Origin of the sequence: Streptomyces sp. NPDC029041 (assembly GCF_040637515.1) — a bacterium.
Taxonomy (GTDB): Bacteria; Actinomycetota; Actinomycetes; order Streptomycetales; family Streptomycetaceae; genus Streptomyces.
The window spans coordinates 223,850-337,565 of the sequence record NZ_JBEZWO010000003.1; the positions used below are offsets into that span (position 1 = coordinate 223,850).

The following is a 113,716-nucleotide window of genomic DNA, read 5'->3' on the forward strand; positions in this document are numbered from 1 at the left end:
GAACGGGCGCCGAGCGCACAGGCGACGCGGCCGGCCAAGGACGGCTGAGCCCGGAAGGCCGAACGGGCGCCGAGCGCACAGGCGACGCGGCCGGCCAAGGACGGCTGAGCCCGGAAGGCCGAACGGGCGCCGAGCGCACAGGCGACGCGGCCGGCCGGGGACTGCTGGTCGTCGGGGACGTCATCACGGATGTCGTCGCGCGGCATCGAGGGCCGCTCGCGGCCGGCACGGACACGGCTGCCTCGATCCGCACGGTGGCCGGTGGGGCGGGCGCCAACGTGGCGTGCTGGGCGGCCCACCGGGGTACGGCGGACGTGCGGCTGCTCGGACGCGTCGGGGCGGATGCGGCGGCCTGGCACGAGCGGGAGCTGGTCGCCCAGGGGGTGCGGCCCCAGCTCGTCGTCGACCCGCTGGCGCCGACCGGCACGGTGATCTGCATGGTCGACGGGGGCGCTTCGGCGGAACGGACGTTCCTCACCGACAGCGGCGCGTCACTACGGCTCGGACCCGCCGACTGGTCGGACGCGCTCCTCGACGGTGTGGCCCGGCTGCACCTCTCGGGTTACCTGCTGTTCTCCGGCCCGAGCCGGGCCCTGGTGTCGGTGGCCCTCGATGCCGCACGTGCGCGAGGCGTGCCCGTGAGTCTGGACCCGGCTTCAGCCGGCTTCCTGGCGGAGCTGGGCGCCGAGCGGTTCCTCGATCTCGTCGAGGGCGTGGACGTGCTGCTTCCCAGCCGCGACGAGGCGTGTCTGCTCACGGGGCTGGCGGACGCGGCCGAGGCGGCGGCCGAGCTGAGCCTGCGCGTGCCGCTGGTCGTCGCCAAGCAGGGCCACGAAGGGGCACTCGTGGCCCGCTCCGGGAGGGTGAGCGCCCGCGTCCCGGCCGTCCCGGCGACACCACGGGACACCACGGGGGCGGGTGACGCCTTCACCGGCGCGTTCCTCGCCGCCCTGCTCGCGGGTGCGGGGCCGGAGGACGCGGCCGCGGAAGGCTGCCGGGCGGGCGCGCGAGCGGTGGAGCAGGTGGGCGGCAGACCGCCCGTGCCGGGCTGAGGACCGCACCCGCTCCGGCTACTCCTTGCGCCCCCACGCCGAGATCATCGGTGCCGTCGTCAGATCGAGCACCCCGGACGCGACGTTGTCCAGATGCCGGTCGATGTCCTGGTCCGTGGCGAGGCCGGCGGTGACGAGCTGGTCGCGGATCTGGCGGATCGTGACCGACTCCAGGGCCGCGCAGGCGGGTGAGGCGAGCGGGAAGTAGGCATCGGCCTGGACCCGGGTCAGTCCGGCGTTGCGGAGCAGCCGCGGCAGGGTGCGGCCGCAGGGCAGGTCGGTCCCGCGATCGGCGAGCAGCCGGCGGAAGGCCTGCCGCAGCCGGTTCGCGAGCTGCTGCTCGGGGCCGTGCTCGTCGGGGCAGAGAAAGGGCTGCAGCGCGGGGTCGGCGTCCTCGACGAGGAGGCGCCCGCCGGGGCGCAGTGCCGCCGCCATGGAGCGCAACGCCCCTTCCCGGTCGGTCACGTGGACGAGGGCGAGGCGGGCGTGCACCAGGTCGAAGCCCTCCCCCGGTGGCTCCTGCGCGCCGAGGTCGTGGAGCCGCACCTCGACGGGTGGCCGGGCGACGGAGGCGAGCCGGGAGGTGTCGGTGTGGGTCGCGACGACGCGTCCCGTCGGGCCGACCTTCTTGGCCAGCCAGGACACCACGGAGGTGCCTGCGCCGACCTCCCAGCACCGCCAGCCGGATCCGATGCCGAGGGCTTCGAGGTGGCGGAACGTCGTGGGGTCGAAGAGGGCGGCGAAGGCACTGAAGTGCTCCGCGGCCTCGGTCTGCCGGTTAGCCAGGAGGTACCCGTCGGTTCGCGTCATACGACGATCATCCCATTTGCCCGACTTGCTCTTAGCCGTCGACGCTCCGGCACGGAGCACCGCGTCGGCACACGGCACGGCGGCTGATGCTGTCGGCACGCAACACGGGCCGTCGGGCGCACGCGGCACGCGGCACGCGGCACGCGGCACGCGGCACGCGGCACGGCGGCTGATGCCGTCACAGCGGAGAACCATTGACGCGTCCGTTCGAGAACCGTCCGGTCAGGACATGCGTCCCTACGGCAGGACAGCGGCGCCGGCGGGTCGTTCGTCCACAGGCGGGAACGAAGCGGAAGGGACCTTGTCGACCTTGTCCACAGGCTTACCCGCAGCTCACGCGGGCCTGGCAGACTGGCGCGCCAAGGCGCGGGAACGGCGCGAGAAGTTCCATGCAAGGAGAGCCGGATGTCCATGGCTGGGAATCTGCGGAGGGTCACGAGCCTCGGCGGGGTCGGTGGCCTTCGCAAGGTGGCGCGGCTGGCCAGACGACGTCCGCGCGTCGATCTGAGCCACCCGGCCCGGTCCCCGCTGGGCTCCTCGGTGGTGAACTGCGTGACGTACCGGGACGGCGTCCGCACCTCCGCGCGCGGCGATCTGGTGGACACGGTGGAGCGGGTGCGCAAGAGCCGGGAGGGTTTCGTCTGGCTCGGTCTGCACGAGCCCACGGACCAGGAGTTCGCGGGCATCGCCGAGCTCTTCGATCTGCATCCGCTGGCCGTCGAGGACGCGATCGAGGCTCATCAGCGGCCCAAGCTGGAGCGCTACGGCGAGACGCTCTTCGCGGTGTTCAAGACGGTCTGCTACGTCGAGCACGAGGAGCTGACGGCCACCAGTGAGGTCGTGAACACCGGCGAGATCATGGTGTTCGTCGGCGCGGACTTCGTGATCACGGTGCGGCACGGCCGGCACGGCTCACTGGGCCCGCTGCGCGAGGAGCTGGAGTCCGATCCCGGCCAGCTCGCCAAGGGCCCGTCGGCGGTGCTGCACGCGCTCGCGGACCATGTGGTGGACGACTACCTGACGGTCACGGACTCGGTGCAGGCGGACATCGACCAGGTCGAGACGGACGTGTTCTCGGAGTCCGGTGCGCGCACCGACCCGGGGCGCATCTACCAGCTCAAGCGTGAACTGCTGGAGCTGAAGCGGGCGGTGGTTCCGCTCAGCCGGCCGCTGGAGGATCTCGCCACCCGGCCGATCCGGGCGGTCGATCCGGAGATACAGGCGTACTTCCGTGACGTCTCGGACCATCTGCTGCGGGCGAAGGAGCAGATCGCCGCCTTCGACGAACTGCTCAACTCGATCCTCCAGGCGCACCTCGCGCAGGTCACGGTCGCGCAGAACGAGGACATGCGGAAGATCACGGCGTGGGCCGCCATCGTCGCGGTGCCGACGATGGTCTGCGGGGTCTACGGCATGAACTTCGACCACATGCCGGAGCTGCACTGGCGGTACGGCTACGGCTTGGTCCTCGGCGTGATATCCGTCGCGTGCCTCGCCCTGTACCGGGGGTTCCGGCGCAGCGGCTGGCTCTGACACGGGCCGGGCCCTGCGAGGGGCCTTGGGGCGCGGTGCCCGCGGGGGTGATCCGGGCGGTCAGTGCATGGCGGTCGTGGCGTAGACGCTCTCCGCCCAGGAGGCGATCTGGTCCTTCGCGAGATGCCGGGCCAGGTCGGCCTCGCTGATCATGCCGACCAGGCGCTTGTCCCGGATGACGGGCAGTCGGCGGATCTGGTGCTCCTGCATCTCGTGCAGCACCTCGCCGACATCGGCGTCGGCGTCGATCCAGCGGGGCGTTCCCTTGGCCATCTCGCCCGCGGTGACCCGGGCGGGGTCGTGGCCCATGGCGACACAGCCGACGACGATGTCGCGGTCGGTGAGGATGCCGCAGAGCCGCTCGTTCTCGTCGCTGATGGGCAGGGCGCCGACATTGAGTTCGCGCATGAGCTGGGCGGCACGGTCGAGTGTTTCATGAGCGGGGATCCACTGGGCGCCGCGGTGCATGATGTCTCCGGCGGTGGTCATGGTGTACCTCCCGGTGCCGGACGGCCGGCGCGGAGCGGGACGCACCGCGAGTCCCGGCGCCCTTCATTCTCGCCGCGCGGCCGGATGCCCGCACACGGAAGGAACACGCGTCACCGGCACCGTCCCGCCTCAGCCGTTCCACGCCGGATGACGCGGGTCGTCGGCCCGTACCAGGACGTCCGCCGTCTCCACCGGATCCGTCTCGTGCCCGTAGCGCTCGAAGGCGGGGAGGGTCCAGTGCTCGGCCTCGGGGGTGCGGCGGCGCAGGGCACCCCGGGAGAGGAGGACGTGGACGCTCAGATCGAAGGGGAACCAGTGCCGGAGGAGGAAGGGTCCATGCAGCAACAGCACACCGCCGGGCGGGAGTTCGGCATAGGGGCTGCGAGTGGCGCGGTCGGCGGCCGGATCCCACAGGTCGGGCAGGACGCGGCCGTCGCCGTCGGCTCCGAGCGGGCCGAACACCTCGCGCCACAGGGCGCCCGTGTCGTACCAGCCGCTGTAGTAGGCCTCGACGTCCTGGCGGCCGTACTCCAGTCGTACGGAGGCGGGGCGCAGGAAGCCCTCGGTGCCCACGACGAGACAGGAGCGGCCGCGTATGCGCAGCGCCTCGCGGACGCGGCGGGCGAGGTCTCCTGGGCGGGCGGCCGGGGCCCCGTCGAAGGCGATGCGCGGCCAGGGGCTGCCGTCGGCGGGCTCCAGATCGAGCAGGCGCTCGGCGAGCAGGTCGCCGAGCCGTTCCCAGGTGATCGCTTCGAGTCGCACACGGCCCATGATGCGTCAGGCGGGGGCAGGGGGCGTCCCCCCGTCCGTCGCCTCGGCGGAGCAACGGGCGGATCGCCTGGATCCGTCCTGAAGTGCGCAGTTCGGGCTGCCGCCGCGGGGAATGCATCACGTATGGTCCCCCGCGCCTCGCTCCCGCTCCGCACCGGGCTCCTCGTCTTCCAGCCCCTCAAGTGGCGCTCCTGCGCCGAATGCCGCCGGGGGCCGCTACCGCTGCTGGTCCTGGAGGACGGCGCCCCGCGCTGCCTGGACTGCGCCGACCTCGCGCACCTGGTGTTCCTCCCGAGTGGCGACACCGCACTGACCCGCAGATCGCGGGAGGAGAGCACGCTGTCGGCGGTGGTCGTCCGGTTCAACCGGCGCAAGAGCCGGTACGAGCGGCAGGGTGTCCTGGTCGAGGAGGCTGCGCTCGCGCGGGCCGAGCAGCGGTGCCTCGCGGACGCCGAGGCGAGACGGCGGCGCCGGGTGCGGGACGCGCGGCGGCGGGCGGCTCAGGACGCCCTGTTCGCCCAGGCGTTCGCGACGGAGATACTCCGGCTCTTTCCGGGATGCCCGGCCGATCGGGCCCGGGCCATCGCCCTGCACGCCTCGGAGCGGGGCAGCGGGCGGGTGGGCCGCAGCGCGGCGGGGCGTGCGCTCACCGAGGGTGCGGTGACCTCGGCGGTCGTGGCGTCCGTACGGCATCTGGACACGCCGTACGACCGGCTGCTGATGAGCGGCGTGCCGCGCCACGAGGCCCGGCGGCGGATCGCGGCGGCGGTGGCGACGGTGCTCCGGGGGTGGGCCGAGGAGGAACTCGGTTCCGCGGGGTGATGTGAGGCGGTCGACGGGCAGACCCGCCGCGCGCCCGCACCGGCCGCTCGACGGGCCGTGCGAGAAGGGCCGCCCGGCGGACCGTGACGAGGGCTGCATGGCGGACAGCGAGACAGGGGCCCTTCGGCGGACCGTGGGCGTGTGGTCACGGACCCGTGCCGCTCGGCCATGATCACTGTGCTCGTGCGGTATTTCGCTTGTGCTGAGGAAGGGTGCCGGGCAGGATCCCGGCTCGACGGGCGGGAGAGGGACATGATCGACGGACCGTACTTCGTACTGACAGTGCTGGGGGTGCTGGGGACCGGCCTGGTGGCCGGCGTGTTCTGCGGGTTCTCGACCTTCGTGATGCGGGGCCTCGGCACGCTGCCGCCCGCACAGGGGGTCGCCGCGATGAACGCGATCAACGCGGCCGCGGTGGCTCCGCCTTTCATGATCGTGTTCCTCGGATCCGCGGCGCTGTGCGCGGTGATCGCCGTGGTGACGTTCGTGCTGTGGCCGGACGAGGGCACGGTGGAGCTGCTGGTCGGCAGCGCCCTGTACCTGTTCGGGTCGTTCGGGCTGACCATGGTCGCGAACGTGCCGCGCAACGACGCGCTGGCGGGGCTGGAGCCGGACACACCTCAGGCGGCGGCGTACTGGCCGGCGTATCTGCGGGAGTGGACGCTGTGGAACCACGTCCGCACGGCCGCCTCGGCCGGTGCGGCGCTGGCGTACGTGCTGGCACTCACCTGACACCGGCGGCCCACCAGAATCCGGTGCCACGCGGCGACAGGCACCGGCCGGGAGGCGGACGTATCGTGGCGAAAAGAGTGCCGCACGACGAGTGAGAAGTGTGCCGCCCGACGCCGTACGGCCCGTCCCCCGCGCACGCAAGGAAGCCGGCCATGGCCGATCCCAAGGGTTTCATGACCACGCCCCGCCAGGACTGGCCGCGCAGGCCGGTCGAGGAACGGGCGCGGGACTGGGACGAGGTCCATGTCCCGGGGGCGCTGCTGCCCATCATCAGCGAGCAGGCCGACCGTTGCATGGACTGCGGCATCCCCTTCTGTCACGACGCCTGCCCGCTGGGCAACCTGATCCCCGAGTGGAACGACCTGGTCTCCCGGGAGGACTGGCGGGCGGCCTCCGACCGGTTGCACGCGACGAACAACTTCCCGGAGTTCACCGGCCGGTTGTGCCCGGCTCCGTGCGAGGCGGGGTGTGTGCTGGCGATCAACCAGCCGGCCGTCACGATCAAGAACGTCGAGTGTGCCATCGCGGACCGGGCCCAGGAGGAGGGCTTCGCACCGCCGATGCCACCGGAGCGGCTGTCCGGCAAGACGGTCGCGGTGATCGGCTCGGGCCCGACGGGGCTGGCCGCGGCCCAGCAGCTGACGCGGGCCGGGCACACGGTCGCCGTGTACGAGAGGGACGACCGGATCGGCGGACTGCTGCGGTACGGCATCCCGGCGTTCAAGATGGAGAAGCACCATCTGGAGCGTCGGCTGGAGCAGATGCGGGCCGAGGGGACGAAGTTCCGGACGTCGACCGCGGTCGGGCGGGACATCGGGGCCGAGGAGCTGCGGACCCGCTACGACGCCGTCGTGCTCGCCACCGGGGCGACCGCCTGGCGTGAACTGCAGGTGCCGGGGCGGGAGCTGACGGGGATCCACCAGGCGATGGAGTACCTGCCGCTGGCCAACCGGGTGCGTGAGGGTGATCTGGAGACGTCTCCCTTGTCGGCCGCGGGGAAGCACGTGGTCATCGTCGGCGGCGGCGACACCGGGGCGGACTGCCTGGGCACGGCGGTCCGGGAGGGCGCGGCGTCCGTCACCCAGCTGGACATCTACGCGCTGCCGGGCGCGGAGCGCGACGAGGAGACCGAGCCCTGGCCGACGTACCCGATCCGGGTCTACCGGCTCTCCGCCGCTCATGAAGAGGCCCGTGACCTGCGGACCGCTCCGGTCGCGAACGCGGACGCGCGGCTGTTCGCGGCATCCACGCTGCGCTTCGACGGCGACGCCCAAGGGCACGTGCGATCGCTGCACCTGGTCGAGGTGGACGCGCGGCGCCGCCCCGTGGAGGGAACCGGGCGGACGCTCCCCGCCGACCTCGTCCTGCTCGCCCTCGGCTTCTCCGGGCCCGACCGGGAGGACGGGCTCGTCGACCAGCTGGGGCTGGAGATGGAGCCCCGCGGGACGATCGCGCGGGACTCGCGCTTCGCCACGAACGTGCCCGGGGTGTTCGCAGCGGGCGACGCGGCACGGGGGCAGTCGCTCGTCGTGTGGGCGATCGCCGAGGGGCGGGCGGTGGCGGCCGCCGTCGACCGTCATCTGACGGGCAGTTCGAGGCTGCCGGCGCCGATCGGGCCGTACGACCGCCCCATGGCGGTGTAGGCCTCGGTCCCGCCCACCGGAGGATCACCGCTCGTCCGTCCCCGCGGCCTTCCCCGTCGACAGCGCCACCCGGTTCCACGTGTTGATCGTGCAGATCAGGGCGATGACCTGGGCCAGTTCCCGTTCGTCGAACCGCGCGGCCGCCTCCGCGCAGACGTCGTCCGGGACGCCGGCGTCGGCGACGAGCGTCAGCGCGTCCGTGAGGGCGAGGGCCGCCTGCTCCCGCTCGGAGAAGAAGTGACGGGCCTCGCGCCACACGGCGACCATGTGCAGCCGGTCCTCGCTCTCACCGGCCTTGCGGGCGTCGTTGGTGTGCATGTGGAGGCAGTACGCGCAGTGGTTGAGGTGCGAGGAACGGATCTGGATCAGCTCCACCAGGGCCGGGTCGAGGCCGTCGCGGGCGGCGGCGTCGAAGGCGATGAGGGCCCTGAAGGCCTTCGGGGCGGACGCGCCGAAGTCCAGCCTCTTCGCCGTCCCGAGGGTGCTCTTCGTGCTCGTGTGCGTCGTCATGCCCTTCAACCTACGAGCCGGAAAGACCCGCTGTAGGGTGCATTTCCATGGTGGATTCGTGGGTCAATGCGGCGGAGCGCATCGGGTCCGACCTGCATCTGGAGCTGACCGGGCCGGGCGGCCGCAGGGCGGCGCTGATCCGGGCCCTGCGCGAGGCCGTCCGCGGCGGGCGGCTCGCCCCGGGCACGCGGCTGCCGCCGTACCGCTCGCTCGCGGCGGACCTCGGTGTCGCCCGCAACACGGTGGCGGACGCGTACGCGGAGCTCGTCGCGGAGGGCTGGCTCACGGCCCGGCAGGGCTCGGGCACCCGGGTCGCGGAACGGGCCGAGCCGCTGCGGCCCGCCGTCCGTGTGCCGAGGAAGGCGCCTCCACGCGAGCGTGGTCCGCGGCACGACCTGACGCAGGGCACGCCGGACGCCTCGGCCTTCCCGCGCACCGCCTGGCTGACCTCCTACCGGCGGGCCCTCCAGCAGGCGCCCCACGAGGTGTTCGGGCCGGGCGACCCCGCGGGGCGGCGGGAGCTGCGGGAGGCGCTCACGGAGTACCTGGCACGCGCCCGGGGCGTGCGGACCGCGCCGGACCGGATCGTGGTCTGCTCCGGTTTCGCGCACGCGCTGCGGCTGCTGTTCGGCGGCGGCGTCCTGCACGGGCCCCTGGCGGTGGAGGCGTACGGCCTCGGGTTCCACCGGGAGGTCCTGGCCGCGGCCGGAGTGCGGACCGTGCCACTCCCCCTCGACGAAGACGGCGCCCGGGTCGACCGGTTGGGGCGCGAGCGAGCCGTACTGCTCACGCCGGCGCACCAGTTCCCGACCGGCGGCCCGCTGCACCCCGCGCGCCGGGCCGCCGTGATCGACTGGGCACGCGCGCGTGGCGGGCTGGTCCTGGAGGACGATTACGACGGGGAGTTCCGCTACGACCGCAAGCCGGTCGGCGCGGTCCAGGGACTCGACCCCGAGCACGTGATCCACATCGGCTCGGTGAGCAAGAGCCTGTCGCCGGCGGTACGGCTGGGCTGGATGGTGCTCCCGGAGCGGTACGTCGGCTCCGTGCTGGACGCCAAGGGCGAGCGCGAGGCGTGGGCGAGCGTCCTCGACCAGCTGAGCCTGGCGGACTTCATCACCTCGGGGGCGTACGACCGGCACGTGCGGCGGATGCGGCAGCGGTACCGCGGCCGCCGGGACCGGCTCGTCGCCGCGCTCGCCGAGTACGCGCCGCACATCGAGGCCACCGGCATCGCGGCCGGCCTGCACGCGGTGCTGCGGCTGCCGCCCGGCACCGAGGCGTCCGCGGTCAAGGCCGCCTCCTGGCAGGGCATCGCTCTCGACGGCCTCGCCGCATTCCGGCATCCGGAGAGCGGCATGACGGTGGGCGACGGGCTCGTCGTGGGGTACGCGACCCCCTCCGAGCACGCCTACGGGCCGGCCCTGGAGGCGCTGTGCGGTGTGCTGCCGCCGCCGTGACCGGACCGAAGCGGAAATCCGGGAGCCCCGAGATGCCTAAGCCTTGCGTGCGACGGCCCCGTAGCCCGGGATCACCCCGTCGTCCTGCCCGGGCACGGGCTCGCCCAGCTCGGGGTGCCAGCGGTGGGGCACCTCGACGCCGGGATCGACGAGGTCGAGGCCGTCGAAGAAGCGGGTGAACTCCTCGCGGGAGCGCAGAGCCAGGGTGACGCCGGCGGCGCGCAGCTTCTCGGTGGCCGCCTTCGACTCCTCCGGGGTGAAGTCGGCGGTGGCGTGGGTCATCACCAGGTGGCTGCCGGAGGGCAGTTCGGCGAGCAGGCGGCCCACCAGATCGTGGGCGCCGTCCTCGTCGGGGACGAAGTGCAGCAGCGCCACCAGCGACAACGCGACGGGCCGGCTGAAGTCGAGGATCTTCCTCGCGCCCTCCAGGATGGCGTCCGGGTCGCGCACGTCTGCCTGGAGGTACTCGGTCGCGCCCTCGTCCGTGCCGCGCAGCAGGGCCGCCGCGTGGGCCAGGACGATGGGGTCGTTGTCGCAGTAGACGACCCGGGCGCCGGGCGCCGTCTCCTGGGCGACCTGGTGGAGGTTGGGCTCGGTGGGGATGCCGGTGCCGATGTCGAGGAACTGCCGTACGCCGTTGCGGGCCAGCCAGCGTGTGGCGCGGTGCATGAAGGCGCGGTTGACCCGGGCCATCACCGGCACCCTGGGGTCGAGGGTGAGCATCTGCCTGCCCATCTCCTCGTCGACCGGGTAGTTGTCCTTGCCGCCGAGGTACCAGTCGTACATCCGCGCGGGATGGGGTCTGGTCGTGTCGATCTGGACGGCCGAGGTGGGGTCCTGCCCGGTCATGAGGCACTCCGTAAGGCGCAAGGGACGGTCAATTCAGCACCAGCGTAGGAAGGTTGAGGGCAGAAAGCGGCACGTACGCATCAGGAGAGCAGGAAGTCCGCCTCCCCCGACTTCGCCCCCTCGATGAAGGCCGTCATCTCGTCGGTGGTGTAGATCAGCGCCGGCCCGTCCGGGTCGGTGGACTGACGAAGGGCGATCCGGCCGTCGGCGAGCTTCATCGCCTCCAGGCAGTTGCCTCCGTTGCCGCCGCTCCACGGCTTGTGCCAGCCTTCGCTGCCCAAGTCGCGCGCGGGCATGCCGTTGTAGACGTGTTTGCGCGGCTTGATGCGATCCATTCACAGCTCCTTGCGGAGATCCCGGAGGATCTCCTTCGTGCGATGTGCCGTAGCGGCCTGCGCCGCCATGCGGTCCATGACCTCGAGGTGGGTCGCCACCTCGGTGCGCGCGTCGAGGTAGACGGCGCCGGTCAGGTACTCGCTGTAGACCATGTCCGGCAGTTCGGGCATGGCGAATCGGAACAGCACGAACGGCCCGTACGTGCCCGGGTGCGGGCCGTTGGCGAACGGGGCGATCTGCAGCGTCACGTTGGGCAGCTTCGTGGCGTCGAGCAGTTTGTCGATCTGGGCCCGCATCACTTCCGGGCCGCCGGCCGGGCGCCGCAGCGCGGTTTCGTCCATCACGACCCACAGCCGCGGAGCGTCCTCGCGGGTGAGCAGGTCCTGGCGCTGCATGCGCAGGGCGACATGGCGCTCGATGTCGTCGGGCCGGGTCTGGCCGATGGCGCCCGAGCGGAGAACCCCGCGCGCGTAGTCCTCGGTCTGCAGCAACCCGGGGACGAAATGGGGCTCGTAACTGCGGATGACGCTGGCCGCGCCCTCCAGGCTCACGTACATCGAGAACCAGCCGGGCAGGATGTCGTGGAAACGCTGCCACCAACCGGGCCGATTGGCTTCCTCGGCCAGCAGAACGAAGGCCTCGGCCTCCTCGTCGGAGATCCCGTAGGCCTTGAGGAGCAGTTGCAGGTACGGAATTTTGAGCGCGACCTCGGCCATTTCCATGCGGCGGACCGTGGCGGGGGCGACGCGGAGGATGCGCGCGGCCTCCTCGCGCTTCATTCCGGCGCGTTCCCTCAGGTCCAACAGGCGTCGGCCGAGAACGACCTGACCGACCGTCGGCGCGGACCGCGGTTCACTCACGCTCCACCTCCAGGAAGAGTTCTGACGAGCCGGTCACACCAAACGCTGACAGCCCGGCGGCGCCATTCGAGAACCCTTTCGAAGAACTGATTCGAACAAAGATTTCGAACGCATCTTCGACGATCTCAACTGGCGCCGCGCGGGGTGCTGTTGCCAGCAGTGTGCCACGGCCTTCCAGACCGTCACACAGCACTCTGCAATTTTCAGAGTGACACTTGCCAAGTGTTCACGGCGCGGCGATAGTGGCAAGCGTGATTCCGTCCGCGCCCTTAGGAACAGACGCCGCCGCAGGCCCTGCCGGGCTTGATGCCGCCCCGGAAGAGGCCCCCCTCGGGGCCGCTGCCGAGCGCCGGTTCCGTTTCGAGCTGGCCGCACATCCGGGTTCTCCGGCACAGGCCAGACGCCTGACCCGAGCCCGGCTGACGGGCTGGTCGGTGTGCGAGGACACGTGCGACAGCGCGGCCCTGGTGGTTTCCGAACTGGTCACCAACGCCATCGTGCACACGGCGAGCACCCACATAGTGTGCGAGCTGCACGACGGTGACGACCTGGTGCGGATAGCCGTGCGCGACGAGGGCTGCGCCCCTGGCCAGCCCCACGCCGCCAGCCGGACACGGCCCGAGGAGGAGCACGGGAGGGGACTGCTCCTCGTCGACGCCCTCTGTCATTCCTGGGGCGCCCATGAGAACGGCCCCGGGCTGCTGGTCTGGGCCGAGCTGCCACGCACGGCGGACCTGCCGGGCGATCCGGCCGAGCCCTGTGACGACCTGGGCTGGGGCGCCCGCCCGAAGCGCGGCCCCGCCGATGACCAGGACGACGGAGAGGGGACACACCGGGAGGCCCGCCGCACGCGCGGAGTCCCGGAGGTTCCCCCGCAGAAGAACCGCCGAGAGACGGGGCGCGCATGAGCCCCGCGCGGGGAGGACGCGTGCTGAACCTGGACACGCTGCTGCGCGTGCGCCACGAGCTGCGGGCACCCGGTCCGGTCCTGCGGCTGCCCGTGCCCGACGGCATGACGGCCCCGCTGGGCTGTGACGCGGTCGCCGTCCCCGCCGCGCTCGGCCCGCTGGTCATGCCGCGGCTGCCCCGCGTGGGCTGCGTCTACGCCGACGAGACACACTGGTGGTGGCTGGTGCCGTCCGATTCCGACCACGCCCTGGAGTGGCCCGCCCCGGCGCGGTATGTCATCGGCGCGGCCGTCCCGGACCTGCCGGAGATTCCCGACCTGATCCACCGCCCGGACGGCACCCTCCCGTACACCCCGCCGATACCCCTCTATCTGGCGCTGTGCCGCACGACGGGCACGGCACCCTCCTGGTCCCGTCCGGTCAGCGCGTAGGCGTCCCCGTCCGGTCAGCCCGAAGACGACCCCGTCCGGCCAGCCCGAAGACGACCCCGTCCGGCCAGCCCGAAGACGACCCCGTCCGGCCAGCCCGAAGACGACCCCGTCCGGCCAGCCCGAAGACGACCGCGCCCGGACCCGCACGGCCGGCCTCGCCCGCCCCGCTCCACCTCCGTACGACCGGCACGGCACGGCCAGCCGTCCGCGCCACCCCGCCCTACGGCCGGCCTCCCGCACGGCCGGCCCGCGCACCGCCGCCGCTCCTCCCTCCCGGCCGCTCCACTCATCCCGGCGCATGCGCCCGTCCCCCGCCACCCCGCACCCCCGCGCCGCCCCGCACCCCCTGCGGCCAGGTCGTGCGCCCGCGCGCATCCGGCGCCCCGGGCTACGCCCTGCCCCGGACGGAGTTCGCCCGGCGATAGTGGCCGTTCGTGCAGGAGCGGGCCCGAGCGGGGGAGGTCGGTCGACTGTGGGGAAGAAGCGGACCGCGCCGGAGGTGTCCGAGTCGGAGCGGCTGCTCTTCGGCGGGCCGCTGCGCTACGACATGGGCTGGAACAGCCACGCCGAGGCGTTCCTGGAGCTGAACTTCCGCGCCATGATCACCCGGTTGCCGTCCCTGCTCGCGGCCAGCCTCCGGCTCGCCCGCCAGGCCGACCGGGGCGCCGCGCGGATCGTGCTGGCCGCCGAGGCCGGCCGCGGCGTGGCGCAGGCGGTGAGCCTGCTCGCGGTGAACAGCGTGCTGGCCCGGCTGATGGGCGGTGGCGGAATCGACGAGCGGTTGCGCGGAGCCGTCCCCGCCCTGGTCACGGTGGCCGTCGTGATGTTCCTCGCGGCCCTGCTGCGTGCCGCGAGCACCTATGCCACCGGCCGGCTGGAGCCCAAGGTCGAACGTGTGGCGACGGAGCAGTACCTGGAGCGGGCCGCGGCCGTGGAGCTGGCCGCGATCGAGGACCACGCCTTCCACAAGCTGCTGGACACCGCGCAGTACGGCGCCGCCTCCGCGCGCCGGATGATCTCCTACGGGACACGCGTGATCAACGCGATGATCTCGCTGGTCGCGGCGGCTGGCGTGCTGACCGTGCTGCACCCCGCCCTGCTGCCGCTGCTGGTCACCATGACCCTGCCGAGCGCCTGGAGCGCGCTGACCGTCGCCCGGCGCCGCTACGAGTCCTTCCACGCCTGGGTGCAGCACGCCCGCGCGGGCCGGCTGCTCGGCAGCCTGCTGATCGAACCCGAGGCGGCCCCCGAGATCCGGGTGCACGGGGTGGGCGCCTTCCTGCTGCGGCACTTCCGCGCGATGTCGGAGACGGCCGAGGCCGAGCAGGCCCGCCTGGCGAGGCTCGCCGCGCGCACCGGCCTGATCGCGGCGGCGTGGACGGGCCTGGCGACCGTGGCCACGTACGCGACGCTGGGCGGGCTGCTGCTGGCGGGCGCGATGGCCCTGTCGGTGGCGGGTACGGCCGTGATCGCGATCCGGACCGGCTCGCAGAGCCTCGACACGCTGGTGGTGGAGGTCAACGCACTGCACGAGGAGGCGCTCTTCGTCGGCGATCTGCACCGGCTGTACACCGAGGCGGACCAGTGGGCGATCCCGGCGGGCGGCACACGGCTGCCGGAGGATCCGCGCGAGATCCGCTTCGAGAACGTCACCTTCCGCTACCCGGGCGAGTCCGCCCGCCCCGCCCTCGACGACGTGACGCTCAGCCTGCCGCTGGGCCGGATCGTGGCCCTGGTCGGCGAGAACGGCTCCGGCAAGACCACCCTGGTCAAGCTGCTCGCCGGGCTCTACACCCCGGAGCGGGGGCGCATCCTGTGGGACGGCGTCGACGCGTCGACCGCGGACCGGCACCTGCTGGCCGAGCGGATCGCGATGGTGGCGCAGGACTTCAAGCGGTGGCCGTTCACGGCCCGGGTCAACGTCGCCCTGGGGCGTACGTCGATGCCCGTATGCGAGGACCGGCTGGCCGCGTCGATCGCCGAGGCCGGGGCGGAGACGGTGGTCGCGGACCTGCCGCGCGGGCTGGACACGCTGCTCGCCCGCAACTTCAGCGGCGGGCACGAGCTGTCGGGCGGCCAGTGGCAGCGGCTGGGCATCGCCCGGGCGGCCTATCGCCGGGGCCGCATCCTGATCGTGGACGAGCCGACGGCGGCCCTGGACGCCCGGGCCGAGCTGGAGGTCTTCGAGCGGATCCGCGCCCTGGCCGACAGCGGCCAGACGGTCGTACTGATCACGCACCGGCTGGCGTCCGTGCGGCACGCGGATCTGGTGCACGTCCTGGACCAGGGCCGGCTCGTGGAGTCGGGGACGCCGGACGAACTGCTGGCGACCGGCGGGCTCTACGCCGAGCTGTACGCGCTCCAGGCGGAGCAGTTCGCCTCGTCACCCGCGCCGGCCGGGAAGGTGCCGGCGCCGAAGGCGGGCTGACGGCGACGCGTCAGGCCGTGGCGTCGGCCGCGTCGCCGCTGCGCACGATCACCAGGAACATGTCCGTGGCCAGGTCCATGACGACCTCGGCAGGCAGGCCCTCGCTGCGCCGCGCCTGCGCGAATTCCTCCGCAGGCCAGGAGCCGCGCGGCCCACCGGCGGGAAAGCGCTCGAGCACCGTTCGCCCGTTCACCCTGCACCTCCATGTAGCGCTGTACTCGTAGAGTTAAACGCCAACGATGGGGTGAACGGCTCGCGAAGTGACGGTTCTGAGACGTACTTGACACGCGTTCACCGCTAAGTGTGACCAACTTCTCAGCCTCTTGGCGCATGTGTTCACTTTCCGTACCAGTCGTCGCACCCCTCGTGACGACACCCGCTCTCACTTCCCGCAGGCGCCACAAAGCCCTCTGCGCACCTCTTTGGTTCCGGGGCGGCGCGGATGCTCTTGATCGTCGTGCACGAGGGCCGTGGATGCGCTGATGATGAGCTCGGCGGGACCGTCCGCGGCGGAAGGCGTCACATCGCCGACGTGCGACGCGTGGCAGGGCGGCATGAGCCGAACCGCACATCCCGTCACCACTGCGTCGCGGGGCGGGCCGGGCGGGCACCCTGGCCTCACCACCCCGACTGTCGGCTTCTGAAAGGAGCCCGGCATGCTCCTCGGCACCTGGAATCTGGAGAATCTCTACGAGCCCGGCGGCCCGTACGGCCCACAGGACGAGGCGGGGTACGAGGCGAAGCTCGCCGCGCTCGCCGCCGTGATCACCGAACTCGATCCGGTCCTGCTCGGCGTGCAGGAGGTCGGGGACCCGCAAGCCCTGAAGGATCTCGCCGGGATGCTCGACGACGACTGGCATGTCGCCGTGTCCGAGCACGCGGACAGCCGGGGCATACGGGTCGGCTTCCTCAGCCGTACCGCGATGACGGTGGTGGCCGACACGCGGGCGTTCCCGGGGGAAGTGCGTCCCGTGCAGGCGGACGACTCGGGGCTGACGGCGGGGGAGGCCGGGCGGGGCCTCCTGGCGGTCGAGGTCGAGGGCGGGAACGGGCCGCTGTGGGTGGCCGTCTGCCATCTGAAGTCCAAGCTGCTGTCTTACCCGGACGGTCGTTTCCAGCCCCGCGACGAGGGTGAACGTGCCCGCTACGGCGCCTACGCCCTGTACCGGCGGGCCGCCGAGGCGACGGCCCTGCGCGCCCTCGCCGACCGGCTGCTGGCCGAGGACGGGCAGGAGCGGGACGTGGCGGTGCTGGGCGATCTGAACGACGAGGTGCAGGCGGCGACCACACAGATCCTGCTCGGCCCGCCCGGCTCCGAGCTCGGCACACCGGGCTTCGACCGGCCCGACCGGGGCGACGCGACCCGCTTGTAGGACGTGGCCCCGCTCATCCCGCCGGGGCAGCGCTGGTCCCGGGTGAACTCCGGGCGGCGCGAGCTGATCGACCACGTCCTGCTGAGCCACCGTCTGGTGCGCCGGGTGACGGCGGCGGGCACGGGCCTGCCGGGCGAGGGCCCGCCCGGCCTGCCGTCGGTCGGCCCGGACCCGGTGGAGCGGCGGGGCGAGCCCGGATCGGACCACGCTCCGGTGTGGGTGCGGGTCGGCGGCTGAGTACCGTTGACGGCACGGCGTCGGCGTGCCGGCCGTCGCCGCCGGCGCGGGCGCCACGACCGCCACCGCGCACTAGCCGGTGACGTGCCGGGCGTGGCGGCCGGCGAGGGGGGTCCGCGGCGGCCGCAGGCCCATGTCTTCCGCCCGTCCGGTGAGTTCGGTGAGGACGGCCGTGAGGCGCTCCTGGTGGCGGGGCCCGATCCGGCCCGTGTCGTCGAGGTGCACGGCGCAGGCGGTCGTGGTATCGACGAGGCGTTCGAGGAGGTCGGCCACCCGGTCCGCGCCTTCGGTGTGCCGGGCGAGGGCGGGCAGTTCGTGGGCGGCGCGGGAGATGGCCGCACGGGCCTCGGCCAGAGTGCGGTAGGCCTCGCGGCGCAAAGTCCAGCGGGTGGCGCGGTTTCCGGAGGGGGTGCCGGGGGTCCCGATGCGGGGGGCGTCGGCCTCGTCGAGCACGTGCGTGAGGTAGGCGTAGGCGGCCTCGTTCGCCGCCACGAGCCGGGCGCGCACTCCCCCGCCGCGCTGGCCGGGCATCGGCAGGTGCCCGACGATCAGCACGATGGCGCAGGCCAGCAGCGTCTCGCCGATCCGGCCGGCGGAGGCCTGGGGCTCGCCGCCGACCATGACGAGCGCGAGGACCAGGACGGTGACGACGGCGGTCTGGGCGGCGAAGTGCCGGGTGGCCACGGGTATCAGCGCTCCGCTGAGGGCGACGAGCGCGATGAGCCCTTCGGGATGGGGCAGGACGGCGGCGAGCCCGGCGAAGAGCAACGCCCCGAGGACGGTCCCGGCGGCCCGGTTCAGCACGCGCGACGCCAGCGGACCGAGGTCGGGCTTGACCAGGAAGACGGCCGTGGCGGGCAGCCAGTACCAGTGCTCGTGCTGCCCGTACCACTGGCCTCGGTGCAGCGCCTGGGCGACCGCCGAGCCGGCGCCGAAGCAGAGGGCGACGCGCAGCCCGTACTCGCGTCCGGCACTGCCGAAGACGGTCCGCAGCCGGTCCCGGGCGCTGCGGGACCGGGTGTGCAGATCGCCGCCGCGGCCCCGGTCGAACGCCTCGGCGGCGTGCAGCAGGGCATCGTCGAGGGCGCGCAGGGCGGGCGCCGAGCGGGAGGGTGCGGGCAGCGGCCCGGTGTGGGTGTTGCCGCGCACGGCGGCGGCGAGCCGCCGGGGACCTTCGGACGCGCGCTCGGTGACGGCCTCCCCGGCCCAGGCGAGGGCGGTGGCGGCCTCCGCGAGGGGCAGTGCCGCGGCGTACTGCGCGTGCAGCCGCCGTTCGGCGGAGGAGGAGGCGTATCTGCGCAGCCGGGGCCCGGCGAGGGCGTCCTGGGCATGGTCGAGGGCGGCGGTGAGCGCTGCGCGGCGGCGGATGGCGTCCGGCCCGCCGACGGCGTCGAGCAGTTCGGCGACGGCCTCGTACACACCGGCCACGGCCTGCCGCTCCCCGTCGAAGCGGAAGTCACCGGCGAGGGAGCCGGGCGTGGGCAGGGCGAGCCGCAGCACGAGCAGCCACCCCGCGCCGACGAGGAAGGCGAGCGCGCGCAGCCAACCGGGCTCGGGCAGGGGCATTCCGGCACCGATCGCCGAGCCGACCAGCAGCTGCGTTCCGGCGGCCGACGCGACGGGCCCGACGGCGCTCATCCCCCCGGCGGCGAGCCCGACCACCGTCAGCACGACGGTGAGGACGACCGCCCCGGTCTCCTGCCCGGTGTAGGTCCCGACCACGAGGCCCGTCGCACCGGCCAGGGCGGGCGCTCCGATGCGCTTGACCGACAGGCGCCGGCTCCCGGACCGGTCGTTGATCCCGGCGAGCATGGCGGCGATGGCGGCGACGACTCCGAGGGAGGAGAGACCGGTCTGCACGGACACGAGCAGAAGGGGCCCGGCGGACAGGGCTCCCCGGGTCACCGCGTTCCAGGGCACCGGTCCCCGCTGGGCACGCAGGGCGTGCGCGAGCCAGGGCGGAAGCTCAGGGGCGGTGCGGCGGGACACGGAGCTCCTGTCGTCTCGGCGAGGGCAGGGGTGAGCCTTCGGGCGACGGCGGCCGGGGCGGGGTGTGGCTGTCCACGGTAGGCGGTGTTCCTGGAGGACAGGTTTCCGGAACGTGTCGGGCGGCCCGGAAACGGTGTTCTTTATGTACGCAACCAAGAGGCGCTTCATGTACGCAACCAAGAGGTGCGCCATCAAGCACGGGCCGCGGCAACCTTCTCGGGCCCGGTGACCACTGGGGGGCCGAGAGTGCGTGTTCTCCCGAACCACGCAAGGACCCGAAGGACTGGTCCGTGGCATCCCCGTCCCACCGCCGTCCCGTCCGCAAGCGGCGCACGGCCCTCGTCTTCGCGGTCGCCGCGGCAGCCGCGGGCCGGATACCGGTCACCTGGAGCCTGCAGAGCCCCGCCACCTCCCAGCCGCTCTCGATCCGCTACAAGACCGGCTCCAGCACCCACTGGTGCGGCATTCAGGCACTGGGCCACCGCAATCCGCCGGCCCGGCTGGGGGTCAGGATTGGCAGCGGCTGGCCCCGGCTGCCCCGTACCGACTACAACTACTTCCTCTCCCCCAGCGGCAGCGGCTGCGGCGGCTAGCTCAGGCTCACCGACATCCACGGCGAGCAGCTCACCGTCGACGGCATCGCGATCCGCCCGGACGTGGTGCAGCCGACCCGCGTGCAGTTCACCCGGCGGTGACGGCTGCCACCGCCCGGGCGAGGAGGGGCTCCGTGTCGGTGACGGCCCGGACGAGCACGGCCGGATCGTCCGTCAGGTCTCCGAGAGTGGCGTCCACCTGACCCAACCCGGCCCGTGCGACCAGCCCCTTCTCGTTGGTGACCCACTCCCCGCGCGCGGCCAGCACCGCGTGCGCGGTCTGGGTCGTGGCGAGCGCGATCGCGCCCGCGACCTGGGTGACGGCGCTCTTCGGGGCGTGGCCCGCCTTGGCGTAGGCGAGGGTGGCCGCGGCCATGCCGTGCCAGTGCGCGGGGGCGCTCTCGCGCAGGGCCCGCGGATAGGCGTCCGGGCGGGTCAGTTCGCCGCGCAGCACCCGGTTGACCGCGAGTTCGGCGACGAGCAGGTACGTCGGGATGCCCGCCAGGTGAAACATGAGGGGCTCGACGCGGAAGCGGCCCGCCTCCGCTTCCGCCGTCTCGCGTTCGACCACGTCCAGGTCGCGGTAGTGAACGTCCACGGAACGGCCGTCGATCGTCAGCCAGGCACCCCCGTTGAAGACGCCGCCGCCCCAGGCGCCGAGCTCGCCGACCTCGCCCTCCCAGCCGGCCGCGCGGAGGCCGGCGGGGTCGAAGGCGCCCCGGTAATAGACCGCCAGGTCCCAGTCGCTGTCGGGCCGTTCGGTGCCCTGGGCCCGGGAGCCGCCGAGGGTGACGGCCTCGACAGCCGGCAGGGCGGCCAGGCGGTCGGCGGTGGCGGCGAGGAAGGCGTGGTCCGGGAGGGTGGGCACGGCGGCTCCTGGGCAGAGGGGACCTGGACGGAACGGGTCCTGGGCAGGCGGGACTCGGACAGCCGCAGCCGGGACCGGGGCAGCGTAGGGGGAAGGCCCGGTCGCCGGGTACCGAAATACGGGTGCGCGCACGCGCCCCTCCCCGCATGATCGGTGGGTCGTGCCGCCGCCCGCAGATCGGAGCCCTCACGTGATCCGCCGCGTCACCGTCCCGAACCTCTTCCCGCCGCCCACCTACTCCCACGCCTCCGTCGTGGAAGCCGGCACGCGGCTGGCGTTCCTCGCCGGCTCCGTACCGCTGAGCCCCGACGGCACGCTGGTGGGGCCCGGCGATCCCGTACGGCAGGCGGAACAGGTCATCGCCAACCTGCGCGAGCAACTGACGGCCGTCGGCAGCGATCTGGAGCACGTGGTGGCGACCGACGTGTACGTGGTGAGCGGCGACCCGGCCGTGCTGTCCGCCGTCTGGAGCGTGGTCGAGGCCTCCGGCCTCAGTAGGGGGCCGCATTCGTCGACGCTGATCGGCGTGGCGTGTTTGGGGTACACGGGTCAGCTGGTGGAGATCACGGCGACAGCCGTCGTTCCCGAGTAGGCCGACAACCGGCGGTCGTTTCCGAGCAGGCCGACAACCGTCGGTCGTTTCCGAGTAGGCCGACAACCGTCGGTCGTTTCCGAGCAGGCCGACAACCGTCGTTTGCCGAGCGGACGGGGACCGCCGTGTTGTTCGAGCACCGCGGGCGGCGTTGACCGGTGACGCGGTGCTCGTCGGCCCGGCGTGAGCTACCGCCCGGGGGGCCTCCCCCACACCCTCCGTTTCGGCAGCGGCCCGGCGTAGCTCCCGACCCGGCTCGTCGTCAGGCCCAGCGCCACCAGCGATTCCGCAAGTCTGACCGCCGCTGCGACCCCGTCGACGACCGGCAGGCCGAGTTTCCGGCCGACGACCCGCTGCAGCCCCGTCATGCCGGCGCAGCCCAGGACGAGCACCTCCGCCCCGGCCGCGCAGGCCCGTTCGGCGGCGGCCAGGAACGCCGTCTCGGTCCGCTCCGCGTCACCCAGGTCGAGCACGTTCAGGCCGGTGCCGACGATCGCCGCGCAGTTGCGCGCCACACCGGCCGCCGCCAGGCTGTCCTCGATCTGGCCGCACGAGCGCTCCAGGGTGGTCACGACGCCGTAGCGGCGGCCCAGCAGGCAGGCGAGGTGCGCCGCGGCCTCGGTGATGTCGACGACGGGCACGTCGACCAGTTCCCGTGCGCCCTCCCTCCCGTGCTCCCCGAATCCGGCCATGACCACGGCGTCGTACGGGGGCCCGTCGTAGGTGCGCAGCGTGTCCAGGACGGCGGCGGCGGACAGGTAGCTGTCGAGCCAGCCCTCCGCGGACGCCGGTCCCCAGGCGGGGGTCAGTCCGGTCACGGTGGTGCCCGGGCCTGCCGCGGCCCGGGCACCTCGTACGATCTCCTCGGTCATCTCCTGCGTGGTGTTGCAGTTGGTGACGACGATCCGCACGTCTCTCAGACCTCCGCGGTCACGCGCTCGGGACGGCACAGGGCCGCGTACAGCCCGGCGGCGAGCGCCGTGCCGATGAACCAGGAGTACGGAGCCACGTCGCTGAAGGTCGTCACCAGCGCGAGCACCGCCGCGACACCGGCCGCCGGCAGGAACGCCCACAACGCCTTGGGGTTGAAGCCCTTGCGGTAGTGGTAGCGGGCGCCGGGAGAGGCGTCGAACAGCTCGTCGACGTTCACCCGGCCGCGCTTGACCCAGTAGTAGTCGACCATGATCACGCCGAACAGCGGTCCGAGGAAGGCGCCGAGGCCGCCGAGGAAGTAGTTCACGACGGTCGGGTTGGAGAAGAGGTTCCAGGGGGTGACGAGCAGCGCCGCGACGGTGCTGATCATGCCGCCGATCTTGAAAGTGATCTTCTGCGGCCACACGTTGGCGAGGTCGTACGCCGGTGAGACGAAGTTGGCGACGATGTTGACGCCCATGGTGGCGATGGCGAAGGTCAGCGCGCCCAGCACCAGCACCCAGGTGTTGCCGATCTCGGCCACGAGGTAGGCCGGGTCGGTGATCTCCTTGCCGAAGACCTCGAAGGCGCCCGCCGTGACGATGACGGACACGATCACGAAGGCCGTGGAGTTGATCGGCAGGCCCCAGAAGTTGCCGCGCTTGACGGACTTGTAGTCGGGCGCGAAGCGGGAGAAGTCACAGAAGTTGAGCATCAGGGTGCCGTACGTGGCGAGGACCAGGCCGATCGCACCGAACCACTGGCGCCACTGCTCGCCGACCGAGACCGGGTGCGGGGTCGAGGTCAGGGAGATCGTCCAGCCCGCCTTGGCGAGGATCCACACGGCCAGCGCGATCATCACGAGCCAGATCGCGGGGCCGCAGAAGTCCTGGAACTTGCGGACCGACTCCATGCCCCGGCTGATGATCGCCGCTTGGACCAGCCACAGGGCGACGAAGGAGACCCAGCCGAGCGCGTCCAGGCCCAGGAACGAGTTGTGCGTCCACGACTCCAGGCCGGGCCAGGCCGCCAGCAGCATCACGTTGACGGCGACGGAGGCGAGGTAGGTCTGGATGCCGTACCACATGATGGCGATCACGGCCCTGATCAGCGCCGGGATGTTGGCACCCCAGATACCGAAGGCGATCCGGCTCACGACCGGGAAGGGCACGCCGTGGCGCTGGCCGATCTTCCCCATCCAGTTCATGCCGATGTAGATGATCACGAACCCGACGAGCAGGGACGTGAAGATCTGCCAGACGTTCATGCCCAGGAAGAGCAGCCCGGCGGCGAAGGTGTAGTTGCCGAGGTTCTGGACGTCGGACATCCACATGGCGAAGAGGTCGAAGACCTTCCAGTTGCGCTTCCTGGCGGGCGCGAGGTCTTCGTTGGTGAGCCGGGGATCGGGGACGAACGCGGGGGTGCCGGTGGTCGCGGCACGATCGGCGAGGGACACGGGGCCTCCAGAGCAAGGGGACGGCGGAGGACTGCGCTGCGGGGGCTGCACGGCGTGTTTGGTATACCAAACTGCGCTCATGGTCTCGTCGTCAACCGTTCTGACGGATATCGCTCCTGTTAACGCTCCGTAAAAGACCCCTCGCGTCGGCGAGGATGACTGCATGACGAAGATCGAACCCCTGGGAGCGGTGCGCGAACGCGTCACGTCCGAACTGCGGCAGCAGATCATCGCGGGCGGTCTGCTTCCCGGCGACCGCCTGGTCGAGCGCGAGCTGGCGGAGCGCTTCGGCGTCTCGCGCGTGCCGGTCCGCGAGGCGATCCGGGCTCTGGTGGCCGAAGGCTTCGTCCACTTCGAGACGCCCCGCCGCACGGTGGTACGCCGTCTCACCCCGACCGACGTCAAGGAACTGTTCGAACTGCGAGAAGCCCTGGAGGTCTACGCCGCCGGACTCGCCGCCGCCCGAGCGACCCCGCGCGACCTGGCCGAGGTCCGGGAGCTGATCGACCGCGCGGCCGCCGCCACCGAGGCCGGGGACGCCGAGGCGATCACCGACGTCAACAGCCGGCTGCACGACCGCATCGTGGCGATGGCCGGCAACAGCCTGCTGACCGCGGCCCTGGAGCCGGTCGCCGGGCGGCTGCGCTGGATGACCCGGCGCAACGAGGAGTGGCCCCAGCTCCTCGTGGAACACCGCGAACTGTACGAGGCCATCGCCTCGGGCGACCCGGACCGGGCCCGCGCGCACGCGCTGACGCACGTGCGGACCAACTACCGCTCCACCGTCCGCCACCTGTTCGGCGAGGAGGCCGCTCCCTACCCGCCCGGGGAAGCGGCCGCTCCCTGACCGCCACGGGTCGGCAGCCCCGCCGCCCGCCCGGCCGTCCGCAGGACGTCGCGCAGCATGGCGGGGGTGAGCCGGCCGGTGAAGGTGTTGCGCTGGCTGACGTGGAAGCAGCCGAAGAGGTCAAGGCCGTCGAGGTGGAACCGGGCGCCGTGGGAGAAGGCGGGGCGTGGCCGGGGCACCGGCCAGCCGGCCTCGGCGAACGCGGGCAGCGCAGCCTGCCAGCCGAAACCGCCGAGCACCACCACGGCCCGCAGCGTCGGGCGCAGCAGCCGCAGTTCCTGCACGAGCCAGGGACGGCAGGTGTTCCGCTCCTCGGGGGTGGGTTTGTTGGCGGGCGGGGCGCAGTGCACGGGCGAGGTGACGCGCACACCGTGCAGCTCCAGACCGTCGTCGGCGTGCACGGCGGTCGGCTGGGAGGCGAGACCCACGTCGTACAGCGCCTCGTAGAGCACGTCCCCGGAGCGGTCTCCGGTGAACATCCGGCCGGTGCGGTTGCCGCCGTGCGCTGCGGGGGCGAGTCCGACGATCAGCAGCCTGGCGTCCGCCGGCCCGAAACCGGGCACCGGCCGGCCCCAGTACGTCCAGTCCGCGAAGGCGGCCCGCTTGACCCGGGCCACCTCCTCGCGCCAGGAGACCAGCCGCGGACAGGCCCCGCAGTCCGCGATGCGCCGGTCGAGGAGGGGAAGACCGCTGGCGTCCATCCCTCCACGGTAGGGGCGGCGGGGGCCCTCCCCCTCACCGGGGGCAGAACGCTCAGGACATGCCGGCACGCGAGCTGGGGGCGACGGCCGTGCCCGGCGCGGGCTGTACGCCGACGCGGCGCAGCCAGAGCAGCGCCCCGGCCAGCAGCAGCGCTCCGGTCAGCAACCATGGCAGCGGGCCCGGCCGCAACGCCCCGACGACGAGGCCGACGAGTGCACCGGCCAGTTGCAGGGCGAGCGACTGGACGGACAGGGCGGTGGCACGGCCCGCACCCGCGACGCGGCGGTGCAGGAGGTCGTTCTGGTTCGGGGACGCGGCGCCGAGGCCGAGGTAGAGCAGGCAGAAGCCGACGGCCGCCAGGACCGTGGCCGCCGGGTGCACCGAGGTCGCGGTGACGGCGAGCAGCGACAGGCCTGTCGCCCCCGTCCCGAGACAGACCAGCACGGCTCGCTCCCCACCTCCCGCGACCCGGGCGGTGAGCGGCGCGAGGTGGCTGCCGACGCCGTTGCACACGAACCCCGCGCAGGCGAGCGCGGCGTACACCATCGCTCCGGAGCCGGGGGCTCCGGTCAGCTCGACGGTACGGCCCGGTACGAGCAGCTCGACGGTGGCCACGGCGCTGCCGACGGCCGCGGCGGTGAGCAGGATCCGGCGTACCAGCGCGTCGCGGCCGCCCGTCCGCAGTCCGCCCAGGACGGTGACCGGGACGCCGCGCAGCACCGAGCGCAGGGTGGCCTGCGGCCGCGGCGGTTCCCGCAGGGCGGTCAGCACGTACCAGACGAGGACGCCCCGGACGGCGGCTCCCAGCAGCATCGGAACGGACAGGGGCAGCACCGCGCCGGACGTCGCCTCGCTCAACCGGGCCCCGAGGCCGGTCCCCGGCCCGAGGAGCCAGGGCAGGCCACCGCCGAGCAGCATGCCGACCGCGAGGGCGGCGGAGGTCGCGGAGCCACCCCTGGCCAGGCCCGTGCGCAGATCGGCGCCCGGACCGGAACACTCCTGGACGGTGTCGACGTACCAGGCCTCGGCGGTGCCGCTGGACAGGGCCCGGGCCGCGCCCATGAGCACCATGCCGGCGGCGAGCACCCACGCGGTGGTGCCGAGGCCGACCAGGACGCAGGCGACCACGTTGAGCGCCCCGGCCACGGCCAGTACCGGCCGGCGCCCGAGCACATCGGAGAGCCCGCCCGTGGGCAGCTCCAGCGCGGCCACGGTGAGCGAGTGGGCGGCGAAGAGCCCCGCGACCGTGGCCAGGGACATGCCGCGCTCGCTGAGCAGCAGGACCATCGAGGCCAAGCCGAGGCCCGACGGCAGCCACAGCAGGGCGCAGACGGTGACGTAACGCCGACGAGCAATCCGTGCCTGCGGCAGCTCGGTCATGAGGAACCCCGGTGGTCCGCGTCCGCAGGGTCGTGCGGGGCCAGTGGCAGCCCGGCGGTGAGGAGGACCACGTGTTCGGCGCGGGGGTCGTCCGCGTCCCGGGCCGTCAGCTCCTCCAGCTTCCGGGCCAGGGTGTCCCAGAGCTCCGTGAGGGACTGAGCCGTCAGGCGGGGCATGAGGTCGCTGACCCCGGACGGCTCCACCCACTCCTGGCCGAGGCGCCCGGCCGCCAGGTCCGCCTCGTGCCGGGCGAGGGACCTCTCCAGGTGCTCGATCTGCTGCCGCCGGGAGAGGCTGACGAAGGCGCGGCCCGCGGCGGTGGACTCCATCGTCTCGTTGCTCCAGGACGTGAGGGTGTGCAGCGCCCGCCAGCGCCGCTCCCGCCCGTCGCGGTGCTCGGCCTCGGCGATGAACGCGTACTTCGCCAGCACCCTCAGGTGATAGCTGGTCGACGCCGACGACTCCCCCGTCCGTGCGGCGAGCTCACTCGCCGTGGCGGGCCCGTCCTGCCGCAACAGCCCGAGCAGCCGGATACGCAGAGGATGGGTCAGGGCCTTCAGCGCCGCGGTGTCGCGCTCGGGATCGAGGAGGCGCTTGTGCTCGTCGCTGTCCATGCCGGGACAGTAGGCCGCCGGGACACTTAGCAAAAGAGTTTTTGCAGAATTTGTTTGGCGGAAGTGGGGCCCGGGGGAAAATCATCCCGTCGGGGCGATGCGGAGGACTAAGGTCGAGGACATGGCTTCTGAGCGTGCGCGGCACGACACCAGGGACGGGACGCAGGATGCGGCACCTGGGTCCCCCGCCCCCGTCGGCACCTGCACGGGAGGCGACGCCCAGCAGCTGGATCCGAAGGTCGCCGCGGCGATCACCGCCGCCGAGGCGGCGGGCCCGCAGACGGGTACGACCGTCCGCGTCGACAGCTGGATCTGGTCCGTACGCCTCGTCAAGAGCCGCTCCATGGGAGCCACCGCCTGCCGGGGCGGCCACGTGCGCGTCAACGGCGAGCGCGTGAAGCCCGCACACGCCGTCCGCGTCGGTGACGAGGTGCGCCTGCGGCACGAAGGCCGCGAACGGGTCGTCATCGTCACGCGGCTGATCCGCAAGCGGGTGGGCGCTCCCGTGGCCACCCAGTGCTACATCGACAACTCCCCGCCGCCTCCGCCCCGCGAGGCCGTCGCCCCCGCCGGTATCCGCGACCGCGGCGCAGGCCGCCCCACCAAGCGGGACCGCCGCGAAATGGACCGCCTCCGCGGCTCGACGGGCCCTGGCAGCGTGTCCGGCCCCGGGCCCGTTCCCGGCGGCGGAGCGTTCGGCGGCGGCTCGGGCCGGCGCATGCCCTGAGCGAGTGTCACGGGCCCCGGCCGACCCGGGGAGGGGCCCAGGGCAGAGCGCCGTGGGCCGGCGGAGACGCGGCCGGTCACATCCGACGCCGCAGCAGCCGGAGCAGATCCGCGTTGTGCCGCCGCCGCGCCCACGCTATGAGGGTGAGCGGAACGATCAGGATCACCGGCGTCGCCGCGTACTGCCCGTCGAAGACGGCTGTCTGCACGATGAACGCGCCCACCATCAACGCGCTCAGCGCCATCGCCGCCACGGACTGCAGCACCGGGATCAACAGAGCGACGGCCCCGGCCAGTTCGAGCGCGCCGATGGTGTACATCCCCGCGCTGCCCCAGCCGAGCCGCTCGAACGACTCGGCAGCCGACGCGTGCCCGATCAGCTTGGGCAGGGCGCTCGCGATCGCGTAGAAGAGGGCGAGCAGCACCTGCAGAGCACGCAGGGCGATGCGCGCACGCCGCCCTCGAGCGGTCGCGGACTCGGCGACGACGACGCCGGCCGGGGTGGTGTCGGCCGGGACGGCAGCGGTGGTCTCGGACATGAGGGTCTCCTGGTCACAGTGGTCCGTGGTGGTGTCGAAGAGGTAGACCGGCCCGCGCTCCGGAACTCATCGCTGCCGGGGACCGTGCCACGGCCTTCTCCACATCGGCGAGTTCTTCCACTGGGTGGGGTGCCTCGTCCGGCAGCACCCTCCAGTGGTACATGAGCGGAGAGCCCTGGAACTGACCGGACAGCGCCCAGTTGGTGGTCATGGTGTGGGCGGCGAGCTCCCGCCACGCCCCGAACGAGGGCCCGCCGATGCCGTACTGGCAGACCACGGGCAGTCCGAACACGTTGGCCGTCGAGCGGCGGTGCTCCGGTCGCAGCTCCAGGTCCGTGAGGGGGACGCGCTTCACGAAGACCGGCGTGCCGGAAACCTCCAGCCGGGCCGATTTCCCCCCGATGCCGATACCCAGCGGCTTGTGCCGACCAGGTCGCGCAGTTCGGCGTCCCCGAGCAGCGCCAGGGAGGTCGCGACCGTGTCGTACCGGCTCAGGCGCCCCGGTTCCGCTTCCCCGGGCCGGCTTTCACGCACTCCCGGTGGCCATGGCCGTCGGCACCGCCCGTACCCATGTCCGGTCCTCTGTCAGATAGCGGTCCACCGTCAGGCCCGCTTCCTCCAGCGCTTCCTCGAACTGCTCCTCCGTCAGGGGGCGCGCGCGGAAGGTCTGGGTCCAGACCGCGTCCGGGAACTCGTACTCCGCGCGCACCGAATGGACTCCGTCGCCGACCGGCTCCGACGAGGCGATCCGCACGGTGAAGCCGCTGGGGTCCTTGCGCTCGCGCGGAACGTTGTCGTGGTAGTCCTCCCCCTCCCGCTGGATCAGCACGCAGCCGCCCTCCGCGACATGGCGCACGCAGGTGCGCAGCAAGCCGCGCCGCACCTCGACATCCCCCGCGTGCACGAGGAACGACGCCAGCAGCACCACGTCGAACGTCTCGCCCAGTGCCAGCTCCTCGATCGGGGCGCATATCGTCCGCGCGCCCCGCACGCGCTCCAGCATGGGGGCGGACTCGTCCACGGCGGTGATCGTGAAACCCCGCTCCAGCAGGGCGTGGGTCATGCGCCCCACCCCGCTCCCGAGCTCCAGAATGCGAGCGCCTTCGGGGACCGCGGCCGCGATGACTTCCGGTTCGTCCCCGATGGGCAGCCGGGTGTACAGCTCCACCGCGCAGCCGTCCGGGGTGATGGCCCCGTGTCCCGTCCCCTCGTACCCCTCACGCATTTTCATCTCCATGCCCCCACAACGGACCGCGTCCGCACACCCGTTCCAGCGAACCTGCACCTTCACCCGACCGAGTGAACGAGATGGCGAGGGCGGCGTCCTGGACCGCCACAGGGGGCTTCCGGCTGCACCCCGGCCCATCTGCGCCGGGAACGCGTGAGGGGCACCCTTGCCGACCTTGGTGGACCCACGCCACGAGGAGTACGTTGCAAGCAGGAGTGGTGATCGACGATGCGTACAGGCAGTGAGCCGAGGACCGCGCGCAGTGCCCTGCGGGCACGCTTCTGGCTGAGCCTGTGGGGGCTTGCCTGGGCGCTCTTCGGGACCGTGGCGTTCGCCATCGCCGGGCGGAGCGGCTGGGCGATCGCCTGCGGAGTGCTGCTGCTGATCGTCACGGTCGATCTGGCCGTCGTCCTGCGGCACATCCGCCAGGGCCCGCACTACCAGCCGGGCCCCGACATCCCGCCCTACCAGCCGCCCGGCCCACGCCCCTGAGAGCACGCTGCGAGACGCCCGCTCACGCCTCTGAGGCGCACAGGGGCCCTCAGCCCCTGCGGCGGGCCAGGCAGACCCCTCACGAGTCGAAGCGCGCCGCCTTCAAGAACTCCGGATTCGGGTCGAGCGCCGCCGCCAGGCGGAAGTGGCGCTTCGCCTGGTCGGGGCGCCCCTGACGTTCATACGTACGGGCGAGCGCGAAGTGCGCGAACGCGTTGTCGGGCTCCCGCTCCAGGACGATCTGGAATTCCAGCTCCGCCGGCCTCAGCTGAGCCGCCGCGAAGAAGGCACGTGCCCGCAGCAGCCGGGCCGCGGTGTTCTCCGGGTGCGTGGCGATGACGCCGTCGAGCAGCTTCACCGCGCCCCGGGGATCCCGCGCGGCGAGCAGTTGCTCGGCGGCGCGGAAGTCGATGACATGCGTCTCCGGGGTACGTCCGGTCGGACCGCTGGTCTCGGGCACGGCTGAGTCCTTCCCTCACTGCACGGGTTCAACGCCCCCGCGCGGTGCCGCTATTCCTCAGGTGACGGCCGGGGCGCACGCGACCTGCGCACCAGCTCGGCCCACACATCCTTCACGCGCTGCTCCAGCCGCTCAAGCGGGACGTCGTTGTCGATCACGATGTCGGCGATCCGGCGGCGCTGCTCGCGCGTCGCCTGGGCGGCCATGCGCGCGCGGGCGTCCTCCTCGGTCATGCCGCGCAGGCGTACGAGCCGGTCGAGCTGTGTCTCCGGGGCCGCGTCGACGACGATCACCAGGTCGTACAGCGGGGCCAGGCCGTTCTCCGTGAGGAGCGGGACGTCGTGGAGGACGACCGCGTCCTCGGCGGCGGCCTCCTCGAGCTCGCGGGAGCGGGCACCCACCAGAGGGTGCACGATCGAGTTCAGCACGGCGAGTTTCTCCGGGTCGGCGAAGACGATGGCGCCCAGGCGCGGCCGGTCCAGACTGCCGTCGGCCGCGAGGATCTCCTCCCCGAAGGCCTCGACGACCGAGGCCAGCCCCGGCGTCCCCGGTGCGACGACCTCCCGAGCGATGCGGTCCGCGTCGATCAGCACGGCCCCGCACGCGACGAGCAGCCGGGACACCTCGCTCTTGCCGGCGCCGATCCCGCCGGTCAGGCCCACCTTCAGCATGCAACGCAGCTTAGGCCCTGCCCTGGACAAGCCCCTCGCCCGGGCGGGCAGAGCGAGAGGCTTCGGCCGTCGCCTTCCCGGCCAGCCGTCACCCGCCCGGTCAGCTGTAACCCGCCCGGTCAGCTGTCACCCGCCCGTTCAGCTGTCGCCGGCCCGTTCAGCCGTCGCCTTCTCGTTCCGCCAGGAACTTCTCGAACTCCTGGCCGATCTCGTCCGCCGAGGGGATGTCCACCGGCTCGGCGAGCATGTTGCCGCGGGTCTCGGCGCCCGCGACGGCGTCGTACTGGTGCTCCAGGCCGTCGATGAGCGCGGTGAGGTCCTCGTCGCCCTCGCGGATCTGCCGGTCGATCTCCGTCTGGGTGCGGTGGGCGTCCGAGCGCAAGGCGTGAGCGATGCCGGGCAGGACCAGTCCGGTCGCCGCCGTGATGGCCTCCAGGACGGTCAGGGCCGCGTCCGGGTAGGGAGAGCGGGCGATGTAGTGCGGGACGTGCGCGGCGACGCCCAGGACGTCGTGCCCGGCCTGGAGCAGGCGGTACTCGATGAGGGATTCGGCGCTGCCGGGCACCTGCGCCTCCTCGAAGGGACTGGGGTGGCCCGGGATGAGGTCGGTGCGGTTGCCGTGCGGGGTGAGTCCGACGGGCCGGGTGTGCGGGACGCCCATGGGGATGCCGTGGAAGTTCACGGAGAGGCGGACGCCGAGCCGCTCCACGATCTGCTTCACGGCGGCGGCGAAGCGCTCCCACTCCACGTCCGGCTCGGGGCCGGACAGCAGCAGGAAGGGCGCGCCGGTGGCGTCCTGGACGAGCCGCACCTCGAGGGCGGGGTCCTCGTAGTCGCTCCAGCGGTCGCGCTTGAACGTCAGCAGCGGGCGGCGGGCGCGGTAGTCGACGAGCCGGTCGTGGTCGAAGCGGGCGACCACCTGGTGCGGCAGCGAGTCGAGCACCCGGTCGACGATCTGGTCGCCCGTCTCGCCCGCGTCGATGTATCCGTCGAAGTGGTAGAGCATGACAAGTCCGGCCGACTCCTGGGCCAGCGCCATGTCGACGACGGCCAGCCCCTTCGGCTCCCAGGCGTACAAATCCTGCGGATCAAGCACAGTGACCACTCCTCCTCGTGTTCATACTCCACAACGCCGTTGCGCGCGTGGGCATTCCCGCGGGAGGAGGTTCATGATCTCGGCGGCGGCAGCAACGCCCCGTCAGGGGCGCGGGGAACCGCGTGAGAAGCCCCCACCGGTCGGCAGCCGAACGACGGCCGTGATGCCAGAGCACACCGAAGGGCCGCACCTCGAAAGGTACGGCCCCTCAGCTATCGCCTATGCCTCAGCGGCGAGCGTTCAGCTCTGGCCACCGGCCAGCTTCTCGCGCAGCGCGGCCAGCGCCTCGTCCGAGGCCAGCGCGCCCGAGTTGTCCGGGCCCTCGGAGGAGTACGAACCGCCACCGGACGCGGCCGGAGCGGCAGCCTCGCCACCCTCGGCAGCGGCCTTCTCGTCCGCCTCGCGGGACTTGATGACCTGCGCCTGGTGCTGCTCGAAGCGCTGCTGCGCCTCGGCGTACTGGGTCTCCCAGGCCTCGCGCTGGGTCTCGTAGCCCTCGAGCCAGTCGTTGGTCTCGGGGTCGAAGCCCTCGGGGTAGATGTAGTTGCCCTGGTCGTCGTAGGACGCGGCCATGCCGTACAGGGTCGGGTCGAACTCGACCGCGGCCGGGTCGGCACCGAAGGACTCGTTGGCCTGCTTCAGCGAGAGGCTGATGCGACGGCGCTCGAGGTCGATGTCGATGACCTTGACGAAGATCTCGTCGTTGACCTGGACGACCTGCTCCGGGATCTCCACGTGGCGCTCGGCCAGCTCGGAGATGTGGACCAGACCCTCGATGCCCTCGTCCACGCGGACGAACGCACCGAACGGAACCAGCTTCGTGACCTTGCCGGGCACGACCTGGCCGATCTGGTGGGTGCGGGCGAACTGCTGCCACGGGTCTTCCTGGGTCGCCTTCAGCGACAGGGAGACACGCTCGCGGTCCATGTCGACGTCGAGGACCTCGACGGTGACTTCCTGGCCGACCTCGACAACCTCGGACGGGTGGTCGATGTGCTTCCAGGAGAGCTCGGAGACGTGGACCAGACCGTCGACGCCACCCAGGTCCACGAAGGCACCGAAGTTGACGATCGAGGAGACGACGCCGGAACGGACCTGACCCTTCTGGAGGGTCGTGAGGAACGTCTGGCGGACCTCGGACTGGGTCTGCTCCAGCCAGGCACGGCGGGACAGGACCACGTTGTTGCGGTTCTTGTCCAGCTCGATGATCTTGGCCTCGAGCTCCTTGCCCACGTAGGGCTGGAGGTCGCGGACGCGGCGCATCTCGACCAGGGAGGCCGGGAGGAAGCCACGGAGGCCGATGTCGAGGATGAGACCACCCTTGACGACCTCGATGACGGTACCGGTGACGATCCCGTCCTCTTCCTTGATCTTCTCGATGGTGCCCCAGGCACGCTCGTACTGGGCGCGCTTCTTCGAGAGGATCAGGCGGCCTTCCTTGTCCTCCTTCTGGAGAACAAGGGCTTCGATCTCGTCACCGACGGCGACGACCTCGTTGGGGTCGACGTCGTGCTTGATCGAGAGCTCGCGGCTCGGGATCACGCCTTCGGTCTTGTAACCGATGTCGAGCAGGACCTCGTCCCGGTCGACCTTCACGATGACGCCGTCGACGATGTCGCCGTCGTTGAAGTACTTGATCGTCTCGTCGATCGCGGCGAGGAAGGCTTCCTCGTTACCGATGTCGTTGACCGCTACCTGCGGGGTGGTGGCGGTGGTCTCGGTGCTGCTCGTCATGTGGGAAAGGGCTCCGGTACGGACATTGAAGTCGTAGGTACTGCTACGCCGGGAGCCCGTTTCGCTCTGCAGAAGCCGGACAGCCAAGGAAGCGCCACTCAGGAACGGCGGCGCCTCGACAACCGAGGGGACATACATACAGATGCGAGCGCAGCCTGCTACGTCTGAGGTGCGCAGGCCCGCAGCGCAACTTGTAGCATACGGGGGCAGCCGGGCAGGGTCAATGCGCGAAGCCGCCCACGCGGGGCGAACGCCGCATATCCGGCACAAGTCGTGTCGTCCGAGGCCACGCGCGGCGCGCGACGCCCCCTTTACGACACCGCCGGGACCGGCCGGACGGCAGTGCCCGCACACTAGTACGAGGGAGCCGATCATCCAAGAGTCCGAAGCGTCCGAACCCGAGGCCACCCGGCGCGACGCCGATGTCACGGAAAGCTCCCGGGCCAATCGTGGCTGGTGGGACCGCAACGCGGACGAGTACCAGACCGAGCACGGCACGTTCCTCGGCGACGACCGCTTCGTGTGGGGTCCCGAGGGGCTGGACGAGGTGGAGGCCGGGCTGCTCGGCCCGCCGGAGGAGCTGAAGGGCCGGGACGTCCTGGAGATCGGCGCCGGCGCCGCCCAGTGCTCACGCTGGCTGACCGCCCAGGGAGCGCGCCCCGTCGCCCTGGACATCTCGCACCGGCAGCTCCAGCACGCACTGCGCATCGGCGGTTCCTTCCCCCTGGTGTGCGCCGACGCGGGCGTGCTCCCCTTCGCCGACGCCTCGTTCGACCTGGCCTGCTCGGCGTACGGGGCACTGCCCTTCGTCGCCGATCCGCGTCAGGTCCTGCGCGAGGTGCGCCGGGTGCTCCGGCCCGGGGGACGTCTGGTCTTCTCCGTGACGCACCCGATCCGCTGGGCCTTCCCGGACGAGCCGGGGCCCGAGGGTCTTTCGGTGTCGGCCTCGTACTTCGACCGCACGCCGTACGTCGAGCAGGACGAGGAGGGCCGGGCGGTCTACGTCGAGCACCACCGCACGATCGGCGACCGCGTCCGGGACATCGTCGCCTCGGGCTTCCGCCTGGTCGACCTGGTGGAGCCGGAGTGGCCCGCCTGGAACACCTCGGAGTGGGGCGGCTGGTCACCGCTGCGCGGGAACCTGATCCCCGGCACGGCGATCTTCGTCTGCGAGCGGGACTGAGCGGGACGGAAGCACACGCGCGTCGGGACCTCTTCCCGGACGTACGACACTGAGGGCGTGATCCGTTACGACGCCCTGGAAGCCCTGCCCGTACGCGGTGCCCTGCCCGCCCTGGCCGACGCCCTGGAGGGGCACGGCACCGCCGTCCTCGTGGCGCCGCCCGGCACCGGCAAGACGACCCTGGTGCCACTGGCCCTCGCGGGACTGTTCGGGGAGGGGCCCGGGCGGCGGGTGGTCGTCGCCGAGCCGCGGCGGATCGCGGCCCGGGCGGCGGCGCGGCGGATGGCGTGGCTGCTGGGTGAGAAGCCCGGCGAGAGCGTCGGTTACACCGTGCGCGGGGAGCGGGTCGTCGGGCGGCACACGCGCGTGGAGGTCGTGACCACCGGTGTGCTGGTGCAGCGGCTGCAACGGGACCAGGAGCTGGCCGGTGCCGACGTGGTGGTGCTCGACGAGTGTCACGAGCGGCACCTGGACGCGGACACGGCGGCGGCGTTCCTGTGGGACGTGCGGCAGACGCTGCGGCCGGAGCTGCGGCTGGTGGCCGCCTCGGCGACGACCGACGCGCAGGGGTGGGCGCGGCTGCTGGGCGGAGCGCCGGTGGTCGAGGCGCAGGGGACCGCTCACCCGGTCGGGACCGTGTGGGCGCCTCCGGCGCATCCCGTCCGCCCGCCGCACGGGATGCGGGTCGATCCGGCGCTGCTGACGCACGTGGCGTCCGTGGTGCGGCGGGCGCTGGCCGAGCGGGAGGGGGACGTGCTGTGTTTCCTGCCGGGCGCGGGGGAGATCGCCCGGGTCGCCGGGCAGCTCGGCGGGCTCGGGGACGTCGAGGTGCTCCAGGTGCACGGGAGGGCGCCGGCTGCCGTGCAGGACGCGGTGCTGGTGCCCGGGGAGCGGCGGCGGATCGTGCTGGCCACGTCCGTCGCGGAGTCGTCGCTGACCGTGCCCGGGGTGCGGGTGGTGGTGGATTCGGGGCTGGCGCGCGAGCCGAGGGTGGACCACGCGCGCGGGCTGAGCGCGCTGACGACCGTACGGGCGTCGCAGGCCGCCGGGCGGCAGCGGGCGGGCCGAGCCGGGCGTGAGGCGCCGGGGGCGGTGTACCGCTGCTGGGCGGAGGCCGAGGACGCGCGCCTGCCGCGGTTTCCGACGCCGGAGATCAAGGTGGCCGACCTGACGGCGTTCGCGCTGCAGGTGGCGTGCTGGGGGGATCCGGACGCGTCCGGACTGGCGCTGCTGGACGGGCCGCCGAGTGGGGCGATGGCGGCGGCGCGGGATGTCCTGGCGGCGGTGGGTGCGGTCGACTCCTTCGGACGGGCCACGGAGCGGGGGGTCCGGCTGAGCCGGGTGGGGGCGCATCCCCGTTTGGGGCGGGCGCTGCTCGACTCCGCGCCCCTTGTCGGGGCCGAGCGGGCCGCCGAGGTGGTCGCCCTGCTGAGCGAGGAGGCTCCGCGCGAGTACGGCGATGATCTGGCGGGCGCCTTGCGTCGTGCTCGGCGTGGGGGCGACGCCTACGCCTCGCGGTGGCGCGGTGAGGTCCGGCGGCTGCGGGCCGCCGTCGGGGAGATCTCCCACCCACCCGTCCGTGACCGGCGTCCGGAGGCCGGGTCAGAGGTGCTCGGGAAACTCACCGAGGATCGCCAAGTGGGCCTCGTCGCTGCTCTCGCCTTTCCCGAGCGGGTCGCCAAGGCCGATGGCGGCTCCCACCTGATGGTGTCCGGAACGCGGGCGGAGGCCGGTGCGGGGAGCGCGCTGCGGGGTGCGGAGTGGGTGGCCGTCGCCGTGGCGGACCGGCCCGTCGGCCGGGGGCACGCGCGCGTGCAGTCGGGGGCGGTCGTGGACGAGGACGTGGCGCGGCTCGCCGCGGGGGCGCTGCTGGAGGAGCGGGACGAGGTCGGGTGGGACGGCGGGGACGTCGTGGCGCGGCGGGTGGAGCGGCTGGGAGCCGTGGAACTGACCGTGCGGGCGTTGCGGGACGCCGATGCGGGCCTCGTGCGCGGTGCGTTGCTCGACGGGCTGCGGCGGGAGGGGTTCGGGTTGCTGCGGTGGTCGGCGGAGGCCGGTGTCCTGCGGCAGCGGCTGGCGTTCCTGCGGCTGCATCTCGGTGAGCCCTGGCCGGACGTGTCCGACGAGGCGCTGCACGCGCGTGTGGACGAGTGGCTGGAGCCGGAGCTCGGCCGGGCCCGGCGGCGGGCCGATCTGGCGCGGATCGACGCCGGGGAGGCACTCGCGCGGCTGCTGCCCTGGGCCTCCGGTCAGGCGGGACGGCTCGACGAGTTGGCGCCCGAGCGGTGGACGGTGCCGAGCGGGTCGAGGATCCGGATCGACTGGTCCCGGCCCGAGCAGCCCGTCCTGGCGGTGAAGTTGCAGGAGATGTTCGGGCTCCAGGAGTCGCCCCGGGTGGCCGGGGTGCCGCTGCTCGTGCATCTGCTGTCCCCCGCCGGGCGGCCCGCAGCCGTCACCGCCGACCTCGCCTCGTTCTGGCGGGACGGCTACAAGGGGGTGCGGGCGGAGCTGCGGGGGCGGTATCCGAAGCATCCCTGGCCCGAGGACCCGGCGAGCGCCGAGCCGACGCGGCACACCAACGCGCGGCTCAGGCGCTGACCGGCGAAGGTTCCCCGGCCGCCGTGGAGACCGGGCCAAAGGGGCGGCGGCCGCGGGCCTCCAGGTACAGGGCGAGGATCAGCAGGAGCACGCCGAGAGCCAGGAAGCCCCACGGCAGGTAGGAGGTCATGAGCAGGACGAGCAGCCGCTGGGACTTCACCAGATCGACGGTGTGCGCGATGTAGTCCTCGCGCATCTTCACGTGTCCGGCGAACGCGGTCACCTTGTCGCGGTCGCCGAGGAGGCTGCCTCCGCGCAGTTCCTCCCGGTGGATCTCCTCCCCGTACACGGGGGCGCCGGTGAGGGGTTCGACCCAGAACTTGCGGACCGTGGTGTACCAGCGGGTCGTGCCGGTCTGCGCCACCGCCTCGGGGGTGAGGCCCTTGACGGGCAGGGTCCTGGGGATCTTCACCTTGGTCCAGGGGATGGTCTGCTCGAAGTAGTAGACCTCCAGGCCGCGGAAGTCACGGGTGCCCTTGTAGGCGATGGGCGCGGTGACGCGGGCCTGGGCGTCGAAGTACTCGTAGTCCCGTTTCTCGGTCAGGAAGGGCCACTTGAACTCGATGCCCCGGCGGCGCACCGGGTCGCCGTCGACCATCTCGCCCGTGGCGTGGACGGGCTCCTGGGTGTGGGCGTCGAAGATGTAGCGCTCGGGGATCTTGGAGACCATCGCGCCGTCGGGGCCGACGACGTAGGACAGGCCGTCCCAGACGACGACGTCCCGGCCCGCCGACTCCTCGATCCGCTCGGAGGCCTCCACGTTTCCCTTGAGGGTCTGGACGATGGTGACCTTGGAGACCTTCTTCGCCTTCATCGTGCCGTAGTCGAGGAGGGTGGCGTTCTTCGCCTCCAGGACCATGTCCTGGTACTGGTTCGCGGGAACCTTGGCGAGGCGCGGGAAGGCGTACCAGCGCAACAGCGGGGACAGCGCCGCGAAGAACACGGCGAGGGCGAGCAGGACCAGGCCGGTCTTGCGGCGCATCTCGGACTCCCTCCCGGGCGGGCGGTCAGGGGTGTGCGGGCACGGTCGTCAGCAGCGGCTTCGGGGACGTCCCGCCGGACGGGGAGCCGAGGGCGGTCAGCGTCAGGATCACGGCGAACGCGAGGGCCAGACCGGTGGCGGCGGCGATGAGGGTGCGCATGCGGAACCTCCCCACGGGTCACGACGGACAGAACTGATACACCGTCAGGTTCCTGGGAACCGTAGCAACGCGCGACGGAGATGAGAACACGTTGCACACACAACAACGCCCCTCCTTGCAAGAGGGGCGTTGTCTGTCGTACCCGAGAGCTACGCGCTCGGGCTGGCCGACGGGCTCGGCGAGGCCGTCTCGGCCGCGGCCACGGTCAGTTCGACCGTGAGCGTCGCCCCGCCTGCCGTGGTGATGCGGAGCAGGAACGTGCCGGTGGTGTCGTCGGCGTACAGCTCGGGGAGCTTCAGCAGGCCCTCGGCGTCCGTCTTCAGACCCGTGAGGGTGCGGACGGTCTTGCCGTCGGCGTCCTTGAAGTAGGGGCCCTTGTCGGCGACGGCCGGGTCGTCCGCCGACTTGATCAGCGTGGCGGTGGCCGCGACGCCGTCGGCGACGGCGCCCTTGTAGGTCGCCTTCACCTCGACCCGGTTCGCGAACTCCCCGCCGGGGGCGCAGGTCAGCGCGGCGTCACCGGTACGGACGAGGGCGTCTGCCGCGCGCTCGGACACGGTGGCCTTGTAGTCGAGGCCCGGGACGGTCCGCCCCACCACCGTGGCGCGGACGGTGACGGCGCCGGTCTTCTCCCCCGCCACGAGGGCGGGCGCCACGGCCACACCGGAGCTGTTGGTGGCGACCGTGGCCACGCTCTCGCCGCCGGTGAACGTGGTGTCCGTGTCGCCGACGACGGTGAAGCGGACCCTGACCTTGGCGACGGCCTTGCCCGCCTCGGTCTCGGCGCGGGTGCTGATCCGCCGGTCGAACGTGTCGCCGGCCATGGCCGCGAGCTTTCCGGTACCGGCGTCCTCCAGGTGGTCCACCGTGTCGGTGGGGGTGGGGGACGTCGCGGGAGGCGACGACGGGGTGTCGGCGGGCGGCGTGGTGGGCGGCTTCGGGGTCGTCGGACCGCCACCGCCGGGCTTCTCGGGCCTGCCGGGGCCGGAGACGGGTGGCTTGGGCTTCGAGCCGCCCGGAGAGGTCGCACCCGGTGTGGTGACGCCCGGCGTGGTGGGCGTCGGGCTCGCACCCGCGCCGCCGTCGCTGCGGTTGTCGGGCAGGGTGCCGGTGCCGTCCGGGACCTCGTGGGTGCCCTTGCGGTAGTACTCCAGCCACCTCATGACGAGGTTGAGGTAGTCGCGCGAGTTGTTGTAGCTGAGGATCGCCCGGTCCAGGTCGCCCTGCTGGGACAGGTCCCAGTTGTTGCGGCACAGGTAGTGGCCGGCGGCGAGCGCGGCGTCGTAGATGTTGTTCGGGTCCTTCTTGCCGTCGGCGTTGCCGTCGCGGCCGGCCCAGGCCCAGGTGGAGGGGATGAACTGCATGGGGCCGACGGCCTGGTCGTACGAGCTGTTGCCGTCGTACGCGCCGTCGTCGGTGTCCTTGATGAGGGCGAAGCCGTTGCCGTCGAGCTGCGGGCCGAGGATCTTCCCGATCGTGGTGCCGGCAGCGTCGACACGGCCGCCGCGCGCCTGCCCCGACTCCACCCGGCCGATGGCCGCGAGGAGTTGCCAGGGCAGGTTGCAGCCGGGCTTGGACTCGCGCAGCGAGGCCTCCGCCTTCTTGTAGGCGTCGAGGACGGTCGCGGGAATGCCGGCTTCCGTGGCGCCCGTGCCGCTGGGGCCGGGGCCCGTGGTCGGCGACGGGTTCGGGCTCTTCAGCGGGGGCAGGTCCGTGTAGTACGGCGAGTTGCCGGTGGCGCTGCCGTGGGATGCACTCACTTCGGGGGAGGGTGTGGCGTCGGCGGCGGTCTGTCTGCCGTGGTCGTTCACGCCCGGAGCCTGGGAGGCGGACAGGGCCGCGACCGCTACCGCGGCCACGGCGGTCGTCGCCGCCCCTGTGCGCAGCCTCCTGCCGAATTGCGCCGCCATAGAGTGAACCCCTCCCGTGGACGCCCGAGCGTCCGTCTACGTCTGCAGTGTTCGCCCTGTTGTGACGATCCAACCGCCCGAGGGGTTGCCCTCCGACAGCCACAACTCTGTTCTCGTTCGTGCTTTCTTCTTTACCGCTGTCGCGCATTCGACGCGCTCCCGCGCGGCGACTCTGGCGACCCTACGACAACTTCTTTTGACCGGGCACCCGTTCGTGACCGCTTTTCACCAGGTGGTCATGTGCGTTGGTGACGCCGGCCGCCGGGGCGACATCGCGCATACTGGGCCACTGACCGCCGGGCGCTCCGGCCTGGTGCAACGACCGTCGCGGGGAGCCGAGTTGCCGTTCACGCTGAGTCATGCGGCAGCCGTGCTGCCCGCCGTCCGCGCCGATGGCACCGGCCGGGGCCCGCTGGTGCCCGCCGTGCTCGTGGCGGGTTCCTTTGCGCCCGACATGACCTACTACGCGGCAAGCGTCCTTCCCGGGGCGATGGAATTCGGCGACGTCACGCACGGGTTCCCCGGAGTGTTCACGGTCGATGTGCTCATCGCCTGGGCGCTGATGGGGTTGTGGCTGCTGGTGCGTGAACCGCTCGTCGCGTTGCTGCCGCGGGCCCGGCAGGCGCGGGTCGCGGCCCTGCTGCGGTGCGGGGCGCCACGCGCGCGGGTGCGGCCGTCGCTGGTGGCGCGGTGGTACGCCTCCGCGGTGCTCGGGGCGTCGACCCATGTGGTCTGGGACGCGTTCACGCATCTCGACCGGTGGGGAATGCGGCTGTTTCCGGTGCTGGGCCGGGAGGTGGCGGGCTCACCGCTGTACTGGTACCTGCAGTACGGCGGTTCGGCGGTGGCCGCGGTCGTGATCGCCGTGTTCGTGGTGCACGCGCTGCGGCGGGCGCCGGGGGTCGAGCCGGTGGGGGTCCCCGTGCTGGCGTACCGGGACCGGTGGGCGGCCGCGGCCGTGATCTGCGGCTTCGCTGTGGTGGGTGCGGTGCAGCGGGCGTCGCGGTGGTGGGCGTACTGGGGCTCGGCCGCGAAACCGTGGGAGATCATTCCGACGGTGTGCTTCGGCGCGGGCGCGGGGCTCGTCCCGGCGCTGCTGCTCTACGCCGTGGGTGCCCGGGTGCTGCGTCCGGTTCCGGTTCCGGTCGATCCTGCCCCCGCCGCGGTCACGGAGCCGAGCCGCCCGGCCGCTCGCTGACGGCGCCGTCGGACGTCGTGATGTACACGGTGATGGTGGTGTGCGCGGGGCGGGGACGTGGGAGCAGCGTGAGGACGAGGGTGAGGTAGCCGCGGGCCAACCGGACCCAGGGGCGGGAGGCTTTGCCCTGAGTGCCGGGTGTGCCGGGCGTGCCGGGGAACCGGACCTTCACGGGTGCGGGGCCGGTGACGGGCCGTGGGCCGCTGCGGGGCGGCGTGGTCGCGGCACCGACGAGACCGGCCAGGGCGGCCGGATCGACGACGCCGGCGAGGTCCACCACGGCCTCGGTGCCGACGAGGCCGGCCAGAGCGGCCAGGGCGTCGGTACCGATGAGACCGGTCAGAGCATTCAGGGCGTCGGTACCGACGAGACCGGTCAGAGCGGCCGGATCGTCGGCCCCGGCGACGGCAGGAGCGGCGGTCGGGCCGGCTGTCCCGGGGAGAGCCGTGACGGCAGCCGGACCGGGACCGCCGGAGGGGCGCCGTCCGCCGACGGCCAGACGCTGTCGGAGGTCCGCCGTCGCGCGGCGCAGGGCCGTGCCGAAGGTGACGGGGACGCGAACCGTACTCGCGGCGGCCTCGAACGCCGGGACCGGCTGCGATGCCACGCCTGGGCCCGTGCGACTGAGGAACGTGCGTATACCCATGCCCCGCATCCTCGCGACCCCCCGGGGCGGGGGCGCCTTCTCGGGGGCCACGCGAGTGACGGCTCATGCGGGCAGGGGCTGGGCGGGTGGCCGGGGCATCTTGCTCCCCGGGCCCGGCCGGGACCCCGGCGCGCCACCCGCAGTGAAAACCCGAGGAACCCCAGCCACGGCAGAACCCCGGCCCCGGCCGCGGCAGAACCCCGGCCCCGGCCGAGAGGAGACCCGCGCCTCCGGCCAAGGCCGAAGACCCGCGCCCCCGGCCGAGGCGGACCCGCGCCCCCCGGCCGAGGCAGGAGACCCGCCCCCGGGCCGGGCACCGGACTGCGGGGGTGACTCCCGCAGCCCGGGCCCGCGACGTCCGCCGGATCCTGCCCGGGCCCTCGCACTTCCCCCGGCCGCGCCGCGCAGCGCCTAGTGGGCCGCCGACTCCCAGTCCGCGCCCGAACCCACGGAGACGCCCAGGGGGACACGGAGGTCGACGGCGTTGGCCATCTCCCTGCGGACCAGTTCCTCGGCGGACGCCCGCTCCCCGGGGGCGACCTCCAGCACGATCTCGTCGTGGACCTGGAGGAGCATGCGGGAGGCGAGGCCTGCCTCCCGCAGGGCGTCGTCGACCTTGAGCATGGCGATCTTGACGATGTCGGCCGCCGTGCCCTGGATCGGCGCGTTGAGGGCCATCCGCTCGGCGGCCTCGCGGCGCTGGCGGTTGTCGCTGTTGAGGTCGGGCAGGTAGCGGCGGCGCCCGAAGAGCGTCGCCGTGTAGCCCGTCGCCCGGGCCTCGTCGACCGCCCGGCGCAGGTAGTCCCGTACGCCGCCGAACCGCTCGAAGTACGCGTCCATCAGGGCGCGGGCCTCGGCCGCCTCGATGTTCAGCTGCTGGGAGAGGCCGAAGGCGGAGAGGCCGTACGCCAGGCCGTACGACATGGCCTTGATCTTGCGGCGCATCTCGGCGTCGACGGCGGTCGGCTCGACCGCGAAGACCTGGGAGGCGGCTGTGGTGTGCAGGTCCTCGCCGGAGGTGAACGCCTCGATCAGGCCCTCGTCCTCGGAGAGGTGGGCCATCACGCGCAGTTCGATCTGGCTGTAGTCGGCCGTCATGAGGGACTCGAAGCCCTCGCCGACGACGAAGCCGCGGCGGATGGCGCGGCCCTCGTCGGTACGGACCGGGATGTTCTGCAGGTTCGGGTCGGTGGAGGACAGGCGGCCGGTGGCGGCGACCGTCTGGTTGAAGGTGGTGTGGATGCGGCCGTCCGCGGCGATCGTCTTGATCAGGCCCTCGACGGTGACGCGGAGCTTGGCCTGCTCGCGGTGGCGGAGCATGATCACCGGCAGTTCGTTGTCCGTCTGCGTGGCGAGCCATGCCAGGGCGTCGGCGTCCGTGGTGTAGCCGGTCTTGGTCCGCTTGGTCTTGGGCAGCGCCAGCTCGCCGAAGAGGACCTCCTGGAGCTGCTTGGGCGAGCCCAGGTTGAACTCGTGCCCGGCCGCCGCGTGGGCCTCCTTGACCGCCTGCTGGACGGCGCCGGCGAACATCTGCTCCATGGCCTCCAGGTGGGGCCGGTCGGCCGCGATGCCGTGCCGCTCCATACGGGCGAGCAGCGCGGACGTGGGCAGCTCCATGTCGCGCAGCAGGTCGGCGGCGCCGACCTCCTCCAGACGGCTCTCGAAAGCCTGGCCCAGGTCGAGGACGGCCCGGGCCTGGATCATCAGGGCCTCGGCCTCGGCGGCGTCGTCCGCGCCGAAGGCGAGCTGGCCGTCGGCCGCGGCGGCCGGGGTCAGCTCACGGTGCAGGTACTCCAGGGACAGCGCGTCCAGGTCGAAGGAGCGGCGGCCCGGCTTGACCAGGTACGCGGCGAGCGCGGTGTCCATGCGCACGCCCTCGACGCTCCAGCCGTGCTCCGCGAAGACACGCATGGCGCCCTTGGCGTTGTGGAAGACCTTGGGCCGCTCGGTGTCGGAGAGCCAGGCCGCGAAGGCCCGCTCGTCGGCCTCGTCCAGCTGGGAGGGGTCGAACCAGGCGGCGGGCCCTCCGGGCGCGGCGAGGGCGACCTCGGCGACGGAGCCGGTGCCGAGGGCCCAGGTGTCGACGGTGGCGACACCGAGGGGCTGCGTGCCGTGCTCGGTGAGCCAGGCGGGCAGCTCGCCGGTGCCGAGCACCGTGCCGTCCAGCTCCACGCCCTCGGCGTTGATCGGGGTGGTCTCGGCCTCCTCGGCGCCGGGGTCGACGGCGAAGAGCCGCTCGCGCAGCGACGGGTTGCGGATCTCCAGGGTGTCCAGGACCATCGCGACGGCCTTGCGGTCGTAAGGCGCGCGCTCCAGCTCGGTGACCCCCTTGGGCAGCTCGACGCGGCGCTCCAGTTCGGTGAGCCGGCGATTGAGCTTGACGGATTCCAGGTGGTCGCGGAGGTTCTGGCCGGCCTTGCCCTTGACCTCCTCGACGCGTTCGACGAGCTCCGCGAAGGAACCGAACTGGTTGATCCACTTCGCGGCGGTCTTCTCGCCGACACCGGGGATGCCGGGCAGGTTGTCCGAGGGGTCGCCGCGCAGGGCCGCGAAGTCGGGGTACTGAGCGGGCGTCAGTCCGTACTTCTCGAACACCTTCTCCGGGGTGAACCGGGTCAGCTCGGAGACGCCCTTGGTCGGGTACAGCACCGTGGTGTGCTCGCTGACCAGCTGGAACGAGTCGCGGTCGCCGGTGACGATCAGCACCTCGAAACCCTCGGCCTCGGCCTGGGTGGCGAGCGTGGCGATGACGTCGTCCGCCTCGAAGCCGTCCACCGCGAAGCGGGCGGCACCCATCGCGTCCAGCAGCTCGCAGATCAGATCGACCTGGCCCTTGAACTCGTCCGGGGTCTTGGAGCGGTTCGCCTTGTACTCCGTGAACTCCTGGGACCGCCACGTCTTGCGGGAGACGTCGAAGGCGACCGCGAAGTGCGTAGGCGCCTCGTCGCGCAGCGTGTTGGCGAGCATCGACGCGAAGCCGTAGATCGCGTTCGTCGGCTGGCCCGTCGCGGTGGTGAAGTTCTCCGCGGGCAGCGCGAAGAACGCGCGGTAGGCCAGCGAGTGCCCGTCCATGAGCATCAGTCGCGGCCGGCTGCCGCCGGAGGTCTGGTCGGTCGTCTTCGATGCTGTCTCTGCCACGCCCCCGATCCTGCCACGCCCCACTGACACTCGACCCCGCCCCCGCGAGTGCCGGGTTCGAGTAAGGCCCGCACCGGCCCCCGCCGGTACGGAGCTCGGGCGCCACCCGTATGCGGCAGCGCCCCCGCAAGTGCCGCGCTCGGGCAAGGCCCGCACCAGCCCCGCCCCGCAGCACGGAGCTCGGGCGCCACCCATACGCGGCCCCGCCCCCGCGAGTCCCGGACTCCGACCCCCCCCATACACGCCCCCGCCCCCGCGAGTCCCGGACTCCGGCGCCCCCCGTACACGCCCCCGCGAGTGCCGCGCTCGGGCAAGGCCCGCACCAGCCCCGCCCCGCAGCACGGAGCTCGGGCGCCACCCATACGCGGCCCCGCCCCCGCGAGTCCCGGGCTCGGGCGCCACGCACGGCGGGCCCCGCTCCCCCGCTTCCCCCCGGCCGCCTCCCCGGCCCGCCCGTACCCGCTGTCACCCCCGCGTGGGAGGATTTGGAGGCTTACCTCACAGCGCAGTCGAAGGGGAGTGTGCGATGGCGTCGAAGCCGCCCAAGAGCGATCCGGTCCAGGACGCGCCGCAGGTAGCCGGCCCGAAGCACGCGGCCGCCGGGCTCCCGGCGATCGGGCACACGCTGCGGATCGCCCAGCAGCAGATGGGTGTGAGGCGCACCGCGCTGACGCTGCTGAGCGTGAACCAGAAGGACGGCTTCGACTGCCCCGGCTGCGCCTGGCCCGAGCCGGAGCACCGGCACAAGGCGGAGTTCTGCGAGAACGGCGCCAAGGCCGTGGCCGAGGAGGCCACCCTGCGCCGGGTCACGCCCGAGTTCTTCGCCGCGCACCCGGTCGCCGACCTGGCCGGCCGCAGCGGCTACTGGCTGGGACAGCAGGGCCGGCTCACCCACCCCATGTACCTCCCCGAGGGCGGCTCGCACTACGAGCCGGTCACCTGGGAGCGCGCCTTCGACATCATCGGCGAGGAGATCGAGGCGCTGGCCTCCCCGGACGAGGCCGTCTTCTACACCTCCGGCCGCACCAGCAACGAAGCCGCGTTCCTCTACCAGCTGTTCGCCCGCGAGCTCGGCACGAACAACCTGCCCGACTGCTCGAACATGTGCCACGAGTCGTCCGGCTCGGCCCTGTCGGAGACGATCGGCATCGGCAAGGGCAGCGTGCTGCTGGAGGACCTCCACAAGGCCGACCTGATCATCGTCGCCGGGCAGAACCCGGGGACGAACCACCCGCGCATGCTGTCCGCGCTGGAGAAGGCCAAGGCGGGCGGCGCGAAGATCATCAGCGTCAATCCGCTGCCCGAGGCGGGCCTGGAGCGCTTCAAGAACCCGCAGACCCCGCAGGGCATGCTCAAGGGCGCGGCGCTCACCGATCTGTTCCTGCAGATCCGCATCGGCGGCGACCAGGCGCTGTTCCGCCTGCTGAACAAGCTGATCCTCCAGACGGACGGCGCGGTCGACGAGGCGTTCGTGCGGGAGCACACGCACGGCTACGAGGAGTTCGCCGAGGCCGCCCGCGCCGCCGACTGGGACGAGACGCTCACGGCGACCGGTCTGACCCGGGAAGAGATCGAGAAGGCCCTGGCGATGGTCCTCGGCTCGCAGCGCACCATCGTGTGCTGGGCGATGGGCCTCACCCAGCACAAGCACTCCGTCCCCACGATCCGGGAGGTCGTCAACTTCCTCCTGCTGCGCGGCAACATCGGCCGCCCGGGCGCGGGCGTGTGCCCGGTGCGCGGGCACTCGAACGTGCAGGGCGACCGCACGATGGGCATCTTCGAGCGGCCCGCCCCGGCGTTCCTGGACGCCCTGGAGAGGGAGTTCGGCTTCGCGCCCCCGCGCGAGCACGGCTATGACGTCGTGCGCGCCATCCGCGCCCTGCGCGACGGCGAGGCGAAGGTCTTCTTCGCCATGGGCGGCAACTTCGTCTCGGCGTCCCCCGACACGGACGTCACCGAGGCGGCGATGCGACGGGCCCGGCTGACCGTGCACGTGTCGACGAAGCTGAACCGCAGCCACGCGGTCACGGGTGCGCGTGCCCTGATCCTGCCGACGCTCGGCCGCACCGAGCGCGATCTGCAGGGCAGCGGCGAGCAGTTCGTGACGGTCGAGGACTCGATGGGCATGGTGCACGCCTCCCGGGGGCGCCTGGAGCCGGCGAGCCGGCACCTGCTCTCGGAGCCGGCCATCGTCAGCCGGCTGGCCCGCCGCGTGCTCGGTGAGAACAGCCGCACTCCGTGGGAGGAGTTCGAGAAGGACTACGCGACGATCCGGGACCGCATCGCGCGCGTGGTCCCGGGCTTCGAGGACTTCAACGCGCGCGTGGCCCGCCCCGGCGGCTTCGCGCTCCCCCACGCCCCGCGCGACGAGCGCCGCTTCCCCACGGCCACCGGCAAGGCCAACTTCACCGCCGCGCCCGTGGAGTTCCCGCGGCTGCCCGAGGGCCGCCTGCTGCTGCAGACGCTGCGCTCGCACGACCAGTACAACACCACGATCTACGGCCTCGACGACCGCTACCGGGGCATCAGGAACGGCCGCCGGGTGGTCCTGGTCAACCCCGAGGACGCGCGGGCCCTGAAGCTGGCGGACGGCGCGTACGTGGACCTGGTCGGCGAGTGGAGGGACGGCGTGGAGCGCCGGGCACCCGGTTTCCGTGTCGTGCACTACCCGACGGCCCGGGGCTGCGCGGCCGCGTACTACCCGGAGACCAACGTGCTGGTGCCGCTGGACGCCACCGCGGACACCAGCAACACCCCGGCCAGCAAGTCCGTCGTGGTGCGTCTGGAACAATCGGCGACCGACTGAGCGTTCGCTCAGTGAGACAGGCAGCCGAGTGACGAGGACGAACGGAGCCGGGCCCGATGGGTGAGCAGCAGCATGTGAAGTTCCCGCAAGAGGTCATCGACGAGTACGCCGCGCTCGGCGTGGACCTCCTGGCCCTGTTCTCGGCGGGCCACCTCGGGAACCGGATGGGCGTCCAGATCTCCGAGGCGTCGGCGGAGCGCGTCGTCGGGACCATGCCGGTGGAGGGCAACACCCAGCCCTACGGGCTGCTGCACGGCGGGGCCTCCGCGGTGCTGGCCGAGACCCTGGGCTCGATCGGGTCGATGCTGCACGGCGGCAGCTCCAAGATCGCCGTGGGAGTCGACCTGAACTGCACCCACCACCGCGGGGTGCGCTCCGGGCTGGTCACCGGTGTGGCCACGCCGGTGCACCGGGGGCGGTCGACCGCCACGTACGAGATCGTCATCACGGACGAGAACGACAAAAGGGTGTGCACGGCCCGGCTGACCTGCATGCTGCGCGACGTCAAGCCGGGCGACGAGGAACTCATCCGCGCGGCGAACTGACCGCCGGGCCGGACGCCGTACTCACCGGCGTGCCGCCCGACGTAGGGAAAACCCTGGAGAGGCGGGCGCGCTCTTGCCGCGGCCGCCCTCCAGGCACTTCACTGGCGCCCACCCCCACAGGAGAAGACCCGTCCCACCCGCAGAAGGGTTTCTCTTGACCTCCGTACGCGCCTTCGCCGTCACCGCCGCGGCCTGTGCCACCGTGCTCGCCACCGCGCTGCCGTCCGCCGCCATCAACTCCTACAACGCCACCCCCGCCCCCGAACGCACCGAGGTCGGCGCACTCGTGGCCACCTGGGACGACGACGGCGACCCGGCGACCCCCGACCGCGTCGACTGGGTCTGCTCCGGCACCATGATCGACGCGGACACCTTCCTGACCGCCGCGCACTGCACCTCGGACTGGCCCGACGGCGTGCGGTTCTACGTCTCCCTCGACCAGGACGTGCAGTCGGGCCTCGACGCGGCGGCCAGGAAGTACCCGGGCGACCCGGCCGCGCAGGCCGCCTCCGTCGCCGTTCCGGGCACCGCCCACACCCACCCCGCGTATCCGGGGCCCGCCTCCGACACCCACGACATCGCGGTGATCCAGCTCTCCGCCGCCCAGGTCAAGGCCCGCTGGAGCTTCACCCCGGCGACCCTGCCCACCGCGAACCAGCTCGGCGGACTCGGCCCGCAGGGCCTGAACGACACCGACTGGCTCGTCGCCGGATACGGCACCCAGGAGGCCGTCAACGGCCCCGGCGGCCAGACCCACCCGGGCGGCGGCGTCCGGATGAAGGCACCCGTCACCTTCAACGCCCTCAACGACTCCTGGGCCCGGCTCGCGATGACAGCGCCCCAGGGCAACGGCGGCGCCTGCTACGGCGATTCGGGCGGACCCAACTTCGCCGTGATCGGCGGCAGGCAGATCCTGGCCGCCACCACCATCACCGGTGACACCCCCTGCTACGCGACCAACGTGACGTACCGCCTGGACACCCCCGGCGCCCGCGCCTTCCTCTCGCCGTTCGTGAAGCTGCCGTAACCCGCGCCACCGGCCTGCGGCGGCACAGGACGCCACCGGCCGCACGGCACGGCCCGCCGCCCCGCCGCTCCGCGCACGACGCGGGCCGGCGGGGCGGCCCCGTGACGTGCTCGGGAGGGCCGGCCGGACACAGGCGGCCCCAACCCCTCGCACGAGCACCGCCGTTACCCCGCCGAGCCACTCAACCCGCGGCGCCCACAGGCGGGTCCGGCTCCGGCACCGCCACCGCACCGTCCGCGCCGTATCGCGCGCGGTCCCGGTCCGGAGAGCGACCGCCGTATCCCGTGGAATATCGCCGATTCCGATAGCGCGGAAGTTTTCTGTGTATAGACCACGCAATTCCTGGCGTGACGCTCCGTAACGCGTGCGCAATACAACGCCGCGGTTTCACCCTCGGCCGGGCCCACTCCCTGAACCTTTCCGATCTTGCTGGTCGGGCCCGCATTCCGGCAACCGCACGATCTCAGCCACGGCCAACCGGAAGTGCGGGTTCTCAGAATGCGGACCTCGGCGAAAAACCACCAAACCCGTCGAGAGGACCCGCCACGGAGACCGGGCATCCACGCCGTCATAACAAGAAAGTCACAAGCGAGCCCGCGCCGCTGACCCTGCCCTTACCCCGGGCTTAGAGTCACGGCCAGTCACCGCCTCCATCGGGAGTTCGGTACCAGCGCGGCACTCACCCCCCGACCAGGGCGGGGCCTGCCTGTGAAAGGACTGATTGTGCGACAGCGTTCCTTGGTGATTCTTACCTCCGTTCTCACGACCGGAGCTCTGACTCTCACCGCCTGCGGCTCCCGAGACGACAGCGGTGACAAGGGCGGAGACAACGGGAGCGGCACCACGCTGACCATCGGCGTCGACGCCCCCCTCTCCGGTGAGAACTCCACCACCGGCCTCGGCATCCAGTACGGCGCCCAGATCGCCATCGACGACGCCAACAAGAACAACTGGGTCCCGGGCGTGAAGTTCAAGCTCACGGCCCTGGACGACAAGGCGCAGCCCGCCACCGGCCAGTCCAACGCCACCAGCATCGTCGGCGACAAGACCGCCGTCGGCGCCGTCGGCCCGCTGAACTCCGGCGTCGCCCAGACGATGCAGCAGGTGTTCGCCTCGGCCAACATGGTCCAGATCTCCCCCGCGAACACCGCGCCCGAGCTCACCCAGGGCAAGAACTGGCAGACGGACAAGAAGCGTCCGTTCAAGACGTACTTCCGTACCGCCACCACCGACGAACTGCAGGGCAGCTTCGCCGCCGGCTACGCGTACAACGGCCTCAAGAAGAAGAAGGCCTTCGTCGTCGACGACAAGCAGACCTACGGCGCCGGCCTCGCGAAGATCTTCAACGAGCAGTACAAGAAGCTCGGCGGCAAGGTCGTCGGCACCGACCACGTCAACACCGGCGACAAGGACTTCGGTTCCCTCGTCACCAAGATCAAGAACTCCGGTGCCGACCTGCTCTACTACGGCGGCCAGTACGACGAGTCCGCGCTGATCACCAAGCAGCTCAAGGACGCCGGCGTCAAGATCCCGCTGTTCGGCGGCGACGGCATGTTCGCCTCCACCTACATCGAGGCCGCCGGCAAGTCCTCCGAGGGCGACCTCGCCACCGCCATCGGTGTCCCCGCCGACACCCTGCCCGCGGCCAAGACGTTCATCCAGACGTACAAGGACAAGGGCTACAAGGGCGACTACGGCGCGTACGGCGCCTACGCCTACGACGCCACCACCGCCATCATCAAGGCCGTCAAGGCCGCGGCCGACGCCAACGGCGGCAAGGTGCCCACCGACATCAACGACCTGCGCTCCAAGGTCGTCGAGGGTGTCCAGAAGTCCGACTTCGAAGGCCTCACCGGCAAGATCTCCTTCGACCAGTACGGCGACACCACCAACAAGCAGCTGACGGTCTACCAGGTCGAGAAGGGTGCCTGGAAGGACGTGGAGACCGGCACCGCCGACCTGAAGTAACCCGGCCCGCCACAACGCCGCACCACGGGCCGCGCGGAAGGAGGACCCCGACCGCGCGGCCCGTTTCCACACCCCCACACAGCACACGACCACGCACACATCCAGTGCACACGACCACCAGCGACATGGAGGCCATGCGGTGAACACCCTGCCGCAGCAGCTGGCCAACGGGCTGCTTCTCGGCTCGATGTACGGGCTGATCGCCATCGGCTACACGATGGTGTACGGCATCGTCCAGCTCATCAACTTCGCGCACGGCGAGATCTTCATGACCGGGGCCTTCGGAGCCCTCACGGTCTACTTCTACATCCTCCCCGACGGCACCTCGATGGCCATCGCCGTACCGATGATGCTCATCGGCGGCGCCCTCGTGGCCATCCTCATCGCCGTCGGAGCGGAACGGTTCGCCTACCGCCCCCTGCGCGGAGCCCCACGCCTGGCACCGCTCATCACGGCCATCGGCCTCTCCCTGGCCCTCCAGGAGGTCGTGCGCAACTTCTACCCCGGCGCCGACCGCGCCCGCGCCTTCCCCGGCCTCGACAACACCCACGAGATCGGCTCCGTCACCATCAAGGACGCCGACATCTTCCTCATCCTGGCCGCCGTCATCTGCATGGCCGCCCTCGCCCTCTTCGTGCGCCGCAGCCGCACCGGCCGCGCCATGCAGGCCACCGCGCAGGACCCCGACACCGCGCAGCTGATGGGCATCGACACCAACCGCATCATCGTGATCGCCTTCGCCATCGGCGGCTTCTTCGCCGCCGTCGCCGCCGTCGCCTACGGACTCAAGTACGGCAACGTCGACTACCGCATGGGCTTCCTCATGGGCCTCAAGGCCTTCACCGCGGCCGTCCTCGGCGGCATCGGCAACATCTACGGCGCCATGCTCGGCGGCATCGTCCTCGGCATCGCCGAAACCCTCGCCTCGGCCTACATCGACGAGATCCCGGGCATGCAGCAGCTCGGCGGCCAGAGCTGGGCCAACGTCTGGGCCTTCTGCCTCCTCATCCTCGTGCTCCTCTTCAGGCCACAGGGCCTGCTCGGCGAGCGCGTCGCGGACAGGGCGTGATCACATGACCGAGACGACCAAGACCCCGGCACCGGACGCCGTCCCCACCCCGACGCCCGCCCCGCGCGGTCTCATCCCGCTGCCCACCGCCGCCGCCCGCGGCCTGCTGCTCGCCGGCGGCGTCGCCACCGCCGCCTCCGCGTTCCTCGCGTGGACCTGGACCTCCGAGTTCCCCGGCGACCTCACCATCAACGGCTACCCCGGCGGCCTGCAGTGGCTGACCTTCACCGCCGGCGTCCTCACCACCCTGTTCGCGCTCGCCTCCTACGGCGTCCGCGGCCTCGGCTGGCTGCTGCCCGCCCGCAACAACGCGCCCCTGGTGCTCACCGCACTCGGCGGATTCACCGTCACCTGGTTCACCGTCATCGCCATCAGCGCCCAGCTCGGCGGCGTCATCAACCTCGAACCCGGTGGCTGGATAGCGGCCGTCGCCTCCCTGCTGCCCGTCCTCGGCGCCTTCGCCCTCCCCCAGGAGCGCCCCGGCACCGACGGCACCAAGGAAACCCTCAAGGCCTACGTCGCCAAGCCCGACCGCATCCCCGCCCCCCAGGCCACCGCGCCCTGGATCCAGCGGGCCGTCATCACCGTGGTCACCATCATCGGCCTCGGCGTCTTCACCTACGGCATCGACACCGAGTACGGCGAACTCTTCATCGGCTACCTCTTCGTCGTCACCTTCGCCATGGGGGCGCTGCACACCGCCGGCCTCCTCGACCGCTTCTCCGCGCTCGTCGCCGGCAACCGCAGCTTCACCCTCGCCATGGGCTTCGCGGCGGCCATCGCCTTCCCCTTCACCCAGACCGACGACCACTACGCCAACATCGGCGTCAACATCCTGATCTTCGGGACCGTGGCCCTCGGCCTCAACATCGTCGTCGGCCTCGCCGGACTCCTCGACCTCGGATACGTCGCCTTCCTCGGCGTCGGCGCCTACACCGCCGCCCTCGTCTCCGGCTCCGAGTTCTCCACCATCTCCGGCGTCCACCTGCCCTTCTGGGCCTCCGCCCTGGCCGGCGCCGCCGCCTCCCTCGTCTTCGGCGTCCTCATCGGCGCCCCGACCCTGCGACTGCGCGGCGACTACCTCGCCATCGTCACCCTCGGCTTCGGAGAGATCTTCCGCATCGCCGTCAACAACATGGACGGCCAGTCCGGACCCGACGTCACCAACGGCCCCAACGGCATCGCCTCCATCCCCGACCTGAACCTCTTCGGGTTCAACCTCGGCCAGGCCCACGACATCGGCGGATTCACCCTCGGCCGATTCGCCAACTACTACCTGCTGATGGTCCTCATCATGGCCATCGTGGTCCTGGTCTACACACGTGCCGCGGACTCCCGCATCGGCCGCTCCTGGATCGCCATCCGCGAGGACGAGACCGCCGCCACCGCCATGGGCATCAACGGCTTCCGCGTCAAGCTCGTCGCCTTCGCCCTCGGCGCCGCCCTCGCCGGCCTCGCCGGCACCGTCAGCGCCCACGTCACCTACAGCGTCGTCCCCACGCCGTACCAGTTCGCCGGCTCCACCCCGCCCAACTCCGCGTTCCTCCTGGCCGCGGTCGTCCTCGGCGGCATGGGCACCGTGGCCGGCCCGCTCCTCGGCGCGGCCCTGCTCTACCTGCTCCCCGAGAAGCTGGTCTTCCTCCAGGACAAGTCGCTCCTCGCCTTCGGCATCGCGCTCATCCTCCTGATGCGCTTCCGCCCCGAAGGCATCATCGCCAACCGCCGGCGCCAGCTCGAATTCCACGAGACCGGCCAACTCGACGTACCCAAACAGACCACGCTGACCGACGAACCGGCCGTCACCAAGGCGGGGGCGTAAGAACCATGACCACACCTGTACTCGAAGCACGCGACGTCACCATGCGCTTCGGCGGCCTCACCGCCGTACGCTCCGTCGACTTCACGGTCAACGCAGGCGAGATCGTCGGTCTCATCGGCCCCAACGGCGCCGGCAAGACCACCTTCTTCAACTGCCTGACCGGCCTCTACGTCCCCACCGAGGGCACCGTCTCCTACAAGGGCACCGTCCTCCCCCCCAAGCCCCACCTGGTCACCCAGGCCGGCATCGCCCGCACCTTCCAGAACATCCGCCTGTTCGCCAACATGACGGTCCTGGAAAACGTCCTCGTCGGACGCCACACCCGCACCAAGGAAGGCCTCTGGTCCGCCCTGCTGCGCGGCCCCGGCTTCAAGAAGGCCGAACGCGCCAGCGAGGAACGCGCCATGGAACTCCTGGAGTTCATCGGCCTCGCCCACAAGCGCGACCACCTCGCCCGCAACCTCCCCTACGGCGAACAGCGCAAGCTCGAGATCGCCCGCGCCATGGCCTCCGAGCCCGGCCTGCTGCTCCTCGACGAGCCCACCGCCGGCATGAACCCCCAGGAGACACGGGCCACCGAGGAACTGGTCTTCGCCATCCGCGACCGGGGCATCGCCGTCCTGCTCATCGAGCACGACATGCGCTTCGTCTTCAACCTCTCCGACCGCGTCGCCGTCCTCGTCCAGGGCGAAAAACTCGTCGAAGGCACCTCCGACGTCGTCCAGGCCGACGAGCGCGTCATCGCCGCCTACCTCGGCGAACCCTTCGAAGGCGACCCCGGAGAAGCCGAAGCCGCCGAGGTCGAGGCCGCCGAAGCCGCCGCCGAAGCGCCCAGCACCACCAGCAGCACCAAGGGAGAGGCCAAGTGACCGCACTGCTCGAGGTCGAAGACCTCAGGGTCTCCTACGGCAAGATCGAAGCCGTCAAGGGCATCTCCTTCAGCGTCGAAGCCGGCCAGGTCGTCACCCTCATCGGCACCAACGGCGCCGGCAAGACGACCACCCTGCGCACCCTGTCGGGCCTCCTCAAGCCCACCGCCGGAAAGATCCTCTTCGACGGCAAGCCGCTGAGCGGGGTCCCCGCCCACAAGATCGTCGCCCTGGGCCTCGCTCACTCCCCCGAGGGCCGGCACATCTTCCCCCGCCTCACCATCGCCGAGAACCTCCAGCTCGGAGCGTTCCTCCGCAAGGACAAGGACGGCATCGAGAAGGACATCCAGCGCGCCTACGACCTCTTCCCCATCCTGGGCGAACGTCGCAAGCAGGCCGCGGGAACCCTCTCCGGCGGCGAACAGCAGATGCTCGCCATGGGCCGCGCCCTCATGTCCCAGCCCAAGCTGCTCATGCTCGACGAGCCCTCCATGGGCCTCTCCCCGATCATGATGCAGAAGATCATGGCGACCATCTCCGAGCTCAAGTCCCAGGGCACGACGATCCTCCTCGTCGAACAGAACGCCCAGGCCGCGCTCTCCCTCGCCGACCAGGGCCACGTCATGGAGGTCGGCAACATCGTCCTCTCCGGGACGGGACAGGACCTGCTCCACGACGAGTCGGTGCGCAAGGCGTACCTGGGCGAGGACTGAGGTCCGGACCCGTACGCCAAGAGGCCCGCTCCCCCTCCGGTCCGGAAGGGGAGCGGGCCTCTCGCTCGTGACGCTCAGCCCTTGTCGGCCTTCTTCTCCTCGGCGTCCTGGATGACCGCCTCCGCGACCTGCTGCATCGACATCCGCCGGTCCATCGAGGTCTTCTGGATCCACCGGAACGCGGCCGGCTCGGTCAGCCCGTACTCCGTCTGCAGAATCGACTTCGCCCGGTCCACCAGCTTGCGCGTCTCCAGCCGGAGCGTGAGGTCGGCGACCTCCTTCTCCAGCTCCTTCAGCTCCGTGAACCGCGAGACGGCCATCTCGATCGCCGGCACGACATCCGTCTTGCTGAACGGCTTCACCAGATACGCCATCGCACCCGCGTCCCGCGCCCGCTCCACCAGGTCGCGCTGCGAGAACGCGGTCAGCATCAGCACCGGGGCGATGCTCTCCTCCGCGATCTTCTCGGCCGCCGAGATACCGTCCAGCTTCGGCATCTTCACATCGAGAATCACGAGGTCGGGCCGGTGCTCACGAGCCAGCTCCACCGCCTGCTCGCCGTCCCCGGCCTCACCGACGACGGTGTACCCCTCCTCCTCCAGCATCTCTTTGAGATCGAGCCGGATCAGCGCCTCGTCCTCGGCGATGACGACCCGCGTCGTCAACGGAGGCACGTGCGACTTGTCCTCTTCAGGCACGTCAACAGGCTGGGGCGACTCGGGGGCACTCACGTGGGCTCCTTGGTAGGGGCAGGCCGGTACTGCTCCCAAGAGCGTACCTAGCAGCGAGGCCGCACAGTGAACCGGTACACTGCTGGTCGGTCCCCTGACTTGCCCGGTTGGAGGAACTGGTCAGACTCGCGGCACTCAAAATGCCGTGCCCTTTGGGCATGTGGGTTCGAATCCCACACCGGGCACCGCAAGATCAAAGCGGAGTATCACGTTCGCGTGATCCTCCGCTTTTTGCTGCTCATGGTCACCCTGAGTGACCCAGAGTGGCCGCATGAACTTCCATGGCACTGACGTGCGACAGAAAGCTCTCACCCTGCTGCGGGGCGGCACGAGAAACGCAGACGTGGCCCGCAGCCTCGACGTGCCGCTGGGGACGGTCGGCTACTGGAAACACCTGGATCGGGCGAAGCGCGGCGAGTGTCCCGGTCGCCACGATCCCAAATGTCCGCGGTGCGACGGGCGGGACCTGGACGAGCCCGCCTATGCCTATCTGCTGGGCCTGTACCTCGGGGACGGACACATCAGCCACTACTCCGAGCACCGCGTACCCAACCTCATGATCACCTGCACGGAGTCATGGCCCGGGCTCATAGATGACTGCGAACAGGCCATGCGCGCGGTCTTCCCCGACAATTCCGTCTGCCGTGTCCGCAAGACCGGCTGCCGCAACGTGAAGGTCTACTCGAAGCACCTGCACTGCCTTTTCCCGCAGCACGGGCCCGGTAAGAAGCACGAACGCCCTATCGCCCTCGAATCCTGGCAACAGATCATCGTCGACGCCCACCCCTGGGAGTTCATCCGGGGACTCATTCACTCCGACGGCTGCCGGATCACGAACTGGACTACCCGGATGGTCGCAGGCGAGCGCAAGCGCTATGAGTATCCCCGGTACTTCTTCACCAACGTCTCCGACGACATCCGGCGGCTCTACACCGACACCCTGGACGCACTCGGCGTCGAATGGACGCTCTGCACCCGCGACGGCAACCCGTTCAACATCTCCGTCACCCGTAAGGCCTCCGTAGCCCTCATGGACGCCCACGTGGGCCCCAAGTACTGACGCATCTACTCCGCGATGTGGTGGACCCTGACCATGTTCGTCGAGCCCGAGACGCCGGGCGGGGAGCCGGACGTGATGACGACCGTGTCGCCGGGGCTGCAGCGGCCGTAGCGGAGCAGGAGTTCGTCGACCTGGTCGACCATCGCGTCCGTGGAGTCGACACACGGGCCGAGGAAGGTCTCGACGCCCCAGGTCAGGCTGAGCTGGGAGCGGGTCGCCTGGTCGGGGGTGAAGGCGAGGAGGGGGATCGGCGAGCGGTAGCGGGAGAGGCGGCGGGCGGTGTCGCCGGACTGGGTGAAGGCGACCAGGAAGCGGGCGCCCAGGAAGTCGCCCGTCTCGGCTGCCGCCCGGGCGACCGCGCCGCCCTGGGTGCGGGGTTTGTTGCGTTCGGTCAGGGGCGGGAGGCCCTTCGCCAGGATGTCTTCTTCTGCCGCTTCGACGATGCGGGCCATCGTGCGGACCGTCTCGATCGGGTGCTTGCCGACGCTCGTCTCACCGGAGAGCATCACCGCGTCGGTGCCGTCGATGACGGCGTTGGCGACGTCGGAGGCCTCGGCGCGGGTCGGGCGGGCGTTGTCGATCATCGAGTCGAGCATCTGGGTGGCGACGATGACCGGCTTGGCGTTGCGTTTGGCCAGCTTGATCGCGCGCTTTTGGACGATCGGGACCTGTTCGAGCGGCATTTCGACGCCGAGGTCGCCGCGGGCCACCATGATGCCGTCGAAGGCGGCGACGATCTCGTCGATGCTTTCGACGGCCTGGGGTTTTTCGATTTTGGCGATGACGGGGAGGCGGCGGCCTTCCTCGTCCATGATGCGGTGGACGTCCTGGATGTCGCGGCCGGAGCGGACGAAGGACAGGGCGATGACGTCGAAGCCGGTGCGCAGGGCCCAGCGGAGGTCGTCCTCGTCCTTCTTGGAGAGGGCGGGGACGGAGACGGCGACGCCGGGGAGGTTGAGGCCCTTGTGGTCGCTGATCACGCCGCCTTCGAGGACGGTGGTGTGGATGCGGGGGCCGTCGACGGAGGTGACCTTGAGGCAGACCTTGCCGTCGTCGACGAGGATGCGTTCGCCGGTGGTGACGTCGGCGGCGAGGCCGGCGTAGGTGGTTCCGCAGATGTCGCGGTCGCCTTCGACGCCTTCTTCGACGGTGAGGGTGAAGCTGTCTCCGCGGTCGAGGAGTACGGGGCCTTCGGTGAAGCGGCCGAGCCTGATCTTCGGGCCTTGGAGGTCGGCGAGGAGGCCGACGCTGCGGCCGGTCTCGTCGGCTGCTTTGCGGACCCGGTGGTAGCGCTCCTCGTGTTCGGCGTGGCCGCCGTGGCTGAGGTTGAAGCGGGCTACGTCCATGCCGGCGTCGACCAGGTCTTTGATCCGGTCGTACGAGTCGGTGGCGGGTCCAAGGGTGCAGACGATTTTTGCTCGGCGCATGGAAGGAGCCTATGAGCTACCGGCCGGTAGTGAATTGGCCGGGCATGGCCGCTCAACGGACTTTGCGTGAAGCGTTATTGACCGCATTGAATTGTGCGGAGGGGCGCTCCGATGAGCGCCCGCGGAATATTCGGTCGCGTTTTCGGAAATGGGTGCGCGGGAGTGCTTACAGCCGGGGCGGCACCATGGTGAAACGGGCGTTGATCTGGGCGTGGACGCGTTGGCGCTGGGGTTCGAGGTCGAGGGGGGCGGGGGTGTCCTCGGTGGCGCCGGCGAAGGCCGCGGAGCGCATGCGGCCGGGGGCCTGGGGGTAGGCCGGCGGTGCGCTCTCGGCGCCGATGTCGGCGAGTTCGACCAAGGCGGCCAGGCTGGTGCCGAGGGCTTCCGCGTACTCGCGTGCGCGCTGAACCGCTTCGTGCACGGCCTTCTTGCGGGCTTCGCGGTGGGCGGGTGAGTCGGGGCGCAGGGTCCACCAGGGGCCGTCGACCCGCGTGAGTTCGAGGTCGGCGAGTCGGGTGGTGAGTTCACCCAGGGCGGTGAAGTCGGTGAGTTCGGCGGTGACGCGGACGCTGCCGTGGTAGGTGCGAACGCGTTCGCCGCGGCCGTGTTTGGTGAGTTCCGGCGTGATGGAGAAGGCGCCGGTCTCCAGGCGCTCGACGGCGTCCCCGTAGGACTTGACGAGGTCGAGGACGCCGGCGTTGCGGCGGGTGAGGTCCTCGAGGGCGGAGCGGCGGTCACGGCCGCGGGCGGCGACGGTGATGCCGATGCGGGCGATCTCGGGGTCGACTTCGAGGCGGGCCTCGCCGCGGACGGCGATGCGCGGGGCTTCGGGCGTGCCGTAGGGGACGGCGGGCTGGGGGTCGTCTGGGGTGGCCGCGGTCATACGCCCCACTCTGTCATGTCTGGGCCGATTGACGGCCTTGGATCCGGAAGCCGAGTCATCAGATCGCAACCTGCCGGGTCTGTTGCGGCCGGTCATGGACGGGTCAGAATCTACGCGCGTTATCTACGCGCGTCGTTCACAGATTCCGCAGGGGAGCCAGACATGCCGTTGAACCGCCGGAAGTTCCTGGAGAAGTCCGCCGTGACCGGGGCGGGGGTGGCGCTGGCGGGTGCGGTCTCGGCGCCGGGCGCGCAGGCGGCCGAAGCCGGGCGGGGCGCCAAGCGGTACGCGTTCACCGTGCTGGGGACGACGGACCTGCACGGCAACGTCTTCAACTGGGACTACTTCACGGACAAGGAGTTCGACGACAAGGACCACAACGACGTCGGCCTCGCGAAGGTCTCGACGCTGGTGAACCGGGTCCGGGAGGAGAAGGGCCGCCGCAACACGCTGCTGATCGACGCGGGTGACACCATCCAGGGCACGCAGCTGTCGTACTACTACGCCAAGGTCGACCCGATCACGGCCGAGGGCGGCCCGGTTCACCCGATGGCGCAGGCGATGAACGCCATGGAGTATGACGCGGCGGCGCTGGGCAACCACGAGTTCAACTACGGCATTCCGGTGCTGCGCAAGTTCGAGCAGCAGTGCCGTTTCCCGCTGCTGGGGGCGAACGCGCTGGACGCGAAGACGCTGCGGCCGGCGTTCGCGCCGTACAGCATGCACCGGCTGCGCACCCCGTTCGGGCGGGACGTGAAGGTGGCGGTGCTGGGGCTGACGAACCCGGGCATCGCGATCTGGGACAAGGCGAACGTGCAGGGCAAGATGACGTTCCCGGGTCTGGAGGAGCAGGCGGCGAAGTGGGTGCCGAAGCTGCGGTCGATGGGCGCGGACGTGGTCATCGTCTCGGCGCACAGCGGCTCGTCGGGGACGTCGTCCTACGGTGACCAGCTGCCCTACATCGAGAACGCGGCCGCCCTGGTGGCCGAGCAGGTGCCGGGCATCGACGCGATCCTGGTCGGGCACGCGCACACGGAGATCCCCCAGTACTTCGTCACCAACAAGAAGACCGGCAAGCAGGTCGTGCTGTCGGAGCCGCTGAAGTGGGGGCAGCGGCTGACGCTGTTCGACTTCGAGCTGGTCTTCGAGAAGGGCTGCTGGAAGGTCGAGAAGGTGGGCGCGAAGGTCCTCAACTCCAACACCGTGGAGGAGGACCCGAAGATCACGAAGCTGCTCTCCGACGAGCACGAGAAGGTCGTGGCGTACGTCAACCAGGTCATCGGCACGAACGCGGCGGAGATGACCTCCGCCGAGGCGCCGTACAAGGACGTGCCGATCATCGACCTGATCAACCACATCCAGGCGGACACGGTGAAGCAGGCCCTGGCGGGCACGGAGCACGCCGCGCTGCCGGTGCTGTCGCAGGCGGCGTGCTTCTCGCGCAGCGCGCGGATCCCGGCGGGCCAGGTGACGATCCGGGACGTGGCGGGTCTGTACGTCTTCGAGAACACGCTCGAGGCGCGTCTGATGACGGGCGCGCAGATGAAGGCGTACCTGGAGTTCTCGGCGAACTACTTCGTGCAGACCGCGCCGGACGCCCCGGTGGAGGCGGCGAAGCTGACGAACGCGGGCGGCACGCCGGACTACAACTACGACGTGGTGAGCGGTCTGTCGTACGAGATCGACATCGCGAAGCCGGCCGGGTCGCGGGTGACGAACGTGCGGTTCGAGGGGCAGCCGCTCGCGGACGACGCGCAGTTCGTGTTCGCGGTGAACAACTACCGGGCCAACGGCGGCGGGAACTTCCCGCACGTCGCCGCGGCCCGGGTGCTGTGGTCGAACTCGGAGGAGATCCGCAACACCATGATCGGCTGGGTGAAGGCGAAGGGGTCGATCGACCCGGCCGTCTTCGCGGGGGTGGACTGGAAGCTCACGCGCAACGGCACGCCCGTCTTCTGAGCCGCGCGCCGCGTCACCTTCGGTCGTCGACGAGCGGGGTCAGTGCCGGTGCCTCGCGGGGCGGCGGGACGTGTGCCCGCTGGGTGAGGCCGAAGGTGGTGAAGGCGGTGCGGGCGGGGAGTGCGTAGGCCTCCCCGCCCGTCAGGGAGTTGAGGATGATCGCGCTGCGCCAGGCGGCGAGGCCGAGGTCGGGGGCGCCCACACCGTGGGTGTGGATCTCGGCGTTCTGGACGTGGACCGTGCCGGTGACGGACGGGTCGAGGACGAGCCGGTGGTCCTCGTCGATGCGGGGCCGCTCCTGGTTGTCGCGGCGCATGTAGGGGTCGAGGCCGGCGAGGATCCGGTCGAGGGGGCGTTCGCGGTAGCCGGTGGCGAGGACGACGGCGTCGGTGGTGAGGCGGGAGCGGCTGTTCTGCAGGTCGTGCTCCAGGTGCAGCTCCACTTTGGTCGTGGCGACCCGCCCGGCGGTGCGGACCCTCACGCCGGGGGTGAGGACGGCGTCGGGCCAGCCGCCGTGCAGGGTGCGGCGGTAGAGCTCGTCGTGGACGGCGGCGATGGTGGCGGCGTCGATGCCCTTGTGCAGCTGCCACTGGCCCTCGACGAGCCGGTCGCGGGTGGACTCGGGCAGGGCGTGGAAGTAGCGGGTGTGGTCGGGGGTGAAGTGCTCCAGGCCGAGCTTGGAGTACTCCATGGGCGCGAAGGCCCCGGTGCGGCCCAGCCAGTGCAGTTTCTCGCGCCCGGCGGGCCGGTTGCGCAGCAGGTCGAGGAAGACCTCGGCGCCGGACTGCCCGATGCCGACGACCGTGACGTGGTCGGCGGCGAGCAGCGCGGAGCGGTGTTCGAGGTAGTCGGCGGCGTGCACGACGGGTACGCCGGGGGCCTCGACGAGGGGCCTGAGGGGGTCGGGGACGTAGGGCTCGGTTCCGATGCCGAGGACGACGTCGCGGGTGTAGGTGCGGCCGAGGGCTTCTGCTTCTCCGTCGCTGTCGAGCTGGGTGAAGTCGACCTCGAAGACGTCGCGTTCGGGGTTCCAGCGGACGGCGTCGACCTGGTAGCCGAAGCGGAGCCCCGGGAGGTTCTCGCTGACCCAGCGGCAGTAGGCGTCGTACTCGGCGCGCTGGATGTGGAAGCGCTCGGCGAAGTAGAAGGGGAAGAGCCGCTCGCGGGACCTGAGGTAGTTGAGGAAGGTCCAGGGGCTGGTGGGGTCGGCCAGGGTGACCAGGTCGGCGAGGAAGGGGACCTGGATGGTGGCGCCGTCGATGAGCAGGCCGGGGTGCCAGGCGAAGGCGGGGTTCTGGTCGTAGAAGACGGTGTCGAGGCCGTCGAGCGGGTGGGCGAGTGCGGCCAGGGAGAGGTTGGCGGGGCCGATGCCGATGCCGACGAGGTCGCGGGGGGCGTCGGGGTCGGGGGTCGGTGCGGGGTTCATCGGGGGGTGTGTCCTTCCACGAGGGTGGCTCGGCTCGCTGCCGCGAGGTGCAGCAGGGCTGCCAGGTCGTCGGGCCCGGTGGCGGGGTTGAGGAGGGTGGCCTTGAGCCAGAGCCGGCCGTCGAGGCGGGCCCGGCCCAGGACGGCGTGGCCGTCGGTGAGCAGGGCGCGGCGTACGGCGGCCACGGTGGCGTCGGTGGCGCCGGTGGGCCGGAACAGCACGGTGCTGATGGCGGGCGGGGCGTGCAGTTCGAAGCCGGGGTGGGCGTCGACGAGGGCGGCGAACTGCCGGGCGTGTGCGCAGACCTGGTCGACGAGGGCTCCGAGGCCACTGCGCCCCAGGGTTTTGAGGGTGACGGCGAGTTTGAGGACGTCGGGGCGGCGGGTGGTCCGCAGGGACCGGCCGAGCAGGTCGGGCAGGCCGGCCTCGGTGTCGTCGTCGGCGTTGAGGTAGTCGGCGTGCTGGCGCAGGGCGGTGAGGTCGCGGGGGTCCCGGACGGCGAGGAGGCCGGCGGCGACCGGTTGCCAGCCGAGTTTGTGCAGGTCGAGGGTGACGGTGTGGGCGGCGTCGAGTCCGGTGAGGCGGGCGCGGTGGCGGTCGCTGAAGAGGAGGCCTCCGCCGTAGGCGGCGTCGATGTGCAGCCGGGCGCCGTGGGCGGCGCAGCGGGCGGCGATCTCGGGCAGCGGGTCGATGCGTCCGGCGTCGGTGGTGCCGGCGGTGGCGGCGACGAGCAGCGGGCCGGGCAGGCCGCTGAGGATCTGGTCGAGCGCGTCGGGGTCGAGCGTGCCGCCCGGGGCGGGTACGACGACGGGGTCGGGCAGTCCGAGCAGCCAGGCGGCGCGGGGCAGTGAGTGGTGGGCGTTGGCCCCGCACACGAGCCGGACGGATCCGCCGTGGGCTTCCCGGGCGAGGAGCAGGGCGAGTTGGTTGGACTCGGTGCCGCCGGTGGTGACGAGGGCGTCGGCCGTGCCGTCCTCCGGGTAGATCTCCCGGGCCAGCACGCCTGCCGCCAGGGCCTCCAGTTCCGAGGCCGCCGGGGCCTGGTCCCAGGAGTCCAGGGAGGGGTTGAGGGCCGAGGCGGCGAGGTCGGCGGCGGTGGCGACGGCGAGGGGCGGGCAGTGCAGGTGGGCCGCGCACAGCGGGTGGGCCGGGTCGGCTGCGCCTTCCGCGAAGGCCCGGACCAGGGTGGGCAGGGCGTGGGGGTCGCCCCGGTCGGGCAGGAGCTCCCCCACGGCTTCCCGCAGGCGGGCGGCGACCGCGTCGGGCCCTCCCGCGGGCAGCGGCCCGCCCCGGGTCCGGGCGCCGGTGTCCAGCGCTTCGAGGACGGTGCCGAGCAACGGCCGCAGGGCACGGGGGCCGTCGGGGCCTGAGGCGAGGGGCGGCGTGCTCATGGGGTTGACCTCCGGGGCGCGGGGCGAGACGCCCGTACGGCTCAACGACCCGACCCGGGTGGAGGTATCTCCCGGACGGGAAACCCGGCCGAAGCGGCGCGGCCGTCGGTCTCGGCTCCCGAGGGGGCCGCGTGGTCCCTGGTCCGGGCGGCGGAGGGGCGGGAGAGGTGGCCCCGGTGCTGGACGGGCGGGTCTGTCCCGGTGATGGGCCGGCAAGCCGCCCCGGTGCGCGGGCGGGGGCCGCCCCCGGTCGTACACGGGGAGCCGCCCCGGACACGGCATCCGACCCGCCACAGCGGCGGAAGGGACCAGCCCGCCCGTCGCATACCCCATGCCGTCGGCTCCACCTCTCGCCGACCCTGGCTCGCTGGACACGCCCGGTCATGCCCAGGCGGGGCCGCCCCCAGTCATACGCAGGCGGGGCCGCCCCCGGTCCTACACGGGGAGCCGCCCCGGACAGGGCAGCCGACCCGCCACAGCGGCGGAAAGGACCAGCCCGCCCGTCGCGTACCCCATGCCGTCGGCTCCACCTCTCGCCGTCCCAGGCCTCACCTGCCGCCCTACACGGCCGTCGGCCCCGGCTCTCGCCGCGCCCCTAGTTCTCCCTGGCCCGCTGGACCCGCAACGCCCGTGCCAGGTCGTCCAGTTGGTCGACCAGTTTGCGGCGCAGCGCCGGGATCGGGTCGGCGTCGCGCAGGCATGCCTCGCCGAGGCGGAGGGTGTCGGCGTCGACGGCGTGTGCGGGGAAGGCCCAGCGGCCCGCCGCCTCCGCCATGGCGGGGCCGCGGCGGTCGGCGACGGCGACCGCGTCGGCGTAGTAACGCCCGACGTATTCGCGTACCAGGTCGGCCTGTTCGGGCTGCCAGAAGCCGCGGGCGGTGGCGGTGAAGAGGTAGTTGGACAGGTCGTCGGTGCCGAACATCGTCTGCCAGGCGCGGGCCTTGGCCTCGGGGTCGGGCAGGGCGGCGCGGCAGCGGGCGGCTCCTTCCTGGCCGGTGGCGCTCGGGTCGCGTTCCAGTTCGGCGGCGATGGTGGCCTCGTCGGTCGCGCCGAGGACGGCGAGCCGGGCGAGTACGCGCCAGCGCAGCTCGGGGTCGAGTTCGGGGCCGCCGGGGACGGTGCCGTCGGCGAGCCAGGCGGCGATGGTGTCGGGGTGGGCGGCCACGTCGATGCGGTGGCGTACGGCGATCAGGCGCAGCCCGGGGTTGTCGCCGTCCTCGGTGCGGCGGATGAGGTCGCGGCACAGTTCGGAGAGGGTGGCGAGTGCGGCGGGCCGCTCCTCGGGGGTGAGGTAGCGGTCGGCGATGTACGTGGAGGCGAAGGCGAGCACGCCCTGGACGATGGCGAGATCCGTCTCCAGCGGGAGGTGGGTGCGGGCGGTCTCCAGGTAGGCGTGGGGGGCGAGTTCGCCGTCGCGGACGGCGTCCCGCAGGGCGTTCCAGACGATCGCGCGAGTGAGCGGCTCGGGCAGTCCGGACAGGTCCTTGCGCACGGTCTCGAAGGACTCGGCGTCGAAGCGGACCTTGGCGTAGGTGAGGTCGCCGTCGTTGAGGAGGAGCAGGGCGGGCCGCTTGCCGATGGGGTGGGCTTCGGTGTGCGGGAGGTCGAGGTGGAGGCGCTCGCGCAGGACGAGCTGGCCGCCGTCGTCACCGAGGTCGCGGTCGTAGAGGCCGGCGGCGATGCGGTGCGGGCGGCTGCCGGTGCGGTCGACGGTGAGGGCGCAGGTGCCGTGCTCGCCGGGGGTGATGTGCGGGGTGAGGGTGTCGACGCCGGTGGTGCGCAGCCAGGCGTCGGCCCAGGCGTGGACGTCGCGGTCGGTGGCGCCGGCGAGGTTGTCGATGAAGTCGGCGAGGGTGGCGTTGCCGTACTTGTGCCGGGCGAAGTGGGTGTTGATGCCGGCGAGGAAGTCCTTCTCGCCGAGCCAGGCGACCAGTTGCCGCAGTGCGCTGGCGCCCTTGGCGTAGGAGATGCCGTCGAAGTTGAGCAGCGCGGAGGCGGTGTCGTCGACGGCCTCGGGGGCGACGGGGTGGGTGGAGGGGCGCTGGTCGGCGTCGTAGCCCCAGGACTTGCGGGTGACGCCGAAGTCGGTCCAGGTGTCCGTGAAGCGGGTGGCTTCGGTGAGGGTCTGGTAGCCCATGTACTCGGCGAAGGACTCGTTCAGCCAGATGTCGTCCCACCACTTGAGGGTGACGAGGTCGCCGAACCACATGTGGGCCATCTCGTGGGCGACGACCATGGCGCGGGTCTGGCGTTCGGTGTCGGTGACGGCGGAGCGGTAGACGAATTCGTCGCGGAAGGTGACCAGGCCCGGGTTCTCCATGGCGCCGGCGTTGAACTCGGGGACGAAGGCCTGGTCGTAGGAGTCGAACGGGTAGGGCTCGTCGAACTTCTCGTGGTAGCGGTCGAAGCAGGCGCGGGTGACGTCGAGGAGTTCGTCGGCGTCGGCGTCCAGGTGGGGGGCGAGGGAGCGGCGGCAGTGCAGGCCGAAGGGCAGGCCGCGGTGTTCGGTGCGCACGGAGTGCCAGGGGCCCGCGGCGACGGCGACCAGGTAGGTGGAGATGCGCGGTGTGGTGGCCGCCTTCCATACGCCGTCGGTCTGTTCGGTGATGCCGTTGGCGAGGACGGTCCAGTGGGGCGGGGCCGTCACGGACAGTTCGAAGACGGCCTTGAGGTCGGGCTGGTCGAAGGTGGCGAAGACGCGCTGGACGTCGTCCATGAACAGCTGGGTGTAGACGTAGGTCTCGCCATCGGTGGGGTCGGTGAAGCGGTGCATGCCCTCGCCGGTGCGGGAGTAGCGCATCCGGGCGTCCACGTGCAGTTCGTGCTCGCCGGCGGTGAGGTGCGGCAGGGCGAGCCGGTTGCCGTCCAGCGTCTCCGGGTTCAGGGGGTGTCCGTCGAGGGTGACGGAGCGCAGCTCGGCGGGCTTGAGCTCGACGAAGGTGTCCCCGTCCACGCGGGTGGCGAACCTGATCAGGGTGCGGGAGCCGAAGGTCTCGTCTCCACCGGTCAGGTCGAGTTCGATCGTGTAGTGGTGGACGTCGAGGAGCTCTGCTCGGGTCTGCGCTTCGTCGCGCGTCAGTACGGACATGCGAGACATGCTGCCTGATGCCGTGGGCAAGGCACAGAGGCGGATCGGTACGTGCCCAATGTCCGGTCTAGGTGCGGTCCTTTTCGAGCTCCCCGGCGTGCGCCCCGTTGGGCCGCTGCGTGGGTACGCGCGCGTCGGGATGGGGCAGTCCGGGGCGCGCGGGGTGTGCGGCGGTCTCGGTGTGCTCCCCCGCGAGGGCGCGCAGGCGGCGCACCTCCCGCTCCAGGGCGAGATGGCGCCGGTGGGCGTCGTAGAGGTAGCGCACCTTGGTGCGCAGGGCCCAGGGGTCGACGGGCTTCATGACGAGGTCGGCGACGCCGAGCCGGAAGGCGGTCGTGGTCAGTTCGTGGTCGGCGCCGAAGCCGGTGAGCAGGATGACCGGGATGTGCTGGGTCTGCTCCACGCGCCGCATGTAGCGCACGACTTCCAGTCCGCCGACGCCGGGCATGCGCACGTCGAGCAGCAGCAGGCCCACCTGGCCGCGGAGCACCTGCTTGAGTGCCTCGTCGCCGCTGGTGGCCCGGCCGAGCTGGTAGCCCAGCGGGGCCAGGGCGCTTTCGAGCGCGTACAGCGTGTCCTCATGGTCGTCGACGATGAGGATCCTGGTGTCCGACGGCATGGCCCCACGCCCCTCCCTCGTGGAGGACCAGAGTAGCCCGGGATGCTGACGCGCAGTGCTCGTCAGCTGACGTGCTGTGTACAGCGCAGCATGCCCCGAGCGGGCCGCCGTGTCACTCCCCCGGGGCGTGCGCGACGTCAGTTGCCGCCTGGGGCGGCGCCGTTGAGCGCCTCGTCCGCGATGCGCTCGTGGTGGCGGATGACCTCGGCGACGATGAAGTTCAGGAACTTCTCGGCGAAGGCCGGGTCGAGTTTGGCGTTCTCGGCGAGGGCGCGCAGCCGGGCGATCTGGCGGGCCTCGCGGGCCGGGTCGGCGGGCGGCAGCTGGTGCCGGGCCTTGAGGTGGCCGACCTGCTGGGTGCATTTGAAGCGCTCGGCGAGCATGTGGACGACGGCCGCGTCGATGTTGTCGATGCTGTCGCGCAGCCGGGCGAGCTCTTCGCGGACGGCGGGGTCGACGTCGGGGGAACCGGTGTTGCTGGTCATGGGGCGTCAGCCTACGGGGATCACGGCCGGTGGCCGAAGGGCGTCTCATCCCTCGGCGGTGAGAGTCGCTTGTGGAAGCAGACGTCCTCGTGGCCGCCGGGGACGCCCCCGATACGGGCCCGTTCCCGGAAGCCGAGCCTCGGGTAGAAGCCGGGTGCCTGGAAGCTGTACGTGGAGACGGTCATGTCGGTGCAGCCGCGTCGGACGGCCTCGTCCTGCGCGGCGCGCATCAGCCGGCCGCCCCAGCCGGAGTGCCGCTGGTCCTCGCGCACCCAGAGCATGTCCACCGAGCACAGGGTGCCCCAGGTCCAGGCGGTGAGCCCGCCGATCAGGTCGCCGCTGTCGTCGGTGGCGCGGACGGAGAGGGGCTCGGTGACGGCCCCGTCGGCGGCGGCGGTGTTGAAGGCGGTCAGCTCCTCGTCGAGCCGCTGTTCGAGGGTGTCGTCCTGGGCGCCCACCCGCAGGGAGCCGGCGGCGGTGTGCTGTTCGCTGGTCACGGCCCGGATTCTGCCGCGTGTGCGGGGGGCGACGGCCGGATTTCGCCGCGGCCGGGCCCGTCCGCGGCGGGGCACGTCCTCGTACAGTGGAACCGGGTTCAGGGGCGTCTTGGGGGTGAGGCGTGGCGAACGACGGGCCGGTCGAGCACGGCTACCCGCATCTGGAGACGGTGCGGGCCGCCGTCACGGCGCTGTACAGGAGGCTGTCCCACGACACCGTCCGGACGTTCGCGACGAGCGTGCTCCCCGTCGACGTGGCGTTCTGCGACACCGACGACCTGTATCTGGGGGCGCAGCGGGTGGCGCACGAGCTGGTGCGGCACTACCGGTTGCCGGATGCGCGGCTGGTCGTGAGCTTCCGGGAGATGCGGCACGCGGCGAACGTGGAGCTCACGGCCGGGCCGGAGTACTTCGTGGAGCTGAACGACCGGTTCCGTACGCATCGGCGGGACATCGGGGCGGCCCTGGCGCACGAGGTGACGCATGTGTACCTGCATCGCCTGGGTCTGTCCTTCCCGGGCGTGCGGGACAACGAGATCCTCACGGACACGGTGACGACGTACCTGGGCGCGGGGTGGCTGCTGCTGGACGCCTACCGGGAGGACGGGGCGTCGTCGCAGAAGCTGGGGTATCTCACTCCGGAGGAGTTCGGGTACGTGCTGGCCAAGCGGGCGCTGGCCTTCGGGGAGGACCCGGCGGTGTGGTTCACCAGCGCGCAGGCGTACACGGCGTATGTGAAGGGGATGGAGCTGGCTCGCCGTGACGGGCAGCAGCCGCCGCTGACGGCGGCGGGATGGGCGGGGCGGCGGCGGTACGCCCGGGACCGGCGGCATGCTGCGGCGAGCCCGCCGCAGCCCGGAGTGCCGTACGCGTTCTCGCCCGACGGGGGCGGGCGGCTGCGGGTGTCGTTCCCCTGCCCCACCTGCCATCAGCGGATCAGGGTGCCGGTGAGCGGGCGGGTCCGGGCGCGGTGTGCGCTGTGCCGGAGTGTGCTGGAGTGCGATACGTAGGCACCCCGCGAGTCCGGCGGCACCGTACGCACCCGGGCAGCGGAGTCACCCAAGTGCTCGGCGCCCGGGTGCCGACGGGGCGCCGGGGCCTGGGGAAAGCGGTGCGGGGGGAACGACGCCACGGGGAACGGTGCCCGGGGAAACCCCGGTGCAGGGGGATCGGTGCCAGGGGGCCGGTGCCGGGGGCTGCCTGGCTCTACGCGGGCCGTGCCGGGGCCCTTCGCTCGGGCGCCCCGGGCGGCCACTTCGTACCGCTGTGCGAAGCGCACGGCACCTACGGCAGGCGCACCCGGCAGCGTCGTCACAGCGTCTGTGACGGTGGCCGGCGTGCGTCCGAGGGCGCCGCGAACGCGGGGAAGGTGTGCCGGGCCCCGGCCGTCAGTGGGAGTGGTCGCCGCTGGTGATCTCCCGGTACTGCTCCGCGGTCGGTTTCTCGATGCGTGCGTCGGGCCCGTACATGGCCTTCGCCAGCCGGGCGCGCAGCCGCTCGGACCGCTTGACCCTGCGGCGGACACCCCCCGCGTCGACCTCGCGCCCGATCTCGTAGGGCGGGTTCTGCTCGTGCTGGGTGAGCGTGAACAGCTCGCCCTGGGTGAGGGGCTCGTGGACCTCGGTGTACTCGCCGGTCGGCAGCCGTTTGACGGTGCCGGTCTCCCTGCCGTGGAGCACCTTGGCGCGGTCGCGGCGCTGCAGGCCCATGCAGATCTTCTTGGTGACGATGAACGCGGCGACCGGCAGCACGAAGACACCGATGCGCACGAACCAGGTGATCACGTTGATGGACAGGTGCAGATGGGTGGCGACGATGTCGTTGCCGCCGCCGATCAGCAGCACCGCGTACAGGGTGAGCCAGGCCACGCCGAGGCCGGTGCGCACGGGTGCGTTGCGCGGCCGGTCGAGGATGTGGTGCTCGCGTTTGTCGCCGGTGATCCACGCTTCGATGAAGGGGTAGAGGCCGAGGGCGAGCAGGATGAGCGGGAAGAGCGAGAAGGGGATGAACACGCCGAGGACGAGGGTGTGCCCCCAGAGGTTGATCTCCCATCCCGGCATCACCCGGATCAGGCCTTCGGAGAAGCCGAGGTACCAGTCGGGCTGGGCGCCGGTGGTGACCAGGTCGGGGCGGTAGGGGCCGAAGGCCCACACGGGGTTGATCTGGGCGACCGCGCCCATCACCGCCAGCACACCGAAGACGAGGAAGAAGAAGCCGCCGGCCTTGGCCAGGTAGACCGGCAGGAAGGGCATCCCGACGACCGAGCGCTCCTTGCGTCCGGGGCCCGGGAACTGGGTGTGTTTGTGGTAGAAGACCAGGATCAGATGGGCGGTGACCAGGCCCAGCATGATGCCCGGCAGCAGCAGGATGTGGACGGGGTACAGCCGCGAGATGATGTCCTCGCCCGGGAACTCCCCGCCGAACAGGAAGAACGACAGGTACGTCCCGACGATCGGGATGGACAGGATCGCGCCCTGGGCGAAGCGGATGCCGGTGCCGGACAGCAGGTCGTCGGGGAGGGAGTAGCCGGTCAGGCCGGTGATGATGCCGAGCATCAGCAGGGTCCAGCCGAAGAGCCAGTTCAGTTCGCGCGGTTTGCGGAAGGCTCCGGTGAAGAACACCCGCATCATGTGCACCAGCATGCCGGTGATGAAGACCAGCGCCGCCCAGTGGTGGATCTGCCGGATCAGCAGCCCGCCGCGCACGTCGAAGCTGATGTCCAGCGTGGACTCGAACGCCCTGCTCATGAGGACGCCGTTGAGCTCCGTGTAGGAGCCCTGGTAGACGACCTCCTGCATGCTGGGCTCGAAGAACAGGGTGAGGTAGACGCCGGTGAGGATCAGTACGACGAAGCTGTAGAGGGTGACCTCACCCAGCATGAAGGACCAGTGGTCCGGGAAGACCTTGCGCATGTTGGCCTTGGCCAGGGCGAAGAGCCCGAGCCGTCCGTCGGCCCAGTCGGCGAGCTTCTCGCCCCTGCCGGCGGGAGGCCTCCGCCGGACGGAGTCCGTCCCGTACACCCGTCGTGCGCCGTCGTCGCCCATACGTCGTCGCCTCCCCGTCGGATCCTTCCCAGCGTGGCACGGTGACGCGGCCGTGCAAACGGGGGGAGGAGCGGTTGGGCCAGGGGGGCGAGGGGGCCCGGTCGAGCGGTCGGGCCGGGGACCGGGGGGCCGGTTCAGCGGCCGCCGGAGTCCTTGACGATCCCCTGCGCGCGGGCGGCCCCGAGCCACTTCGGGAACTCGCCCACCAGCCGGTCGTACAGCTCGGCGTCCGGGACCTTGCGCGGGTCCTGCCCCGCGTGGAAGAACCCGGCGTTGTCGACGACCCGCTTGCCCGGCACGGCCAGCTCGTCCAGCTTGCGCAGGAAGTCGAACTGCCTGCTCCCCGGGTCGCCGAACCCGATGAACTGCCAGAACAGCGGCAGTTTCGCCGCTTTGCACAGGTAGCGTTCCGCGGCGAGCTTGTTGACGGGCCCGCCGTCGGTCTGGAAGACCACCAGGGCGGGCTCCGTCGAGCCGCTGTCGAGGTAGTGGTCGATCACGGCGTCCATCGCCAGGTGGTAGCTGGTCTTCCCCATGTGCCCGAGCCCGGCGACGATCCGCTCGATCCGCCCCTGGTGGCCGGCCAGGGCGATCTCGGTCTCGGCGTCGACGTCGGTGGAGAAGAACACGACCGGCACGGTGCCGTCGTCGTCCAGGTGCGCCGACAGCCCGAGGACCCGGTCGGCCAGCGCCTGCACACTGCCGTCCTTGTAGTACGGCTTCATGGAGCCGGAGTAGTCGACCACGAGGTAGACCGCGGCCCGCAGCCCGTCCAGCCCGTGCTTCACGAGGGACACCCCGGCGCTCTTGTAGAGGTTCACCAGCGCGGGAGCGGTCTCCTGGACCTTGCTCAGACCGATCGCGACCATGGGCGGCATCCTCTCACTGCTCGACGACCACTCCGTCGCTCAGTTCCAGCACCCGGTCGGCGAAACCGAGGAGTTGGGGGTCGTGGGTGGCGACGAGGGCCGTGACGCCCTCGCTGCGGACCACGGCGCGCAGCAGCTCCATCACCGCCAGGCCGGCTGGCCGGTCGGCTCGTCGGCGAGCAGCAGGTCCGGACGGTTGGCGAGGGCCCGGGCGATGGCGACCCGCTGCTGCTGCCCGCCGGAGAGCTCGGCGGGCCGCTGTGTCTCGTGTCCGGCCGGCCCCACCAGGGCCAGCAGCATCGCCACCCGCTCCTCCCGTTCCCGCGGCTCGGCCCGGCGCAGTCTCAGCGGCACACCCACGTTCTCGGCGGCGGTGAGGATGGGGATGAGCCCGAAGGACTGGAAGACGAAACCGATCCGGTCCCTGCGCAGTCGCAGCAGCTCGCTCTCGCCGAGCGCCGACAGGTCGGTGCCGCCCACGGCGACCCGGCCGCGCTGCGGGGTGCCGAGACCGCCGATCAGATGGAGCAGCGTCGACTTGCCGGAGCCCGAGCGGCCCTTGAGGGCGACCAGTTCCCCGCGCCGGGCGGCGAAGGAGACACCGCGCAGCGCGTGTACGGCCGCGGCCCCGGTGCCGTAGGAGTGGTGCAGATCCGCCACCCGCAGCATCGGTTCCCCGGCCGGGTCGTCGGCGAGGGCGGCACCTGCCGGGCTGGTGTTCTCGGTCATCACGGCATCCTGCTGAGGACGTGCGACGGCGCCTGCCCGGTCGTCCGGTCGGGGACTGTGGGGCAGGCGCCGTCAGTGTTCCGCACGCCTTTGTACGGGACGTCTGGTGCGGTGCGGTCAGACCATCAGCGCGCGGTCCGTGGGACGGATCGGTGCCGGCAGCTCGCTGGCACCCGTGAGCATACGGTCCACTCCGCGCGCCGCCGAGCGGCCCTCGGCGATCGCCCAGACGATGAGCGACTGGCCGCGGCCGGCGTCACCGGCGACGAACACGCCCGGCACGTTGGTCTGGAAGTCGGCGTCGCGGGCGATGTTGCCGCGCTCGTCGAGCTCCAGGCCGAACTGCTCGACCAGGCCGTTCTCCCGGTCGGTGCCGGTGAAGCCCATCGCGAGGGTCACCAGCTGCGCGGGGATCTTGCGCTCGGAGCCCGGCTTCGGGGTCAGCTTGCCGTCGATGAACTCCACCTCGGTGAGGTGCAGCCACTGGACGTTGCCGTCCTCGTCGCCCTCGAAGTGGGTCGTCGAGACGGAGTAGACCCGCTCGCCGCCCTCCTCGTGCGCCGAGGTGACCTTGTACAGCATCGGGAAGGTCGGCCAGGGCTGGTTGGTGGGGTGCCGCTCCTCGCCCGGGCGGGGCATGATCTCCAGCTGCGTGACGGAGGCCGCGCCCTGGCGGTGGGCGGTGCCCACGCAGTCCGCGCCGGTGTCGCCGCCGCCGATGACCACGACGTGCTTGCCCTCGGCCGACAGCGGAGTGGTGACGTAGTCGCCCTCCTGGACCTTGTTGGCCAGCGGCAGGTACTCCATGGCCTGGTAGATGCCCTTGAGCTCGCGGCCGGGCACCGGCAGGTCGCGGGCCGTGGTGGCACCGACGGCCAGGACGACCGCGTCGTAGCGCTTCTTCAGGTCCGTGGCCTTCAGGTCGCGGCCGATCTCGATGCCCGTGCGGAAGCGGGTGCCCTCCGCGCGCATCTGCTCGATGCGGCGGTTGATGTGCCGCTTCTCCATCTTGAACTCGGGGATGCCGTAGCGGAGGAGGCCTCCGACGCGGTCCGCGCGCTCGTAGACGGCGACGGTGTGGCCGGCGCGGGTCAGCTGCTGGGCGGCGGCGAGACCCGCCGGGCCCGAGCCGACGACGGCGACGGTCTTGCCGGACAGGCGCTCCGGGATCTGCGGGGCGACGTCCCCGGTCTCCCACGCCTTGTCGATGATCGAGACCTCGACGTTCTTGATGGTGACCGGCGGCTGGTTGATGCCGAGCACACAGGCCGACTCGCACGGAGCCGGGCACAGGCGGCCGGTGAACTCCGGGAAGTTGTTCGTCGCGTGCAGGCGCTCGGAGGCGGCGGCCCAGTCCTCGCGGTAGGCGTAGTCGTTCCACTCGGGGATGAGGTTCCCGAGCGGACAGCCGTTGTGGCAGAACGGGATGCCGCAGTCCATGCAGCGGCTGGCCTGCTTGCTGATGATCGGCAGCAGGGAGCCGGGGACGTAGACCTCGTTCCAGTCCTTGACGCGCTCCTCGACGGGGCGGGACTTGGCGACCTCGCGCCCGTGGTTCAGGAAGCCCTTCGGGTCAGCCATTGATCGCCGCCTCCATCATCTTCTCGTGGGTCTCGGTCTCGGACAGACCGGCTCGCTCGGCGGCTTCCTTGGCGGCGAGCACTGCCTTGTACGTGCGGGGGATGATCCTGCTGAAGCGCTCGACTGCGGTGTCCCACTCGGCCAGGAGCTTCTCGGCGACGGTCGAGCCCGTCTCCTCCTGGTGGCGGCGGACCACGTCGTGCAGCCACTGCTTGTCGGTGTCGTCGAGCGGCTCGACGGCGTCCAGGTTGCCGGCGTTGACGTTGTCGCGGTCCAGGTCGATCACGTAGGCGATACCGCCGGACATGCCGGCCGCGAAGTTGCGGCCCGTCTCGCCGAGCACCACGGCGTGGCCGCCGGTCATGTACTCGCAGCCGTGGTCGCCCACGCCCTCGGAGACGACCGTGGCACCGGAGTTGCGGACGCAGAACCGCTCACCGGTCTTGCCGCGCAGGAACATCTCGCCGCCGGTGGCGCCGTAGCCGATGGTGTTGCCGGCGATGACGCTGTACTCGGCGAGGTGGTCGGCCGCGCGGTCCGGGCGGACGACGATCCGCCCGCCGGAGAGGCCCTTGCCGACGTAGTCGTTGGCGTCGCCCTCCAGGCGCAGCGTGACACCGCGCGGGACGAAGGCGCCGAAGGACTGGCCGGCGGAGCCGGTGAAGGTGATGTCGATGGTGTCGTCGGGCAGGCCCGCGCCACCGAACTTCTTCGTCACCTCGTGGCCGAGCATGGTGCCGACCGTGCGGTTGATGTTGCGGATCTGCACCTGGGCGCGCACCGGCTGGGCGTCGGTGGCGCCGGAGGCGGCGAGCGCGTCCGAGGCCAGCTTGATCAGCTGGTTGTCGAGCGCCTTCTCCAGACCGTGGTCCTGGGCGATGAGCTGGTGGCGCACCGCGCCCTCGGGCAGCTCGGGCACGTGGAACAGCGGCTCCAGGTTCAGGCCCTGGGCCTTCCAGTGGTCGACCGCGCGGGTCACGTCGAGCGTCTCGGCGTGGCCGACGGCCTCCTCGATGGAGCGGAAGCCCAGCTCGGCGAGGATCTCGCGGACCTCTTCGGCGATGTACTGGAAGAAGTTCACGACGTACTCGGCCTTGCCGGAGTAGCGCTCGCGCAGCACCGGGTTCTGCGTGGCGATGCCGACCGGGCAGGTGTCGAGGTGGCAGACGCGCATCATGACGCAGCCGGAGACGACGAGCGGCGCGGTCGCGAAACCGAACTCCTCGGCGCCGAGCAGCGCGGCGATGACCACGTCACGGCCGGTCTTCAGCTGGCCGTCGGTCTGGACGACGATGCGGTCGCGCAGGCCGTTGAGCAGCAGCGTCTGCTGGGTCTCGGCGAGGCCGAGCTCCCAGGGGCCGCCGGCGTGCTTCAGCGAGGTGAGCGGGGAGGCGCCCGTGCCGCCGTCGTGGCCGGAGATCAGGACGACGTCCGCGTGCGCCTTGGACACACCCGCGGCGACCGTGCCGACGCCGACCTCGGAGACCAGCTTCACGTGAATCCGCGCCTGCGGGTTCGCGTTCTTCAGGTCGTGGATCAGCTGGGCGAGGTCCTCGATGGAGTAGATGTCGTGGTGCGGCGGCGGCGAGATGAGGCCGACACCGGGCGTCGAGTGACGCGTCTTGGCGACCCACGGGTAGACCTTGTGGCCGGGCAGCTGGCCGCCCTCACCGGGCTTGGCGCCCTGGGCCATCTTGATCTGGATGTCGTCGGAGTTGACCAGGTACTCGGAGGTCACACCGAAGCGGCCGGAGGCGACCTGCTTGATGGACGACCGGCGGGCCGGGTCGTACAGGCGCTCCGCGTCCTCGCCGCCCTCACCGGTGTTGGACTTGCCGCCCAGCTGGTTCATGGCGATGGCGAGGGTCTCGTGCGCCTCCTGGGAGATGGAGCCGTACGACATGGCGCCGGTGGAGAAGCGCTTGACGATCTCGGAGACCGGCTCGACCTCGTCGATGGAGATCGGCTCGCGGTCCGACTTGAAGCCGAACAGGCCGCGCAGCGTCATCAGGCGCTCGGACTGCTCGTTCACGCGCTCGGTGTACTTCTTGAAGATGTCGTAGCGGCCGGAGCGCGTGGAGTGCTGGAGGCGGAAGACCGTCTCCGGGTCGAACAGGTGCGGCTCGCCCTCGCGGCGCCACTGGTACTCGCCGCCTATCTCCAGCGCGCGGTGCGCGGGGGCGATGCCGGAGGCCGGGTAGGCCTTGGCGTGCCGGGCGGCGACCTCCTTGGCGACGACGTCGATGCCGACACCGCCGATCTTGGTGGCCGTGCCGTTGAAGTACTTCTCGACGAAGGCCTCGTCGAGGCCGACGGCCTCGAAGACCTGGGCGCCGCGGTAGGAGGCGACGGTGGAGATGCCCATCTTGGACATGACCTTCAGCACGCCCTTGCCGAGGGCGTAGATGAGGTTGCGGATGGCCTTCTCGGGCTCGATGCCGGGCAGGAAGGTGCCGGCGCGGACGAGGTCCTCGACGGACTCCATCGCCAGGTAGGGGTTGACGGCGGCGGCGCCGTAGCCGATGAGCAGGGCGACGTGGTGGACCTCGCGGACGTCACCGGCCTCGACCAGCAGGCCCACCTGGGTGCGCTGCTTGGTGCGGATGAGGTGGTGGTGGACGGCCGCGGTGAGCAGCAGCGACGGGATCGGCGCGTGCTCGGCGTCGGAATGGCGGTCCGACAGGACGATCAGGCGGGCGCCGTTGTCGATGGCGGCGTCGGCCTCGGCGCAGATCTCCTCGATGCGGGCGGCCAGCGCGTCACCGCCGCCGTGCACCCGGTACAGGCCGGAGAGCGTCGCGGCCTTGAAGCCGGGCATGTCGCCGTCGGCGTTGATGTGGATGAGCTTGGCCAGCTCGTCGTTGTCGATCACCGGGAAGGGCAGCAGGACGCTGCGGCAGGAGGCCGCGCTCGGGTCGAGCAGGTTGCCCTGGGGGCCCAGCGACGAGCGCAGGGAGGTGACCAGTTCCTCGCGGATGGCGTCCAGCGGCGGGTTGGTGACCTGCGCGAACAGCTGGGTGAAGTAGTCGAAGAGCAGGCGCGGGCGGTCCGACAGGGCGGCGATCGGCGAGTCGGTGCCCATCGAGCCGATCGGTTCGGCACCGGCCTTGGCCATCGGCGCGAGGAGGACGCGCAGCTCTTCCTCGGTGTAGCCGAAGGTCTGCTGGCGGCGGGTGACCGAGGCGTGCGTGTGCACGATGTGCTCGCGCTCGGGCAGGTCCTCGAGCTCGATCTCACCGGCCTCGAGCCACTCCGCGTAGGGGTTCTCGGCGGCGAGCTCGGCCTTGATCTCGTCGTCCTCGATGATGCGGTGCTCGGCGGTGTCGACGAGGAACATGCGGCCGGGCTGGAGGCGGCCCTTGCGGACGACCTTGGAGGGGTCGATGTCCAGGACGCCGACCTCGGAGCCGAGGACGACGAGGCCGTCGTCGGTGACCCAGTAGCGGCCGGGGCGCAGGCCGTTGCGGTCGAGGACCGCGCCGACCTGGGTGCCGTCGGTGAAGGTGACGCAGGCCGGGCCGTCCCAGGGCTCCATCATCGTGGAGTGGAACTGGTAGAAGGCGCGCCGGGCCGGCTCCATGGAGTCGTGGTTCTCCCACGCCTCGGGAATCATCATCAGCACGGAGTGCGGCAGGGAACGGCCGCCCAGGTGCAGGAGTTCGAGGACCTCGTCGAAGGACGCGGAGTCGGAGGCGTCCGGCGTGCAGACGGGGAAGATCCGATCGATGGCCTTGTCGTCGCCGCCGAACAGGTCGGAGACGAGCTGCGACTCGCGGGCGACCATCCAGTTGCGGTTGCCCTTGACGGTGTTGATCTCACCGTTGTGCGCGACGAAGCGGTACGGGTGGGCCAGCGGCCACGACGGGAAGGTGTTCGTCGAGAACCGGGAGTGCACGAGCGCGATCGCGGAGGCGAAGCGGCGGTCGGACAGGTCCGGGAAGAAGGGCTCCAGCTGGCCGGTGGTCAGCATGCCCTTGTAGACGATCGTCCGCGCGGACAGCGACGGGAAGTAGACACCGGCCTCGCGCTCGGCGCGCTTGCGCAGCACGAAGGCCTTGCGGTCGAGGGCGATGCCCTCCGAAACGCCGTCGGTGACGAAGATCTGGCGGAAGACCGGCATGGTCGACCGGGCGGTGGCACCCAGCAGCTGGGGAGCGACCGGCACCTCGCGCCAGCCGAGGACGGTCAGGCCCTCGTCGGCCGCGATCGCCTCGATCTGCGAGACGGCGTCGGCGGTGGAGTCCTCCGGCAGGAAGGCGATGCCGACGGCGTAGGAACCGGCGCCGGGCAGTTCGAATCCGGCCACGTCACGGAAGAAGGCGTCCGGGACCTGCGACAGGATGCCGGCGCCGTCGCCGGAGTCGGGCTCGGAGCCGGTGGCGCCGCGGTGTTCGAGGTTGCGCAGAACGGTCAGAGCCTGTTCCACCAGGGTGTGGGACGCCTCGCCGGTGAGGGTGGCGACGAAGCCGACGCCGCAGGCGTCGTGCTCGTTGCGGGGGTCGTACATACCCTGCGCAGCAGGGCGAGCATCCATGAACGACCAGTTCTGGCCATTCGCGGAATGCTGGGACGGCTGGCGCGGCGTACGCATCGGCTCTCCCGTCGTCGTCTGTGGCATATGCAAAAGTGCCGAGGGACGACGTTGGCCCTCGCGTGATCGCAAAATTTCGTGCAGGTTACATGATGGAGCGGTTCTCGGGAACCGGGATAATCCGTTCCAGCATGCGGACACTGCGGGTTCGCGGCGGGGGTACCGCACCAGCAGTGGAAGCTGTGGAGGGACCGCACGAAACGATCGGGTCAGATCGGTCTGCGTAGGGCCCGTGGAGCGGGGCAGGCGTCTTCGCCCGACCCGCTGGGGTGCGCGGCGGGCGTCGTTGCCCGCAGCGCTTACGGCTCATGCCCGGTGGTCGCACATCCGAAACCAACCAGTAACGACTACTTATGCAGCCCCTTGCATAAGTCCGAGCCGCGCTATCCTACGGCCGTTCCGAACACGGTGCCCAGGGCGTACGTCACACCGGCCGCCGCGCCTCCCAGCAACAGCTGCCGCAGCCCGCTGTACCACCAGGTGCGTGCCGTCACCTTGGCCACCACCGCGCCGCACAGGAAGAGCCCGAGCAGCGCCAGCAGGACGGCCGGCCACATGCTGCTCGCGCCCAGCAGATAGGGCGCGACGGGGATCAGCGCGCCGAGCGCGAAGGAGCCGAAGCTGGACACCGCGGCCACGGTGGGCGAGGGCAGATCGCCGGGGTCGATGCCCAGTTCCTCCCGGGCGTGGATCTCCAGGGCCTGCTCGGGATCCTTCGACAGCTGCCGGGCCACCTCGCGGGCCAGCCGCGGCTCGACTCCCCTCGACTCGTAGAGCGCGGCGAGCTCGGCCTCCTCGTCCTTGGGGTGCTTGCGCAGCTGACGTCGCTCCACGTCCAGCTCGGCCTCGACGAGCTCGCGCTGCGAGGCGACGGAGGTGTACTCGCCGGCGGCCATGGAGAAGGCGCCGGCGGCCAGGCCCGCGAGTCCGCTGAGGACGACGGTGTGCTGGCTGACCGCACCGCCCGCGACGCCGGTCATCAGGGCGAGGTTGGAGACGAGGCCGTCCATCGCGCCGAACACCGCGGGACGCAGCCAGCCGCCGTTCACGTCCCGGTGCGTGTGGTTGTCCCGGTGCGCCTCGTGCAGCGTCGCCTCGGTCTCGATGATGGCCATGAAAAAGAACCCCACTCCCCGTCCACAGACTGTCTTTGGACTCGTTCCAGAGTTTTACAACGCCAAAACTACGCCCCGGATTCCGTCCCCGCCAGCAAGGAAAGGCTGCGCTAACCTGCAGGTTTACCGTTTTCCGCTCACCTGATCATCGCTGCGCGCAGATGTCGACCGGGTGATGCTGGGGCTCGTGAGGCTCGGCGGAGTCACCGGAGTGGGACACATCCCCCATGGCATCGATCGGGCTCCGGGCACGGGCACGGGGCGCACTGCTGGGCCTGGCCGTCGGTGACGCGCTCGGGGCCCCCGCCGAGAACATGAAGCCCTCCGAGATCCGTGCCCGGTGGGGCCGTATCACCGGCTACGTCGCCGACAACCCGTCCGGCACGGACGACACCGAGTACGCGATCTTCTCCGGCCTGCTGCTCGCCCGGCACGGCTGCGCACTCACCGCGGGCCATGTGGAAGCGGCCTGGCACGAGTGGATCGCCGACCGCGACGAAGGCCCCTTCCGGGGCGCCGGGTTCAGCGAACGCGGCACCCTGGAGAACCTCCGGCGGGGCCTGGCCGCCCCGATCTCCGCCCAGCACCGGCACGCGTGGAGCGACGGCCTGGCCATGCGCGCGGCCCCCTTCGGCGTGTTCGCCGCGGGCCGCCCGGCGGAGGCGGCCCGGCTGGTCGCGATCGACGGCTCGGTGAGCCATGACGGCGAGGGCATCCACGGCGGCCGGGCGGTGGCCGCGGGTGTCGCGGCGGCGATGGCGGGCACGCCGCCGGACGCGGTCGTGGCGGCGGCCCTCGCGGTCGTCCCCGACGACTCCTGGACGGCCCGCAGCCTGCGCCGCGCGGTGGCCGTCGCCCACCGCGGCGAACGCGCGGTCCGCTCGGCGGTCGTCATCGGCGGCTACCCCTGGACCGACCTGGCCCCCGAGGCCGTCGCCCTCGCCTTCGGCGCGTACGCGGCGGCCGACGGCGACTTCGAGCGGTCGGTCCTGACGGCGGTGAACATGGGCCGCGACGCGGACACGACGGCCGCGGTGGCGGGGGCACTGGCGGGCGCGACCCGGGGCGTGTCGGCGATCCCTGCGGCGTGGGCCGCGGCCATCACCCCGGCCCGTGGGTCCTGCCTCCCGGCGATGGCCGGCTACCACGTCCTGGACGTGGCGGACCTGCTGACACCGGCGGACCCCTGCGGGGATCCGAGCCCGAGCGACTTCGCCCTGGCAGCGGGAGACGGATCGGAGACCCCCGTATGACGACGCACACGCGGCCAGCCGCCGACGGCGAGCGCGCCCCACGGGAGACCAAGGCCCCTCGGGTGACAGTCGCGGGCGGTGCGCGGACGGGAGACAACAGGGCCGAAGGCGAAGCCGAACCCACGAGACGGGCCGAAGGCCTCCTGCTCGGACTCGCCGCCGGCGACGCCGCCGGCTGGCCCGCGGCCCGGCACCGAGCCGCCCGCATGCCCGACTGGACCCGCCGCCTCACCCGCGAACTCGACACCTTCGCCGAACACAACGCCACCACCACCCTCCCCGTCCCCATCGCCCTGAACCAGCCCCCCGAGCCCCTGCACCTCGGCCCCTCCGACGACGCCGAATGGGCGGCCTTCGCCGCGGAAGCCCTCCTGCGCGCAGGCGACGACACCGTTCTGAACGACCTCAGCCGCGACCGCCGCTCCCGAGCCGCCATCGACCTCACCTGGAACGCCCTCGCCGCCGAGGTCGCCGCCGCGGCGGAGCGCGCCCCCGAGATCGAGTCCGCCGTCCTCCCCCTGCGCGCCCGCATCTCCGTCCGCGCCGGCCTCGGCAACCTCGCCACCGGCCTGCGCCCGCCCGCCACCGGCCACGACAACCCGCACTACTTCGACGACGCCGCCTGCGTACGCGCCTGCGTCCTGGCCGTGGCCCACCCCGGAGACCCCCGCAGCGCCGCCGACCTGGCGGAGTTCGACGCCCGCTACACCCAGGACGGCGACGGCGTGCACGGCGCCCGCGCGATGGCGGCCGCGCTCTCCCTCGCCCTGGCCGGTGCGGACGTCGACGCCTGCGTCACCGCGGCCCTCGCCGAACTGCCCGAGGAGACGGAGATCGGCCGTAACGCCCGGCACGCCCTGCGGCTCGCCGCCGCCGCGGACAGTGCCTTCGCCCTGGTCCCACCGCTGGAGCACCAGATCGTCGACCACGTCTACAGCTACGGCATCGCCGCCGCCGAGACCGTCCCGGTCGCCCTCGCCCTGGCCACCGCCGCCCGCGGACGCATCGCGGAGGCGATCCCCGCGGCGGCCTGCCTGTCCCGCGTCGCGGACTCCGCCCCGGCCCTGGCCGGCGCCCTCACCGGCGCGCTGGGCGGCGGCGCGTCCGTCCCCGAGTCCTGGCGGGAGAGCTGCCGCACCCTCTCCGGCTGCGCCCTGCCCCGCCTCACCGGCACGGACCTGGTGGAACTCGCCGAACTCCTGGAAGCGGTACAACCGGCCCGCCCGGGTGGATGATGCGGCCATGCAGCCCAAAACCCATCAAAACGCCCCACTGGACGAGCGGATCGCCGGTGCCCTGGTCGGGGCGGCGGTCGGTGACGCTCTCGGCGGACCCGTCGAGGGCTACTCGCCCGAGCAGATCCTCGAACGCCACGGCGGCCGCGTCCACGGCATCGTCGGCCCCTGGCACGGCGACGACTGGCGCACGGCCCGCCCCCTCGCCCCGTACCACAAGGGCGACGGCCACGTCACCGACGACACGTTGATGACCCATGCCCTGGTCCGCGTCTACGCCCGGGTCCGCGACCACCTCGACGCCTACGCGATCGCCGACCATCTGGTCCCGGACCTGATGACCGAGCCCCGCTGGATCCCGGAACTGGAGACCGAGGCACTCCCCCTCCAGCGGATCTTCCTGGCCGAGAAGTGGCTGGTGACGAGGATCCACTACGGCCACGCCGACCCGCGCGAGGCCGGCACCGGCAACATCGTCAACTGCGGGGCGGCGATGTACACGGCCCCGGTCGGGCTGGTCAACGCGGCCGACCCGCGTGCGGCCTACACCGAGGCACTCGACATCGCCGGCGCCCACCAGTCGTCGTACGGCCGTGAGGCGGCGGGCGTCCTGGCCGCGGCCGTGGCGGCGGCGTGCACGCCCGGCGCGACCCCGGACTCGGTGGTCTCCTCGTGTCTCTCCCTCGCGAAGGACGGCACCCGGGCCGCGATCGAGCGGGTCTGCGAGGAGGCCTCCCGGCACACGGACTTCGAATCGGCACTGCGGCCGTTGCGCGAGGCGGTGGCCCCCTTCGACACGGTGGGCCCCGACTACCGTGCCCCCTCGCTCGGCGCCCGCCGCCCGTCCCGGCTGCACGCGATCGAGGAACTGCCCATCGCGCTGGGCATGCTGGTCGTGGCACGCGGCGACCACCGCCACGCGGTCCTCGGCGCGGTCAACTACGGCCGCGACTGCGACTCCATCGCCACGATGGCCGGCGCCCTGGCGGGCGCCCTGGGCTCGCCGGTCCCGGAGGACTGGGCCAAGACGGTCGCGGAGGCGAGCCGACTGGACCTCTGGGAACCGGCGGCCACCCTCACGGCCGTGACCCGCGAGATCTTCACGAAGGACATGTCCCGCCGCCGTGCCCACGAGCAGGCCTTCGCATCCCTCGGAGGCCGGGAATGCTCCGACTGACCTGGGTCCAGCCGGAGGACCTGATCGGCCACGAACTCCGCCAGGCGGCCCTGGACGGACGCGAGCCGAGGGCGGTCGCGGCCCGCTGGCGCGCGGCGGGCGGCCCGGACGCCCCGGCCGCCGCGGGCGCGTCCCCCACCCCCGCGTCCCGCTACCTGCGCCGGCTGGCTGCGGACCTCCTGGACGAACTGGCGGACCTCCCCAGCCGCTTGAGCGACGACGAACCCACGGACCTGGAGCGCATCAGGTCCGCGTGCCCCGACTGGCCCGATCCCCTGGGCACCCCGGCCACCACCCCGGAACGCCTGGAAGCCGCCTGGCTCGGCCGCGCCGCCGGCTGCCTCCTGGGCAAACCGGTCGAGAAGCTCCCCCTCGACGCCATCCGCCGGCTCGCCCGCTCCACCGGCAACTGGCCCCTCACCACCTACTTCACCGCCCGGGGCGTCCCGGCGGAACTCCTCGAACGGCATCCCTGGAACCGCCGCTCGGCAGCCACCTCCCTCGCCGAGAACATCGACGGCATGCCCGAGGACGACGACCTCGACTACCCGGTGCTCAACCTCGTCCTGCTCCAGCGCTGCGGCAAGGCCTTCACCACCGCGGACGTGGCCCGGACCTGGCTCGACGAACTCCCCGCCGGCCGCACGTTCACCGCCGAACGCGTCGCCTACCGCAACCTCCTGACCGGCCTGGAGCCCCCGCACACCGCGCGCCACCGCAACCCGTTCCGCGAATGGATCGGCGCCCTGATCCGCGCCGACGTCCACGGCTGGACCAACCCCGGCGACCCGGCCGCGGCGGCCGCGCAGGCCCACCGGGACGCCACCCTCACGCACACCGCCAACGGCGTCTACGCGGCGATGTTCACGGCGGCCGTCATCGCGACGGCCGCGACCGGCGACCACGACGTCCACACCTGTGTCCGTACCGGCCTCACCGTCGTCCCGCCACGCTCCCGCCTCGCCCGGGCCGTCACCGAAGCCGTCCGGCTCGCGCACGAGCACGAGGACTTCGACACCGTCGTCGACACACTCCACGCCACCCACGCCGCCACCCACCACTGGGTGCACGCCGTCCCCAACACCGCGCTGATCGCCGCCGCCCTCACCCACGCGAACGGCGACTTCACCGGCTCCGTCTGCCGCGCGGTGAGCGGCGGCTGGGACACCGACTCCAACAGCGCGACGGCGGGCAGCATCAGCGGACTGCTGGCCGGGCACCCCGCGGCGCTCCCCGGCCGCTGGACCGCACCCCTGAAGAACCGGCTGGCCACGTCCATCGGCGACTTCAACGGCATCGGCTTCGACACCCTCGCCCACCTCACACACCGGGAGACCCGTCGCCCATGACCGCCTCCACGACCGGGCCCCTCACCGGCCTGCGGGTCCTCGACCTCGCCACTCTCTTCGCCGGTCCGATGGCCGCCACCCTGCTCGGCGACTTCGGCGCCGAGGTCGTCAAGATCGAGCACCCGGGCAAACCCGACCCCTCCCGCGGCCACGGCCCGGCCAAGGACGGCGTGGGGCTGTGGTGGAAGATGCTGGGCCGCAACAAGCGGACCATGACCCTCGACCTGTCGAAGCCCGGCGGCCGCGCCATCCTCCTGCGCCTGGCCGCCCGCACCGACGTGATCATCGAGAACTTCCGCCCCGGCACCCTGGAGAAGTGGGACCTCGGCTGGCCGGAGCTGTCGGCGGCCAACCCCCGCCTGGTCCTGGCCCGGGTCACCGGCTTCGGCCAGTTCGGCCCCTACGCCCACCGCCCCGGCTTCGGCACCCTCGCCGAGGCGATGAGCGGCTTCGCCGCGATCACCGGCGAACCGGACGCGCCCCCGACCCTCCCGCCGTTCGGCCTGGCCGACTCCATCGCGGGCCTGACGACCGCGTACGCCGTGATGACCGCGCTCGCCGCCCGCGAGCGCACCGGCGAGGGCCAGGTCGTCGACACGGCCCTGATCGAGCCGATCCTGGCCGCCCTCGGCCCCCAGCCCCTCTGGTACGACCAGCTCGGGCACGTCCAGCCCCGCACCGGCAACCGCTCCCCCAACAACGCCCCGCGCGGCGTCTACCGCACCGCGGACGGCACCTGGGTCGCCGTCTCCACCTCGGCCCAGTCGGTCGCGGAACGCGTGATGCATCTGGTCGGCCGCCCGGAACTGATCGACGAGCCGTGGTTCGCCACGGGCGCCGACCGCGCCCGCCACGCCGACGTCCTGGACGAGGCGGTCGGCACCTGGATCGCCGCGCGCACCCGGACCGACGTCCTGGCCGCGTTCGAGAAGGCCGAGGCGGCGGTGGCCCCGGTCCAGGACGTCCGGGACGTGATGGCGGACCCGCAGTACCAGGCCCTGGAGACCATCACCACCGTCGACGACCCCGAACTGGGCCCGCTGCGCATGCAGAACGTCCTGTTCCGGCTCTCCGCCACGCCCGGCGCCATCCGCTGGGCCGGCCGCCCGCACGGCGCCGACACCGAGGAGGTCCTCACCGAACTGGGCCTGACACCGGGCGACCTCGCGGCGCTGCGCGCGGAGGGCGCCCTGTGACGGCGTACCCGCTCACCTGGCTCTACGCCCCGGGCGACCGCCCCCACGTGGTGGCGAAGGCCCTCACCAGCGGCGCCGACGTCGTGGTCGTCGACCTGGAGGACGCGGTCCCCCCGGACCGCAAGGCCTACGCCCGCGCCGCCACCGCGGAGCTGCTCACGGACCGGCCCCAGGTGCCGGTCCATGTACGCGTCAACCCGCTGGGCCGCCGGGGCGAGCAGGACATCGCCGCCCTCGTGGGAGCGCCGGGCCTGTCCGGGCTGCGGCTGCCGAAGGTGACCTCGGCCGCCGAGATCGTCCGCGTGGCCCGCCGCACGGCCCGGACCGACCTGTACGCGCTCCTGGAGACGGCCCTCGGTGTGGAGCGGGCCTACGCCGTCGCGACCGCCCACCCCCGTCTGCGGGGCATCTCGCTCGGGGAGGCCGACCTCTGCGCCGACCTCGGCGTGCGCGACGGCACGGGCCTGGACTGGTCCCGATCCCGGGTGGTCGTGGCCGCCCGCGCCGCGGGCCTGCCACCACCGGCCCAGTCGATCCACCCGGACATCCACGACCAGGAGGGCCTGGCCGCGTCCTGCGCGCACGGCCGCGCCCTGGGCTTCCTGGGCCGGGCCGCGATCCATCCCCGCCAGCTGCCGGTGATCGAGCGGGCCTATCTGCCCGGTGCGGAGGAGATCGAGCAGGCGGAAACGGTCCTCGAGGCGGCCGCCGCCGAGCAGGGCGCCCAGGCCCTGCCGGACGGCCGCTTCATCGACGCGGCGATGGTCACGGCGGCCCGGCGCACCCTGTCCCTGACCCGCCACCACTGACACGCCCACGGCCACGCCCAACGGCCCGTTACCCGGCGCCGCTGACGCACCGAGGGCGCCCGGGGAAAATCCCGGGCGCCCTCGGTGCGTCACATGCGGCGGACCGTCAGCTCTTCTTCCCCGACCCGGCCTCGTTCCGGGCATCGTCCGCCTCGGCCCCGCCCGCGGGCTCGTCGTCCTCCCCGGCGTCCTCGGCCCGGTCGGCCTTGCCCGCCGCACCGGCCGGCTCGGCACCGTCGGTCTCACCGCCGGAGGCATCCGCACCCGGCTCGACGACGTCCTCCCGTCCGGGCCGCTTCCTGGACGACACCACCAGGTACGTCACCGCGAGCAGGAACACGAGGATCGCGGTCCACACGTTCAGCCGGACGCCCAGGATGTGGTGGGCGTCGTCGACCCGCATGTACTCGATCCAGCCACGCCCCGCGCAGTACGCGGCGACGTACAGCGCGAACGCCCGGCCGTGTCCGAGCCGGAAGCGGCGGTCGGCCCAGATGACCAGGAGCGCCACACCGACGCACCACAGCGACTCGTACAGGAACGTCGGGTGATAGGTGCCCGGCACCCGCCCGTCCGACGAGGAGGTGATCTCCAGGGCCCACGGCAGGTCGGTGGGCTTGCCGTACAGCTCCTGGTTGAACCAGTTGCCCCAGCGGCCGATCGCCTGGGCGAAGGCGATGCCCGGCGCGACGGCGTCGGCGTAGGCCGGCATAGGGATGCCGCGGCGACGGCAGCCGATCCACGCGCCCAGCGCACCCAGCGCGATCGCGCCCCAGATACCGAGGCCGCCCTCCCAGATCTTGAAGGCGTCCACCCAGTCGCGGCCCTCGCTGAAGTACAGCTCGTAGTCCGTGATCACGTGGTAGAGCCGGCCGCCGACCAGGCCGAACGGCACGGCCCAGACAGCGATGTCGGCCACCGTGCCGGCCCGCCCGCCCCGGGCGATCCAGCGCTTGTTGCCGAGCCAGACCGCGACGAAGACGCCGATGATGATGCAGAACGCGTAGCCGCGCAGCGGAATGGGGCCGAGGTACAGCACCCCGCGCGACGGGCTGGGAATGAAGGCAAGTTCCATGGCAAGGTCGACGCTACCGTGCCGCACCGGGCCCGCGGCAGGCAGCCCGGCTACGGGTCCATAACAGGGGCGTGAGAATGACCCTTACCCCTTGTTCGCCTCCTGCACCATCTGCTTCAGCTTGGCCGGGGTCATCGTCCGGTCCTGGTAGATGTTCTCGCCGTCGAACAGCACGGTCGGCGTGCCCGAGAAGCCGCCCTTGTTGAACGCCTGGTGAGACTTGGCGACCCAGCCGTTGTACGTGCCCTTCTCGACACAGGTGCGGAAGGCGGGGGTGTCCAGACCGTCCACCTTGCCGGCCAGCTCGATCAGCCTGGCGTTGTCGGCGTAGGCGTCGTCGACCTCCGAGGGCTGGTTGTCGAAGAGCACGTCGTGGTACGCGGGGAACTTCCCGGCCTCCTGGGCGCAGGCCGCCGCGTTGGCGGCGTTGCGGGATCCGGTGCCGCGCATGTTGCCGTCGATCAGGGTGACCAGGTGGTACTCGACCTTCAGCTCGCCGGCGTCCGTCAGCTCGTGGATCACCGGCCGGTACGCCGTCTCGAAGGACTTGCACGCGGGGCAGCGGAAGTCCTCCCACACGGTGAGCGTGGACTTGGCGCTGTCCTTGCCTACCGGGAGGGCGAGGCTGTCCTTGCCCTGGGCTCCGGAGGGCACCACGACGGGGCCCGAGGCCTCGCTGCCGTCGTCCTTGCCGGCGTTGGCCGCGACGACGCCGATCACCGCCGCGAGTCCCAGGACGGCGACGACGGCCCCGCCCACGATCAGCGCGCGCCGGCGCTTGTCCGCGGACTTCTGCTTCTCGCGCTCGACCGCCAGCTTCTCCCGGGCGGTGCGCTTTCCCTCACGGTTCTTCTCGCTCACACCCCGGAAACGAACCGGGGAGGCGCACCGCGCCTCCCCGGCCCCAGGTCCACCCGTACGAGGGACCCGTATGACTTCCCGGTTTGTTACGCCTGCCGGCGCACGCCCTGGGCGAGGTCGCCCGCGAGCGTGCGGACGGCGTCCAGACCGGCCGCGTCGTCCGGGGCGTCCAGCATCGCCTTGACGAAGGCCGAGCCGACGATCACGCCGTCGGCGAAGCCGGCGACCTCGGCGGCCTGGGTGGCGTTGGAGACGCCGAGCCCGACGCAGACGGGCAGGTCGGCGCGCGTGGCCCGGGTGCGTTCCACCAGGCCCTGGGCCTGCGAGCTGACGGTGGCGCGGGTGCCGGTGACGCCCATGAGGGAGGCGGCGTAGACGAAGCCGCTGCCCGCCGCGGTGATCTGCGCGAGCCGCTCGTCCTTGCTGCTGGGCGCGACGACGAAGACGGTGGCGAGATCGTGCTTCTCGGCGTGCTCCCGCCACAGCGCCGACTCCTGCACGGGCAGGTCGGGCAGGATGCACCCGGCGCCGCCCGCCTCGGCCAGCTCGGCGGTGAACCGCTCGACGCCGTAGCGGTCGATGGGGTTCCAGTACGTCATGACGAGGATCGGCTTGCCGGTGGCGGCATGGGCCTCGCGGACCGTGCGCATCACGTCGGCGATCTTCACGCCGCCGCGCAGGGCGATGTCGTCGGCGGTCTGGATGACCGGGCCGTCGAGGACGGGGTCGCTGTGCGGCAGGCCCACCTCCACGACGTCGGCGCCGCCGTCGATGACGGCCTTGATCGCCTCGATGCCGCCGTCCACGGTCGGGAACCCGGCCGGGAGGTAGGCGATGAGGGCGGAGCGCCCTTCGGACTTCGCCGCGGCGAGGGTGTCCGTCAACAGCTGGATGTTGCCGCTCACTTGGCGTCCCCCTCGATCTCGGCGGTGTCGGTGTCGGAGTCGGCGGCGACCTCGGCGTCGGTGTCGTACAGGCCGAAGTAGCGCGCGGCGGTGTCCATGTCCTTGTCACCGCGGCCGGACAGGTTGACGACGATCAGCCCGTCCTTGCCCAGCTCCTTGCCGACCTCCAGGGCTCCGGCGAGGGCGTGGGCGGACTCGATGGCCGGGATGATCCCCTCGGTGCGCGACAGCAGGCGCAGGGCCTGCATGGCCGCGTCGTCGGTGACCGCGCGGTACTCGCCGCGGCCGGAGTCCTTCAGGTAGGAGTGCTCCGGGCCGATGCCCGGGTAGTCCAGGCCGGCGGAGATCGAGTAGGGCTCGGTGATCTGGCCCTCGTCGTCCTGCAGGACGTAGGAGCGCGAGCCGTGCAGGATGCCGGGCTCGCCCGCGGTGAGGGTCGCGGCGTGCTCGCCGCTCTCGACGCCGTGCCCGGCCGGCTCGCAGCCGATGAGGCGGACGCCGGTGTCGGGGATGAAGGCGTGGAAGAGGCCGATGGCGTTGGAGCCGCCGCCGACGCAGGCGATCGCGGCGTCGGGGAGACGGCCGGCCCGCTCCAGGAGCTGGCGGCGGGCCTCGACGCCGATGACCCGGTGGAAGTCGCGGACCATCGCGGGGAAGGGGTGCGGGCCGGCGACGGTGCCGAAGAGGTAGTGCGTGTGGTCGACGTTGGCGACCCAGTCGCGGAAGGCCTCGTTGATGGCGTCCTTCAGCGTGCGGCTGCCGGACTTCACGGCGATGACCTCGGCACCGAGCATGCGCATGCGGGCCACGTTGAGGGCCTGGCGCCGGGTGTCGATCTCGCCCATGTAGATCGTGCAGTCGAGGCCGAAGAGCGCACAGGCGGTGGCCGTGGCCACGCCGTGCTGTCCGGCGCCGGTCTCGGCGATGACCCGGGTCTTTCCCATGCGCTTGGTGAGCAGCGCCTGGCCGAGGACGTTGTTGATCTTGTGGGAGCCGGTGTGGTTGAGGTCTTCCCGCTTCAGGAAGATCCGTGCGCCGCCCGCTTCCGCGGCGAAGCGGGGGACCTCGGTGAGCGCCGAGGGGCGGCCGGTGTAGTGGACCAGGAGGTCGTCGAGTTCCCTTGCGAACTCCGGGTCGTGCTTGGCCTTGTCGTACTCGACGGCCACCTCGTCGACGGCTGCGACGAGGGCCTCGGGGATGAACTTGCCGCCGAAGGCCCCGAAGTAGCCGTCGGGGTTGGGGGTGAGACCCTCGGGGTCGGGGATGAAGAACTGGCTGGGCATGCGAATACCTCACGGTGAGTGTGTGTGGAATGCACTAATCGCCGTGGGGGCAAGGGTTGTCAGTCGACTGCGGTCCCGCTGTGGCCGTTCGCGCAGTTCCCCGCGCCCCCAGAAGCAGAAGAGGCGCGCTGCCATCGCATGCCGTTGACCTGGCCCGGTTCGTCACCGATGACGTACCGGACGCGGCGGCCGTGGACCCGGCGGGCGGGCGCGCGGCAGCCGCGGGGGCGGCAGCCGCGCGCGAGGCGGGCGTACCGGTCCACGGTCGTCAGGGTGGGAGTCATCGGGGCAAGTTTAGCGGTGATCAGCTCCGGCCGTGCCGGAGTGCGGGATGCTCGCCGGCCGCGACGAGGTCCGAGACGGCCGTCCTGGGGTCCTTGCCGGTGACCAGGGACTCGCCGACCAGCACCGCGTCGGCGCCGGCGTTGGCGTAGGCGATGAGGTCGTGCGGGCCGCGGACGCCGGATTCGGCGATCTTGACGATGTGGTCGGGGATCTCCGGTGCCACCCGCTCGAAGGTGCCGCGGTCGACCTCGAGGGTCTTGAGGTTGCGCGCGTTGACGCCGATGACGCGGGCGCCGGCGTCGACGGCGCGCTCCACCTCGTCCTCGTCGTGCACCTCGACGAGCGGCGTGAGCCCGATGGACTCGGCGCGCTCGATGAGGGACTCCAGGGCGGGCTGGTCGAGGGCGGCGACGATCAGCAGCACGACGTCGGCGCCGTAGGCGCGGGCCTCCCACAGCTGGTACGACGTGACGATGAAGTCTTTGCGCAGGACCGGGATGTCCACCCGGGCGCGGACCGCCTCCAGGTCGGCGAGCGAGCCGCCGAAGCGGCGCTCCTCGGTGAGGACGGAGATGACGGCCGCGCCGCCCGCCTCGTAGTCGGCGGCGAGTCCGGCCGGGTCGGCGATCGCGGCCAGCGCGCCCTTGGACGGGCTGGAGCGCTTGACCTCGCAGATGACCTTGACACCGTCACCGCGCAGTGCGGCCACGCCGTCCTTGGCCGCGGGAGCCTTCGCCGCGCGCTCCTTGAGCTCGTCGAGGCTGACGCGCGCCTGCCGCTCCGCGAGGTCGGCACGGACTCCGTCGATGATCTCGTCGAGCACACTCACGCGAGCGGCCCCCTTCCAGACTCTTGACAGTTCCAGCGACCGGTCGGACAACCGACGGCCACTGCGATGGTATCCGCAGCCGGGCGCAGGCCCCGCATCCGGTTGACGCCGGTCCCAGTACCTGGACCCCCGTCCGTTGATCAGGGATGGAGCCAGCCGCCGAAGGGCAGGTTCCGGACGACGGAGAAGACCAGCAGCAACGCCCCGAGGCTCCACACCGGCCCCGGACGGGGGTCGATCCGCAGGGGGCGCCCGCGGACCGCGTGGACCACCCATACGGTCCACAGCACGGCGAAGCCCAGATAGCCGAGGGTCGCGAGCGCGTTGGCGTGCAGCGCGGTGAGGACGTCCCCGTGGACGAAGGCGTGCGCGCTGCGCAGTCCGCCGCAGCCGGGGCAGTAGAGGCCGGTGTAGCGCAGCAGCGGGCAGACGGGGTAGTGGCCGGGCTCGTTGGGGTCCACGGCGCCCACGTAGGCGAAGGCGGCGGCGACGGCCGCGAGCACCCCTGCGGGAACGGCCAGACGGCTCGGGACGCTCGGCGTCACTCTTCGGCTCTCGGCGTTCACGGTAGGCATTGTGCCCCGCACGCGCGTGAGGGGCGGTCCCGGCATCTTCAGTGCCGGCCGCCCCTCTCACGACCAGGGTGTTCCGCGGGGGTCAGCCCTCGGCGCGCGCCGGCTCGCGGTCGCCCGTCATCCGGTGCGGCTGGTGCAGGTCCTTGGGCTGGCCCAGGCCCATCATCCGCATGACGGCGCCGACGACACCGCCGAGCAGTACGACCACCATGCCCGCCCAGAAGCCCACCGGCTGGTCCATCACCATGAACGCGCCCGAGACGCAGAAACCGATGAAGGCGATCGTGACACCGGTCCAGGCGGCCGGGGTGTGACCGTGGCTGCTGCCCGCCATTGCTTGCTCCTCGTTGCTGTGTGCGTGTCTGAGCAGGACGCTCGGGCCCATTGTCCCGCACGCGCGCGTGCGGGGTGAGCGGGGGTGCTCCCCCGGCCGCCCCGGTCGCCCGTGTGGGCTCAGGCCCCGGTCGGGTCCTCGCCGCGGTCGAGCGCCTTCCACAGGTCCTCGGGGCGGTCGGGGTCGACGGCGGGGGCCTTGCGGCGCGGCTGGGGCGTGCTGCCGGACCGCTCGTAGCGGCCGGACATGCCGGGCCACAGCCGGCCGTACCGCAGGGCGAGCAGCCCGGCCAGGAGGATCAGGACGCCGCCGACGACCGCGACGTACGGCCAGGCGGTGTGGCTGAGGGCGTCGACGGAGGCCGAGGTGTCGCCGGAGGCCTGCGCGGCCTGCTCGTCGAGCGCGGCGCTGTCGGAGGCGCCGAGCAGGGCCGCGGCGACGATGCCGACGCCGGAGAGCGCCAGCAGCGCGGCGACGATCAGGCGGCCGGCACGGCGGACCGCGAACACGGCGACGAGCGCGGCGAGGCCCACGACGGCGAGCGCCGCGGGAACGCCCGTGACGTCGCTGCCCTTGGCGGTGAGGGGGAAGGCGCCGCCGGCCACCGTCGCGGTGCCCTGCGACCACTCCTGCCGGGTGGCGAGCAGCGCCACGGCGGCGCCGAGCGCGCCGCTCAGCAGCGCCACGGCGAGGCTCAGGCGGCCGGCCCGGGCGGATCCGGGGGCTTCGGAACGGGGGTGAGGTACAGCAGTCACGTACCCCACTATCGCCTGAAGCCCGGGCGAACCGTCACCCGGGGTTCATCTCAGGCCTTTCCGAGCCGGTTCGCCGTGTGGACGGCCCGCAGGACCGCGGCCGCCTTGTTGCGGCACTCGGTGTCCTCGGCGACCGGGTCGGAGTCGGCGACGATGCCCGCGCCGGCCTGGACGTAGGCGGTGCCGTCGCGCAGGAGGGCCGTGCGGATGGCGATGGCCGTGTCGGAGTCGCCGGCGAAGTCGAGGTAGCCGACGCAGCCGCCGTAGAGGCCGCGGCGGGAGGGTTCGAGTTCGTCGATGATCTGCATGGCGCGGGGCTTCGGGGCACCGGAGAGGGTGCCGGCCGGGAAGCAGGCGGTGAGGACGTCGAAGGCGGTGCGGCCCGGGGCGACGCGGCCCGTCACGGTCGAGACGATGTGCATGACGTGCGAGTACCGCTCGACGGACATGAAGTCGACGACCTCCACCGAGCCGGGCTCGCAGACCCGCCCCAGGTCGTTGCGGCCCAGGTCGACGAGCATGAGGTGCTCGGCGCGTTCCTTGGGGTCGGCGAGCAGCTCGTCGGCGAGGGCCTGGTCCTCCTGGGGGGTGGCGCCGCGCCAGCGGGTGCCGGCGATGGGGTGCACCATGGCGCGGCCGTCCTCGACCTTGACCAGGGCCTCGGGGGACGAGCCGACGACGTCGAACCCGTCGAAGCGGAACAGGTACATGTACGGGGACGGGTTGGTGGCCCGCAGGACCCGGTAGACGTCCAGCGCGCTCGCGGTGCACGGCGTCTCGAAGCGCTGGGAGGGCACCACCTGGAAGGCCTCACCGGCCCGGATGCGCTCCTTGATGTCCTCGACGGCCACCTGGAAGTCGGGGCCGCCCCACAACGCGGTGTACTCGGGGAGCTCGGAGGGCGGGAGGACGGCGGGGGGCTGGGCGACCGGGCGGGACAGGTCGGCCTGCATCGCGTCGAGGCGGGCGACGGCGTCGGCGTGGGCCTCGTCGACGCCCGTCTCCAGGTCGTTGTGGTTGATCGCGTTGGCGATCAGCAGGACCGAGCCCTCCCAGTGGTCCATGACGGCCAGGTCGCTGGTGAGGAGCATGGTCAGCTCAGGGAGCTTGAGGTCGTCGCGCTCGCCGGGGCCGATCTTCTCCAGGCGGCGGACGATGTCGTAGCCGAGGTAGCCGACCATGCCGCCGGTGAAGGGCGGCATGCCCTCCTGGTGGGGCGTGTGCAGGGTGTCGATGGTGGCGCGCAGGGCGGCGAGCGGGTCACCGTCCGTGGGGACGCCGACGGGCGGCGCGCCGAGCCAGTGGGCCTGACCGTCGCGTGCGGTCAGTGTCGCCGCGGAGCGCACGCCGACGAAGGAGTACCGGGACCACGAGCGGCCGTTCTCCGCGGACTCCAGCAGGAAGGTGCCGGGCCGCTCGGCGGCGAGTTTGCGGTAGAGCGCGACCGGGGTGTCGCCGTCGGCGAGGAGCTTGCGGGTGACGGGGATGACCCGCCGGTCGGTGGCGAGCTTGCGGAACGTCTCGAGGTCCATGGCCGCTGACCCTACTGATCCCGGGCGGGGCGGTCGGAGCCGCCGTCCTTCAGGAGCACGTCCTCGTCGAAACAGGTGCGGGCTCCGGTGTGGCAGGCGGCGCCGACCTGGTCGACCTCGACGAGCACGGTGTCGGCGTCGCAGTCCAGGGCGACGGACTTCACCCACTGGAAGTGGCCGGAGGTGTCGCCCTTGACCCAGTACTCCCGGCGGCTGCGCGACCAGTACGTGCACCGGCCGGTGGTCAGGGTGCGGTGCAGCGCCTCGTCGTCCATCCAGCCGAGCATCAGCACCTCTTTGGTGTCGTACTGCTGGGCGATGGCGGGCAGGAGGCCGTCGGGGCTGCGCTTGAGGCGCGCGGCGATCTCCGGGTCCAGGCGGCTGGGCAGGCTGGTCATGGTGACCATTGTGCCGCGCGCCACTGACGTGCCCGGTGGAGTGTCCACTGGGCGGACCGGGGGGCCGGTCGTAGGCTGGGCCGCATGTCGACCCATGCCAAGCGTGAACGACTTCTCCTCGCCGACCTGTTGGAGACCGCGGGCCCGGACGCGCCCACCCTGTGCGAGGGCTGGAGGACCCGTGACCTCGCGGCGCACGTGGTGGTGCGCGAGCGCCGCCCGGACGCCGCCGGCGGAATGCTGATCAAGCAGCTCGCGCCGCGTCTGGACAAGGTGATGGCGGAGTACACGGGCAAGCCGTACGAGGAGCTGATCCAGCTGATCCGTACGGGGCCCCCGCGGTTCTCCCCCTTCTCCCTCAAGCCGGTCGACGAGGCGTCGAACATCATCGAGTTCTACGTCCACACCGAGGACGTGCGGCGCGCCCAGCCCGACTGGTCGCCGCGCGATCTCGACCCGGTCTTCCAGGACGCCCTGTGGGCCCGCCTGGAGCGCACGGCCCGCCTGATGGGCCGCGGCGTCCCGACGGGCCTGGTGCTGCGCCGCCCCGACGGCCAGACGGCGGTCGCCCACCGCGGCACCCCGGTGGTCACGGTGACCGGCGAGCCGTCCGAGCTGGTGCTGTTCTCCTACGGCCGGCAGAGCGCGGCCAAGGTCGACCTGGACGGCGACGAGAACGCGATCGCGAAACTCAACGAGACGAAGCAGCTCGGGATCTGAGCCCGGGTGCCGGAGCCCCGGCCGCAGCAGGCGGCCGGGGCTCCGGGCGGTCGGGGGCGGCGTCACCGCACCGGGTGGCCCGCCTCCCGCAGCGTCTCCTTGACCTGGCCGATCCGCAGGTCGCCGAAGTGGAACACCGACGCGGCCAGGACCGCGTTTGCGCCGGCCTCGACGGCCGGGGGGAAGTCGGCCAGCCTGCCCGCGCCGCCCGAGGCGATGACGGGGACGGTGACGTGCTTGCGGACGGCCCGGATCATCTCCAGGTCGTAGCCGTCCTTGGTGCCGTCGGCGTCCATCGAGTTGAGCAGGATCTCGCCCGCGCCCAGTTCCGCGGCCCGGTGGGCCCATTCGACGGCGTCGATGCCGGCGGAGCGGCGACCGCCGTGGGTGGTCACCTCGAAGGAGCCCGAGTCGGTGCGGCGGGCGTCCACCGACAGGACCAGGACCTGGCGTCCGAAGCGCTCGGCGATCTCGCGGATGAGCTCCGGGCGGGCGATGGCGGCGGTGTTGACGCCGACCTTGTCCGCTCCGGCCCGCAGCAGCTTGTCCACGTCCTCGGCGGTGCGGACGCCGCCGCCGACCGTGAGCGGGATGAACACCTGCTCGGCCGTGCGGCGCACCACGTCGTAGGTGGTCTCGCGGTTGCCCGACGAGGCGGTGATGTCCAGGAACGTCAGCTCGTCGGCGCCCTCGGCGTCGTACACCTTGGCCATCTCGACGGGGTCGCCCGCGTCGCGCAGGTTCTGGAAGTTGACGCCCTTGACGACCCGGCCGTTGTCCACGTCCAGGCAGGGGATGACTCGGACCGCCAGGGTCATGAATCGTGCTCCTCTAGTGCTCTTCGGAAGGTGTCCCTCTGAATGCTTCCACTTCCACCGACACCAGGACCCGGGAGTCGATGAAGCCCTGCACGATCAGCAGGGTCGTGACCGGGCGCACGGCGTCGAACAGTTCCTTGTGGGCCCGTCCCACCGCGTCGACGTCCCGGGCGTGCGCCAGGTACACACAGGTGCGGATCACGGACTCGGGTGCGAGCCCGAGCTCGGCGATCGCCTCCAGGGCGGTGGTGAAGGCCACCTTGGCCTGCTCGTACGGGTCGCCCTCGCCGTAGAGGACGTCGCCCTTGAAGGCGGTCGTGCCCGCGACGAGCACGCGGTCGCCCGCCTCGACGGCGCGTGCAAAACCGAAGGACTCTTCCCAGGGACTTCCGCTCTGCACACGCCGCACGGTCATGACGACACAGCCTCCAAGGCCTCTTCAAGGGTGAACGCCTTCGCGTACAGCGCCTTCCCGACGATGGCCCCTTCGACACCGAGCGGGACGAGGTCGGCGATCGCCCTCAGGTCGTCGAGCGAGGAGACCCCGCCGGAGGCCACGACCGGGCGGTCGGTGGCGGCGCACACGTTGCGCAGCAGTTCCAGGTTCGGGCCCTGGAGCGTGCCGTCCTTGGCGATGTCGGTGACGACGTACCGGGCGCAGCCCTCCTTGTCGAGGCGCTCCAGCGTCTCGTAGAGGTCGCCGCCGTCGCGGGTCCAGCCGCGGCCGCGCAGGGTCGTGCCGCGGACGTCGAGACCGACGGCGATCTTGTCGCCGTGCTCGGCGATGACCTTGGCGACCCACTCGGGGGTCTCCAGTGCGGCCGTGCCGAGGTTGACGCGCCTGCAGCCGGTGGCGAGGGCGGCGGCGAGGGTGTCGTCGTCGCGGATGCCGCCGGACAGCTCCACCTTGATGTCCATCGCGCCGGCGACCTCGGCGATGAGCTCGCGGTTGTTGCCGGTGCCGAACGCGGCGTCCAGGTCGACCAGGTGCAGCCACTCGGCGCCGGAGCGCTGCCAGGCGAGGGCGGCCTCCAGCGGGGAGCCGTAGGAGGTCTCAGAACCGGACTCGCCGTGCACCAGACGGACGGCCTGGCCGTCGCGGACGTCGACGGCGGGGAGGAGTTCGAGCTTGCTCACAGTGTTCCGATCCAGTTGGTGAGGAGCTGGGCTCCGGCGTCGCCGGACTTCTCGGGGTGGAACTGCGTGGCCCACAGGGCGCCGTTCTCGACGGCCGCGACGAACGGCTTGCCGTGCGTGGACCAGGTGACCTTGGGGGCCTCGATGGTCGGGTTGTGCGTCTCCAGCGACCAGTCGTGGACGGCGTAGGAGTGCACGAAGTAGAAGCGGGCGTCCGCGTCGAGGCCGGCGAACAGCTGCGATCCGGGCGCCGCCTCCACGGTGTTCCAGCCCATGTGGGGCACGATCTCGGCCTGGAGCGGCTCGACCGAGCCGGGCCACTCGTCGAGGCCCTCGCTCTCCACGCCGTGCTCGATGCCGCGCGCGAAGAGGATCTGCATGCCGACGCAGATGCCCATGACGGGGCGGCCGCCGGAGAGCCGGCGGTCGACGATCCAGTCGCCGCGTGCCTCGCGCAGACCCGTCATGCAGGAGGCGAAGGCGCCGACGCCGGGGACCAGCAGGCCGTCGGCGTTCATGGCCTTGTCGTAGTCACGGGTGATCTCGACGTCGGCTCCCGCGCGCGCGAGGGCGCGCTCGGCGGAACGGACGTTGCCGAAGCCGTAGTCGAAGACCACCACGTGCTTGCGGGGGGCGCTCAATTCCACACCTCCAGCCTCACGACACCGGCCGCCAGGCACATCGCGGCGCCGATCGACAGCAGCACGATCAGGCCCTTGGGCATCTTCTGCTTGACGAAGGAGTAGATCCCGCCGACGAGGAACAGGCCGACGACGATCAGCAGGGTCGAGGTGCCGTTCACAGGGCGCCCTTCGTGGAGGGGAGGATGCCGGCCGCGCGCGGGTCGCGCTCGGAGGCGTACCGCAGGGCCCGGGCGAGCGCCTTGAACTGGCACTCCACGATGTGGTGCGCGTTGCGCCCGTAGGGCACGTGCACGTGCAGCGCGATCTGCGCCTGGGCCACGAAGGACTCCAGGATGTGCCGGGTCATCGTGGTGTCGTACTCGCCGATCATCGGCGCCATCTTCTCGGGCTCGGTGTGCACGAGGTAGGGGCGGCCGGACAGGTCGACGGTGACCTGGGCGAGGGACTCGTCCAGCGGGACCGTGCAGTTGCCGAAGCGGTAGATGCCGACCTTGTCGCCGAGGGCCTGCTTGAAGGCGGCGCCGAGGGCGAGGGCGGTGTCCTCGATGGTGTGGTGCGAGTCGATGTGCAGGTCGCCCTCGGTCTTCACGGTGAGGTCGAACAGACCGTGCCGGCCGAGCTGGTCGAGCATGTGGTCGTAGAAGCCGACGCCGGTCTTGATGTCGGTCTTGCCGGTGCCGTCGAGGTCGATCTCGACGAGGACCGAGGTCTCCTTGGTCACCCGCTCTATGCGGCCTACGCGGCTCATGTGCTCTGCTCCTTCTTCAACTCACGTACCGCGTCGAGGAACGCGTCGTTCTCTTCGGGGGTTCCGGCGGTGACCCTCAGCCAGCCGGGCACGCCGTTGTCCCGGACCAGGACGCCCCGGTCGAGGATCTTCCGCCAGGTCGCGTGGGAGTCCTCGAACCGGCCGAACTGCACGAAGTTCGCGTCGGACGCGGTCACCTCGTAGCCGAGGGCGAGCAGTTCGGTGACCAGGCGGTCGCGTTCGGCCTTGAGCTGCTCGACGTAGCCCAGCAGCGTGCCGGTGTGTTCCAGGGCGGCCAGGGCGGTCGCCTGGGTGACGGCCGACAGGTGGTAGGGCAGCCGGACCAGCTGGACGGCGTCGACGACGGCCGGGTGCGCCGCGAGGTAGCCCAGGCGCAGGCCCGCCGCGCCGAACGCCTTCGACATCGTGCGGGAGACGACGAGGTTCGGGCGGCCCTCGATCAGCGGCAGCAGCGACTCGCCGTGGCTGAACTCGATGTACGCCTCGTCGACCACGACCATCGAGGGCTTGGCGGCCTGGGCGGCCTCGTACAGCGCGAGGACCGTCTCGGGCGGGACGGCGGTGCCGGTGGGGTTGTTGGGGGTGGTGACGAAGACGACGTCCGGCTGGTTCTCCGCGATCGCCTTCTCGGCGGCGGCGAGGTCGATCGTGAAGTCGTCGTTGCGGGGGCCGGAGATCCAGCCCGTGCCGGTGCCGCGCGCGATGAGACCGTGCATGGAGTACGACGGCTCGAAGCCGATGGCCGTGCGGCCCGGTCCGCCGAAGGTCTGCAGCAGCTGCTGGATGACCTCGTTGGAGCCGTTGGCCGCCCAGACGTTGGCGACGCCGACCTCGTGGCCGGAGGTGTCGGTCAGGTACCCGGCCAGCCGGGTGCGCAGCTCGACCGCGTCCCGGTCGGGGTAGCGGTTGAGGGTGCGGGCGGCCTCACGGACCCGCTCGGCGATCCGCTCGACCAGCGGCTCGGGCAGCGGGTAGGGGTTCTCGTTGGTGTTCAGCCGTACGGGGACGTCCAGCTGGGGCGCGCCGTAGGGGGACTTGCCGCGCAGTTCGTCCCGTACGGGGAGATCGTCGATGCCTGTCACTTGCCCTGCGGAACCTTCCAGTCGAACCTCGCCTTGATCGCCGCGCCGTGCGCGGGCAGGTCCTCCGCCTCCGCCAGCGTCACCACGTGGTGCGCGACCTCGGCCAGCGCGTCCTGCGTGTAGTCGACGATGTGGATGCCGCGCAGGAAGGACTGGACGGACAGTCCCGAGGAGTGGCAGGCGCACCCGCCGGTGGGCAGGACGTGGTTGGAGCCGGCCGCGTAGTCGCCCAGCGACACGGGCGCCCAGGGGCCGATGAAGATCGCGCCGGCGTTGCGGACCCGGTCGGCGACGGCGGCGGCGTCGGCGGTCTGGATCTCCAGGTGCTCGGCGCCGTAGGCGTCTACGACCTTCAGGCCCTCGTCGACGCCGTCGACCAGGACGATCGCGGACTGCCTGCCGGACAGGGCCGGGACGATCCGGTCGTCGACGTGCTTGGTGGCGGCGACCTGCGGCTCCAGTTCCTTCTCGACCGCGTCGGCGAGCTCGACCGAGTCGGTGACCAGGACGGCGGCGGCCAGCGGGTCGTGCTCGGCCTGGCTGATCAGGTCGGAGGCAACGTGGACGGGGTCGGCCGTGTCGTCGGCGAGGACCGCGATCTCGGTCGGGCCGGCCTCGGCGTCGATGCCGATCCTGCCGGTGAAGTAGCGCTTGGCGGCGGCGACCCAGATGTTCCCGGGGCCGGTGACCATGTTCGCGGGTGCGCAGGACTCGGTGCCGTAGGCGAACATCGCGACGGCCGTGGCGCCGCCGGCCGCGTACACCTCGTCGACGCCGAGCAGCGCGCAGGCGGCGAGGATCGTGGGGTGCGGCAGGCCGCCGAAGTCGGCCTGGGCGGGCGAGGCGAGCGCGACGGAGCCGACGCCGGCCTCCTGCGCGGGCACCACGTTCATGATCACGGAGGACGGGTACACCGACCGGCCGCCGGGCGCGTAGAGCCCGACGCGATCGACCGGCACCCACTTCTCGGTGACGCTGCCGCCGGGCACGACCTGGGTGGTGTGCGTCTGGCGGCGCTGCGCGCGGTGGACGGTCCGGGCGCGGCGGATGGACTCCTCCAGGGCCGCGCGCACGGCCGGGTCGAGCTCCTCCAGCGCACGGGTGAGCGCGGCGGCCGGCACGCGCACCTGGTCGAGCCTGACCCCGTCGAACCGCTCGGCGGCGTCGATCAGCGCCGCGTCGCCCCGATGATGCACGTCCTCGCAGATCGGACGCACCTTCTCCAGGGCGGCCGCAACGTCGAAGTCGGCTCGGGGCAGCAGGTCGCGCAGGGCGGGGCCCTCGGGAAGGGCGTCGCCACGCAGGTCGATTCGGGAGATCACGTGCTCAATTCTCTCAGACCGCGGTGAGCCGTCGTTCGCGCGTATCAATGGCTGATACAGCGCGTCGCGGAAGGACGGAAGATCACCTTCACTTCCTGTGTTCGGGAGGTCACTCACCGGGCATGAACGGGTGTACGAGGAAGTGACCCGCGAGTACCCGGGGAGGAAGGAAGCGCTGTGACCGAGGGGGCAGGCGTCCGTACCGGGGAGCTGCCCGGGGACCTGACCGCGGCCGAGGCCGGCATGTGGCAGGCCTTCCGCAACGGCACCGTGTACGACCTGAGCAGCGGCGACGCCGTGGTGGACGATCCGCACGGCGGCCACCCCTGGGGTGCGGAGCGGACCGTACGGGCCCGGATCGTGTGCTGGCTGCTGCTGGACGGCCCGCCGGCCCTGGCCGGCCGCGTGTCGTCGCTGAAGCTGATGGGCGTGCAGGTCAGCGGCTCACTGGACCTCGCGGGCGGCACGGTGGTGCCGTACGTCGAGATGCGCCGGTGCCGTTTCGAACAGGACGTGCTGCTGCCGGAGGCCCGTTTCACGACCCTGCGGATGGTGGACTGCTCGGTGCCCCGGCTGGAGGCGGCCCGCGTGCACACCGAGGGCGATCTGCATCTGCCGCGCTGCCGCTTCCACCACGGCATCCGGCTCACGGACGCGCAGATCGGCACGGACCTGATGCTCAACCAGGCGATCGTGCACCGGGATCACAGCGGCCGGTCGATCGCCGCGGACGGCATGACCGTCGGCCAGGACTTACAGGCCGAGCTGCTGTCGTCGCACGGTGAGCTGAGCCTGCGCGCCGCGACGGTCGGCGTCTCCCTGAGCCTGCGCGGGGCGCGTCTGTCCAACCCGTACGAGCGGCTCGCGCTGAACGCCCCGCAGCTGACCGTCGAGCGCAGCCTCTATCTGACGCCGGCGGGGGTCGGCGCCCAGGCGATGAGCGGGATGACCCCGGCGCAGGGGACGCGGATCCAGCGTTTCGCCTGCGAGGGCGGCATCCGGCTGGACGACGGCCGGTTCGGTGACGCCGTCGACTTCGAGCAGGCCCGGTTCACCCTCACGGATGACCAGGAGCTGTCGCTGCGCCGGGTGCAGACGCCGGAGCTGCGGTTCCTCGGGGAGCAGCCGGTACGGGGGCGGGTGGTGCTGTCCGGGGCGAGGGTCGTCAACCTGATGGACCGGGCGGACGCCTGGCCGGGTCCGGGGCGGCTGCACATGGGCGGCTTCGGCTACGAGAACCTGGTGCCGCGCGGGCCCTTCCCCCTGGACCAGCGGCTGGACTGGGTGGCGGCGGCGACCGCCGAGTACAACCCGGAGCCCTACGAGCGCCTCGCGTCCGTGCTGCGGGCCGGCGGGGAGGACGAGGACGCCCGCGAGGTGCTGCTCGCCAAGCAGCGCCGGCACCGCGAGAGCCTGCCGATGGCGGCGAAGCTGTGGGGTTACGCGCAGGACTGGACGGTCGCCTACGGATACCGGCCGGGCCGGGCCGCGGTGTGGATGGCGGTGCTGTGGGCGGCGGGCTCCTTCGCCTTCGCGCGGGCCGGCCATCCGCCGATGAAGCGGGGCGAACATCCGGAGTGGAGCCCCACGCTGTTCACCCTCGATCTGCTGCTGCCGGTCATCGACCTGGGTCAGGTGGGCTTCTGGCAGCTGCGGGGTCCCTGGCAGTGGCTGGCGACGGCGATGATCCTGCTGGGCTGGATCCTGGCGACGACGGTGGCGGCGGGGGCGACGCGGCTGTTGCGCCGCAACTGATGGTGCTGGTGTGACCACAGGTGCCGAACTGTCACGGTTTTACGCTCTCTTGACCATCCGAAGTACAACTTTCCGTAGGTTCCATGAACACTCTGGCGCCGTCATGACCTGCCGACTTTCAATGGTCGGCACCATGGCAATGCAGCTCCCGTTCATCCGCCCGAGCCGGATGGCAAGGACCTCCCCCCACCTCGCCGGCGAGCCGTGCGCCGACGACGAGGTGCTGCTCGACGCTCCCGACGCCCGGCTGAGCCCGGCGCTGGTCGCCGCCGCCCGGGGCGATCACGGGCCGGCCGCGACCCTGCTCTTCGCCACCCGCGCGGCCTGTGAGTGGGAGCGGCGCGACCGGTACGTCACCCGGCTGGCGGCGTTCGCCCGCTCGCGGCCCGAGTGGCTGGACGCCTGGCTCGCCATGGCCCCGCAGGACCCCGACGCGCTGCTGGTCGGGGCCCAGCTGGCGGTGGACCGCGCCTGGCAGTCACCGGCCCGGGCCGAGCTGCTGCGCGAGGTGAGCCCGCTGATCACGGCGGCCGCCCGGGGCGACCAGCGGGACCCCGTGCCGTGGCGGCTCGCGCTCGACCACGCCCGGGGCGCACAGGCGGGGCACACCTATTTCGAGGAGCTGTGGGCGGCGGCCGTACGCCGTGCCCCGCACCACTACGGCTGCCACGTGGCGGCCCTGCGCTACCTGGCCACCTACTGGCACGGCTCGCACCACGAGTGCTTCGACTTCGCCGACCGGGCGGCCCAGGACGCTCCCGCGGACGCGCTCGTGCAGGCCCTGCCGCTGCGGGCGGCCTTCGGCTACCTCACCGACCGGTGCGGGCCCGAGGTGCCGCGCGAGCGACTGGACGCGGCGGCCGACCGGGCGATCGCGCTGTCCCCGCTGCTGCCGGCGGCCGACCCCTGGCCGGCCCGGATGCGGAACCTGCTGATCTTCGTCCTGGCCCGCCTGGAGCGCTGGGCCGACGCCTCCGAACAGCTGCGTCTGAACGGCCCGTACGCCACCTCCTTCCCTTGGGACCGGATGTCGGACGACCCGCTCGGCCACTTCCTGCGGGTGCGCGAGGGCATCCTGGCCGGGGCGGTCGGGGCCGCCGGGGACCCGTCCGGGCATCCACGGAGTGAACGGGGCGGTCGAGTCCGTCCCGGCGACCATTAGGCTTTTGCGTCGTGACCACCGTCCGGCTCCCCCTCTTCCCCCTGAACTCGGTGCTGTTCCCGGGGCTCGTGCTCCCGCTCAACGTCTTCGAGGAGCGGTATCGCGCCATGATGCGCGAGCTGCTGAAGACGCCCGAGGACGAGTCGCGCCGCTTCGCCGTCGTGGCGATCCGCGACGGCCACGAGGTGGCCCCGAGCGCGCCCGGCATGCCCGACCCGACGGCCGTGCCCGAGCGGGGACCGGCGGCCGGTTTCGGCGCGGACCCGGTCAAGGCGTTCCACAAGGTGGGCTGTATCGCGGACGCGGCGACGATCCGGGAGCGCACCGACGGCTCCTTCGAGGTGCTGGCGACCGGCACGACCCGGGTGAAGCTGCTGTCGGTCGAGGCGTCCGGACCGTTCCTGACGGCCGAGCTGGAGCCGCTGGAGGAGGAACCGGGCGACGAGGCCGCGCCCTTGGCGGAGGGGGTGCTGCGTTCCTTCCGCCAGTACCAGAAGCGGCTGGCCGGCGCGCGGGAACGGTCCCTGGCGACGGGGGCCGACCTGCCGGACGAGCCGGGCGTGGTGTCGTACCTCGTGGCGGCCGCCATGATGCTGGACACGCCGACCAAGCAGCGCCTGCTGCAGTCCCCGGACACCGCGTCCCGCCTGCGCGACGAGCTGAAACTCCTTCGCTCCGAGACGGCGATCATCCGTAGTCTGCCGTCGTTGCCGGCGTCGGAGCTGACGCGCGGCCCGATGAGCCTCAACTGAGCGGATCGGCATGGCGAAGAAGGCGAAGAAGCAGCAGCCGGGCGGCACTCCGGCGACGGTGGCCCTCACGGCTGCCGGTGCGGACTACACGGTCCACTCCTACGACCACGACCCCGCGCACCCCTCCTACGGCGAGGAGGCCGCCGAGGCCATGGGCGTCTCCCCCGACCGCGTGTTCAAGACCCTGGTCGCGGACGTCGACGGCACCCTGACGGTCGCGGTGGTCCCGGTCGCGGGCCAACTGGACCTCAAGGCCCTGGCAGCCGCGGCCGGCGGTAAACGCGCGACCATGGCCGACCCGACCCTGGCGGAACGCACGACGGGCTATGTCAGGGGTGGCATCTCACCGTTGGGCCAGCGCAAGCGCCTGCCGACGGTCCTGGACGACTCGGCCACGGCCCACGCGACGATCTGCGTGTCGGCGGGGCGCAGGGGGCTGGAGGTGGAGCTGTCGCCGCAGGACCTGCAGAAGCTGACGGGGGCGGTCCTGGCCCCGATCGGCCGCGGGTAGTCTCGCCGGGCGGCAGTCGATGGTGCTGCCGGCTCGGCACCCGTAGCGGAAAGGGCGGCACCGCAAGGCGCCGCCCCGGCCCCGACGCCGGGCCGCTACGAAGCAGGCGTCCCCTGATACGGCTCGTGACAGGGCTCGGGTTCCGGATCCCGAGGCCCGAACAACGCCATGAGCCCGAGGTGCAGCACCAGCGCGGCGAACGGCCAGGCCAGCAACGCCCCCTTCGCCCCCAGCTTCAGCGGCGCGGAGAACGTCACCCCCCGGCCCACTTCCCGCGCGTGGGCGATGACGTCCTGCGCGGGCCCGAGCCACACCCCGACCCGCCAGGCGAGCAGCGACCCGAGCAGCCCTCCGAGGGCCAGCCCCACCACCAGCGGCACACCCCCGCGCCGGCGCAGCAGGAAGACCACGAGCGCGCTGACGACCCCGAAGCCCAGCCCGAGCAGCGTGAAGGTGCCGTCGACCCCGATGCCCTGCTCGCCCTCGGTGTCCTTGAGGTACACGACCCAGTTCTTCTCCACCACGTCGCCGACCAGCGGCACGTGCGGCGCGAGCCACCACCACAGCACTCCGAGCAGCACCCCGCCGAGCGCCGCGGCCACGGCGATCACCGCGGCCTCCCGCAGTTCCGTCTTCATCCCGGGGCCGTCCTGTCCGTACCAGCCGGGTCCGGCGTACTCGGCGTGCTGGGCTCCGGGAGCCTCAGGTCCGGCGTCCGGCGGCTGCCACGCGCCCTGTGCGGCAGGTCCGTGCGGTGGCTGAGGCGGAGTCAGTGGTGCGGTCACCCTGCCATCGTGCCAGGCCCGGCTGTGTGCCGCGTCACCGGACGACCACTGCGCGCTCAACGGACGGCCGCCCGGCGGTACGCCCAGGTCGCCACGGCCAGCGAGACGACGCCCACGGCCCCGCACACCGCGAGGTCCCCGAGCACGAAGGCCCAGTCGGGATGCGGCCCGAACGTACGCGCGAAGGCCTCCACGCCGTATGTCGACGGCAGCAGGTCCCGCGCGAAGCGCACGATCTCCGGCATCCGGTCCGCCGGCAGCACGCCCAGCAGCAGCGCCGCCGACATGCCCAGCTGCCCCAGCAGCGTGGCCAGCTCCGGCCGGGGCGCGAGCAGCCCCAGCGCCGCGCCGAGCCCGGCGAGCGCGGCGCCCGCGAGCGGGATCACGGCCATGAGGACCCACAGGTGGGCCATCGGCAGCCCGAACAGCACACAGCCGAACACCGCGGTCACCACCGTCCCGGGCACGGTGAACGACGCGTACGCGCCGGCCGCGCCCAGCACCACCGCCGCGGGCGGCACGGGCAGCGTCGCGTAATGGTCGAGCCCGCCGCTGGCCCGCAGCTGCCCGAAGTACTGCGCGAGCAGGTTCAGCGCGACGAAGGCGACCACCAGGACGGACGACCCGGCGACGACGGCCTGCGCCTCCGCCCCGTCGTCCACGACCCCGCGCATCAGGATCATGATCCCGACCGACTGGAAGGTCGCCACGAACAGCAGCGGGATCCGCGCCACCCTCGCCCGGGACAGCTGGGCCCGGTACACGGCCGCCAGCGAGGGCCACAGCCGCGCCCGGGGCCCGAGCTCGGCCGCGCCCACGGCGGGCTTCTCAGCGGCCAGGGCACCGCCCGGCAGGACATCGGCGGGTACGACACTCACGTCGTGCTGCTCCCCTTCGCTCGGGTCCACTGCGGCAGTCGCCTGTTCGGTACGGAGTCCGCGGCCGGAGTGCTCACGGCCCGCGCGTCGGGTGCCCAGGTGCTCACGCCTTCACCAGCCCCTGCTGCACGGCACCGCCGAGGGCGAGGTACACGTCCTCCAGGCTCGGCGTGGCCAGGGTGAAGTCGTCCAGGGCGGCGAAGGCGGTCCCGCCGGTGACGGTCGCGACGACCGCCCGGGCCTCCTCGGGCCCGAGCCGCAGCGTCCAGCGGCGGCCCGACTCCACGACGCGGTCCTTCAGCGCGGCCACCTCGGGCACGTGCAGCGGAGCCGCGTCCCGCCACACCAGGTCGACGCGCACCTCACCGGCGACCTGCTCCTTGAGCCCGGCGGGCGTGTCGCAGGCGATCACCCGCCCCCGGTCGAGGACGGCCACCCGGTCCAGCACCGTCTCGGCCTCGATGACGTTGTGCGTCACGAGCAGCACGGTCGTCCCGCGCTCGGCCCTGCGCCGGTCGACGGCGGACCACACGGCCCGCCGCGCCACCGGGTCCATGCCGGTGGTCGGCTCGTCGAGCACGAGCAGCGGCCGCTCCCCCACCAGGGCCGCCGCGAAGCACGCCAGGCGCCGCTGGCCCCCGGAGAGTTTCTTCAGCGGCCGTCCGGCGAGCGGCGCGAGCCCCAGCTCGTCCAGCACGGCGTCCCGCTCGGCCCGCGCCCGGCGCACGTCCAGGCCGCGCAGCCGCCCGGTGGTCTCGGCGGCGAGCGACACGGTCAGCTCGTCGAGGGCGGTCGATTCCTGCCCGAGGTAGGCGAGGATCCGCGCGGCCCGCTCGGGGTGGCGCACGATGTCGTGGCCGAGGATCTCCACACTGCCGCGGTCGGGCCGCATCAGCCCGGTCAGCTGGCGTACGAGGGTGGACTTGCCGGCGCCGTTCGGACCGAGCAGGCCGAAGATCTCGCCGCGGCGGATGGCCAGCGTCACGTCGTCCGTGGCCCGGACCTCGGGCGCTGCGGGGGTGCCGCGACGGCCCCGGACCGCCGGATAGGTCTTGGTCAGCCCGCGCACTGCGCACACGACGTCACCATCGTGCCGAAATGCCTGTGCCGCGCGCTTACTCACAAGGGACGAGACTACGGGGTCGGCGGCCCTGGTCCGCCCTCGGGTCGGTCGGCACCGGGAAATCCGCCGGCTAAGAACTCAGGCCTCGACGGGCGGGTGCTCCACGCCCGTGCGCACACTGATCTCCCGCCAGAAGCCGGCTCGGATGGCGTACCGGTCCCGCTCGTCGATCTGGTCGTCCTTGTGCGCGAGCAGGCCGAAGCGGGCCGCGTAGCGCAGCAGCTCCCCGTCGACGCGGTGCGGGATGCGCGGGTACATCCCGGACAGTTTCGGCAGGTGGGTCTGGTCGCCCAGACGCTCCACCCAGCGCCGGGCGAAGACCTGCCCCACCTCGAAGGGGTCACCGCCGACGGTGGTGATGTCCTCCTCGCGGTCGGCCCAGCGCTGCTCGGCCGTGGTCAGCTGGGCGAGCGTCGGCATCGAGGCGGCCTCGGGGGGCTCGGCCGTGGGCCGGTCGACCCAGCCCTTGTCGGAGGACCACCGGAGGGTGGCGGAGGCGGGGGGCTGGGCGGGCTGGGTGCCGGGGGCGCGCAGGGCGGCCAGGTCTTTGGGCGTGGGGACCCCTTTGGCGGCGGGCACCCTCTCCTCGGTGCCGTTGTGCCCGGGGGCGGCCTCCTGGTGCCGGGGCTGCGGGGCGGACCGGTCGGTCGCGGCGCCGAGCGCGGATTCGGGCAGCGGCGCGGAGAGGATGGCGGCGATCTCGGGCCGGGGCGCGGGCTGCGGCGCGCACACCCCGGTGTGCTCCTTGGCGCGGACGGCCTTGGTGATCCACGTACGGTCCAGCACGCGCCGCTCGTCGGCCTCGGCGACCAGGTCCTCGGACTGGTTGTAGTCGCCGTCGGCGGCCTGGACGGCCCACAGGTGGACGGCCACGCCGTGCTCCTTGGCGGCCATCATGCCGGGCAGCAGATCACCGTCGCCGGTGACGAGGACGACGTCCGAGCAGGCGCGGTTGCGGGCCAGTTCGGTGAGCTCGGCGTGCATCGCCGCGTCCACGCCCTTCTGGGCCCAGCGGCCGTCGCTGCGGGTCAGGGCGCCGAGCCGGACGGTGACCCGGGGCATCACGCGCAGCCTGCGGTGCTCGGGCTGGGGGACGCGGTCGGGGGCGCCGTCGAACCAGTAGATGCGCAGCAGCGGCTGCTGCGTGTCGGATTCGGCGCGTTCACGCAGCCCCTGGATGAGGGCGGTGTGGTCGACGGTGATGCGGGACCGCGAGGGCTCCCCGGCGAGGAGGCTCGCCGCGGCTCCCAGCAGATACCCAGCGTCCACCAGGACGATGCAGCGGTCCACGCGACTCACCCTCTTCCCAGGAGGTTTGCTTCGGGCTCGCTTCGAGTCTGCCCGACGGCGCGGAGGTTAACGGCCGGAACTCGATCTTCGGCGTGGCGTTTCGGGCCCTCCCGCTCCGACCAGCCCTGTCACGCACGGTAATTGTCCGACATGCGATCGTTGTCGGCCTGTGTGAATCTGGTCCCGGCCCTGGCCCCTAGTCCCCTACAGGAGGCATCACCATGGCCAAGAACAAGAACCGTGACCGCAAGCAGCAGCGTCCGACCGAGCGTGGTCAGCGGGCCGACCGCAGCCCCGCCTCGCAGACGGAGCCCCAGCCCGAGGTCGAGGCGACGCCCGGCGAGATGGCGTCGGCCAAGCGAAAGCGCAGCTTCGGCCACAACTGACGTCCGTGTGACGGGTTGTCGAGCCCGCGCACCAGCTCGAGGGGCGTACCCGATCCCGGGTACGCCCCTCGAGCGCGTCACCAGCCCCGCGTCACCCGGCCAGGCAGGACGGTCCGAGCAGCACCTTCAGGTCGCCGAAGAGCGCGGGGTCCGGCTTCACCCGGTGCCGGTCCAGCCGCAGCACGGTCGTCTTGGTCGGTCCCTGGAGCTTGATCCGGACCTCGCTGTCGCCCTTGTGGTGACTGAGGACTTCGCCGAGGCGGCTGACCAGTGGCGGGGTGACCCGGGTGGCCGGGATGGTGAGGACCACGGGTGCGTTGGTGCCCGCGTTCGACAGGTCCGGGATCATCAGCTCCATCGCGACGAGCCGCGGGATGTCCTCACGCTTGTCGAGGCGGCCCTTGACGAACACCACGGCGTCCTCGACGAGTTGCGTCGAGACGAGCTGGTAGGTCGCGGGGA

At 72.0% G+C, this 113,716-nt stretch carries 104 protein-coding genes, 1 tRNA gene and 4 pseudogenes (1 of these 109 only partly in view); 42 read left to right on the top strand and 67 right to left on the bottom strand.

Annotated features, from left to right (window positions below; all coding sequences use genetic code 11):
- Positions 1–104: 104 nt before the first annotated feature.
- A complete protein-coding gene (locus tag AB0F04_RS08265) occupies positions 105–1,052 on the top strand; it encodes a sugar kinase (RefSeq protein ID WP_362039789.1) in 948 nt (315 codons plus the stop codon).
- Positions 1,053–1,070: 18 nt separating this feature from the next.
- Here the strand turns inward: AB0F04_RS08265 and AB0F04_RS08270 are convergent, their stop codons facing one another.
- Entirely contained in the window at positions 1,071–1,862 is a 792-nt protein-coding gene (locus tag AB0F04_RS08270; RefSeq protein WP_362039079.1) for a methyltransferase domain-containing protein, read from the bottom strand.
- A 405-nt stretch (positions 1,863–2,267) separates the two neighbouring features.
- On the opposite strand from AB0F04_RS08270, the gene AB0F04_RS08275 reads away from it, so the two are divergent.
- Positions 2,268–3,395 (top strand): magnesium and cobalt transport protein CorA, encoded by a 1,128-nt coding sequence (locus AB0F04_RS08275; RefSeq protein ID WP_362039081.1) that lies wholly within the window; start codon positions 2,268–2,270, stop codon positions 3,393–3,395.
- 60 nt (positions 3,396–3,455) lie between these two features.
- Here the strand turns inward: AB0F04_RS08275 and AB0F04_RS08280 are convergent, their stop codons facing one another.
- Together AB0F04_RS08280 and AB0F04_RS08285 are read right to left on the bottom strand one after the other, a co-directional pair.
- Positions 3,456–3,884, bottom strand: coding sequence for a CBS domain-containing protein (locus AB0F04_RS08280; RefSeq protein ID WP_362039083.1), 429 nt, complete (start codon positions 3,882–3,884; stop codon positions 3,456–3,458).
- A gap of 129 nt (positions 3,885–4,013) precedes the next feature.
- Positions 4,014–4,655: a uridine kinase gene (locus AB0F04_RS08285; protein ID WP_362039085.1), complete on the bottom strand. Its 642-nt coding sequence runs from the start codon at positions 4,653–4,655 to the stop codon at positions 4,014–4,016.
- 123 nt (positions 4,656–4,778) lie between these two features.
- On the opposite strand from AB0F04_RS08285, the gene AB0F04_RS08290 reads away from it, so the two are divergent.
- From AB0F04_RS08290 to AB0F04_RS08300, 3 genes are all read left to right on the top strand, one after another.
- A complete protein-coding gene (locus AB0F04_RS08290) occupies positions 4,779–5,477 on the top strand; it encodes a DUF2293 domain-containing protein (protein WP_362039088.1) in 699 nt (232 codons plus the stop codon).
- A gap of 252 nt (positions 5,478–5,729) precedes the next feature.
- Positions 5,730–6,209: an anthrone oxygenase family protein gene (locus tag AB0F04_RS08295; protein ID WP_362039091.1), complete on the top strand. Its 480-nt coding sequence runs from the start codon at positions 5,730–5,732 to the stop codon at positions 6,207–6,209.
- 152 nt (positions 6,210–6,361) lie between these two features.
- A complete protein-coding gene (locus AB0F04_RS08300) occupies positions 6,362–7,852 on the top strand; it encodes a glutamate synthase subunit beta (protein WP_362039093.1) in 1,491 nt (496 codons plus the stop codon).
- Between the two features lie 24 nt (positions 7,853–7,876).
- Here the strand turns inward: AB0F04_RS08300 and AB0F04_RS08305 are convergent, their stop codons facing one another.
- A complete protein-coding gene (locus tag AB0F04_RS08305; RefSeq protein WP_362039095.1) occupies positions 7,877–8,362 on the bottom strand; it encodes a carboxymuconolactone decarboxylase family protein in 486 nt (161 codons plus the stop codon).
- 47 nt (positions 8,363–8,409) lie between these two features.
- Between AB0F04_RS08305 and AB0F04_RS08310 the strand changes: the two genes are divergently transcribed.
- The gene (locus tag AB0F04_RS08310; protein WP_362039096.1) at positions 8,410–9,822 is read left to right on the top strand and encodes a PLP-dependent aminotransferase family protein; all 1,413 of its coding nucleotides are present in this window, start codon (positions 8,410–8,412) and stop codon (positions 9,820–9,822) included.
- A 36-nt stretch (positions 9,823–9,858) separates the two neighbouring features.
- Here AB0F04_RS08310 and AB0F04_RS08315 read toward each other — a convergent pair whose 3' ends face one another.
- The 4 genes from AB0F04_RS08315 to AB0F04_RS08330 all read right to left on the bottom strand — a co-directional run bounded on the left by AB0F04_RS08315 (position 9,859) and on the right by AB0F04_RS08330 (position 12,060).
- On the bottom strand, positions 9,859–10,671 hold the full coding sequence (locus tag AB0F04_RS08315; protein ID WP_362039098.1) for an SAM-dependent methyltransferase: 813 nt from the start codon (positions 10,669–10,671) through the stop codon (positions 9,859–9,861).
- Positions 10,672–10,751: 80 nt separating this feature from the next.
- Positions 10,752–11,006, bottom strand: coding sequence for a DUF397 domain-containing protein (locus AB0F04_RS08320; protein WP_033310663.1), 255 nt, complete (start codon positions 11,004–11,006; stop codon positions 10,752–10,754).
- Complete coding sequence (locus AB0F04_RS08325) at positions 11,007–11,867, bottom strand: helix-turn-helix transcriptional regulator (protein WP_362039100.1); 861 nt, start codon at positions 11,865–11,867, stop codon at positions 11,007–11,009. It abuts the gene before it with no gap.
- Positions 11,860–12,060: a hypothetical protein gene (locus AB0F04_RS08330; RefSeq protein ID WP_362039102.1), complete on the bottom strand. Its 201-nt coding sequence runs from the start codon at positions 12,058–12,060 to the stop codon at positions 11,860–11,862. The genes AB0F04_RS08325 and AB0F04_RS08330 overlap by 8 nt, the downstream gene beginning before the upstream one ends.
- A 22-nt stretch (positions 12,061–12,082) precedes the next feature.
- Here AB0F04_RS08330 and AB0F04_RS08335 point away from each other — a divergent pair, with 22 nt between their 5' ends.
- The 3 genes from AB0F04_RS08335 to AB0F04_RS08345 all read left to right on the top strand — a co-directional run bounded on the left by AB0F04_RS08335 (position 12,083) and on the right by AB0F04_RS08345 (position 15,634).
- Positions 12,083–12,775, top strand: coding sequence for an ATP-binding protein (locus AB0F04_RS08335; protein WP_362039104.1), 693 nt, complete (start codon positions 12,083–12,085; stop codon positions 12,773–12,775).
- Positions 12,772–13,206, top strand: coding sequence for a hypothetical protein (locus AB0F04_RS08340; RefSeq protein ID WP_362039106.1), 435 nt, complete (start codon positions 12,772–12,774; stop codon positions 13,204–13,206). Before AB0F04_RS08335 ends, AB0F04_RS08340 begins: the two co-directional genes overlap by 4 nt.
- Positions 13,207–13,678: 472 nt before the next feature.
- Entirely contained in the window at positions 13,679–15,634 is a 1,956-nt protein-coding gene (locus AB0F04_RS08345; RefSeq protein ID WP_362039108.1) for an ABC transporter ATP-binding protein, read from the top strand.
- 10 nt (positions 15,635–15,644) lie between these two features.
- Here AB0F04_RS08345 and AB0F04_RS08350 read toward each other — a convergent pair whose 3' ends face one another.
- Positions 15,645–15,827, bottom strand: a complete 183-nt coding sequence (locus AB0F04_RS08350; protein ID WP_053671240.1) for a hypothetical protein — start codon at positions 15,825–15,827, stop codon at positions 15,645–15,647.
- 463 nt (positions 15,828–16,290) lie between these two features.
- Here AB0F04_RS08350 and AB0F04_RS08355 point away from each other — a divergent pair.
- Positions 16,291–17,244: pseudogene (locus AB0F04_RS08355) on the top strand (endonuclease/exonuclease/phosphatase family protein).
- A gap of 72 nt (positions 17,245–17,316) precedes the next feature.
- Here the strand turns inward: AB0F04_RS08355 and AB0F04_RS08360 are convergent.
- The gene (locus AB0F04_RS08360) at positions 17,317–19,233 is read right to left on the bottom strand and encodes an FUSC family protein (RefSeq protein ID WP_362039110.1); all 1,917 of its coding nucleotides are present in this window, start codon (positions 19,231–19,233) and stop codon (positions 17,317–17,319) included.
- A 332-nt stretch (positions 19,234–19,565) separates the two neighbouring features.
- Here AB0F04_RS08360 and AB0F04_RS08365 point away from each other — a divergent pair.
- Positions 19,566–19,928: pseudogene (locus tag AB0F04_RS08365) on the top strand (expansin EXLX1 family cellulose-binding protein); the annotation flags it as partial.
- Here the strand turns inward: AB0F04_RS08365 and AB0F04_RS08370 are convergent.
- Entirely contained in the window at positions 19,915–20,694 is a 780-nt protein-coding gene (locus AB0F04_RS08370) for a nucleotidyltransferase domain-containing protein (protein ID WP_362039112.1), read from the bottom strand. The pseudogene AB0F04_RS08365 and the gene AB0F04_RS08370 overlap by 14 nt on opposite strands.
- 190 nt (positions 20,695–20,884) lie before the next feature.
- Here AB0F04_RS08370 and AB0F04_RS08375 point away from each other — a divergent pair, with 190 nt between their 5' ends.
- On the top strand, positions 20,885–21,286 hold the full coding sequence (locus AB0F04_RS08375; protein ID WP_362039114.1) for a RidA family protein: 402 nt from the start codon (positions 20,885–20,887) through the stop codon (positions 21,284–21,286).
- A 188-nt stretch (positions 21,287–21,474) separates the two neighbouring features.
- Here the strand turns inward: AB0F04_RS08375 and AB0F04_RS08380 are convergent, their stop codons facing one another.
- Complete coding sequence (locus AB0F04_RS08380) at positions 21,475–22,197, bottom strand: aspartate/glutamate racemase family protein (protein ID WP_362039115.1); 723 nt, start codon at positions 22,195–22,197, stop codon at positions 21,475–21,477.
- Positions 22,198–22,202: 5 nt separating this feature from the next.
- Positions 22,203–23,654 (bottom strand): NCS1 family nucleobase:cation symporter-1, encoded by a 1,452-nt coding sequence (locus AB0F04_RS08385; RefSeq protein WP_362039118.1) that lies wholly within the window; start codon positions 23,652–23,654, stop codon positions 22,203–22,205.
- Positions 23,655–23,817: 163 nt separating this feature from the next.
- Here AB0F04_RS08385 and AB0F04_RS08390 point away from each other — a divergent pair, with 163 nt between their 5' ends.
- The gene (locus AB0F04_RS08390; protein ID WP_362039120.1) at positions 23,818–24,501 is read left to right on the top strand and encodes a GntR family transcriptional regulator; all 684 of its coding nucleotides are present in this window, start codon (positions 23,818–23,820) and stop codon (positions 24,499–24,501) included.
- Here the strand turns inward: AB0F04_RS08390 and AB0F04_RS08395 are convergent.
- Genes AB0F04_RS08395 through AB0F04_RS08405 form a run of 3 tightly spaced genes read right to left on the bottom strand, consistent with a single transcriptional unit; the run spans position 24,471 to position 27,197 of the window.
- Positions 24,471–25,202 carry a uracil-DNA glycosylase gene (locus AB0F04_RS08395; RefSeq protein ID WP_362039123.1) on the bottom strand — a complete coding sequence of 244 codons (732 nt, stop codon included), beginning with the start codon at positions 25,200–25,202 and terminating at the stop codon, positions 24,471–24,473. The genes AB0F04_RS08390 and AB0F04_RS08395 overlap by 31 nt on opposite strands.
- A 52-nt stretch (positions 25,203–25,254) precedes the next feature.
- Entirely contained in the window at positions 25,255–26,583 is a 1,329-nt protein-coding gene (locus tag AB0F04_RS08400) for an MFS transporter (protein ID WP_362039125.1), read from the bottom strand.
- Positions 26,580–27,197 carry a winged helix-turn-helix domain-containing protein gene (locus tag AB0F04_RS08405; protein ID WP_362039127.1) on the bottom strand — a complete coding sequence of 206 codons (618 nt, stop codon included), beginning with the start codon at positions 27,195–27,197 and terminating at the stop codon, positions 26,580–26,582. The genes AB0F04_RS08400 and AB0F04_RS08405 overlap by 4 nt, the downstream gene beginning before the upstream one ends.
- A 121-nt stretch (positions 27,198–27,318) precedes the next feature.
- On the opposite strand from AB0F04_RS08405, the gene AB0F04_RS08410 reads away from it, so the two are divergent.
- The gene (locus AB0F04_RS08410; protein ID WP_362039129.1) at positions 27,319–27,924 is read left to right on the top strand and encodes an RNA-binding S4 domain-containing protein; all 606 of its coding nucleotides are present in this window, start codon (positions 27,319–27,321) and stop codon (positions 27,922–27,924) included.
- Positions 27,925–28,000: 76 nt separating this feature from the next.
- On the opposite strand, the gene AB0F04_RS08415 is transcribed toward AB0F04_RS08410, so the two are convergent.
- The 3 genes and pseudogenes from AB0F04_RS08415 to AB0F04_RS08425 all read right to left on the bottom strand — a co-directional run bounded on the left by AB0F04_RS08415 (position 28,001) and on the right by AB0F04_RS08425 (position 29,687).
- Positions 28,001–28,462: a DoxX family protein gene (locus tag AB0F04_RS08415; RefSeq protein WP_362039132.1), complete on the bottom strand. Its 462-nt coding sequence runs from the start codon at positions 28,460–28,462 to the stop codon at positions 28,001–28,003.
- Positions 28,463–28,547: 85 nt separating this feature from the next.
- Positions 28,548–28,996: pseudogene (locus AB0F04_RS08420) on the bottom strand (protein kinase family protein); the annotation flags it as partial.
- Positions 28,989–29,687: a class I SAM-dependent methyltransferase gene (locus AB0F04_RS08425; protein ID WP_362039134.1), complete on the bottom strand. Its 699-nt coding sequence runs from the start codon at positions 29,685–29,687 to the stop codon at positions 28,989–28,991. The gene AB0F04_RS08425 and the pseudogene AB0F04_RS08420, both read right to left, overlap by 8 nt.
- Positions 29,688–29,918: 231 nt before the next feature.
- On the opposite strand from AB0F04_RS08425, the gene AB0F04_RS08430 reads away from it, so the two are divergent.
- On the top strand, positions 29,919–30,182 hold the full coding sequence (locus tag AB0F04_RS08430) for a DUF6343 family protein (protein WP_362039137.1): 264 nt from the start codon (positions 29,919–29,921) through the stop codon (positions 30,180–30,182).
- Positions 30,183–30,261: 79 nt separating this feature from the next.
- On the opposite strand, the gene AB0F04_RS08435 is transcribed toward AB0F04_RS08430, so the two are convergent.
- The 4 genes from AB0F04_RS08435 to rpsA all read right to left on the bottom strand — a co-directional run bounded on the left by AB0F04_RS08435 (position 30,262) and on the right by rpsA (position 34,143).
- Positions 30,262–30,642, bottom strand: coding sequence for a tetratricopeptide repeat protein (locus AB0F04_RS08435; RefSeq protein WP_104779441.1), 381 nt, complete (start codon positions 30,640–30,642; stop codon positions 30,262–30,264).
- A 50-nt stretch (positions 30,643–30,692) separates the two neighbouring features.
- Positions 30,693–31,313, bottom strand: coding sequence for a dephospho-CoA kinase (gene coaE / locus AB0F04_RS08440; RefSeq protein WP_362039139.1), 621 nt, complete (start codon positions 31,311–31,313; stop codon positions 30,693–30,695).
- A gap of 157 nt (positions 31,314–31,470) precedes the next feature.
- The gene (locus tag AB0F04_RS08445; protein ID WP_362039141.1) at positions 31,471–32,409 is read right to left on the bottom strand and encodes a PAC2 family protein; all 939 of its coding nucleotides are present in this window, start codon (positions 32,407–32,409) and stop codon (positions 31,471–31,473) included.
- 240 nt (positions 32,410–32,649) lie between these two features.
- Positions 32,650–34,143, bottom strand: a complete 1,494-nt coding sequence (rpsA, locus tag AB0F04_RS08450; protein WP_053671279.1) for a 30S ribosomal protein S1 — start codon at positions 34,141–34,143, stop codon at positions 32,650–32,652.
- A gap of 223 nt (positions 34,144–34,366) precedes the next feature.
- Between rpsA and AB0F04_RS08455 the strand changes: the two genes are divergently transcribed.
- Both AB0F04_RS08455 and hrpB read left to right on the top strand, forming a co-directional pair.
- A complete protein-coding gene (locus AB0F04_RS08455) occupies positions 34,367–35,326 on the top strand; it encodes a class I SAM-dependent methyltransferase (protein WP_362039143.1) in 960 nt (319 codons plus the stop codon).
- Between the two features lie 57 nt (positions 35,327–35,383).
- Positions 35,384–37,924, top strand: coding sequence for an ATP-dependent helicase HrpB (gene hrpB / locus AB0F04_RS08460; protein WP_362039145.1), 2,541 nt, complete (start codon positions 35,384–35,386; stop codon positions 37,922–37,924).
- Here the strand turns inward: hrpB and AB0F04_RS08465 are convergent.
- The 3 genes from AB0F04_RS08465 to AB0F04_RS08475 all read right to left on the bottom strand — a co-directional run bounded on the left by AB0F04_RS08465 (position 37,914) and on the right by AB0F04_RS08475 (position 40,976).
- Positions 37,914–38,906, bottom strand: a complete 993-nt coding sequence (locus AB0F04_RS08465; protein ID WP_362039147.1) for a DUF3068 domain-containing protein — start codon at positions 38,904–38,906, stop codon at positions 37,914–37,916. The genes hrpB and AB0F04_RS08465 overlap by 11 nt on opposite strands.
- Before the next feature lie 25 nt (positions 38,907–38,931).
- Positions 38,932–39,066, bottom strand: coding sequence for an SPW_0924 family protein (locus AB0F04_RS08470; protein ID WP_362039148.1), 135 nt, complete (start codon positions 39,064–39,066; stop codon positions 38,932–38,934).
- Between the two features lie 149 nt (positions 39,067–39,215).
- Positions 39,216–40,976, bottom strand: a complete 1,761-nt coding sequence (locus AB0F04_RS08475) for a lytic murein transglycosylase (RefSeq protein WP_362039150.1) — start codon at positions 40,974–40,976, stop codon at positions 39,216–39,218.
- Between the two features lie 340 nt (positions 40,977–41,316).
- On the opposite strand from AB0F04_RS08475, the gene AB0F04_RS08480 reads away from it, so the two are divergent.
- Complete coding sequence (locus AB0F04_RS08480) at positions 41,317–42,174, top strand: DUF4184 family protein (RefSeq protein ID WP_362039153.1); 858 nt, start codon at positions 41,317–41,319, stop codon at positions 42,172–42,174.
- On the opposite strand, the gene AB0F04_RS08485 is transcribed toward AB0F04_RS08480, so the two are convergent.
- On the bottom strand, positions 42,143–42,781 hold the full coding sequence (locus AB0F04_RS08485; protein WP_362039155.1) for a hypothetical protein: 639 nt from the start codon (positions 42,779–42,781) through the stop codon (positions 42,143–42,145). The genes AB0F04_RS08480 and AB0F04_RS08485 overlap by 32 nt on opposite strands.
- A gap of 450 nt (positions 42,782–43,231) precedes the next feature.
- Positions 43,232–45,958 (bottom strand): DNA polymerase I, encoded by a 2,727-nt coding sequence (polA, locus tag AB0F04_RS08490; RefSeq protein ID WP_362039157.1) that lies wholly within the window; start codon positions 45,956–45,958, stop codon positions 43,232–43,234.
- A gap of 526 nt (positions 45,959–46,484) precedes the next feature.
- On the opposite strand from polA, the gene AB0F04_RS08495 reads away from it, so the two are divergent.
- The 8 genes from AB0F04_RS08495 (at position 46,485) to AB0F04_RS08530 (ending at position 56,774) form a co-directional block, all read left to right on the top strand.
- Positions 46,485–48,764 (top strand): FdhF/YdeP family oxidoreductase, encoded by a 2,280-nt coding sequence (locus AB0F04_RS08495; protein WP_362039158.1) that lies wholly within the window; start codon positions 46,485–46,487, stop codon positions 48,762–48,764.
- 56 nt (positions 48,765–48,820) lie between these two features.
- A complete protein-coding gene (locus AB0F04_RS08500) occupies positions 48,821–49,309 on the top strand; it encodes a hotdog fold thioesterase (protein WP_362039160.1) in 489 nt (162 codons plus the stop codon).
- Positions 49,310–49,463: 154 nt separating this feature from the next.
- Positions 49,464–50,336, top strand: a complete 873-nt coding sequence (locus tag AB0F04_RS08505) for a trypsin-like serine protease (RefSeq protein WP_362039162.1) — start codon at positions 49,464–49,466, stop codon at positions 50,334–50,336.
- 738 nt (positions 50,337–51,074) lie between these two features.
- The gene (locus AB0F04_RS08510) at positions 51,075–52,304 is read left to right on the top strand and encodes a branched-chain amino acid ABC transporter substrate-binding protein (RefSeq protein WP_362039791.1); all 1,230 of its coding nucleotides are present in this window, start codon (positions 51,075–51,077) and stop codon (positions 52,302–52,304) included.
- A gap of 139 nt (positions 52,305–52,443) precedes the next feature.
- Positions 52,444–53,373, top strand: a complete 930-nt coding sequence (locus tag AB0F04_RS08515; RefSeq protein WP_362039164.1) for a branched-chain amino acid ABC transporter permease — start codon at positions 52,444–52,446, stop codon at positions 53,371–53,373.
- A gap of 4 nt (positions 53,374–53,377) precedes the next feature.
- Complete coding sequence (locus tag AB0F04_RS08520) at positions 53,378–55,192, top strand: branched-chain amino acid ABC transporter permease (RefSeq protein ID WP_362039166.1); 1,815 nt, start codon at positions 53,378–53,380, stop codon at positions 55,190–55,192.
- A gap of 5 nt (positions 55,193–55,197) precedes the next feature.
- A complete protein-coding gene (locus tag AB0F04_RS08525) occupies positions 55,198–56,061 on the top strand; it encodes an ABC transporter ATP-binding protein (RefSeq protein WP_104779424.1) in 864 nt (287 codons plus the stop codon).
- The gene (locus tag AB0F04_RS08530; protein WP_053671307.1) at positions 56,058–56,774 is read left to right on the top strand and encodes an ABC transporter ATP-binding protein; all 717 of its coding nucleotides are present in this window, start codon (positions 56,058–56,060) and stop codon (positions 56,772–56,774) included. The genes AB0F04_RS08525 and AB0F04_RS08530 overlap by 4 nt, the downstream gene beginning before the upstream one ends.
- Before the next feature lie 74 nt (positions 56,775–56,848).
- On the opposite strand, the gene AB0F04_RS08535 is transcribed toward AB0F04_RS08530, so the two are convergent.
- Positions 56,849–57,505, bottom strand: coding sequence for a response regulator (locus AB0F04_RS08535; RefSeq protein WP_362039168.1), 657 nt, complete (start codon positions 57,503–57,505; stop codon positions 56,849–56,851).
- A gap of 101 nt (positions 57,506–57,606) precedes the next feature.
- Here AB0F04_RS08535 and AB0F04_RS08540 point away from each other — a divergent pair.
- Both AB0F04_RS08540 and AB0F04_RS08545 read left to right on the top strand, forming a co-directional pair.
- Positions 57,607–57,690: transfer RNA gene (locus AB0F04_RS08540), tRNA-Leu, on the top strand.
- An 86-nt stretch (positions 57,691–57,776) separates the two neighbouring features.
- Positions 57,777–58,565: a helix-turn-helix domain-containing protein gene (locus AB0F04_RS08545; protein ID WP_362039170.1), complete on the top strand. Its 789-nt coding sequence runs from the start codon at positions 57,777–57,779 to the stop codon at positions 58,563–58,565.
- A 5-nt stretch (positions 58,566–58,570) separates the two neighbouring features.
- Here the strand turns inward: AB0F04_RS08545 and pyk are convergent, their stop codons facing one another.
- A complete protein-coding gene (gene pyk, locus AB0F04_RS08550) occupies positions 58,571–59,992 on the bottom strand; it encodes a pyruvate kinase (RefSeq protein ID WP_362039172.1) in 1,422 nt (473 codons plus the stop codon).
- A gap of 166 nt (positions 59,993–60,158) precedes the next feature.
- Entirely contained in the window at positions 60,159–60,875 is a 717-nt protein-coding gene (locus tag AB0F04_RS08555) for an SIMPL domain-containing protein (RefSeq protein WP_362039175.1), read from the bottom strand.
- A 162-nt stretch (positions 60,876–61,037) separates the two neighbouring features.
- Here AB0F04_RS08555 and AB0F04_RS08560 point away from each other — a divergent pair, with 162 nt between their 5' ends.
- Positions 61,038–62,834 carry a 5'-nucleotidase C-terminal domain-containing protein gene (locus AB0F04_RS08560; protein WP_362039177.1) on the top strand — a complete coding sequence of 599 codons (1,797 nt, stop codon included), beginning with the start codon at positions 61,038–61,040 and terminating at the stop codon, positions 62,832–62,834.
- Between the two features lie 13 nt (positions 62,835–62,847).
- On the opposite strand, the gene AB0F04_RS08565 is transcribed toward AB0F04_RS08560, so the two are convergent.
- The 6 genes from AB0F04_RS08565 to AB0F04_RS08590 all read right to left on the bottom strand — a co-directional run bounded on the left by AB0F04_RS08565 (position 62,848) and on the right by AB0F04_RS08590 (position 70,340).
- Positions 62,848–64,260, bottom strand: coding sequence for a SidA/IucD/PvdA family monooxygenase (locus AB0F04_RS08565; protein WP_362039179.1), 1,413 nt, complete (start codon positions 64,258–64,260; stop codon positions 62,848–62,850).
- Complete coding sequence (locus tag AB0F04_RS08570) at positions 64,257–65,651, bottom strand: aminotransferase class V-fold PLP-dependent enzyme (protein WP_362039181.1); 1,395 nt, start codon at positions 65,649–65,651, stop codon at positions 64,257–64,259. Before AB0F04_RS08570 ends, AB0F04_RS08565 begins: the two co-directional genes overlap by 4 nt.
- Positions 65,652–66,246: 595 nt before the next feature.
- Positions 66,247–68,739, bottom strand: coding sequence for an aminopeptidase N (pepN, locus tag AB0F04_RS08575; protein ID WP_362039183.1), 2,493 nt, complete (start codon positions 68,737–68,739; stop codon positions 66,247–66,249).
- A gap of 67 nt (positions 68,740–68,806) precedes the next feature.
- Positions 68,807–69,358, bottom strand: coding sequence for a response regulator (locus AB0F04_RS08580; RefSeq protein ID WP_362039185.1), 552 nt, complete (start codon positions 69,356–69,358; stop codon positions 68,807–68,809).
- Between the two features lie 137 nt (positions 69,359–69,495).
- Positions 69,496–69,843 (bottom strand): chorismate mutase, encoded by a 348-nt coding sequence (locus AB0F04_RS08585; protein WP_053671840.1) that lies wholly within the window; start codon positions 69,841–69,843, stop codon positions 69,496–69,498.
- Between the two features lie 20 nt (positions 69,844–69,863).
- The gene (locus AB0F04_RS08590) at positions 69,864–70,340 is read right to left on the bottom strand and encodes a GNAT family N-acetyltransferase (protein WP_362039187.1); all 477 of its coding nucleotides are present in this window, start codon (positions 70,338–70,340) and stop codon (positions 69,864–69,866) included.
- Between the two features lie 122 nt (positions 70,341–70,462).
- On the opposite strand from AB0F04_RS08590, the gene AB0F04_RS08595 reads away from it, so the two are divergent.
- Complete coding sequence (locus tag AB0F04_RS08595; protein ID WP_362039188.1) at positions 70,463–71,350, top strand: hypothetical protein; 888 nt, start codon at positions 70,463–70,465, stop codon at positions 71,348–71,350.
- 378 nt (positions 71,351–71,728) lie between these two features.
- Here the strand turns inward: AB0F04_RS08595 and AB0F04_RS08600 are convergent, their stop codons facing one another.
- The 6 genes and pseudogenes from AB0F04_RS08600 to AB0F04_RS08625 all read right to left on the bottom strand — a co-directional run bounded on the left by AB0F04_RS08600 (position 71,729) and on the right by AB0F04_RS08625 (position 82,269).
- Positions 71,729–73,384: a cytochrome bc complex cytochrome b subunit gene (locus AB0F04_RS08600; RefSeq protein WP_362039190.1), complete on the bottom strand. Its 1,656-nt coding sequence runs from the start codon at positions 73,382–73,384 to the stop codon at positions 71,729–71,731.
- Between the two features lie 134 nt (positions 73,385–73,518).
- Positions 73,519–74,253: a VWA domain-containing protein gene (locus tag AB0F04_RS08605; protein WP_362039192.1), complete on the bottom strand. Its 735-nt coding sequence runs from the start codon at positions 74,251–74,253 to the stop codon at positions 73,519–73,521.
- 13 nt (positions 74,254–74,266) lie between these two features.
- A pseudogene (locus tag AB0F04_RS08610) lies at positions 74,267–74,982 on the bottom strand (ABC transporter ATP-binding protein).
- Between the two features lie 117 nt (positions 74,983–75,099).
- Positions 75,100–76,563, bottom strand: a complete 1,464-nt coding sequence (locus AB0F04_RS08615; RefSeq protein WP_362039194.1) for a glutamate synthase subunit beta — start codon at positions 76,561–76,563, stop codon at positions 75,100–75,102.
- A complete protein-coding gene (gltB, locus tag AB0F04_RS08620) occupies positions 76,556–81,154 on the bottom strand; it encodes a glutamate synthase large subunit (protein ID WP_362039197.1) in 4,599 nt (1,532 codons plus the stop codon). The genes AB0F04_RS08615 and gltB overlap by 8 nt, the downstream gene beginning before the upstream one ends.
- 383 nt (positions 81,155–81,537) lie before the next feature.
- The gene (locus AB0F04_RS08625; RefSeq protein WP_362039200.1) at positions 81,538–82,269 is read right to left on the bottom strand and encodes a VIT1/CCC1 transporter family protein; all 732 of its coding nucleotides are present in this window, start codon (positions 82,267–82,269) and stop codon (positions 81,538–81,540) included.
- Between the two features lie 227 nt (positions 82,270–82,496).
- Here AB0F04_RS08625 and AB0F04_RS08630 point away from each other — a divergent pair, with 227 nt between their 5' ends.
- The 6 genes from AB0F04_RS08630 to AB0F04_RS08655 are packed head-to-tail and all read left to right on the top strand — an operon-like array spanning position 82,497 to position 89,288.
- On the top strand, positions 82,497–83,522 hold the full coding sequence (locus AB0F04_RS08630; protein WP_362039202.1) for an ADP-ribosylglycohydrolase family protein: 1,026 nt from the start codon (positions 82,497–82,499) through the stop codon (positions 83,520–83,522).
- Positions 83,519–84,757 (top strand): ADP-ribosylglycohydrolase family protein, encoded by a 1,239-nt coding sequence (locus AB0F04_RS08635; protein WP_362039205.1) that lies wholly within the window; start codon positions 83,519–83,521, stop codon positions 84,755–84,757. Before AB0F04_RS08630 ends, AB0F04_RS08635 begins: the two co-directional genes overlap by 4 nt.
- Before the next feature lie 7 nt (positions 84,758–84,764).
- Positions 84,765–85,934, top strand: a complete 1,170-nt coding sequence (locus tag AB0F04_RS08640; protein ID WP_362039206.1) for an ADP-ribosylglycohydrolase family protein — start codon at positions 84,765–84,767, stop codon at positions 85,932–85,934.
- Positions 85,922–87,283 (top strand): ADP-ribosylglycohydrolase family protein, encoded by a 1,362-nt coding sequence (locus tag AB0F04_RS08645; RefSeq protein WP_362039209.1) that lies wholly within the window; start codon positions 85,922–85,924, stop codon positions 87,281–87,283. Before AB0F04_RS08640 ends, AB0F04_RS08645 begins: the two co-directional genes overlap by 13 nt.
- Positions 87,280–88,479 (top strand): CoA transferase, encoded by a 1,200-nt coding sequence (locus AB0F04_RS08650; protein WP_362039211.1) that lies wholly within the window; start codon positions 87,280–87,282, stop codon positions 88,477–88,479. Before AB0F04_RS08645 ends, AB0F04_RS08650 begins: the two co-directional genes overlap by 4 nt.
- Positions 88,476–89,288, top strand: coding sequence for a CoA ester lyase (locus AB0F04_RS08655; RefSeq protein WP_362039213.1), 813 nt, complete (start codon positions 88,476–88,478; stop codon positions 89,286–89,288). Before AB0F04_RS08650 ends, AB0F04_RS08655 begins: the two co-directional genes overlap by 4 nt.
- 106 nt (positions 89,289–89,394) lie before the next feature.
- Here AB0F04_RS08655 and lgt read toward each other — a convergent pair whose 3' ends face one another.
- From lgt to hisI, 11 genes are all read right to left on the bottom strand, one after another.
- Positions 89,395–90,363 carry a prolipoprotein diacylglyceryl transferase gene (gene lgt, locus AB0F04_RS08660; RefSeq protein WP_362039215.1) on the bottom strand — a complete coding sequence of 323 codons (969 nt, stop codon included), beginning with the start codon at positions 90,361–90,363 and terminating at the stop codon, positions 89,395–89,397.
- 84 nt (positions 90,364–90,447) lie between these two features.
- On the bottom strand, positions 90,448–91,224 hold the full coding sequence (locus AB0F04_RS08665; protein WP_352095239.1) for a thioredoxin domain-containing protein: 777 nt from the start codon (positions 91,222–91,224) through the stop codon (positions 90,448–90,450).
- Between the two features lie 86 nt (positions 91,225–91,310).
- Entirely contained in the window at positions 91,311–92,129 is an 819-nt protein-coding gene (gene trpA, locus AB0F04_RS08670) for a tryptophan synthase subunit alpha (protein WP_362039217.1), read from the bottom strand.
- The gene (trpB, locus tag AB0F04_RS08675; protein ID WP_362039219.1) at positions 92,126–93,412 is read right to left on the bottom strand and encodes a tryptophan synthase subunit beta; all 1,287 of its coding nucleotides are present in this window, start codon (positions 93,410–93,412) and stop codon (positions 92,126–92,128) included. Before trpB ends, trpA begins: the two co-directional genes overlap by 4 nt.
- 59 nt (positions 93,413–93,471) lie before the next feature.
- The gene (locus tag AB0F04_RS08680) at positions 93,472–93,696 is read right to left on the bottom strand and encodes a tryptophan synthase subunit(beta) (protein WP_362039222.1); all 225 of its coding nucleotides are present in this window, start codon (positions 93,694–93,696) and stop codon (positions 93,472–93,474) included.
- A gap of 20 nt (positions 93,697–93,716) precedes the next feature.
- Positions 93,717–94,526: an indole-3-glycerol phosphate synthase TrpC gene (gene trpC, locus AB0F04_RS08685; protein ID WP_362039224.1), complete on the bottom strand. Its 810-nt coding sequence runs from the start codon at positions 94,524–94,526 to the stop codon at positions 93,717–93,719.
- Positions 94,527–94,666: 140 nt separating this feature from the next.
- On the bottom strand, positions 94,667–95,101 hold the full coding sequence (locus tag AB0F04_RS08690; protein WP_362039226.1) for a DUF2752 domain-containing protein: 435 nt from the start codon (positions 95,099–95,101) through the stop codon (positions 94,667–94,669).
- An 82-nt stretch (positions 95,102–95,183) separates the two neighbouring features.
- Positions 95,184–95,435 (bottom strand): HGxxPAAW family protein, encoded by a 252-nt coding sequence (locus AB0F04_RS08695; protein ID WP_362039228.1) that lies wholly within the window; start codon positions 95,433–95,435, stop codon positions 95,184–95,186.
- Between the two features lie 119 nt (positions 95,436–95,554).
- The gene (locus AB0F04_RS08700) at positions 95,555–96,199 is read right to left on the bottom strand and encodes a TIGR02234 family membrane protein (RefSeq protein ID WP_362039230.1); all 645 of its coding nucleotides are present in this window, start codon (positions 96,197–96,199) and stop codon (positions 95,555–95,557) included.
- Positions 96,200–96,240: 41 nt separating this feature from the next.
- Positions 96,241–97,722 (bottom strand): anthranilate synthase component I, encoded by a 1,482-nt coding sequence (locus AB0F04_RS08705; protein WP_362039233.1) that lies wholly within the window; start codon positions 97,720–97,722, stop codon positions 96,241–96,243.
- A gap of 11 nt (positions 97,723–97,733) precedes the next feature.
- Positions 97,734–98,129 carry a phosphoribosyl-AMP cyclohydrolase gene (gene hisI / locus AB0F04_RS08710; RefSeq protein WP_362039236.1) on the bottom strand — a complete coding sequence of 132 codons (396 nt, stop codon included), beginning with the start codon at positions 98,127–98,129 and terminating at the stop codon, positions 97,734–97,736.
- Positions 98,130–98,204: 75 nt separating this feature from the next.
- Between hisI and AB0F04_RS08715 the strand changes: the two genes are divergently transcribed.
- Positions 98,205–98,840, top strand: coding sequence for a TIGR03085 family metal-binding protein (locus AB0F04_RS08715; protein WP_362039238.1), 636 nt, complete (start codon positions 98,205–98,207; stop codon positions 98,838–98,840).
- Positions 98,841–98,902: 62 nt separating this feature from the next.
- On the opposite strand, the gene hisF is transcribed toward AB0F04_RS08715, so the two are convergent.
- From hisF to hisD, 8 genes are read right to left on the bottom strand one after another with little or no spacing between them, the layout of a single operon-like run.
- Entirely contained in the window at positions 98,903–99,658 is a 756-nt protein-coding gene (gene hisF, locus AB0F04_RS08720) for an imidazole glycerol phosphate synthase subunit HisF (RefSeq protein WP_362039240.1), read from the bottom strand.
- 13 nt (positions 99,659–99,671) lie between these two features.
- Positions 99,672–100,073, bottom strand: a complete 402-nt coding sequence (locus tag AB0F04_RS08725) for a RidA family protein (RefSeq protein WP_362039243.1) — start codon at positions 100,071–100,073, stop codon at positions 99,672–99,674.
- Positions 100,070–100,795, bottom strand: a complete 726-nt coding sequence (gene priA / locus AB0F04_RS08730; protein WP_362039245.1) for a bifunctional 1-(5-phosphoribosyl)-5-((5-phosphoribosylamino)methylideneamino)imidazole-4-carboxamide isomerase/phosphoribosylanthranilate isomerase PriA — start codon at positions 100,793–100,795, stop codon at positions 100,070–100,072. The genes AB0F04_RS08725 and priA overlap by 4 nt, the downstream gene beginning before the upstream one ends.
- A complete protein-coding gene (gene hisH / locus AB0F04_RS08735; RefSeq protein WP_362039247.1) occupies positions 100,792–101,442 on the bottom strand; it encodes an imidazole glycerol phosphate synthase subunit HisH in 651 nt (216 codons plus the stop codon). Before hisH ends, priA begins: the two co-directional genes overlap by 4 nt.
- Entirely contained in the window at positions 101,433–101,597 is a 165-nt protein-coding gene (locus AB0F04_RS08740; protein WP_003989585.1) for a hypothetical protein, read from the bottom strand. The genes hisH and AB0F04_RS08740 overlap by 10 nt, the downstream gene beginning before the upstream one ends.
- On the bottom strand, positions 101,594–102,187 hold the full coding sequence (gene hisB / locus AB0F04_RS08745; protein ID WP_053671868.1) for an imidazoleglycerol-phosphate dehydratase HisB: 594 nt from the start codon (positions 102,185–102,187) through the stop codon (positions 101,594–101,596). Before hisB ends, AB0F04_RS08740 begins: the two co-directional genes overlap by 4 nt.
- Positions 102,184–103,290, bottom strand: coding sequence for a histidinol-phosphate transaminase (locus tag AB0F04_RS08750; RefSeq protein ID WP_362039249.1), 1,107 nt, complete (start codon positions 103,288–103,290; stop codon positions 102,184–102,186). Before AB0F04_RS08750 ends, hisB begins: the two co-directional genes overlap by 4 nt.
- Positions 103,287–104,612, bottom strand: a complete 1,326-nt coding sequence (gene hisD, locus AB0F04_RS08755) for a histidinol dehydrogenase (RefSeq protein WP_362039252.1) — start codon at positions 104,610–104,612, stop codon at positions 103,287–103,289. The genes AB0F04_RS08750 and hisD overlap by 4 nt, the downstream gene beginning before the upstream one ends.
- 177 nt (positions 104,613–104,789) lie before the next feature.
- Here hisD and AB0F04_RS08760 point away from each other — a divergent pair, with 177 nt between their 5' ends.
- From AB0F04_RS08760 to ybaK, 4 genes are all read left to right on the top strand, one after another.
- The gene (locus tag AB0F04_RS08760; RefSeq protein ID WP_362039254.1) at positions 104,790–106,367 is read left to right on the top strand and encodes an oxidoreductase; all 1,578 of its coding nucleotides are present in this window, start codon (positions 104,790–104,792) and stop codon (positions 106,365–106,367) included.
- A gap of 121 nt (positions 106,368–106,488) precedes the next feature.
- Positions 106,489–107,529 (top strand): hypothetical protein, encoded by a 1,041-nt coding sequence (locus AB0F04_RS08765; protein ID WP_362039256.1) that lies wholly within the window; start codon positions 106,489–106,491, stop codon positions 107,527–107,529.
- An 11-nt stretch (positions 107,530–107,540) separates the two neighbouring features.
- On the top strand, positions 107,541–108,281 hold the full coding sequence (locus tag AB0F04_RS08770; RefSeq protein ID WP_053671873.1) for an LON peptidase substrate-binding domain-containing protein: 741 nt from the start codon (positions 107,541–107,543) through the stop codon (positions 108,279–108,281).
- A gap of 10 nt (positions 108,282–108,291) precedes the next feature.
- Positions 108,292–108,792 carry a Cys-tRNA(Pro) deacylase gene (gene ybaK, locus AB0F04_RS08775; RefSeq protein WP_362039258.1) on the top strand — a complete coding sequence of 167 codons (501 nt, stop codon included), beginning with the start codon at positions 108,292–108,294 and terminating at the stop codon, positions 108,790–108,792.
- Between the two features lie 95 nt (positions 108,793–108,887).
- On the opposite strand, the gene AB0F04_RS08780 is transcribed toward ybaK, so the two are convergent.
- The 4 genes from AB0F04_RS08780 to AB0F04_RS08795 form a co-directional block, all read right to left on the bottom strand.
- On the bottom strand, positions 108,888–109,577 hold the full coding sequence (locus AB0F04_RS08780) for an AAA family ATPase (RefSeq protein WP_362039259.1): 690 nt from the start codon (positions 109,575–109,577) through the stop codon (positions 108,888–108,890).
- A gap of 56 nt (positions 109,578–109,633) precedes the next feature.
- Entirely contained in the window at positions 109,634–110,455 is an 822-nt protein-coding gene (locus AB0F04_RS08785) for an ABC transporter permease (protein ID WP_362039262.1), read from the bottom strand.
- A 103-nt stretch (positions 110,456–110,558) separates the two neighbouring features.
- Complete coding sequence (locus tag AB0F04_RS08790) at positions 110,559–111,533, bottom strand: ABC transporter ATP-binding protein (RefSeq protein ID WP_362039263.1); 975 nt, start codon at positions 111,531–111,533, stop codon at positions 110,559–110,561.
- Positions 111,534–111,656: 123 nt separating this feature from the next.
- Positions 111,657–112,868, bottom strand: coding sequence for an NYN domain-containing protein (locus AB0F04_RS08795; RefSeq protein WP_362039266.1), 1,212 nt, complete (start codon positions 112,866–112,868; stop codon positions 111,657–111,659).
- A gap of 221 nt (positions 112,869–113,089) precedes the next feature.
- On the opposite strand from AB0F04_RS08795, the gene AB0F04_RS08800 reads away from it, so the two are divergent.
- The gene (locus tag AB0F04_RS08800; protein WP_167526560.1) at positions 113,090–113,254 is read left to right on the top strand and encodes a hypothetical protein; all 165 of its coding nucleotides are present in this window, start codon (positions 113,090–113,092) and stop codon (positions 113,252–113,254) included.
- A gap of 91 nt (positions 113,255–113,345) precedes the next feature.
- Here AB0F04_RS08800 and dnaE read toward each other — a convergent pair whose 3' ends face one another.
- On the bottom strand, positions 113,346–113,716 hold the final stretch of the coding sequence (gene dnaE / locus AB0F04_RS08805; RefSeq protein WP_362039269.1) for a DNA polymerase III subunit alpha. 3,169 nt of this gene lie beyond the right edge of the window; the window shows 371 of its 3,540 coding nt (coding positions 3,170–3,540); its start codon lies beyond the right edge, outside the window — the gene reads right to left on this strand; it ends in the stop codon at positions 113,346–113,348.

Coding starts and splice junctions, on each gene's coding strand:
- AB0F04_RS08695 (WP_362039228.1), bottom strand. CDS start 95,435: ATGGCGGGCAGCAGCCACGGTCACACCCCGGCCGCCTGGACCGGTGTC.
- AB0F04_RS08560 (WP_362039177.1), top strand. CDS start 61,038: ATGCCGTTGAACCGCCGGAAGTTCCTGGAGAAGTCCGCCGTGACCGGG.
- hisI (WP_362039236.1), bottom strand. CDS start 98,129: ATGGTCACCATGACCAGCCTGCCCAGCCGCCTGGACCCGGAGATCGCC.
- AB0F04_RS08520 (WP_362039166.1), top strand. CDS start 53,378: ATGACCGAGACGACCAAGACCCCGGCACCGGACGCCGTCCCCACCCCG.
- AB0F04_RS08615 (WP_362039194.1), bottom strand. CDS start 76,563: ATGGCTGACCCGAAGGGCTTCCTGAACCACGGGCGCGAGGTCGCCAAG.
- hisF (WP_362039240.1), bottom strand. CDS start 99,658: ATGACCCTGGCGGTCCGAGTCATCCCCTGCCTGGACGTGGACAACGGC.
- AB0F04_RS08395 (WP_362039123.1), bottom strand. CDS start 25,202: ATGGACGCCAGCGGTCTTCCCCTCCTCGACCGGCGCATCGCGGACTGC.
- AB0F04_RS08275 (WP_362039081.1), top strand. CDS start 2,268: ATGTCCATGGCTGGGAATCTGCGGAGGGTCACGAGCCTCGGCGGGGTC.
- AB0F04_RS08525 (WP_104779424.1), top strand. CDS start 55,198: ATGACCACACCTGTACTCGAAGCACGCGACGTCACCATGCGCTTCGGC.
- AB0F04_RS08295 (WP_362039091.1), top strand. CDS start 5,730: ATGATCGACGGACCGTACTTCGTACTGACAGTGCTGGGGGTGCTGGGG.
- AB0F04_RS08320 (WP_033310663.1), bottom strand. CDS start 11,006: ATGGATCGCATCAAGCCGCGCAAACACGTCTACAACGGCATGCCCGCG.
- AB0F04_RS08690 (WP_362039226.1), bottom strand. CDS start 95,101: ATGCCTACCGTGAACGCCGAGAGCCGAAGAGTGACGCCGAGCGTCCCG.
- AB0F04_RS08315 (WP_362039098.1), bottom strand. CDS start 10,671: ATGACCGGGCAGGACCCCACCTCGGCCGTCCAGATCGACACGACCAGA.
- AB0F04_RS08765 (WP_362039256.1), top strand. CDS start 106,489: ATGGTCGGCACCATGGCAATGCAGCTCCCGTTCATCCGCCCGAGCCGG.
- AB0F04_RS08495 (WP_362039158.1), top strand. CDS start 46,485: ATGGCGTCGAAGCCGCCCAAGAGCGATCCGGTCCAGGACGCGCCGCAG.
- AB0F04_RS08640 (WP_362039206.1), top strand. CDS start 84,765: ATGCAGCCCAAAACCCATCAAAACGCCCCACTGGACGAGCGGATCGCC.
- AB0F04_RS08585 (WP_053671840.1), bottom strand. CDS start 69,843: ATGACCAGCAACACCGGTTCCCCCGACGTCGACCCCGCCGTCCGCGAA.
- AB0F04_RS08465 (WP_362039147.1), bottom strand. CDS start 38,906: ATGCGCCGCAAGACCGGCCTGGTCCTGCTCGCCCTCGCCGTGTTCTTC.
- ybaK (WP_362039258.1), top strand. CDS start 108,292: ATGGCGAAGAAGGCGAAGAAGCAGCAGCCGGGCGGCACTCCGGCGACG.
- AB0F04_RS08715 (WP_362039238.1), top strand. CDS start 98,205: ATGTCGACCCATGCCAAGCGTGAACGACTTCTCCTCGCCGACCTGTTG.
- AB0F04_RS08645 (WP_362039209.1), top strand. CDS start 85,922: ATGCTCCGACTGACCTGGGTCCAGCCGGAGGACCTGATCGGCCACGAA.
- AB0F04_RS08300 (WP_362039093.1), top strand. CDS start 6,362: ATGGCCGATCCCAAGGGTTTCATGACCACGCCCCGCCAGGACTGGCCG.
- AB0F04_RS08580 (WP_362039185.1), bottom strand. CDS start 69,358: ATGCCGTCGGACACCAGGATCCTCATCGTCGACGACCATGAGGACACG.
- rpsA (WP_053671279.1), bottom strand. CDS start 34,143: ATGACGAGCAGCACCGAGACCACCGCCACCACCCCGCAGGTAGCGGTC.
- AB0F04_RS08625 (WP_362039200.1), bottom strand. CDS start 82,269: ATGGCCATCATCGAGACCGAGGCGACGCTGCACGAGGCGCACCGGGAC.
- AB0F04_RS08425 (WP_362039134.1), bottom strand. CDS start 29,687: ATGCGTGAGGGGTACGAGGGGACGGGACACGGGGCCATCACCCCGGAC.
- AB0F04_RS08415 (WP_362039132.1), bottom strand. CDS start 28,462: ATGTCCGAGACCACCGCTGCCGTCCCGGCCGACACCACCCCGGCCGGC.
- AB0F04_RS08725 (WP_362039243.1), bottom strand. CDS start 100,073: ATGACCGTGCGGCGTGTGCAGAGCGGAAGTCCCTGGGAAGAGTCCTTC.
- AB0F04_RS08475 (WP_362039150.1), bottom strand. CDS start 40,976: ATGGCGGCGCAATTCGGCAGGAGGCTGCGCACAGGGGCGGCGACGACC.
- lgt (WP_362039215.1), bottom strand. CDS start 90,363: ATGGAACTTGCCTTCATTCCCAGCCCGTCGCGCGGGGTGCTGTACCTC.
- AB0F04_RS08600 (WP_362039190.1), bottom strand. CDS start 73,384: ATGGGCGACGACGGCGCACGACGGGTGTACGGGACGGACTCCGTCCGG.
- AB0F04_RS08285 (WP_362039085.1), bottom strand. CDS start 4,655: ATGGGCCGTGTGCGACTCGAAGCGATCACCTGGGAACGGCTCGGCGAC.
- AB0F04_RS08455 (WP_362039143.1), top strand. CDS start 34,367: ATGCGCGAAGCCGCCCACGCGGGGCGAACGCCGCATATCCGGCACAAG.
- AB0F04_RS08555 (WP_362039175.1), bottom strand. CDS start 60,875: ATGACCGCGGCCACCCCAGACGACCCCCAGCCCGCCGTCCCCTACGGC.
- AB0F04_RS08545 (WP_362039170.1), top strand. CDS start 57,777: ATGAACTTCCATGGCACTGACGTGCGACAGAAAGCTCTCACCCTGCTG.
- AB0F04_RS08410 (WP_362039129.1), top strand. CDS start 27,319: ATGGCTTCTGAGCGTGCGCGGCACGACACCAGGGACGGGACGCAGGAT.
- AB0F04_RS08405 (WP_362039127.1), bottom strand. CDS start 27,197: ATGGACAGCGACGAGCACAAGCGCCTCCTCGATCCCGAGCGCGACACC.
- AB0F04_RS08635 (WP_362039205.1), top strand. CDS start 83,519: ATGACGACGCACACGCGGCCAGCCGCCGACGGCGAGCGCGCCCCACGG.
- AB0F04_RS08705 (WP_362039233.1), bottom strand. CDS start 97,722: ATGGACCTCGAGACGTTCCGCAAGCTCGCCACCGACCGGCGGGTCATC.
- AB0F04_RS08270 (WP_362039079.1), bottom strand. CDS start 1,862: ATGACGCGAACCGACGGGTACCTCCTGGCTAACCGGCAGACCGAGGCC.
- AB0F04_RS08305 (WP_362039095.1), bottom strand. CDS start 8,362: ATGACGACGCACACGAGCACGAAGAGCACCCTCGGGACGGCGAAGAGG.
- coaE (WP_362039139.1), bottom strand. CDS start 31,313: ATGCTGAAGGTGGGCCTGACCGGCGGGATCGGCGCCGGCAAGAGCGAG.
- AB0F04_RS08680 (WP_362039222.1), bottom strand. CDS start 93,696: ATGACTCCCACCCTGACGACCGTGGACCGGTACGCCCGCCTCGCGCGC.
- AB0F04_RS08400 (WP_362039125.1), bottom strand. CDS start 26,583: ATGACCGAGCTGCCGCAGGCACGGATTGCTCGTCGGCGTTACGTCACC.
- hisB (WP_053671868.1), bottom strand. CDS start 102,187: ATGAGCCGCGTAGGCCGCATAGAGCGGGTGACCAAGGAGACCTCGGTC.
- AB0F04_RS08340 (WP_362039106.1), top strand. CDS start 12,772: ATGAGCCCCGCGCGGGGAGGACGCGTGCTGAACCTGGACACGCTGCTG.
- AB0F04_RS08605 (WP_362039192.1), bottom strand. CDS start 74,253: ATGGTCGCGATCGGTCTGAGCAAGGTCCAGGAGACCGCTCCCGCGCTG.
- AB0F04_RS08500 (WP_362039160.1), top strand. CDS start 48,821: ATGGGTGAGCAGCAGCATGTGAAGTTCCCGCAAGAGGTCATCGACGAG.
- AB0F04_RS08630 (WP_362039202.1), top strand. CDS start 82,497: ATGGCATCGATCGGGCTCCGGGCACGGGCACGGGGCGCACTGCTGGGC.
- trpB (WP_362039219.1), bottom strand. CDS start 93,412: ATGCCCAGCCAGTTCTTCATCCCCGACCCCGAGGGTCTCACCCCCAAC.
- pyk (WP_362039172.1), bottom strand. CDS start 59,992: ATGCGCCGAGCAAAAATCGTCTGCACCCTTGGACCCGCCACCGACTCG.
- AB0F04_RS08470 (WP_362039148.1), bottom strand. CDS start 39,066: ATGCGCACCCTCATCGCCGCCGCCACCGGTCTGGCCCTCGCGTTCGCC.
- AB0F04_RS08430 (WP_362039137.1), top strand. CDS start 29,919: ATGCGTACAGGCAGTGAGCCGAGGACCGCGCGCAGTGCCCTGCGGGCA.
- AB0F04_RS08290 (WP_362039088.1), top strand. CDS start 4,779: ATGGTCCCCCGCGCCTCGCTCCCGCTCCGCACCGGGCTCCTCGTCTTC.
- pepN (WP_362039183.1), bottom strand. CDS start 68,739: ATGTCCGTACTGACGCGCGACGAAGCGCAGACCCGAGCAGAGCTCCTC.
- AB0F04_RS08570 (WP_362039181.1), bottom strand. CDS start 65,651: ATGAGCACGCCGCCCCTCGCCTCAGGCCCCGACGGCCCCCGTGCCCTG.
- AB0F04_RS08280 (WP_362039083.1), bottom strand. CDS start 3,884: ATGACCACCGCCGGAGACATCATGCACCGCGGCGCCCAGTGGATCCCC.
- AB0F04_RS08565 (WP_362039179.1), bottom strand. CDS start 64,260: ATGAACCCCGCACCGACCCCCGACCCCGACGCCCCCCGCGACCTCGTC.
- gltB (WP_362039197.1), bottom strand. CDS start 81,154: ATGCGTACGCCGCGCCAGCCGTCCCAGCATTCCGCGAATGGCCAGAAC.
- AB0F04_RS08310 (WP_362039096.1), top strand. CDS start 8,410: ATGGTGGATTCGTGGGTCAATGCGGCGGAGCGCATCGGGTCCGACCTG.
- AB0F04_RS08800 (WP_167526560.1), top strand. CDS start 113,090: ATGGCCAAGAACAAGAACCGTGACCGCAAGCAGCAGCGTCCGACCGAG.
- AB0F04_RS08650 (WP_362039211.1), top strand. CDS start 87,280: ATGACCGCCTCCACGACCGGGCCCCTCACCGGCCTGCGGGTCCTCGAC.
- AB0F04_RS08390 (WP_362039120.1), top strand. CDS start 23,818: ATGACGAAGATCGAACCCCTGGGAGCGGTGCGCGAACGCGTCACGTCC.